Below are 115,343 nucleotides of genomic sequence, written 5' to 3' on the forward strand. Positions count from 1 at the left end.
GACACCATGCATTTCGACCTCGGCGGTGACAAGGCCGGCATGGGCGGCGGCTCCTGGGACAAGGGCTTGACCTCGGCACAGTCATCTCTATGGCCGGGCATTCAATCGTCCAGCACCAAGGCTGCCGATGCCCTTAATCGGTTCTCGACGGGCACGGCTGCCGCCAACCAGAACCTTGGAACCTTTGGCAATGGCCTTGGCCAGCTCGGCAACGGTCTCACCAATTTGATCTCAGGCGGTGGAAATGCCGGTGCTGCTGGCGGCGGTAGCCAGAACATTTTTGGTGGTCTCGCATCGTCCTTTTCCAAGGGAACGACCAATCTTATGTCGTCGCTGTTCGGTGGCTCTGTCGATCCGACATCCATTTTCTGGCGCCCGAACACCACGTTCAGCTCATTTCTGGGGTTTGATAGTGGCGGTTACACCGGGGCAGGCGGTCGCAAGGAGCCTGCTGGCGTTGTGCATAAGGGCGAGGTTGTCTGGAGTCAGGACGATGTGGCGCGGGCGGGCGGTGCGGCCACGGTCGATGCCATGCGGCTGGGCTATCGTGGCTATGACAAGGGTGGCGTGGTTGGTGGATCGGGTGGCGCTTCTCAGTCGTCGAACGACAATGGCGGCGGTAACATTACCGTTCACAATTATTCCAAAGCCAACGTCCAGTCTGAACAGACCACGGATGCGAGTGGCCGCCGCCAGACCAAGTTCGTGATTGCGGACATGACAGGGGATGCGATCGGCACCAAAGGTGGCAAAGCCTCAAAGACGATTGAGCAGCAATACGGCCTCAAAAAGAAGGGGATCGCCCGATGACGGTTCCCATCTGGCCCGATGTCCTGCCGCGTCCGGAGCGTGAGACCTGGCAGCGGACAACGACCGATCCTCGCCTGAAGCGGCAAAACGACGGCGCGGTGCCAAGTTATCGCCGTCGCTTTTCCGCTGTGGCCAGATCGGTCACTCTGTCCATTCTGGTCAGCCGCGCCGACAAGGCCGTATTCGATCAGTTCTACGAGGAACTGACTGGCTATGGCGCGACGCCTTTCTACATGCCTGACCCGACCACCGACAGCTGGCCGCTGCTCGACGACAGCGGTAATCCGCTCCTGACCGATACTGGCCAGCCAATCCTGCTGGCGGAACAATGGTTGGTGGTCTTCGGCGACCAGCCACCCAGCGACGCGGTTGTCGGCGTCCAGTTTCGAATTTCCTTCAGCGTGACGGTGATGCCATGAGACGTGTTTCCCTGAATGCCCGGCTGGCGATGGAAATGGGCATGACGGACGAGGTCTATGTCGCGCTCTTCTACATCACCCATCCCGATCTCGATGAACCTGTTCGGCTTTCAACCGACAATACAGAGCGGCTGTCCGACGAGCCGTTGATGTATGGCACCCGCTCGTCCTGGATGGACAGCGACACCAGTAGCGAGCCGTTTTACTTCGTGCTGGCCTCGACCATCCTGCCATCGGATCTCGATGACGCCCCGACCTCCGGCAATCTGGTGCTGGAAAATGTCGACAATGATATTGCCAAGGTGCTGCGGTCTTTCACGACGCTTGCCACCATTCACATGGCAGTGGTGTTGGCATCGTCACCCGACTATGTGGAAATCGAGTATCGCAACATGCAAATCGTCAGCGCCGACCTGACCGCAGGCGAGGTGACGCTGAGTTTCAGCCGGCAGGACATCGAAGAAGAGAAGTCGCCGGGCGGACGAATGACCCGCAGCCAGTTTCCCGGCCTGTTCTCCTGATGCTGGCAAGCCCGCACGAAATAGTGTAGGGCTTTTCCGTCTCCCCAAATCCAGCCAGAAGTAACCCGGTCACCCTACCGGCTGTTTTGCCATGCCCGTCTCGCGCGATGATGCCTCCAATCCAGCCGGGTCACTTCTCGGCCTTTTTCATGGTTGGCAATGGCGCACTGGTCCCAAGATTATATCGGCATCCCGCATGCCCCACACGGCAAAACCCGTGAGGGCGTGAACTGCTGGACGCTGGCTGTCCTGGTCTATGGCGAGCAGCTCGCCATCCAACTGCCCGCCTATGTCGGAGACTTCGTCTCGATCGATGAGGCTGCGGAGATTGAGGCGCTGTTTGCGCGCGAACAGGGTGCAGCGCATTGGAATGAAGTGGCAGCGCCAGCCGAGTTCGATCTCGCAATCTTTCGGCGAGGCCGGTTCGATACGCATGTCGGTGTCGTGGTGCGGCCGGGACTGATGTTGCATGTCGTTGGTGAGGACCAGGCCAAGCTTGAGCGTTACGACAATGGGGTCTGGAAACCGCGTTTGAAGCGGTTTTTAAGGCACCTCGAACGGCTTCAGGTGGCGGCATGACCATTCCTGTTTTGGCCGTGCCGTTTCTCGATCCTTCAGTCGGCCGCATTTCCAAAGAACTGCCCGAAGGCCTGACCATTGCCGAGATCATCGGCGTGACCATGCCGGGCCTGTCCGATCATGATTTGGCATTGTTGCGCGTGGTGCTGGTCAGTGAGCGTGGCTCTGCGGTGATCGAACAGCGCTACTGGCACCGGGTCAGGCCCTATGTCGGTGTGCGTGTCGTCATCCGGCTTGTGCCGGGCAAGAGCGCCCTCCGGTCGGTTCTGACTATCGTCGTGGCCATCGCCGCCGCTGCCATCGGGCAATACTGGGCAACCGCCATGGCTCTTACTGGCACGACGGCGACAGTCGTCGCTGGCGGCATCACGCTTGGTCTGACCGTGCTTGGCAATCTGCTGATCAACGCGCTCATTCCGCCCGCCAGCAACAAGAAGGACAAGACCACCTATTACATCAACGGCTGGCGCAACAATCTCGATCCGGACGGCGTCATTCCCGAAGTCTACGGCAAGATCCGGTTCGCGCCGCCGTTCGCCGCCACCAGCTACACTGAAATCGTCGGCAATATCCAATATCTGCGCTCGATCTTTCTGGTTGGCTATGGCGGCGACTATGGCGTGGCGCTGTCTGAGTTCTGGATCGGCGACACCAGCATTGATGAATATGACGAGCTGACGATCGAGACCCACGAAGGTCTCGCCAGCGATGGCACCTTCACGCTCTATTATCGGCAGGTCTATGAACTGTCCCTCGGCGTCGAGCTGACACGTGAAAGGCCCCGCAACGACCAGGGAAAGGTGATCAGCGGCGCTGCCAAGGAAGATCCCGTCGTCCGCACCACGGGTGCCGATGCCTCTGCAGGTTCGGTGATCATCGGCTTTCCGGCTGGCCTCGGCCGTGTCGATGACGAGGGCGATAAGAAGAACCTGTCGGTGCAGATCCGGATCCGGCAAAAACCCGCCAATGCCGCCGACGATCAATATGTCGTGGTCACCACGATGACGATCACCAGCCAGAAGCTCGAAGCCTTCTATCGGCAATACACCTGGTCTTTCGCGACTCGCGGCCGCTACGACATCGAAGTCACACGGATGACGGACGAGCATACCAAGTCGAACTACCAGAGCCGCACGACATGGGTGGCCTTGCAGACGATCCGACCGGAATATCCGATCGACTTTCCCTATCCGCTGGCGATGATTTCCATGCGGGTCAAGGCGACCTATCAGCTGAATGGCCAGCTCGATAATTTCAACATCATTGCATCGCGCCGCTGCCTGGATTGGGATGCCGCGACCGGCACATGGATAGGTCGCGAGACCAACAACCCGGCCTCGCTCTATCGCTACTGCCTGCAATCGGCCTCCAATCCGAAACGGGTGTCCGATAGCGAGATCGATCTGGATGCGCTGGCCGATTGGCACGTCTTCTGCGCATCCAAAGGCCTCGAATACAACGCCGTCCATGACGATGATCGCACGCTGCGGGAGCGCCTGGACGACATCGCCGGGGCTGGTCGGGCACGATCGCGCTATGACGGTGTTCGCTGGAGTGTGATCGTGGATCGGCCGCAGGATCTGGTCATCGACCATATCAACCCGCGCAACTCCTCGAATTTCAAGGCGAGCCGCACGTATTTTGATCCGCCGCATGGGTTTCGGATCAAGTTCTTCGACCAGACCTATGATTACAAACAGAACGAACGGCTCGTGCCATGGCCCGGCCATTCGGGACCGATCACGCTGACGGAAGCCTTGGAGCTGCCCGGCAAGACCAATCCGGATGAGATCTGGATCGAGGCGCGCCGGCGTATGTACGAGGCGCTCTATCGGATCGATATCTATGAGGCGGTCCAGGACGGGCCGATCAGCGTGGCGACACGCGGCGATTTGGTCATGACCTCCTATGACGTTCTGGAACGGACACAGGTCGCGGCCCGCGTCCTCGATGTCATTGGCCGCACCATCGAGCTGGACAGCGAAGTCGAGATGACCTCCGGCCTGACCTATGGCCTGCGGTTTCGGCATTTTGCAGACGAGGACGATACGATCGGCGTCAGCGTGTTGGTGACGTTGCTCACGGTGGTGGGCACTGGCAGGACCGTCGTCATGGCCGATCAGAACCCCAGCATCGTTCCGACGATCGGAACGCTTGTGCATGTCGGCTTGCTGACCTCCGAAAGCCTGCCGATGATCGTCACGCGGGTCGAGGCCGGCGAAGACATGTCCTCCCATTTGCGCCTGGTCAACGCCGCGCCAATTATCGACGAACTGACCGACGAAGAGGTGGCACCGGCATGGTCCGGTCGGGCGGGTGCCGATGTGGAAACATCCAGCAGCGCCCCTCCAACGCCCGCCATCACGTCGATCGATACCGGCGTTGTCGGCACCGAGATCTCTGGTGGATTGAGTGTGTCTGCCTCCCCGGGTGTCGGCAATGTGGTGACGGTGGCCTATCGGCTCCAGCATCGCAAATCTGGCACGACGGCATGGACGCCAATTGATTTTGGCGTGGGCGATGGTGCGGTGCTGGTCACATCCTATGTGACCGGCGATGTCGTCCAGGTGCGGGTGGCAGCAATAGGTGAAACCGGTTTGATCAGCGCCTTTTCATTGCCCGTCACGGTGACGATCGGCGCGGACGACGGGGCCACGCCGGTACAATTGCCGTCCGGCAATATCGATGTCGTGGCAATCCTGGGCGGTGCGACCATCGTCATCCAGACCACGGATGACGCAGCAACATCTGCCGTCCAGATCTATTGCTCGACCGTCAACGACCTGGAAACGACCACGGATGCGATTGGTGCGCCGATCGCGGTCGAGGCGTCGCGGTCCTATACCGTTGCCGTGGGTGACGCGACCCGCTCCAACCTGCTGGTGAATGGTAGCTTTGACAGCTCCAGCAATTGGACACTTGGCGACGGTTGGACGGTTTCATCCGGCGTGGCGGTTCACAGTTCCGGTTCGGCCGGCACCATCAGCCAGGCCGTGACGCTGACGGCCGGTGCCAATTATCGCCTCAGCTACGAACTGACCCGATCGGCCGGCTCGATCCAGCCAAAGCTGACGGGCGGAACGACAGTGTTTGCGGGCAACAGATCCGCCTCCGCGACGATCCGCGAGAGCGTGCAGGCATTGAGCGGCAATACCGCTCTGGCGCTTGCTGCCACCGAGGCCTTCTCCGGTCAGGTCGATAACCTCGTCCTCTATCTCGAAACATCCACCTGTCTGCCGCAAGGCACCAATTACCTGTGGCTTGAGCCACGGAACGCGAACGGCGTGAGCGGACCGATCACCGGTCCCTTCACCATCTCGGTTCGATAGGAGCGTCCATGACCGATCTCGGCGTCAGATCCCCCAATGTCGCGGCTACCGGCTTGCTGGATACCATCATTGGCAACCGTAAAGGCTCGTCACGTCTCCAAACGGTGACCGATCTTGCCAAGCAACTTGCCGGGACAAGCCCGATTAATCTGCTTGGTAATCAGGCTCCGTTGTTCAAGACCTATGCGGATCTCGCCGCCTCTGCCTTGGCGAGCAAAATCAGTGCCTGGGTTTATGAAGACGCAACCGCTGCGAATAATGGCATCTGGCGGTGGACCGGTACGACCTGGGAATGGGCGCTGCCATTGCCCTACTCGTTTTTGACAGCCGAGGATGCCGGCGCCGGCACAGCAAATGCTGTCAAGGCGACAACGACGATACCGGTGTCTGAGGAGATGTTCATTCTTGTCGAATTGTTTCGGGCAACGACGGGCGAACCGGCCACGATCAGCTTCAATGATGGCGCGGCACTGACGATCAAAACCAATCGTGGGACAGACGCCAGCGCGCTGGCGTCTGGCATGGTCATGGCTGGCAAGATCTTCGGCTCTACGTTCCGATTGATTACGGATGAAGACGTTGCAGTGTTGGTCACGCAAGCGGAAACCGCGCGTGATCAGGCGGTTCAGGCGAAAGAGACAGCTGAGAGCCTCACCATCTACACAGCCGGCGCCACTGGGCAGATCGCGAGACCGATTGTCGATAAATTACGTGATATCCTGTCCTCCAGCGACTTTGCGACTTCTGCTCAAGCAAAGGCGGCGGCCGGCAATACAAAACCGGTTATTGCCAGTGACGGTGGTCTGTATGCTCCGGCCATCGGCGGCGGTGCATTCATCCGTGCTGACGCGCGAGAAATTCGTCTATGCGCAGATCTCGACATCAAAAACGACGGTACGCAGGATGCCGTCCAGGCGCTCGATGACGCGATTACCTATTCTCAGGCTCGTAACATCCCCGTAAAACCCGACGGGTCATTTTTGATGTCGTCGCGCTATGCCAGATCCGGCAACAAAAGCGTAAGGATCTTAGGCGGCGGAGCGCCGATTTCTGAATTTATATGGCCCGATACCGTGGGAAGTCCTGGCCTTGATTTGACGTTCACAGACCAGATTGTGACCGCTTATCTGCAAGGCATCCGAATGAGGACATCAGGTAAGGGCACCGGTAAAGGCGTCAAGATCAGCCAGCCTGTACTGGCATCATCGCTCTGGCGCGGACCGGTGATCCGAGATCTGGAATTTGTTGGGGTCGATGTCTTCAGCGACTGCTGGGACGTGTTGCTCGACCTTGAAAATTGCTGGAACTCGTCCGTCAGTGGTCTCTACGGTTTTGGTCGCACATTGACCGCTGGTGAAACCGTTATCGGAACAGCAGGCATCCTCACGAAGAACTGCACGGATAGCAAGTTTTACGACGTTGGCCTACACGGCTTTCAGACTGGCGCGAATTTCGGGCAAGATGCAGGGGATGATGAAGGAATCATCTTCACGCATTTTACGATCCTGTCGTCAAACACGGGCATCAAATACAGGACACCGGCCGCCGAGGCGGGGTGCCAGATCGCACATGGTCATATCAATGCTTATAACGCTGGCATCGATCTCTATGCAAAGCATGTCGGGTTTATAAAAAACCTCGACATCTACAAGATCAGCGGCTCAGCTGTCGATTTCCGTGGGATAAGGTTGGAAAACTGCAACGGCATGCAGATCGATGACATCACATTCGGCAACACTGGCGCGTCTGGCCCGTTCTGGGGTGTTGAACTGGCATCGGGAAGTGATCACAACAAAATTAGAGGCTTGCGACGGCACACAGGCGCAAGCACCATCGACAACATGGTGGTCTTTTCCGGTACCGGCAACGACAACAACACAATCGACGATGTTCGAAACGCCGGTAATCCCGCAGTTGCGTTTGCCACGGACAAGTCAAATCATCTGTCTAACGATTTTCGAAATATCCGGCCGGCCGGCGAAGAAGCCTTTGCTGCTAACGCTGCAACGCCGTCGGTCAACAGCGCGATCTGGGGGTATTTCACCACGGCCAATACAGCGGCGACGACGATCACGACGTTCACCAACTGGTTTGCTGGCCAAACCTGGACCGTCCTTGCCAAGGATGCCAACACCACCATTGAACATGGTTCAACTCTGCTTCTGAAGGGGGCGGCAAGCGTGACGATGCCCAACGGCGGGATGATGACATTCAGAGCCTTTGCCGAGGGGTCGGTCGTGCGCGAAATCGGGAGGTCGTTCTGATGATCGCCGTTCATGGGGCGTTCGGCAAGATCGGCAGGCTGGTTGTCGCGGATTTACAGGGAATGGGACAGTCGGTAGTGACGATTGATACCGACAACGAGCTGACGGCTCCTGCCTCGCTGCATGATATTGCGATCTGGTGTGCGACCTCGCCGCCACCGCATAATCGGATGGAGCCATTCTGGGAGGATTTCCAGTCTTTCATGCGGCTTCTGCACCGACCATATCGCCGTGTGATTTTTACCAGTTCTTTTGGCATCGAGACAGGCAACGGCGTGGAAGCGATCAACGCTTACGCTGCCGGGAAAATAGCAGCTGAAGCATTTTTAAAGGCTTGGACTGAAGAGGATGCCTCTCGGTCGGGCGTCGCTATCAGAATGGGAGGGTACGGCCCGTTAACTGATGTTTCCATGCCATGGTCAATGAGCGAAAATCAGATTCTCGCAGCCTATCGAGCAGCTCTGCTGAAACCTAATGGCTACCATTTGATCCGACCGCTTCATCAAGATTGGAGCTTTATATGAGAACTAGCTGGTGCAAAGCTACAGTAGTGGGCCAGAAACCGCTAAGGGCTACCCCGTGGCTTCGGTGTTGGACCTGTTTGAGGAAGCTCTGGTTCTCTGTTTTGGCGGTTATCTCGGCGCTCGCTGGGTTTCTCTGCGGCTTCGCTTTGGTTGTCTTCATCTTTTTGATTTTGGCGAGGGAACCCGTTGATATCCGCATTACTATCACCCCCAGAGGTGATAATGAACTTGCACGTTGAAGCTTCGCCAAAACTTTCAAGGCAAACGCGCTCGATTTCGGACGTGCGACGATAATTAGGCTCCGACGAACCTAAATAGTTCTTTACATTCGTAAGATGCGTGGGGAAAATCATGAACCATAGGGTTACTAAGGTTCCAGCCGCTCCCCCAGCATTTAAAAACTTACAAAATATGTCAGCTAGCTTTGGATTTTGTTCTTTAATCCTTGCAACAGTCGTTACCTCATTAGCGTGCTCTTCTAAAAAATCCGTGGCAGCGGAACTGATTGCGGCAAGCATGGCATATGTGAGAGGCTCGGCCTTAAGGACTTCGATAACTTCTTTAGCAAGGTTGAACAGGCCAGTCGCTACTTTTGCATGCTCATAACCACATTCGGGATTTTGGCAGATCTCTTCATTATCAAAGCCATAAAACTCGGAACTGCCGATGTCATAGCTCTTTGACGGAAAAATGGATTTGCACTGCGGGCAAAGGGCAGGCAAGGGCGGGCCATTACGGCCAGTATAGCCGATCCGCGATGTTGTTGATCCTGCACTTTTGCTGCGTGGCGAATTTTCGACACGTGTGCCGCTCATCTCAATTTTGGAAGCGCCAGAAATATCGTAGGGTTGTTCAACGTCGGTGAACCTAACGTTTTCGAATTTCCCAGTTATCGGTCCCTCTGTTTTGATGCCAACTTTGGCTCCAGAGATATGGACGTTTTTAATGTGCATTTTATACCCCCCAACCCGGGGCTCATATCAGCACGTCGTTAAATAAGAGTCGAGTCGCAAATGCGTGCGATACGGGTGGTTCGGTTCCTAAGCCATTGAGTGGTATTTTAAGTTTGGACAAGGTAAATTGCAGCTCGTTTGAAGGGCATTCAATGTGGCTTCATACCATCGATTAGTGCAGTCTCAGTCAACGGCACATAGATAACGGTGTAGTCGGGAACTGAAAAGTCGCGTCCGGCGCCAGAGGATCACTCATGACAGTCATTTTTGCGGGTGCTTTCGAAGACTGTGCGGTGATCGGCGGCGATCAGCTTCGCCATGAGTATTTCACCCTTCAGCCGGCTGGATTTGCCAGCAAGGTTAGAAGGATCAATGACCGAGTATGGGGTGCAAAGGCAGGCTATGGCCCCACTGCAGATCGTCTCTGGGACGATTTGACCGGCCTGCCGGGCGTTGAGGACATGTGTATTGAGGAGCTCGCCGCTCACACGCGAACTCTCGGCAGCAAGGTTTATCAGGGATGTTTGGCTTTGCTTCCTGTGGGAGCAAAAGATCCGGGCTTATATCTTTTCCTAGCTGGGGTGAACGCCAACGGTTTGAGTTCAGTTCATTGGCTTAATTTCCAGTTGGGCGATTTTGGATCTGCGATAGGTCCTGGCAAAGCCTTTGCTTTTGGACCAGATCCAAGCGTTCATACTCAGGCAACCGCACTGCTTCAGGTACAGCTCACAACGCAGGGGCGTTTCGCGGTGGCCGCACTGGATACTTGGGCCATCTCCCTTACGAAATATGCTCGCCAGCTTGCTGCGCACGCCGTGGGTTTTCCTACTGATCTGGTGCTGATCATTAAAGATAGTCCAGTGAAAAGGTGCCTGCTGGAGGAGGCGTCTCCTTCGGATCCAGCCTTCACCAGATGCCTGTTTCCTTTGTAATCACGCTAGTTTTCAACGGTTGATGTTTGTTAGATGGATCCAACGGCGGCGAAGAGGATCGTGAATCGCTTTTGACAGAAGTTCTGGAATTTTCATTTTTCCGATTCGTCGTGTCAAAATTCCGAAAGTTCGCGGCGAGCTACATTGGCAATCCGCACATCGTTGTCCGCGCCTTTGGACGCTCCAGGCAAGCGCAAGACACCATCGCAAAGCGCCAGCAGCCGACCCGCGACCGGATGGAAAATCTCCTCATAGAGCGCGTCGCCGACAGCCGTGCCGCCCGCTGCGTGCCAGATCGGCAGCGCCACCCATTCCCCGATCATCGGCACATGTCCGGCCTGAAACAGCGCATAGGACGGGGCCTCCAATGCCTTGAGGTTGGCCGCCATTTTCACCGGATCGTCACCCGTGCCTGAGCGATAAGGGCCTGCAATCAAAATCAGCATTTTTCTCTCCATTAAACTGCACGAATATCCATAAATCTGCATGATTTATCTTGAGAGTCGAGTCAAAATCGTTGATATAGATGGGTATGTAAATTTTCAGGTAATTTCGTGCAATGCTGACTCATCAACGCAAGGCTCTCATTCTCTCCCGGCTACAACGCGACGGGCGGGTGATCGCCAAGGATTTCGCCGCTGAACTTGACCTGTCGGAGGACACCATTCGCCGTGACATGCGCGACATGGCAGCAGTGGGATTGCTGGCCCGCGTGCATGGCGGTGCGCTGCCGCTTTCGCCGGACCTGCCGGATTTCTCGACCCGGAAAAGCCGGGCGGGCAGCGAGAAACAGGCTTTGGCAACCCGTGCCGTCTCATTGGTTCAGCCGGGGCAGATGATCTTTCTGGATGGTGGCACCACCAATGCCGAAATTGCCCGGCTGCTACCGCAAAATCTCGGCCTGACGGTGATTACCCATAGCCCGACCATTGCCGTCGAGCTGGAGAGGCGCAGCGATATCGAGGTTATCCTGATCGGCGGGCGGCTCTATCGGCATTCGATGGTGGCGGTGGGTGCCGTGGCGGCGGAGGCGATTGCAAGGCTGCGCCCGCACCTGTTCTTCCTGGGCGCCACCGCCATCCACCCACAGCATGGCGTCACCACCGGCGATGCCGAGGAAGCGGCGATCAAGCGGCTGATCGCCTCGGTCAGTGCGGAAACCTATCTCTGCCTGACCGCAGAAAAGCTGGATACACTGTCGCCCTGCCAGATCCTGCCGCTGCCGGCCCTTTCGGGATTGATCGTCGGACCCAGCGTGGAGGCGGCGCGGCTTACCCCCTATCAGGCGACCGGGATCGCGCTTTTTCAGGCGTGACCAGTCGTCAGGATATGCCCATCGTCAGAGCATGAAGATGCGTCGGATCAGGAAAACAGCACGTCCGTCACCCTGACATCACCGACATGGCGGCCTGTCCAATTGTGCATCGGCTTGTTGGCCATGGCCAGCAGCGCCAGCCGCTCGGGACTGTCCTTTTCGAAATAGCGGGCCAGGAGCGCCGTCACCATCGCCTCGGCGGCGCGCGTTGTGCCGTCATCCGCCTTGACCGCAATCGACAGGCCCTGTTGCGGCAGAATGGCGCAAAACACCCCTTCGGCACCGGTCTTGGCGAAGATCTGCCCCGGGGCGACCTGCATCATCTTCGTGCAGGCGCGTGCGGTACCCGCCACGTAATAAGGCTCTGCCATGCAGGCATCGATCAGCCGTCTGGAGGCCTTGGCGCGCACTGGCTCCAGCCCCTGCCCCGTCGCCATCCTGGCAAAACCATGGGCCAGCGCCTTCAGCGGCACAGCATAGGTGGGGATCGAGCAGCCTTCGGTGCCGCAATGGTCGCGGTCAAGCACGGCGCCCGTCAGGCTTTCCATGGTCGCACGGATATCGCGTTGCAGGGGATGATCGTATTCCACATAGCCTTCGACCTGATAGCCAGCATGCACGCAGGCGCAGACGAAACCGGCATGTTTACCGGAGCAATTATTGTGCAGCGCCTGCGGCTTTTCCAATGTGCGGGCCTGATGGATCAGGGTTTTCTGATCGAAAGACCAATGGGCGCCGCATTCCAGCGCATCCACGTCCAGCCCGGCCCTGGCCAGCATCAGCGCCGCCAGCACCACATGCTCGTCCTCACCGGAATGAGAGGAACAGGCCAGCGCCAATTCCTTGTTACCAAACCCATAGGCATCCGCCGCACCACTTTCCACCAAGGGCAGGGCCTGCATGGCCTTGCAGGCCGAGCGCGGAAACACACCCGCCTCGATATCTCCGGCGGAAAACACCACCTGGCCATCGCCATCCACCACCACGGCCACGCCATGATGGCGGCTTTCGACGCGATTTCCACGGGTGACTTCAACGGTAATGGGATTGGTCATGATGGCGAGGCCTTAGATGTTTTGGGGACCCTGTTTGATTAGCGCAGAATGCGACAGGGCGCATCCCTAAACAAGCTGGCGAGATTTTTACGGCGCCGTGCGTTTTATAAAAAGTACAAATACCCGGGTACGACGATGCGACCGCAAGTCTGCCTGCTTCAATCTCAACCTTTCAGACTCTAGAAAGGCCCACTCAGGAAAGGCATTGCCCGGATCGGCAGGGCCGGCACGTCGATATGGTCAGGCGCAAGCCCAGCCCTGGCCCGAGCCGCCATCATCTCATAAGCGCTTTCCAGGTGCCGGGTGAAGCGCTCGGTATCGAACAAAGGCTTGCTGCGGCGGTTCGCTTCGAGCTTCTGTTTCAGGGCGACGATCTTTTCGGGGTGAGCGGCGAACTCTACAGCTCTTTCAATGAAATCCGCCTCGTCCCGCGCTACCAGTTCGGGCAGTCCGATGGCCGTAAGCAAGCTCTCGGATACCCGCGAAGCAAAGCTTAGGCCTTTTTTGGTCAGGACCGGCAGTCCGCCCCAGAGCAGATCCGATGTCGTCGTATGGCCGTTATAGGGGAAAGTGTCGAGCGCCAGATCGGCAAGGCCCACCCGGCTCAGATGATCGGGATAATCCGCCCCCTCGGCAAAGACGATACGCTCGCGGCCAATGCCGAGCCGGGCGAATTCCTCAGCGAAATTCGCCTGCAATTGCGACCCGCTGCACAATATCCACAACAGGCTGTCCGGCACGGCTTTCATGATGGAGGCCCATAAATCGATACTTAGCGGACTGATCTTGGCGGGCGAATTGAAGGAGGCAAAGACGAAGGCTCCTTCCGGCAGCCCGTGGTCGGCCCGCTTCAAGGCTTTGGGGAGCGGCTTGGTCACGCTGCAATTGCCCTGATAGGTTTCCGGCAGACGGCAGAGCTTTTCCTCAAACCAGGGCTTGGCATCGTCAGGTGTGACGATGAGGTCGGTCATGTGATAATCCAACCCCGCACCGCGCACCGAGCCGGGATAGCCGATCCAGCTGGCCTTGACCGGCGCATCCGAGAGAGCGACGACGGCAAGCCGGTTGCCCGCCGTGTGTCCCTTCAGGTCGATGAGAATATCGATACCGCGCCGGCTGATGTCCTGGGCAATCCCGTCATTGTTCATCTGGCCGACAGCGATGATTTCCGATTGCAGCACCGGGTCCCAGGTCTTTTGGATGGCGGCCTGACCAGGCGGCGTATGGCAAAAGAAAGTAATGTCGAAACGACTGCGGTCATGGGCCAGAAAGACATCGTAGAGGAGATACATGGTGGCATGGATGGTCAGATCCGAGGAGAGATACCCGACCTTGAGTTTTTCGCCCAAAGGACGAACTGCGCGCCGCGGCATCGCAGTACCCACATTGCGCTGAAGCAGGTCAGTGCCGCCGCAAGGACCGTTGATCACCGCCTGATCGTCGCTCCAATAGCAGCGCGACAGAGGCTGGTCGCGATAGAGAATTTCCGCCGTCAGCGGGTCCTCGGGTGACTTCATCATCTCAAGCCATTGCCTTGCGACCGGAAAGACCAGGTTGGAGCGGCAGAACATGAAATAATTGACCGCAACAAAACTGTCCTCGGGATTTTCCGCATAGCGCCGTTCAATGATCGGCTTCAGTTTTTCCGGTTTGCGGATCAATTGATAGTGGTTGATGACGATCTGTAAATGCCAGTTACTGGTCAGATCGAGAAGCGGCACCAGTTCATCCAGTGGCGGATGCATGCCTGCCCCCAGCAGCATATTGGCGATATCGCTGACGAAACCCGCATCGTCTGCATTGGCGCGCGCTGCCGCAACGGCAATGCTCTCCAGCAGATCGGCCCGCCGCTCGGTCAGATAGAGCTTGGCGGCGAATTTCAGGAATTCGGCGCGCTTTTCCGGCAAACCCGCTGCCGACCGGGCAAAGGCTTGCGCCGCCTCGATCTTCTGGCCGAGCTTCAGATGGATATTGGCGGCCAGCATTTCGGCCTGTCCGGCTTTTCCGGCCAGCGCCAATTGCCTGGCTGCCGCCTGCGCATGGCCCAGAGCCTTTTCAAACGCGCCATGCCGATAGGCATTAAGCGCCAAATCCATATCCTGAGCCATGATCCGCCAAGCCACCTGCATGTTCAATCCATGCGACGGCAGGAACCTGCCGCCGCGTTATGTCGGATAGAGGAAAATCATTGCCCGAGGCTTGCCCGCACACAGCGTTAAACACTTAACCCGGCAAGGCCGGAACGTCGATCCGGGTGGGCGCAAGGCCAGCACGGGCGCGCTCCGCCATCATCTCATAGGCTCGCTCCAGATGCCGGGTGAAACGAAGCGTGTTAAACAGCGGCGCGGTATGGCGGCTGGCGGCAAGATGGCTTTTCAGCGCGGCGATCTTGTCCGGTTGCCGGGCAAGGTGCGCCGCCAGACTGACGAAAACCTCCTCATCATCAGCCACCAGTTGATCGAGGCCAACAGCCTTCAACAGGCTTTCCGACACCCGCCCGGCAAAACAATGCCCACGTTTGGTCAAGACCGGCAGCCCGCCCCAAAGCATATCGGAGGTCGTCGTATGGCCGTTGCAGGGGAAGGTATCGAGCGCCAGATCGGCCAGCGGCAGCCGGTGGACGTGCTCGCCATAATCCTGCTTGGCGGCAAACAGGATGCGGGCCGGATCGATGCCTTCCGCCACAAAGCCCGCCTCCAGGTTGGTTCTTGCAATGGCATCCGGGCAAAGCATCCACAACAGGCTATCGGGTGCGAACCGCAATACTCTAGCCCACAGGGACATGGTCTGCGGCGTGATCTTGTGGACGCCGTTGAAGGAAGCGAAAACGAAGGCATGCTCCGGCAACCCGTGATCAGCACGCCGCGACGGCCTTGGTTGCGGACGGCTGGCTGCGCTGTTGGCCTGGTAGCAATCCGGCAGGCGGCAGAATTTTTCCCGGTAGAAAGCCTCGGCACTGTCAGGCGTCACCACCGGGTCGGTTATGGCATAATCCAGATCGACGCTGGACACCGGGCCGGGAAAGCCGAGATAGGTGGCCTTGAGCGGCGCGGATGACAGATTGACGATGCCGAGCCGGGCACCCGGCGTATGGCCTTTCAGATCAACAAGAATATCGACCTGCTGACGGTCGATTTCAGCGGCAGCAGCCTCGTCGGAAAGATCGCGCAGGCTGACTAGCTCCTGGCGCAATAGTTGCGGCATCGCCTGCTGATCGGCGCTGTAAGTCTTTGCTGTATAGCAGAACAGCGTGATCCTGAACCGGCTGCGATCATGAGCCAGCAGGCTGTCGAGAAACAGCGTCATGGTTGCATGGGCGTGAAAATCGCTGGAGAGATAGCCGATATGCAGGGGTTGTTCAGCCATTCCGATTTTCCGCCGCGGCGGGCGGGCGGCAAAGCTTTTCGCCAGTGCCAGATGCTCGCGCACGGGCTTGGCCTGCACGCTCTGGTCTTCGCACCAGAGCACACGGGACAGCGCCTGCTCGACCTGCAAGACAGCGCGCGCGTAAGGCTCGTCCGGGGCTGCCATCAATGCCTGATGACGGGCGATGGTGGCGAGATCGACCAGATCATGGGCGCTGGCAAAGCGCAGGCCTTCGATGGCGACATCGCCAGGCACGGTGTCGCGCGCCTCGTCCAGCAGCGCTTTCAGCTCAGGCAATTGCCAATTGGCGCGGTAGAAACTGGCGGCAAAAAACATCGCCGGGCCGCTCGCCCGGTCGAGAAAAGGGATCAGTTGCGTCACCGCCTGGCGGGCAGCATTGTCCCAGGGGGCCAGCAGGGTCTGCGCCATGACCAGCACGAAGGCCGGATCGGCGCGGTTGAGAAGGCCCGCCTCCAACCCGATCCGGCGCGCTTCATCCGCCTGTCCGGCCTGGAGAAACAGCGTCGCCGCCAGCTTCAAAAAGGCAGGGGCCTCGGCGCGATTGGCCTGTGCCGCCTGGACAAAAGCGGTGGCGGCAGCTGGCTTGTCGCCGCGCTTCAACAGGATATTGCCGATCAGGGCCTGCGCCATCGCATGGTTGGGCGCTTTTTTGGCAATCACAAAACGCGCCGCACTCAGCGCCGCGTCGAAATCCCCGGCCTGATAAGCCTTTACCGCCGCATCAAACGTCGCCATGGACTGACTCTTGCGGCGTGAAAAACGGTTCGTTGCGCGCAGGCAAGGCCGGAACATCGATATGATCGGGTGCAAGGCCCGCCCGCGCCCGCTCCGCCATCATCTCGTAGCCGCGCTCCAGATGACGCGTGAAGCGCTCGGCATCAAACAGCGGTGCGGTTAAAATCTGGGTGCACAGACGAGCCCGAAGCTCCTCCAGCCGGTCTGGATGTTCGGCGAACTCCACAGCGCGGGCGACAAAATCGTCTGCATCCTGCGCCACCAGTTCCGGCAGGCCGACAGCCTTCAGCAGGCTTTCGGAGACACGGCCCGCGAATGCCTTGCCTTTCTTCGTCAGGACAGGAACGCCTGCCCACAGCGCATCGGATGTGGTGGTGTGGCCGTTGTAGATGAAAGTGTCGAGCACCAGATCGGTTGCCGACATCCGGGCCAGAAACTCCGCAAGCGGGCAATTATCGAAGAAGATCAATCGTCCGGCATCGATGCCCTGCTGCGCGAAGGCGATGCGCAGATTACCGGCAACCACCGGCCGCGCGCAGCTTACGGCAAGGACAGCTCCCGGCACGCGCTTCAGCACCTGTGACCAGAGACGGATCGCTTGACGGTCGATTTTCTGCGACGCATTGAAGGAGCCGAAAACGAACCGGCCCTGTGGCAACCCAACCGACTCGCGGCTTGTCCTCTTTTGCCAAGTCCGGCGAGACATGCTGTTGGCCATATAGGTTTCCGGCAAGCGGCAGAGCTTTTCCTGATAATAAGGCTTGCTGCTATCGGGGGTGACGATCGAATCGGTGATTGCATAGTCTAGATCGACCCCCATCACCGCGCCGGGAAATCCCAGATAGGTGACTTTGATCGGCGCATCGCAAAGGTCAACGACATCAAGCCTTGCCTGCGCCGTATGCCCATTCAGATCCACCAATATATCCACCTCATTCTGGCGGATCCACTGGATAATGGCCTCGCTGGACATGTCGCGAACCCGGACGACTTCGCTACGCACTTGGTCCGGCCACGTCGATTGATAGACCTCAGAACCGGCAGGAGAGTTACACAGCAGGATAATCTCGAACCGCGAACGGTCATGCCACAACAGCGTGTCCTGAAACAACGTCATGATCGCATGAACACGAAAATCGCTGGACAAATAGGCGATACGAATCCGGCCCTGTGGGCGGATCGCCCGGCGCGATAGAGGTTCTGCCACTTGCGCGCGGTGACGCATGACTTCAAGCGCTCCGAAAAACGGCTTTGCTGCCTCGCCCTCATCATCGGTGCGAACGATCCTCGCCCAGCCCAACTCGAAAGCCGCCAGACGCTCCCCGAAACCCGGCTCCTGCAATCGTTTCGTGAAATGATCCGTCACAGCGAAATCGCAACGCTCCTGGGCGCGCAGAAACAGAGCAGAGAGCAGGAAAGCATTATTGGGGTAGCGCGCGGCATTGGCCAGCAGAACGGGATATAACCCGTCCCTTTCCGTCGATGTGGCGAGAAAAGCGATGAGAAGGTTGAGATGCGGGCGTTTTTCACAATCCAGTCCGCCGATGATCGCATGGGCCTCGCCGAGCCGCCCAAGCGTGGACAAGGCGGTCACGACCTTGAAGATCGCCGTCTGATGATCGGCAAGCCGTTTTGCTACGAGATCGACAAGCCCGGCAAGCGGCTCGAACTGGCTCTGGGAAAACAGCAGATCGACGGCAAGCACCAGACAGTCATTCGCCTTGGCCGATGCGCTGTGCGCCACTTTCAGAAAAGCCTTGGCCGCCCCGGCTCTGTCGCCCATCTTCAGCCGGATGCCGCCGGTGAGGAAATCCAGATCGGCTATCCGGTCCGGGTCCGTTTCCTGCGTTGCATCGGCCAGCGCCAGCGCCTCGGCCAGATCGCCGCTTTGATAGGCCGAAAGTACCAGTTCAAGGGTAGCCACGCGATGCTCCAACATTAAACACCCATGCCACCAGAATTATCGAATTCACACGGCAACACCGGGTTCCAACGCCGGATACAGAATGCCCGGCCCTCTCATTCATAAAAACAAGAGTTTGCGCGGGGCTGGAGCTGGCATCAGGGGATAAAGCGGAACGCTCAACCGAACAGCAAAAAGGGCCGCTTTCGCGACCCTTTCCTCCTGGCCTTGCGGCCATGAATTTTGCATGAGTTTGGCCTGACTTAAGACCCGGCAGCAAAGCTGCCGCCGAAGGAAGATGGGATCAGATCGAGGGCTGCCCCTTTCCGACCATCACCTTCCCAAAGCCTTCTACGCAGACCGAAATCTCATTAGACATTGGATCACCTTCCTTTCTTTCTGTTGACGTTGATAAGAAGGTAGGTGACGAATCGCAGCTCGACAAGGCACATAAAGTAAAAAGCTGCATTACTGAGTGATTGATCAACTTAACGTTGGCGCATCTTCGAGACTTGGTATTATTCGAGTGTGAGCACGATCTTGCCGATATGCGTGCTGTCTTCCATCAGCCGATGCGCATCCGCCACCTTGTCGAATGGCAGAACGGTATGAATGACCGGGGCGACGGTGCCTTGCTCCAGAAGCGGCCAGGCGCTCGCCAAAAGGTCGTCGCGGATGGCGCGTTTTTCTTCCGCAGTGCGCGGGCGCATCGTTGAGCCCGTCACCGTCAGGCGCTTGACCATGATCGGGCCGAGATTGACCTTTTCGGCCACGGCACCGCCCAGAAATGCAATGATCGACAGGCAACCGTCCTTGGCCAGCGAGGCAATATTCTTTTCGAAATAGGACGCGCCGATCATGTCGAGGATGATGTCGACCCCCTTACCATCCGTCTCAGACTTCACCACTTCGGCGAAATCCTCACTCCGATAATTGATGGCCCGGCGGGCACCGAGCTTCAGGCAGGCCTCTGCCTTTTCAGCCGAGCCGACCGTGGTCAGAACGTCGGCACCGAAAGCGCGGGCAAGCTGGATGGCCGTGGTGCCGATACCCGAGGAGCCGCCATGGATGAGGACCGTTTCGCCTTCGGTCAATCCCGCCATCTGGAACAGGTTGGCCCAGACGGTGAAGAAGGTTTCCGGTACCGCCGCCGCTTTCACGGCGTCAAATCCCTTGGGCCATGGCAGGCTCTGGCCTTCCGGCAGGATGCAGAATTCGGCATAGCCGCCGCCATTGGCCAGTCCGCAGACCTTGTCGCCAAGGGCAAAATCGCTCACCCCTTCGCCCAGTGCCACCACCGTGCCGGCCACTTCCAGGCCGAGAACGGGGCTTGCATCCTTCGGCGGCGGATAGCTGCCCTGGCGTTGGGCCACATCCGGCCGGTTGACCCCTGCCGCCTCGACTTTGAAAAGCAATTCACCCGGTTTCGGGGTCGGGACCGGACCGGTTGCGATGCTCATCACGTCAGGTCCGCCGGGGGATACGACATCGATATAGCGCATGCGAGTGGGAAGCGTCATAAGACCGGATCTCCGCGTTATCTTCAATGGTAACGGAGATAGGCTTCCATCCGCCTTTTGAAAAGGAGGCCCATTGACGCGGACGCTCATCCAGGGCGCGGTTCAAGCCAGTTGACGAAGCTCGCCGACATGCAGACCGCTGTCGCTATCCTTGGCGCTTTTCTTGACGCTGGCGATTTCCGACGACAGACGGCTGACATCGTCAACGACCAACCCCTGCGGCAATTCCAGAACGCCGATGGAGCAGCGCATCAGCGGAAAATCGCGGTCGACACCATGACGGTCGGTGCCACGAATACGGCCCTCGGCACGGTCTTCCGGCGAATAGAGGGCAGCGACATCGCCGTGGAAATCCGAGAGCAGCCGGTTGAGGATTTCCAGCACTTCTTCGCCGGTCCAGCCGATGAGACCGATGAAGAAATCGTCGCCGCCGACATGGCCGAGAAACACGCCATCGGCGAAGAAATACCGGTGCATCAGCGCGGCAAACAGCGAAATGGCGTGATCGCCCAGATGAAAACCGTAGTGATCGTTGAAGGGTTTGAAACTGTCGAAATCGCAATAGCAGAAATGGCGAAGGTCGTCGCTGTCGCGACCGCTGTCCTGCATGAAATCGCGAATGGCGCGATTGCCCGGCAGGCCAGTCAACGGATTTTGCTCCTGGGCGGTCTTCAACTGCTTTTCATTGATAATGCGCACCAGCGAAGCCGCAGAAACCACGCCCGCATAGCGCAGGTTTTCGGTCAGAAGCACACAATCGCTGCCCTCGGTATTAGAGAAGATCGCCATCAGCCGGTCGGCATCGGCATCGAGGCCAACGACCGGCGCGTGATCGACGAATTGCGAGATCGTCCGCTCATAAACCTTGTTCTTCAGAAGATCGCGGCCGAAGGGCTGATAGATATATTCCTTCAAATGCACTTCATGGATAATGCCGCGCGGCTCGCCATTGGCGTTCAGAACCGGAAAGAACGACTGGCGCGGATTGCGGCGAAACAGGTCGAACACGCTATCGACGCTGTCGTTTTCATAGACCGTCGGCAGGCGCTCGATCTGCTTGCGGATCAGGATTTCGTCCAGCGACTGGCTGGAGCGCCGTGACTGGCCGATATCCTTCAGATGCCGATAGTAGGATTTCAACTCGGCCAGATGGGTGGTGGGCCTCGCAATATACCAGCCCTGCACGAGATCCACCCCAAGCTCGCGACAGGCGATGAACTCGCCTTCCGTCTCGATACCCTCGGCAATCACACGCACGCCAAGCACATGGGCTGTCTGGACGATATTCTTCACCAGATGGCGTTTGCGCGAATGACCGTCCAGACCGGCGATGAAATGCCGGTCGATTTTCAGATAGTCGATCGGGAAATCGCAGAGCAGCTTCATCTCGGCATGGCCAACACCGAAATCGTCAATGGCAATCTTGAAGCCGGCGCTGCGCAGCCGCACCATCAGGCCGGCAAATTCCGGCACTTCGGTATTGTTGAACCGCTCCGATAATTCAAAACACACAGACGACGGCGCAATCCCGGCGGCGCGCAGATGCGCCAAAAGCCCGTCAATGATCGCCTCTCCTTGCACAATCAACCGCACATCGAGATTGAGAAACAGAGTATAGGCGGCATGATGTGGCAGGCTGGCAAATTTGGCCAGCGCCCTGCTGGCCACCATCTGCTCCAGGGCCAGCAATTGCCCTGTTTCATGGGCTTGATCGAGAATGTCGAGCGGCGTCTCGAAACCGATCCGTTCCTGACCGCGCATCAGCGTTTCATAGCCGAAGACGGCCCCGGTCTGGACCTCGACAATCGGCTGCATGGCATTTTCCATTACGACTTTCGCCAGCGTCAGCAATTGATCGCTGGCATAGCGGCGCAATACTCCGCGTTCCGTCGCAATCGCTACCATTGAAAATATCCCTGCGCCCAAATTGTTTAAGTTTACGGCACGGTGACGGCAAAGCCTGAAGGAAATCTTTACCGGGGATGAAAGTTTTGTGACAGGTCCCCCGACTGGCTAGGCCGGGCCAAAGGTCGGCTCACGCTCTGCAATCGCCTGGACCTCGGACCGGCATCCCGCTCGGCTGATTTTTATTGATTGATCAGTCAATCAAGAATAGATTGATGATCATCAGAAAGGATAGGCCATGCCGAAACTGGGAATGGAGCCGGTCAGACGAAAAGCCCTTGTCGATGCTGCCTTAAAAGCCATCGGCATGCATGGCTCGCTGGCGGTCACCATGTCTGAAATTGCCCGCACTGCCGGGGTTTCTCCTGCGTTGGCCCATCATTATTTCGGTTCCAAGCAGCAATTGCTGATCGAAACGATCCGCTCGCTGTTAAGGCAATTGCAAGCCGATGCCGCAAGCGCGCTGACTGCGGCAAACACGCCACGCCAGCGGATCAGCGCCGTGATCCGTGTCAGTTTCCAGGCCGACCAGTTTGCACCCGATACCGTGGCAGCCTGGCTTGCCTTCTATTCCGAAGCGCAACGCTCGGAAGCAACCCGCCGCCTGTTGGTAATCTATGCCCGGCGGCTGCGCTCCAACCTGGTCGACGCCCTGATGACCCTGGCCAGCCGGTCTGATGCCGAGCGTATTGCCGAAGGCACGGCGGCGATGATTGACGGGCTTTACATTCGCCAAAGTCTGCGGGCAGCACCGCTGTCTATTGATGCCTCTGTCACACTGGTGGAGGACTATGTCAGCGGCCAGTTACATGCCATCAACCTTGGAGAGCCCAGACCGTGACCAGAGCCAATATTCTCATCATCATGGTCGATCAGCTCAACGGCACGCTGTTTCCCAATGGCCCGGCGGACTGGCTGCATGCGCCGCACCTGAAAGCGCTCGCCGCCCGCTCTGCCCGTTTCCAGAACAATTACACATCCTCGCCACTCTGCGCCCCGGCCCGCGCCTCCTTCATGGCGGGGCAATTGCCCAGCCGTACGCAGGTCTATGACAATGCGGCGGAATATGTGTCGTCCATCCCCACCTATGCCCACCATCTGCGCCGCGCGGGCTATTACACCGCCCTATCGGGCAAGATGCATTTCGTGGGGCCGGATCAATTGCATGGCTTTGAAGAACGGCTGACAACCGACATCTACCCCGCCGATTTCGGCTGGACGCCGGATTATCGCAAACCCGGCGAGCGGATTGACTGGTGGTATCACAACCTCGGTTCGGTGACGGGCGCTGGCGTGGCCGAAATTACCAACCAGATGGAATATGATGATGAAGTGGCGTTTCTGGCCAATCAGAAGCTTTATCATCTGAGCCGTGAGAATGATGATGCGGAGCGTCGTCCTTGGTCCCTCACCGTGTCCTTCACCCATCCGCATGACCCTTACGTGGCCCGCAAAAAATACTGGGATCTCTATGAGGGCAGCAATCATCTTCTGCCCGAAGTCGGCGCGCTTGATAATCAGGACCCGCATTCCAAGCGGCTGATCCATGCCTGTGACTATGACAATTTCGACGTCACGGAAGAAGACATCCGCCGCTCGCGCCGCGCCTATTTCGCCAATATCTCCTATATCGATGATAAGGTTGGCGAGTTGCTGGATACGCTGACCCGCACAAGGATGCTGGACAACACCACCATCCTGTTCTGCTCAGACCACGGCGATATGCTGGGCGAGCGCGGGTTGTGGTTCAAGATGAATTTCTTTGAAGGCTCTGCCCGTGTGCCGCTGATGGTGGCAGGTCCCGGCATTGCCCCCGGTCTGCATCAGGCTCCAACCTCCAATCTGGATGTGACGCCGACCCTCTGTGATCTAGCCGGAATTTCCATGGATGAGATCATGCCCTGGACCGATGGCATGAGCCTGAAAGGCATGATCGGTGGCGAGGCCCGCACCGCGCCTGTGCTGATGGAATATGCCGCCGAAGGCTCCTATGCGCCCATGGTGTGCATCCGCGAGGGCCAATGGAAATATGTGCATTGTGTGCTCGATCCAGACCAATTGTTTGACCTTGAGCGCGATCCGCAAGAGCTGACCAATCTGGCCGCTGATCCCGCTTATGCCGATGTTCTGGCCGATTTCACAGCTAAGCGCAAAGCCCGCTGGGACATGGCCCGCTTTGATGCAAGCGTGCGCGAAAGCCAGGCCCGTCGCTGGGTGGTCTATGAGGCGCTGCGCAACGGTGCCTATTACCCATGGGATCACCAGCCGCTGCAAAAGGCATCCGAGCGCTATATGCGCAATCATATGGACTTGAATGTGCTGGAAGAAAGCAAACGCTATCCGAGGGGAGAGTGACAATGCTGACCATCTGGGGCCGAAAATCCTCCTCAAACGTGCAAGCGCTGATGTGGTGCGTTGGCGAACTTGGTCTCGACTATGTTCGCCATGATGTTGGCCATCGCTATGGTGGCAATGACACGCCCGAATTTCTGGCGATGAACCCGAATGGCACCGTGCCAGTTCTTCAAGATGGCGATGGCGAGCCTCTGTTTGAGACAGGGGCTATCCTTCGCTACCTCGCCAGCCGCTATGCATCGTCGCCATTCTGGCCAAATGATCTGGCGGGTCGCACCCGTGTGGATATGTGGGCTGAATGGTCCAAAGTGAATATTGCGCAAGAGTTTACTGCGCCGATTTTCTGGCGTGTGGTGCGCACTGCGCCGAAAGATCATGATCCCGCCGCCATTGCAAAAGCCATGGGCGTGCTGGGCGCAAAGCTGGATATTGCCGAACAGCGGCTGGCAAACCACACCTATCTGGTGGGCGATGAACTGACCTTGGCTGACATTCAATTCGGCCATGTGCTGTTTCGCTATTTCGATATCGACATCACCCGGCCAGAGCGCCCCGCCCTTCACCGCTATTATCAAAACCTGACCACGCGCCCCGCGTTTCGCGAGCATGTGATGGTGTCTTACGAAGAATTGCGAGTTTTATGATGAAAGCCCAACCCAAAGCCTCTCACTTCATTGATGGCGAATACGTTGAAGACACCGCCGGTACTGTGATTGACAGCACCTACCCCGCCACTGGCGAGGTGATTGCAAGGCTGCATGCGGCCACACCTGCGATTGTGGAACGGGCCATTGCTTCCGCCAAGCGGGCGCAGAAGGAATGGGCAGCCCTTAGCCCCACTGCCCGTGGCCGGGTGCTGAAAAAAGCAGCCGAAATCATGCGCGAGCGCAACCGCGAACTGTCGGAGCTGGAAACGCTGGACACTGGCAAGCCTATACAAGAAACCATCGTGGCCGACCCAACATCGGGCGCGGATAGTTTTGAGTTTTTCGGTGGTATCGCCGCGGTAGGACTCAACGGCAGCCATATTCCGCTGGGCAATGATTTTGCCTATACCAAACGGGTTCCCCTTGGCGTCTGTGTCGGTATTGGTGCGTGGAACTATCCGCAGCAGATCGCCTGCTGGAAATCGGCACCGGCCTTGGCCGCTGGCAATGCCATGGTGTTCAAGCCATCGGAAATGACCCCGCTGGGGGCGTTGAAGATTGCCGAGATTTTGATGGAGGCGGGTGCTCCGAAGGGGGTGTTCAACGTCATTCAGGGGGATCGCGACACCGGGCCTTTGCTGGTCAACCATCCTGATGTGGCAAAAGTCTCGTTGACTGGCTCAGTGCCAACAGGGCGGAAAGTTGCGGCAGCAGCAGCTGGCCACTTGAAGCATGTCACCATGGAACTGGGCGGCAAATCGCCTCTGATCGTGTTTGATGATGCTGATGTGGACAGCGCCATTTCCGGGGCGATGCTGGCGAATTTTTACTCCGCGGGACAGGTCTGCTCCAACGGCACGCGGGTGTTTGTTCACACGGCGATCAAGCAGGTCTTCCTTGAGCGGTTGAAAGTCCGCACGGAAGCAATTGTGATTGGTGATCCGCAAGATGAGGCCACCCAGATGGGACCTTTGGTGTCGATGGCGCAGCGGGAAAAAGTGCTGTCCTATATCGACAAGGGCAAGGCCGAGGGCGCGACGCTGATCACCGGCGGCGGCATTCCCAACAGCGCATCCGGCACTGGTGCCTTCATTCAGCCCACGGTGTTTGCCGATGTGACGGATAGCATGACCATCGCCCGCGAAGAGATTTTTGGCCCTGTCATGTGCGTGCTGGATTTTGATGACGAGACTGACGTGATTGCGCGCGCCAATGCCTCGGAATTTGGCCTCGCTGGCGGTGTGTTTACCACTGACATCACCCGCGCCCACCGCGTGGTGGATCAACTGGAAGCCGGAACGCTGTGGATCAACACCTATAACCTCTGCCCGGTGGAAATGCCGTTTGGTGGCTCCAAGCAATCAGGCTTTGGCCGCGAAAACTCGCTGGCGGCGCTGGAGCATTATTCGGAGGTGAAGACGGTTTATGTGGGCATGGGGAAGTGTGAAGCGCCGTATTGAGCTTTGGGGTCAAGGCTCCTTTCGCAGATCACGGCGCTTTTAAATTCGGGCTTCGCACCCCCTCATCCGGCTGCCGCCACCTTCTCCCCGCTGGGGAGAAGAGGGAAAGAACCGCAGCGCTTCAGGTCTCCTCTCCCCCATTGTCTATAAAAGATGCGGAGAGGTCTGCCGAGCGTAGCGGAGGCAGGGTGAGCGGGAGCTCCGGGTTCTGACCTACAACTTTAGTCCCCAAATCTAAGGGCTGGCAACATGCATCAGGCAGATTTCGTCATCATCGGTTCCGGCTCGGCAGGCGCGGCCATGGCTTACCGCCTGTCGGAGGATGGCAAGCATACGGTGATCGTGCTGGAATTCGGCGGATCAGACATTGGCCCCTTTGTGCAAATGCCTGCCGCCCTTGCTTTTCCGATGAATATGGATCGCTACAATTGGGGGTATGTGACCGAGCCAGAGCCGCATCTGAACAATCGCCGGATGATTGCGCCGCGCGGCAAGGTGGTGGGTGGCTCATCCTCTATCAACGGGATGGTCTATGTGCGCGGCCATGCGGAAGATTTTAACCGCTGGGATGAGTTGGGAGCTACTGGTTGGTCCTATGCCGATGTGCTGCCTTACTTCAAGCGCATGGAGCATTCTCATGGCGGTGAAGAGGGCTGGCGCGGCACCGATGGTCCCCTGCATGTACGCCGGGGCGAGGTGAAAAACCCGCTGTATCAGGCCTTTATTGAAGCGGGTCGGCAGGCCGAATTCCCCGTCACCGAGGATTACAATGGCCGCCAACAGGAAGGCTTTGGCCTGATGGAACAGACCAGCTGGCAAGGCCGCCGCTGGTCCACCGCCAATGCCTATCTGAAACCCGCGCTGAAGCGTGACAATTGTCGCCTAATACGCTGCTTTGCCCGCAAGATCGTGCTGGAAGGCCGCCGCGCCGTGGGCGTCGAAGTCGAGATTGGTGGCAAGATCGAGGTAATCCGCGCCAACCGCGAGGTGATTGTTGCCGCATCCGCCTTCAACTCACCGAAAATTCTGCTGCTCTCCGGCATTGGCCCGGCGGCGCATTTACGCGAGATGGGCATTGAAGTGGTTGCGGATCGGCCCGGCGTTGGCCAGAACCTGCAAGACCATCTGGAATATTACCACCAGTTCAAATCGAAATTGCCGATCACCCTGCATTCCAAAAACAACTGGTTCTGGAAGGGCGTGGTGGGGGCACAATGGTTGTTCTTCAAACAAGGCCTTGGCACCTCCAACCAGTTTGAAGCGGCAGCGTTTATCCGCTCAAGCGCGGGCGTGAAATGGCCAGACCTGCAATATCACTTCCTGCCGATTGCCGTGTCTTACGATGGCAAATCCTCGGCGGAAGGTCATGGTTTTCAAGCCCATGTCGGCTATAACATGTCGAAATCGCGTGGCTCTGTCACCTTGCGCTCACCCGATGTCAAAGACGCCCCCGTATTGCGCTTCAACTACATGAGCGACCCGGACGACTGGATGAAATTCCGCCACGCCGTGCGGATCACCCGCGAGATTTTTGCGCAAAAAGCCTTTGATCCCTATCGGGAATCCGAAATCGCACCGGGATCGAAAGTGCAAACCAACGACGAAATCGACGCCTTCCTGCGCGAACATCTGGAAGGGGCCTACCACCCCTGCGGCACCGCCAAAATGGGGCGCATAGATGATCCGATGGCGGTTGTCGATCCGACCTGCAAGGTGATTGGCGTCGAAGGCCTGCGGGTGGCGGATTCATCGATCTTCCCGCATGTCACCTATGGCAATCTCAATGGCCCCTCGATCATGACCGGCGAAAAGGCATCCGATCATATTCTGGGCCGTGATCCCCTACCCCGCAGCAATCAGGAACCGTGGGTTAATCCGAATTGGGAGTTAAGTGATCGGTAAGACATCACAGCCGATAGGGAATGCGGATGCCGGGATGGTTGCCCGGCAAATCCTTGGTATCGCGGGTTACCAGCACCATGTCATGGGCCAGAGCACTTGCCCAGACAATCGCGTCAGGCAGTTTCAGCCGATGCGCACGCCTCAAAGCAACTGCACGCTGGGCCACGGCCTGATCGATGGCGATGCAGCGAAAACTGCGCAGAAAGGCAGCGGTTGCCTGCCCATTCTCATCGGATGCACCAACCATGACCTCCATCCAGGTCACCATGCTGATCGCCTTTTCCTCATAAAGCGAAAGCTCCTGCCTGGCCGGTTCCTTGCCATTCAGGAAATCGATCAGAATATTGGTATCGAACAGTGCTTTTACCATTCGTCGCGCAGGCCCTGCTGATAGGCAAGGCCATCCGGCTGGTTTTTCCAGAGACCAAAGCCGTGATCCAGATCGGGCTGCTGCCGTTCTTCCAGCAAAGATGCCACGGCTTGGCGGATCAACGCTGCCCGGGAAATTTTTTCCTGGCGGGCAATCCGGTCCAGCTCCCACAACGGCATCGTCATCAAGGTCGATCAATGTTCTCATCACACACCTATCATATATCGCTATATGATATATACCGACCCATGGTTATGATCAAGCCGGCGCGAGACACCGCTATCGCCGCACCAGCCGCCTTACCCCGCCGCTAATCAACAGCGCGGTATCGACAACGGCGGGCAAGGCTTCGCGTTTGCCGCTGACGGCGAGGTAGCGGGGTTGCCAGTCGGGGTCGAACTTGGCCTTGAAGGCGTGGACACCCTTGAAATTATAGAGCCGCTCGCCGTTTTCATAGACCAGACGGCCAAGGCGGTGCCAGAGCGGGGCGGTGGGCCGTGCCGACAGGCCGGATAGCGGCGCCATGCCCATGTCGAGCTGGCGATAACCTTCCGCTTTCAGATGCAGCATGATCTTCACGAACAGCAGGTCCATCATGCCGCGATGCGTGCCGGGCAGATGCCGCATCAGGTCGATGAAGGCATCCTGTTTTGTCTCGGTGGTCAGAATATTGGCAAAGGCGACAATCCGGCCTTCAAGGCGAATGACAGCAACCGGATGAGCGCAGAGATAGCAGCGCTGAAACGTGCCAAGCGAAAAGCCCTTTTCTCCAGCCTTGTGATGGGCCAGCCAGACATCCGACACGTAAGCCAGTTCATCCAGTAACCCCGACACCTCGGCTGGCGGCACGATGGAAAATTCCAACCCGTCGCGTTCGGCGCGGTTGATCGAGCGGCGCAGTTTCAGCCAGTCGCCGCCTTTCAGGTCGAAGCGGTGCAGATCGACAATCGCCTGATCGCCCAGCTTGAACAGCCGCAGGCCCGCATCCGCCGCGACAGGCAGAAAGTCCGGGGAGACCTGGTAGAAGGCGACGCGGCAGCCGCAAGCCTTTGCCTCCTTCAGCAATTTCGTCACCAGCTGCGGCCAGGCTGCCCGTGGTCCGACCGGGTCGAACAGCACGACGAACCGACGGCCGCGGCGCGCATACATCAGGAAAGCGTCACCCGCATTGGAAAACAGCACCTGCTTATCGCCGAGCGCCACCAGGCCTGCCGCCGCCCGGGAATTTTCCCGCACGATGCGCCCAGCCAATTGGGTGTGAACAGGCGATGCGCCCGCCCGGACTGGCCGGATCTGCTGCTGGACGACACGGCCCGCCGCAATGGCACCCAGCAATGACAGCGTCGCCAGACTGGCGCCGCCAATATCCTGATGCAATTTGTAGACGAGACCAAGCGCCGCCAAGGGGTCCAGCAGGAATTCAATCGACAACAGCGATAAAGCCGCAAGGCCAAGCGCCAACACCAGGCGCAAGAGCTTGCCGGCTGCGTGCCAGCCAAGCCCTATCCCCGCGGCCAGAACAAATCGGTCGGGTTTGCTTGAAGCGCCGGTTTCCAATGCATTCACCATCAGCCCCGACGTCCTTGGCCCGAGAAATATTAGCGATTGTTCACTCCGCCATGCTTATGGCAGCGCCCGGTAAACATGTCGTGAAGCGGATACATGAACAATCGGTAAAATACCAGACCCGTGCAGGCGCAAAGGCCATTGCCGCCCTTATGGGTCCAGCGTAGATTTTGAGCAATCGTCCCCGATATTGGTCCCAAATCTTTAAATCCCAACCTCCAAACCCCTTGGGATTTCATCGATTCCGATTTAAGGAGTGATGCAATAGCCACCTGGGAGTTGCCTTCATGCCGCGTTCCACGCCCTCGAAAATGCTGCGGCGCTCACGCGCGCTCAGCGGTTCCTGGCGCATGTGGAAAATGCGGCTGGTCTTCTGGGCCGGTGCTGGTGCCATCGGTGTGGTCAGTGTCGGCTTTGCCTGGTTGGCGGACCGCGCCCAAGGGCTGTTTCACACGATCACCCATGCCACGCAATGGACCTTTCTCCTTCCGCTTCTGCTGACACCGGCAGGCTTTGCGCTTTGCGCGCTTCTGGCGGGCAAGGTTTTCCCGGCCTCGCAAGGCTCCGGCATCCCCCAGGCGATTGCCGCCCGTCATATCGATGATCCGGCTGGGCGCAGCCGGTTGCTGTCGATGCGGATCGCTATCGGCAAAGTGCTTTTGACCGCAATCGGTCTGCTCTGCGGCGGATCGATCGGCCGTGAAGGACCGACCGTGCAGGTCGGGGCCTCCATCATGCTGTTTTGCGCCCGCATTGGCGGAATGGCGCGGGCAGACGGGCTGATCCTGGCCGGATCGGCGGCGGGCATTGCCGCCGCCTTCAACACGCCCCTGGCCGGGATAGTCTTTGCCATCGAGGAAATGAGCAAGACCTATCACTCCCGCGTCAACAGTCTGGTTCTGATCGCTGTGATCGTTTCCGGCCTTGCAGCCCTCGGTCTCGTTGGCAGCTATACCTATTTCGGCACCGCCAATCCCACTGTCTCCGGCTTGCGCGACTGGATGCTGGTCGGCCTGTGCGGCATTGGTGGCGGCGCCTTCGGCGCGCTGTTCAGTGCGGGGGCGCTGACCCTTATGCGCCGGATACGCCGCTGGACCCAGCTGTCGGCAATGCCATTGCGGCGTGCCGTTCTGCTCGCCGCCGTTTGCGGACTGGGTGTGGCGCTGATCGGCATCCTGACCGGAGGCGCCACCTACGGCACCGGCTATGAACAGGCGCGCGGCGCAGTGGAAGGCCAGGCCCTGCCGCTGCTGTTTTTCGCGCAAAAGCTGGCGGCCTCGTTCCTGACGATGATTTCCGGCATTCCGGGCGGGATTTTCGCACCCTCCCTGTCGGTGGGAGCCGGGCTCGGCAGCACCGCCGCCAGCCTGACTGGCTCCAGCATTGCGCTTGGCGCCATTCTTGGCATGGCCGGCTATTTCGCCGGTGTCGTGCAGGCGCCAATGACAGCTTTCGTGATCATTATGGAAATGACCGCCAGCCACGACAGCGCCATCGCCATCATGGCCGCAGCCATGCTGGGCTATGCAACGTCGCGGCTTCTGTCACGCGAGCCACTCTATCACGGCCTGTCGCGCCCATTCCTCGCCGAAGCCATCCGCGCCAGCCGGGCGGCAGAACGCAGTCAGAGCTGACGCTTACAAGAGCTGCGATAGCGATTGCACGCTGGTATTGACGATCGACAGGGATTTGACGCCGAGCTGTTCTCTTGCCTGGAGGGCTTTCAACCGGCTCGATTCCAGGTTCATATCGGTATCGACCATGTTGCCGACGCCCTTACTGATTGAGCCTTGCAGGTCCTTGGAAAATTCATACTGCATGTCCACCCGATTGCTCATCGCGCCGAGCGTGCTCGCCACGCCATTCATCCGTTCGGCCATGGCATCGACGACCTTGATCATGTCATCGATATCGGCATTGGTGGTGCTGTCTTCCAACCTGATCTCGTCATGGGTCGTCGACGCCTTGGTGCCGTTGAACATCACCCAGGTCTTGGCGGTGCCAAGCTCGGTCGCAAAACCGGATCCCGTGAGGATGCCCCCTTCCCCATCGACATCGTCGATCAGGTAATTGACCTTGGAGGTGCCCGGCTCGCCGCCGACATTGTAATCGATCGTATTGATGCTGATCCGGCCAGCGCCATCGCGCACAAAGGAGCCGACGAGGTTGCGATTGTCATTGTCGCTGGCGGCATCGCGCAACAGCCAGTTTTCCTTGGAAAAGGAGGAGGATTCAGCAATGGAGCGGAACTGATCACGGATCTCGTCCAGTTCCGTATTGATCTTGTCGCGTGAGGTGCCGCCTTCACGCGCCAGCACCAGACGTGCCTTCACATCCATCATCAGGTCTGTCGATGTGCTCATCCCGCTTTGCGCCGTGTCCAGCACGCCAGCGGCCATGGACAAGGCATCCTGCACCGAAGACAAGGAGCGATTGTCGGAGCGCATCGTCGTGGCAATCGACCAATAGGCGGCATCGTCAGCCGCAGTGGCGACCCGATAGCCGGTCGTGACCCGCGCCTGGCTGTCGTCGCGGCTGGACACTGTATGGCGCAGGCTTTGAAGCGCGGTATAGGCCGCAACATTGGTGTTTTTACTCGTCATACGCTCACTCACATACTCAATACAAAACAGGCTCAGTACAAACAGGCAAAACACAAGCCGTCCGCAATACTGGTCGGCTCGCAATACTGGACAGCATGTCACGTGCTGTCGCGAGGGCTGGAACCATCCAGTCACCTGATGACAACAGGAACCCGTTCGTGGATGCGCAGACAACCACGTTCAACGGCTCCAAACTTCGAATTTCCCCAACCAGACGCCTCCGCCAGACGTCACCAAAAGACCGAATTTTCCAAAAGCGGAATGGGTGATTTATAGGGCCGTTAAGGTTAAGTCCCACCCAAGGAAGATGGTGAACGGAAGATAAAGAACGCGTGCTTGCAATTAACTTTCTGGATGGTGCCCTTCGTTGCAGACACCGCAGCGCGCGTTGCGACGATAGCATTGCGCAGAAAACCGGGCGCCCGCATTTCAGTACGGCGCCCTCTTAAGAGGCGATCAACGATGAAAAAAATGTGTCCTCCTTTCTGCACCATTGACTTTCATGGGTGTCAATCGATATTCGATTGTAACGGCAATGGATTCTGCCGGGCACGACGCCGAACCGCTTCCTTGATGAAGCCGATGACTCCTACTCAACACGCCAAGGCGAAGGAGTAGAGTCATGTCAAAAATTTCCAGGCTGTTTTTTCCAATTGAATGTGCTGTTTCGGGAGCGTCACAATGAGGACGGTCCCCGCGTTTATTGGTCTTCGTTTGCAACAGATCCGCAGCCTGGCGAAATGGATCGCCGTCACGGTGCCGATGGCCGTCATGGTGGGCTCGCTTGTCGCCCTGTTTCTCTGGAGCCTGGATGAAGCAACGCGGCTACGGTTTGCCTATCCCGATTTGATCTATGCCATGCCGATTGCCGGGTTTGCCATGGTCTGGGCCTATCAGCGCTTTGGCAAATCGGCAGAAGGCGGCAACAACCTGATTGTCGAGCAGATCCACGAGCCGGGCGGCGGCGTGCCGTTGCGCATGGCGCCGTTCATTCTGGTCAGCACGGTGCTGACCCATCTGGTCGGCGGTTCTGCCGGCCGGGAAGGCACGGCGGTGCAGCTCGGCGGCAGCCTTGCCAGCGCCTTTGCAAAGCTCTTCCGGCTGGCGCCCGGCGATGTCCGCATCCTGCTGATGGCCGGAATTGCCGCGGGCTTCGGCGCCGTGTTCGGCACGCCGATTGCCGGCGCGGTGTTTGCCCTGGAAGTGCTGACCATTGGCCGAATGCAATATGAGGCCCTGCTCCCGGCTCTGCTGGCCGCCGTGGTGGCCGACTGGACCTGCCAGGCTTGGGGGGCCAGCCATACGCATTACGTTATCGCCTATCTCAAGAACATGCCGGATAGCGGTGGGTTTCACCTCGATGCGCTGATCATGCTCAAGGTGGTGTTTGCCGGAGCGGTGTTTGGGCTGGCGGCACATGGTTTTGCCGAGATTTCCCATCTGGCAGGTGCTGCTTACAAAGCCTTGCTTCCCTCCGCACCGCTGCGCCCGGTGCTGGCCAGCGCCATTCTGCTAGCCCTTGTCTGGCTGCTTGGCACTCGCGATTATCTGGGGCTGGGCGTTTGGTCGCCCAATCCAGGCGATGTCACCATTCTCAGTTTTTTCCGCCCGGATCATGTGGATGCCTGGAGCTGGGCCTGGAAGGCGCTGTTTACCGTCGTCACCCTCAGCGCCGGTTTCAAGGGCGGTGAAGTCACGCCGCTGTTCTTCATCGGGGCGGGCCTGGGCAATGCGCTGGCCGGGCTGACCGGTGCCCCGACCGACCTGTTTGCCGGTCTCGGCTTCGTCGCCGTGTTTGCCGGGGCCACCAATACGCCGCTTGCCTGCATGATCATGGGTCTGGAGCTGTTCGGTGCCACCCATGCCGTCTATCTCGCTGTCGCCTGCTTCACCGCCTATCTCACCAGCGGCCATTCCAGCATCTACCTTTCGCAGCGAATCGGCGTGCCAAAACATGCCGCCGGTCAAATCCCCGTCGGCATCGCGGTGCGCCATCTGCGCCTAACGCGATCGGCGCCTAGCCAGGAAGACAACAACAAAAGCCGCAACGATAGCTGAAGCTGCTATGGTTCCTATGTCATTGTGTCAGTCGGGCTCAGAGGAAGGCCGGAGCAGCCAACCCCTGGATCAGGCATTTTGCGATGACCACCAACCAGGAGGGCCAAAATGCCGGTAAAACAGCTTGTAGACCAGTACCGCGCCTATATCGATTGCCTCAACCGCCAGGCGTGGGACGAATTGGGCCTTTTCGTCGATGCCGAGGTTCGCCACAACGAATGCTTACTCAAGCTTCACGGCTACCGCGAAATGTTGGTTCAAGACTTTATCGATATACCGGACCTGCGGTTCGACATTCAACGGATCGTCTGCGAACCACCGCAGATTGCCGCGCGCCTCTGCTTTGATTGCTCTCCCAAAGGCCTGTTTCTGGGAGTGCCCGTTCATGGGCGCCGGGTGGCTTTTACCGAAAACGTCCTCTATGAATTCAATGGATCGAAAATCGCCAATGTCTGGTCGGTCATAGACAAGGTCGCCATTGAGGCTCAACTTCGATAGCATCTGGCAAGCCTTGACGAGGGATAGCGTATAATCCTACTCGTCCGGCACGTCCGACGGCTGAATGGCGTGTACCAGTCTTTTAACGATCTCTCGTTTGACGCGGGCCCTCTTGGCTCCCGCCTCCGCAAGCTCTTTCAAGAACTCAGAAAACAACCGCGCTCTTTGAAAGACAATCGAATGGTTGGATGAGGCCGCCAAAAATGTGTCGATCGATGGCACATGCGCGATCTTGGCCATATGCAAATGGTCCATCCAGAAATGATTATGATAGGGATTGGTAAATTCCGAGGCCGAAAAAATTGCCGCGGCCATGCCGGTCCGACTGGACGTTCTATACATATCTTCGATATCAAACAGATAATCCGGCGTGTGCTGCACAGCCAGCGAGGGTGATATGTTCAGCCGGCGCTTCAACTCCGCGTCGGGAAAGGTTTGCGGCGAACAGGCAAGCACGTCGTAATGGGGACACATGGCACCAAGCGCCAACGCCGCGTAACCGCCGGAAGACTGGCCGAACACCAGACAGGGCCGGCGACCAATGTAATAGTTTCCGATATGCCCCTGCAGAAAGGCCGCGATACCGTCGATATCAGGAAGTAAATTCGATCCGCCATACCACCAGCTGACCGTATCCTGAAAATAGAAAACCCTTGATCCAAGGCCTCGGGCCACCGACAGCATCGAAAACCGCTCAAGATTTCCGCCGAAGATCACCAGATCGGTCTTGCTCGATCCATCTCCCTCGAAAACCACGCAGCCCAGCTGTTCGGAAAGCGCATTCAGCTCGGAAATCAGATGTCGCAACTCATCCAGCGTCAGGGAAGATAACGATGTCGGGGAATATTTGAAGGATATGCCATGTCTGACGATATCCTGAAAATCTACATTCACGGCCCGGAACCTTCAAAGCATGCTTTTCGGCGGCATAGGTAATCGATCTGGTTTGCATTGGCAAACCATGAAACAGCGATCTCTCATTGAATTTACCAGAAAGCGGCGATGGCCTGGATGCGACGCCTGGGCGCAGTTGGAACTGAAATCAGTCAGAATCGTTGAGAGAACTGGAGCAAGCGATCGCAGATTGCATTTCTATTGGTTGCTCATAATTGAAGGAGTAGAAAAATGCTGAAATTCATTGGTGGTACGATCGGGGCCATTTTTCTGATCGGTCTGATCGTCGTCGTCTTGCTGCTCAAGCTTATATTTTGAGGGAGCGGGCTTTCAAAAACCCGTTTCAGGCGCTCCCCCAGAAACGCAAGCCCGTTTGCGAAAACAATCCGCTCTCGTCTTCGACCAATAACCAACTGATGTTGATTTCAAAGATGTGGAATCGAAAGAGTGGCTGGGGCGCCTGGATTCGAACCAGGGATGGCGGTACCAAAAACCACTGCCTTACCGCTTGGCTACGCCCCATCACAATGCGCGCGGATCAATGATGCCGCGCGTTTGGCATGCCGGTCATTAGCAAAAGCGCGCACCGGCTGCAATCGCTGATTTGATATTTTCCGTGGAAAGCGTCGAGGACCATCGCCATTCAAAGGTTAAGAAATTACGGAACGATCCCCGCCCCCATCTGTTGTGATGACGAACCACCACGAAACAGAAAAGGACTTAGAGATGACAAAGATCAATGAAGCAAAGATCCTTATTCTTGCCACTGATGGCTATGAACGTTCGGAATTGCGGGTTCCGCTGGATCAGTTGAAAGCCAAGGGCGCGACGGTGACCATTGCCTCCTTGAAAAAGCAGCCGATCAAAAGCTGGGACGACAAGAATTGGGGTGACACGGTCGATGTCGACCTCACCGTCGAGGAAGCCTCTGCCAATAATTATGATGCGCTGGTCATTCCCGGTGGCCAGATCAACCCCGATATCCTGCGGGCCGATGCCAAGGCCGTGCAGTTGGTGCGCGATTTCGTCGCTTCCGGCAAGGTTGTCGCCGCCGTCTGCCACGGGCCTTGGCTGCTGGTCGAGGCTGATGCGTTGCGCGGTCGTCAGGCAACCTCCTATGCCTCGATCCGCACCGATGTGAAAAATGCCGGGGCCCGCTGGGTTGACCAGACGGTGGTTGCCGATCAGGGCATCATCACCTCTCGAAATCCTGGCGATCTCGATGCGTTCGTCGCCAAAATCGTCGAGGAGGTCGAAGAAGGCCGTCATGAGCGGCGCGCCGCCTGATCTCTTTCTTCGCTGCGATACCAAGAGCACCCCTTCCAGAGCCCTGCTTCTTTAGCGGCCCATGGAACGGGGTGCTTTCTTTTGGCGTATCGACAGCTTTACTCTGTCTGCGGCTTGCTTATCATAGGATTTTTTTTGAGACCCATTTGCCGGATAAGGATTTCACATGCCCGGATATTCCGCCCGCCCGCCTGCCATTTCCACACTATTGATCGATGATGCCGTCGTGCGGGTGACGCGCTGGGATTTCGAGCCGGGTGCCGCCACCGGCCATCATGTCCATGGTCTTGGCTATGTCGTGGTGCCGATGACAGATTGCGACTTCCTGATCGAGGACACCGCAGGCGAACGGCGTGTTACCAGCCGGGCCGGCGAAGCTTATAGGCGCGAGGCGGGCGTGGAGCACAATGTCATCAATGGCGGCACGCTACCGATGAGCTTTATTGAAATCGAATATAAATGAGCGGCCTGCCATGTCTGCTCTCTACCATTCCTGTTCCTGGCGCCGTTTGCCCTTGAGTTCTGATAGATCATGACAATTCAACCACACATCAGCGCCGATTATCGTGCCGACCATGGACGCCGCGTGCCCATTATTGGTGGCGTCGAACGGGTTACGGCCAATAATCCCTCCGCCATGACCTTTATGGGCACGAACACCTATATTATCGGCGAAAAGTCGGTCGGCGTGATCGATCCCGGCCCCGATAACCCTGCGCATTTCCATGCTTTGCAATTGGCGCTGCGCGGTCGTGAGGTCAGCCACATCATCGTCACCCACACCCACCGTGACCATTCCGGCCTTGCCCTGCGGTTGCAGGAGCAGACCGGGGCGAAGCTGGTGGCCGAGGGCCGGCACCGGCTGGCGCGCCCCTTGCACCCTGGCGAGACGGCGGCCTTTACCGAGAGCGGGGACCGGGATTTCGCTCCTGACATTACCCTTGGCGATACCGAGCGGCTGGAGGGGGATGGCTGGGCACTGGAAACCGTGCTGACCCCCGGCCATGCCGCCAACCATGCCGCCTTCGCGCTTGATGGAACCGGCATCCTGTTTTCCGGCGATCATGTCATGGCCTGGGCGTCAACGGTGATTGCGCCACCCGACGGATCGATGCGCGATTACATGGCCTCGCTGGATGTTTTGCTGGCGCGCAACGACCTGGCCTATCTGCCCGGCCATGGCGGGCCGGTTCTGTCTCCCCTCGACCACGTCTCCAGGCTGAAAGGCCATCGACTGAACCGTGAAGAAACCATTCTGGCCCGTGTTCAGGCCGGAGACAGGACAATAGACGAGATGCTGGCTGCCATTTACCACAATATCAGCCCGGATCTCTACAAGCCCGCTGTCCTGTCGATTTTGGCGCATCTGGAAGATCTGGTGGCAAGGGGCGCCGTTCAATGCGAGGGGCCAGCCTTGGCAGACGGCCGGTTTCATCCGGCTTGATCGGCATACGAGCTGAAAATATCACCGGTCCGATCAGCTATGGTCCGATGACCTATCACTGGCTGGCGATGCCCAGCAATTCGCCATCCAGTGCCGTCAGGTAGCCATTGGCGATGGCGGCGGCAAAGCCGAGATCGTGGGGACCGTAGCGGCTGGAAACCCTGATATCGACCAGCACCGTCTCCTCTTCTTCCCGCAGCCGAATGAGAATATCGAAGGGGAAGCCCAGAATGAAATTGCGGGTGGTGGCCTGAATGCGGATCACCCCGGGCGGCTCGTCATCGGGAATGAGATCCTGGGCTTGCGGCTGGGGACGCGGGGTTGGCACCGGCACGGGTGCAGGCCCGGCGGGTGCCCCGGAGGCTGGCGCCGGGGCCTGGAAATCCGGGCGGGCATAAGCGGCCCCGCGCGTCGCCGTTACGCTCCAGCGCTGGTCCGACGCCACTTTGCGCACCGCCTGATAGACCCGGTCCAACGCCCCGTCATAGCGGCGCACGGTCAGGGTCGGATAGGCCTCGGCCTGTAGACGGGCCTGGACAACGGCATCGCTCGGTGGGCGCGGCAGCCAACTGGATTTCGACGCTGGGGGCAAGATCCAGCCGGGCGGATCGGTGAGGTCGCTGACCACTTCATAAAGCTCCGGGCGCGTCTGGTAGCGCTCAGCGGCCAGCCCCAGCACCGAAAGCGGCAGAGCCGCAATCACCAGCGCCCGGCTGGCTGCCATGCCGCCCTTGGCGCCGATCGACCAGAGCCGCCACAGGCCCCAGAGGGCAAATGGCACCGAAAGCGCCGCCAGCCCGCCGCAGACCAGTACCGCAAGCACAAAGCTCGGCATGGACAGTGGACCGAAACGAAACCCCAGCCAGGCCGCCACCAGCAGCAGCAGGGACAAAAACGCCAGCCGCCAGGCCCAGCGGGCGGCGATGGAAACGGGACGAGTGAAACGGATGGTCATGCGGAATGCGCCGTCTCCAGATCTTCCGCTGAACAATGTCTGAAACAGATGGCGAGGTCTGAAATTGTGCAGCAGGTATAAAATTTCGACTATCTCAAAGGCATCAAAACCCCGTTCGATAACCGGACGGTGCCAGCTTTCAATGCATCTACAGCCTTGCAGGCCGAAACCGGATTCTCCCTCACCCCATACCGCATAAATTCCCCGGTCGGAATCGATTTCAGGAACTATGCCGCAAAACATCCTTCCCGCACTTGATAAAACGCAAGGCGCCTTGCCAGGACTTGCTGCATATATGTTCCATGAAGGGTCGCTACAATAGCTTATTTCTATTGTATAATTTCATCCGTTGCGCCAACTGGAACCGAGCAACCATGCAGTGAAGAAGCGGCAAGACCAGGCTGGCCTGTCGATCTTTTCTGACTGCCATATCCACACCTTTGATGTAAAGGACCAGGAATTCAACAATTTTCAGTTGCTTTGCTCTTAAGTTCAGGTTGTCTTGCTCTTAAGGCTTATTAGAATGTGTCAATATTGTCTTCAGACTATATTTCGGACAAAACCGTTGGGGGAGAGCCTTGGGAGGGGTGCATGACATGAACCGACATAAAAGCCTTAGGCTCATAGATGTCCAGCTTTATCAAGGACTTGAGATATCTTCAAATTAACCATCACGGCTCGTTTTCAATGATTTCCGATAGGAAATCAAAGGCGGAGGACACAGTCGGCGATAACGGCATGCATGATCCTTGCCGATCCCGATAAGCGGATCGTTCATCCAAGTGACTATCCGCAGTGACAGCAAATGAGTGCGCAAGCAAATGACCGGGGGAAGAGTGGGGAAGAAAATCAGGACGTCGGGCAATCGCCTGACATTGAACGAAGTTGCTGAAAAAGTTGGCGTTAGCCCGATTACCATTTCAAGGGCGCTGAACAAGCCGGAAAAAGTCTCTCCGGGACTGCGCGAAACGATTCTGAAAATCGTCGAAGAGCTTGGCTATGTGCCCGACTACGCCGCACGGGCCTTGGCCAGCCGAAACAGCAATACAATCGGCGTGCTGTCCTCGCTGCTCGGCACCAATATTTTTCCCAGGGTCATGAAGGGCATCGAGGATCGGGCCAGGGGCACGGGCCTGCGCATCCAATATGTCAATACGCGCTATGATCCCGATGAAGAGCTTTACCAACTCAGACAGTTTTTCGCACAGAAGCCGACAGGCATCATCATTGGTGGCGTGCAGGTCGATCCGCGGGTGACGGAAATGCTGCATGAGGCGCCCTGCCCTGTCGTGCAGTTTATCGATATCAGCTATCCGCCGGTCGATATGGCCATCGGTATCAACAATGCCGCCGCCGCCGATGTCGCCATCCGGCATCTGCTGGATGTAGGCTATCGCCGGATCGCCTTTTGCTCGACCGGTACCGATATTCCCGTCCGAATGCGGCTGGAGAGCTATCGTAACCGGCTGAAGGAAGCAGGACTTTACAATCCTGATCTCGAAATCAATGTGGACGCCAACGATTGCTTCGGATCAGCGGGCAAGACGCTCGATACATTGTTTGCCGCCGATCCCGATGTCGATGCAATCTTGTGTTGTCACGACGACCTGGCGCTTGGCCTGCTGTTTGAATGCCAGCGGCGCGCGATCAGTATCCCCGACCAGCTCGGGCTGTGCAGTTTCACCGACCTCGATTATTGCGCCCACACCGTGCCTGGCCTGACGACGGTGCGCACCCCGCTCTATCAACTCGGCTACCGCGCCACTGACATGATCATCCGGTCCCAGGACAAGATCCGCCAGAAACACACGACGGATCTCGGTTTCGAACTGATCGTCCGAGGCTCCACCCGCCGTCTCAAACCATGAACCATATGGCGGCCCACCAGCCGCCAACCGGGGCTTGAATATCAGCCCAAAACCTGTAGACAGACCCCGAACGCGACCGCCGTTATCTATAGAACGGGGTCGGGCGGCCGATTGACGTCACGCTGCTGCCACGAGATCACGTGGCCGTTCTGTTTGGTTTTGAGTTTCTCTCGTGGCGAAACCAAACTGTATTTTCCTTAGACACTTTTTTGTTTTCGTTTGTCTTTTCAGGAAAAAGGGATTCCACTTTTCTCCGACAAACTCTATCGTACAGAGCACGTCTTGAAATGTCAGTTCATCTGCCACGGCAAGATAAGATGTCTCGAATGCTCGCAGAGCCTCATTAAACGCGTTTTGCCAAGGCCATCGCGCGCAGCCTGAGCCAGACCTTGAATAAGCACGGCGTAAAGATCGGACAATTCCTGAACAGGCGTGTCATCGCGTAGCTTGCCGGCGCGCACATCTTCTCTCAGCCGTTCGGCTATCTGTTCCGAGCGTTGCCACCGCAATTGTGCCATCGTTTGCGCCAGTTCCAGCCCGCTTGGCGCATTGCTGGCCACCGAGTTGACCACGAAGCATCCCCCCGGCGTATCAAGGCGCGTAAACAGCTCAATGGCTGCCGCGAACATAGCCTCTATGCCACTTGCGGCATCAGCCGCATCATTCAAAGCTTGAAGCAATTCGCTCGCATAGACCTCACGATAATAATCAATCGTCTCTGCAAACAAAGCTTCCTTTGATCCAAAGGCCGCATAGATGCTTGGCGAATTGATCTGCATTGCCTCAACAAGATTGTGCATGGACGTCGCCTCGAAACCGTTTTGCCAAAACGCCATCAACGCCCGGTCCAGCGCTTGTGTACGATCAAAACTCCTTGGGCGTCCTCGCTGAGCCATGCGCTCTCCTTTCTGTGTCGATCAACATATAAATCGCTCGACAGGATGAGTCCAACATTCTATTTTGTGTTGATTGACACACAAATAGGTGATGGATGTCCGACTTCGATTTTTCAGGCAAAACGGTTGTTATTACCGGCGCAGGCAGCGGCATCGGGCGCAGCATCGCCTTGGGCTTCGCCAAGGCGGGAGCAAAGACAGTGATCGCCGGACGACAGCTCTCAAACCTTGAAGAAACCGCCCGCATGATCCGCGATGCGGGCGGTGACACCCTCACCGTCGCAACCGACGTGACCGACGAGACATCGGTGAGAGCCTTAATGGAGCGCGTTGGCCCCTTGCATATTGCCGTGAACGCCGCAGGAATTGTGCTTGGCGGCTTGCTCGATGACATGGAAGCGGAGGCGTTTACCCGGACCTTCAATTCCAATGTGACCGGGCTTTGGCTCTCAATGAAACATGAGATCCGCGCCATGAAAATGACGGGCGGCGGCGCGATCGTCAACATCGGCTCGAATGTTGGTGCGCGGATTGTCCGCCCAACAATGGGCGCTTACGCCGCCTCCAAAGCCGCCGTCAGCAGCTTGACGCGAACCGCTGCGCTGGAAGCCATTGCCCATGGCATTCGTATTAATTGCCTTTGCCCAGGCCCAGTGGATACACCACTTTCCATGCGCCCAGGGGAGGATCGCGCCGCACGCGATGAGCGGATAGCAGCCACCAATCCATCCAAACGGGTCGCAAGCACCGACGAGATTGCGGCCAATGCGCTTTGGCTTGCCTCGGATTCGGCGTCCTACATTATTGGTCAAGATGTGATTATTGACGGCGGGGCATCTGCCTGATGATCGCCATCGCGGCACGAACCCCTTGATGTTCAATCTCTGGCCAATTTGTAAGCTGAAACAGTGAATACAAATCCCAATGTCGCGTCTATCCACCGCCGCGCGCGGCTGTAAATTGACACCATTTTTGGCGTCGAAAACGCAATCGCTATCAGCGTATAGAAAACGACAGAGAAGGATATTGTGCCAGCAAGAACCGCAAAGACTGTCCACAAGGGCGCACCAGGCTCCATTGCAAGCGAAATGATAGCGACCCAAGTCAGGATCGCTTTTGGATTGGTGAGATTCAAAGCGCATCCTCGCAAGAAGACGTGTGAGGCTTTGTATTCTTGCTTGCCTGTCAAATTGACACTCAGGTCATAATTCGAAAATGCAGATCGAAATGATTTCCAAGCAAGGTATAAAAGATACAAACATCCAAAAAGACGGATAAGATCGAGCACACCAGCATAAGCTGCCAGCAGAGTAGATAGACCCAGGAATGACAGAGCGCCCCAAGCAAGCGCACTTACCGCGATACCTAGCCCAAACGCGATACCAGCCTTTCGCCCAGATTCCATTGATGTTCCCATGGTTGCTAACATTGCTGGGCCAGGGCTGATTGCCGAGATAATATACGTTGAGTAAGCGAGCATGATGCCCGGCCAATAAGAATGGATAGAACCCATATTCATTTCCTCGCAAACAAGCCAATAATTTGAATTATTATTGAACATTGTCAGACGAAGTTACTTGTGTCCAGCAGACAAGCAAAACCCTGGCGCGTTTCCGTAACCGGGCTTCAATTCATTTCACTCTGGCAAATATACCCCTCAACCCCATCCAGCAAATCACAGGCAATAGCCGTGGTCACACGGCGCATTTCCACCTCATCACGGCGGCAGTCTAGAAGTTCGGCGGCCATGATCGGACCGGCGAGATCGGATAGCCGATTGACGTTACGCTGCTGCCACGAGATCACGTGACCGGTCTTTTGATTTTCCTCCTATGCTAGAGTATCTGACACGGGCTACGCCAAGTGCTGTCCGTTTAAAGCCCATGCCCTACTCAGCATGGCTGCAAAAATCGAAAAAATGGTGTCGCGTTAATTGGGAGTTTTGCGACCTATGAGGATGGCGTCTAGGCATGATAAAAATTGAGAATTTCGATACCAAATATGCTGATGATCTTTTTTCAATATCGCTCGCCACTGGTCACCTCGGAGGCGATGCATCGCATCTATATGACGATCCGAAATTAATAGGCCTGATCTACTCAGCTCCTTATGCTACTCTGGAACCATCCATGATTCTCCTTGTAACGGATGATCAGGGTGTTGCCGGATTTGCACTTGGGGTGACTGATACTTCGCTTTGGGAGGATCGACTGGAGAGGGATTGGTGGCCGCGACTCCGAGCAGAGTATCCAGACCCCAGCTATCTTCCATCGTCAGAATGGACACACGATCAGCGTCGTTTTCATATGATTCACCATCCATCCCGGATACCGACAGCGATTTTGGGCTCATACCCGGCACATCTCCACATGAATTTACTACCCCGAGCACAGGGAGCGGGTGTAGGGATGCAGCTTCTCAATGCGTGGCTGGATCTTATCGCTCCATACGCCCCGTCAGGGGTGCATGTAGGAGCCAATCGGCACAATGAAAGAGCGGTCAACTTTTGGAAACGAGCAGGTTTCCGTGAGCTGGAAATAGAGCCCATGCAACCTAGCCGGACGATATTGTTGGGCCGTGAATTTTCTGCATCCGAGCCAGCTTTGTAGGGCAATTCCTAACATCCGCGACAAAATCACCATCCCTGATTTTTCAAATAAAATTCCGCTGCAAAACCCTCTCGCAAAACATACACTTCAAGGAGATTTTGGAGGCGGCCTCATAGCAAACAAAAGCCGCCATGCGTTTCTCCAACACATGACGGCTGTAACTCATCAGTTCACCGGCCAATACAGCCGATGAAAATTACCCCTCAATCCCGTCCAGCAAGTCCCGCGCCTTGGCGGTCGTCACGCGGCGCAGTTCTACTTCGTCGCGGCGGGCGGCCAGCAGTTCGGTGGCCATGAGCTGGTCGGCGAGATCGGCGGGCAGCGAGAGAAGGACGCGGGCTTCACCGGTGTTCAGGCCATCGACATCCGAGCGCTTGGCGGTGATCATGCCGCCGGCTACCGTGTTGTTGGTGTCGGGGTCGATCAGGATGAAGGCGCCGGTCGAGCGGTTCTGCTCGTAGGGGTCAAACACCGCCTTTTCGTCGAAGGCCAGATGCACCTTGCCGATGGCGTTCATGGCCAGGCTTTCCGCCGGACCCCATTTGCCGTTTTTCAGATCCAGTTGCTGGACTGGCTTGACCTGGACGCGCTGGCGGCGCGAGCCGCTTTTCAACCAGTAACGCTTGTTGGGCAGAATGCCGTCCGGCTGCAAAGCCACGAGCTGCGCATCAAAGGCGAGGCCAACCTGTGGCTCGGCGTCGAGCGAGACGATCATGTCGCCGCGCGACACATCCACCTGCCGGTCGAGCACAAGGGTAATGGCATCGCCAGCCACAGCCGCATTGCGCACCAGGTCGAAGGTGACGATCTGCTTCACATTGGCAATGGCGCCCGAGGGCAGGATCGCAACGCTGTCGCCAGGCTTGACCGCACCACCGGCCACTGTGCCCTGGTAGCCGCGAAAGCTTTCACCCGGACGCGAAACACGCTGCACCGGCAGGCGGAAGCCCGTCGATTGTGCCGAGCGCGAGGTGGCGCGTTCCAGTGCTTCCACCAGCGTCGGACCGTCGTACCACGGCATCGGCTCCTGGCCGGAATAGACGACATTTTCGCCCTTCAGCGCCGACATCGGGATCGCCGTGGTCTGGCGCACACCGAGCGTCAGGGCGATGTCCTTGAATTCCTGGACGATGGCGTCAAAGCCTGCCTTGTCGTAATTGGTCAGGTCGATCTTGTTGACGGCCAGCACGAATTGCTTGATGCCCATCAGCGAGGCAATCGTCGCATGCCGACGGGTCTGTTCGAGAATACCGGCGCGGGCATCGACCAGTAGCACAGCCAGATCGGCAGTCGAGGCGCCGGTTGCCATGTTGCGGGTATATTGCTCATGGCCGGGCGTGTCGGCGACGATGAAGGAGCGCTTGTCGGTGGCAAAATAACGATAGGCGACATCGATGGTGATGCCCTGTTCGCGTTCCGCCTGAAGACCATCAAGCAGCAGCGCGAAATCCGGCAGGCCAAGATCGTTCTGCTTGCCGCTGTCGCGGCGAAGCGTTGCGGCCTGGTCTTCCTTGACCGCCTTGGTGTCCCACAGCAACCGGCCGATCAGCGTCGATTTACCGTCATCGACCGAACCACAGGTGATGAGACGCAAGGGACGGGAATCGCGACCGTTATAGGCGGCCTCGGCTTGAGGGACTGCATTTGCCAAGGAAAGCCCCTGCGACGGTTCTTTGGAGGAAAAATCCGATGTGGACGCCAGGTTGGCGGCGAGTGCGGTGGCGCTTGCGGTCATCTCAGAAATATCCTTCGCGTTTTTTCTTTTCCATCGATCCGGACTGGTCACGGTCGATAGCGCGACCCTGACGCTCGGAGACGGTCGCAATTTCCAGTTCGGCAATCACTTCATCCAGGGTCCGGGCTTCGGACCGGATCGCGCCGGTCAGCGGGAAACAGCCCAGCGTGCGGAAGCGGATCGATCCATGCTGAACCTTTTCGCCCGGCAGCAGTTCCAGCCGCTCGTCTTCGGCCAGGATCATCATGCCATCACGCTCGATATAAGGGCGCTTTTCGGCAAAATAGAGCGGCACGAGCGGAATGTTTTCAGCCTGAATATAGCGCCAGATATCGACTTCCGTCCAATTGGACAGCGGGAAGGCCCGTACGCTTTCGCCCCGGCGGATCATGCCATTATAGACATTCCACAATTCCGGGCGCTGGTTGCGCGGGTCCCATTTATGGTCAGGCGTGCGGAAGGAGTAGATCCGCTCCTTGGCGCGCGAGGCTTCCTCATCGCGACGTGCACCACCGAAGGCGGCGTCATATTTGCCGGCGTCCAGCGCCTGGCGCAGGGCCTCGGTCTTCATGATGTCGGTATAGAGCGCCGAGCCGTGAGAAAAAGGTGTGACACCTTCGGTCTTGCCACGCGGATTGGTATGGACGACCAGATCCAGATCGTAGCGCTTCGCCATCTCGTCGCGGAAGGCGATCATTTCCTTGAACTTCCAGCCGGTATCGATATGCAGCAGCGGAAACGGCACCCGGCCCGGATAGAAGGCCTTGCGCGCCAAGTGCAGCAGCACGGACGAATCCTTGCCGATCGAATAGAGCATCACCGGATTGTCGAACTCGCCGGCCACTTCGCGGAAAATATGGATCGCCTCGTTTTCCAGCGCCTTCAAATGCGGATCGAGCGGCGCACGCGCCACGACCTCCTTCGAATGCGGATCAAACTCGGACTGGTGCAGATGCATGACTTGATTTCCAGATGCGTGCGGCCCAGATTCGGGCTGCGATGACGGCTGCGTGGGCAGGCTCTGTACGGACATAAAACATATTCCTAGTTGCCGATGACTGGTCTTGGCTAGCCTTGAACGGGAAAAACCTCGCCAAAAGCCCAGAAACGGCTGTTAAAGGGAACTGGAATTCAGCGATGGGATGGCAGCGTCCGGCACATGCAGGCCGCATTCGCGCTTCTCGTCATTTTCCCACCACCAGCGGCCAGCCCGCTCAGGTTCGCCCGGCTTGATCGCACGGGTGCAGGGTTCACAACCAATCGAGGGATAGCCACGCGCATGTAGCGGATTGATCGGTACAGCCTCGCTCTCCACATAGGCGTTGATATCGTCCAACGACCAATCGGCCAGCGGGTTGATCTTGATCAGGTTGCGCTCAGTGTCATATTCGGCGAACGGTGTGGTGGCGCGATTGCCGGACTGGCTGCGGCGCAGGCCCGTAACCCAGACAGAGGCGCCTTGCAGCGCCCGCGCCAGAGGAACAAGCTTGCGCACATGACAGCAGGCATGGCGTGCTTCGACGCTTTCGTAAAAGCCGTTCAAGCCATATTTTGCCGCATAGGCGTCGATATCGTCCTGATCGGGCGCATATTGCCTGATGGAAATGCCAAAACGCTCTTCAGTCTCGGCAATCAGATCGAGGGTTTCCTTGAACAGGCGACCAGTCTGCAAGGTTGCCACTTCGATGGAGAGACCGGCAAGACCGATTGCCGCTGTAATCACCTGATCCTCAAGGCCAAGGCTCGTGGTGAACACGGACCGGCCACCAAGCTCCTGCACAAGACGCAGACGGGCGGTGAGATCAAGATCAGCGAGAGCCGCGTCCAGGGTGGCAACGGCCTGAGGATTGGATTGCGATGTCATTCGTTCTTCCTAGCGGGCCTACTCAATTCCTAACCAAGGCCCACTTCCAGTGGCTGCGCCTGGCATATACTGGCTGCGCCCGGCATAAGCCTGTCATTTGGCCAAGTATCGATGTTTTTATCGCTAAAAGACAGGAATTGCCTTTTATGCTGCCGCCAATGCGGAGCAAATATCACTCAAAGCCAAAGATATGGCGCAATTCCTGCCGCCCCGGCCCTGTCAGCCCCCCTGCTCTTGTGGCTACCCATCCGGTTCATTCCAAACGAAAACGCCGGAAAGCAAGGCTTTCCGGCGTAATATCCTTAATTACAAGGGGATCTCCCCTTTGAGCGTTGCAGCCACTGCGGCTGCAATCTCTTATCAGTCTGACAGCCTCTAGCCTCAGAACTCTTCCCAGGACTGATCGGCAGCAGCAGCCGTCGCTGACGGTTTGCCGGAAAAGGCACTGGCGATCTTGCGGCCAAGCGCGCGAGCGGGCGAAGCCACCGGCGCCTGTGCCGGATGAGCGGCACGCACGGGGGCGGCACGAGCCGGCGCGGCATAGGCCGATCCAGCATTGAACCCACTTTGCCCGCCGCCAGCAAGCTTGAATTGCGACAGCAGCTGGTTCAGCGAGGCGACTTCTCTTGCCAGGCCGTGGCTTGCAGCCGTGGATTCCTCCACCATCGCCGCGTTCTTCTGGGTGTCCTGGTCCATCTGGTTGACGGCAGTGTTGATCTGCTGGAGGCCGGACGATTGCTCATGGGCCGCCTCGACAATGGCGCTGACGTGACGGTTAATTTCCTGCACTTCGGCCACCATGGTTTCCAGGGCAGCACCGGTTTCTCCCACCAGAAGCACGCCGGACTGGACCTGACTGTTGGAGGTGGTGATCAGCGCCTTGATGTCCTTTGCCGCGTTGGCGGAACGCTGGGCAAGCTCGCGCACTTCCTGGGCAACGACCGCAAAGCCCTTGCCTGCTTCACCGGCGCGGGCCGCTTCAACACCGGCATTCAATGCCAGAAGATTGGTCTGGAAGGCGATTTCATCGATGACGCTGATGATGTTGGAAATCTCAGCCGATGACTTTTCGATCTGTTCCATGGCGACCACAGCGCGGCGCACCACCTCACCGGATTGCTCTGCTCCGGCCTTGGTGCGTGAAACCAGGGTTCCCGCTTCCTGGGCACGACGGGTCGAATCCTTCACCGTGGTGGTGATCTGTTCCAGGGCTGCGGCTGTTTCCTCGACGGAGGCTGCCTGCTGCTCGGTACGCTTGGCCAGATCATTCGCCGCCGACTTTATTTCGTTGGCGCCCGCATCGATTGCCTGGGCATTCTGAGCAACATGGGTCAGCGCTTCCTGCAATTTTTCAGCCGAGCTGTTGAAGCTGCCGCGCACCCCATCCAGATGGGCGACGAAAGGCTGGCCGATACGATAGGAGACGTCGCCATCGGACAGATGCGAAAGCCCGTTTGCCAGATTATCGACCGCGAATTGGATATCCGCCGCTTCCCTGGCCTTTTGCTCCTCGCGCTCCAAACGCTCTTTTTCCGAGAGGCTGCGATTGGCCGCGGTTTCCTGCTCCAGACGGGCGCGCTCGATGGCATTGTCGCGGAACACGCCAACAGCGGCGGCCATCTGGCCAACTTCATCCTTGCGCGACAGGCCGGGCACGTCCTGCTGCGTTTCACCGTTTGCAAGAGCTATCATCCGGCTGCGGAGCTTGTCGATTGGACCGATAATGCCACGCGAGGTAACGAACAGGGCCAAAACGATGGCCAGGAGCATAAAGCCGCCGACAATCGTCAATGACCTCAGAATGGTTGAATTCGTCTGGTCAGACAGGACATCGCTTCTCTTGAGGAGAGCGGCTGTGTTGCCATTGTTCCAGTCCCGAAGATCGTCGCGCCATTTGGCAATCAATGGATCCGCCTTTACCAGCAGGACTCTCGCCTCATCATGCTGTCCCCCGGCGACCAGCTGAACGGCTTTGTCGGTTAATGCCTGAATGGCGCGAGCGCGGTCGACAAAGCTGTCAACATCGGCAGCATTTTCCGGCGTCAGGGACTTGACCTTGTCCAAACGCTTGAAAAGTGTCGAAATCGAATCCGTGTAGGCCGATTTGACGCTTGATGTGTCAAGCTTGCTGACATCATAGGAAATCACCTGGTAGGCACCATAGCCCATTGCCAGGAGAGACGTAACCGAGCGAGACATTTCGCTGGCAGCGATGGCGTCCGTGGCGATGAAGTCGGAATATTCCGTATCCGTCGACTTATAAGTACTTGCGACGATGCCCAGTCCGCCGATGCCGATCATGCAGACAGGGACAATGAGCGACAGAATTTTCGTGCGAATGCTCGCATTGGCCAAGAAAGACATTATGCCTCGCCTCTTAAAATTGATGGGGGAATGGAACAGAGGGAGAGGCAAGCTCTCACGAACCTGACGCTGCTTTCTTGCCCGGGCAAGGCTACGACAGGCCACCCATCATGGGCGTTTTTTACGATAGATTTCATATAACACAATTAAAATTTAATTTTCCCCTAAAACAGGTAGGCTAAATTCGAAGGCTCAAGATCATACCAGTGCCGAAAACCTCTGCGCGCATCCAGACCTTGGAAATATCCGACAAACAGGCCTGCGCGTGAAAGCGCAAATCTCAAAACGGCGCACACAACAAAAAAGGCGAGGTCGCCTGACAACCTCGCCTTGATCGATCTTCGTATGCTTTATGCGTTTTCGAAAACCGTGCACCGTCAACTGACGGTTACACGGCCTCTCATCACGCGGATCTCGGCATTATGCGCCGCCCAGAAACTCTTCGCACCAGGTCTTGCCGCTTTCGACAGGCCTGTCGATGACGGGCTTGATCGCACGGATGACATAATCCGGAGAGACCGTAACGCGCACTTCGCAGCGCAGATATTCAGTGCGCCCGGCCTTGGTGATCTTGCCGCGCTTGCCATCGGGCGTTTGCGCATAGGTCGGAGCGACCGAGCGGGTTCTGAAGCCACCGCGCCAGCTATAGACGGTGGCACCGCCAGCCTGTTCGTCATTGATCGGCGGCCCGAACTTGGCAAAGAAGGCGCCCGCCGGCTGGCCGACCCAGCGCTCTTCCACCAGGTTTTTCTTCTGTACAGGTATGACACCCGATGTCGTGGTACATCCAGCCAGCGCCAGCGCCAAGCCAGCCGTCAGCATGATCCGAAAATTCATAATTCTGTCCCTTGGTAACCCGCTTCAAGCGGCCCGGCCTGGCAGAGCCCTGCCCCGGCCACACCTGTGCCACTTTGTCTTTCGCCTTTATCCCCAAAACCTTAAATTGGAAATCACCAAGTTTATCGCTCACGTCAACTTGTTTCAAAACGGTAACAATGAAATACCGCGAATCCAAATTGCTAAAATACGACATTATCCATTAAATACAGATAATTAACTCAATTTTTCCGCAACCATCCAAGGCACGCGGCACCCTCTGCGTGCGGCATTCTCGCCCCTGTTGAAAAGCCATGATTTTTTTTGAAGTCACCCGCTTGTCTATTGTGAAACCCTGGTTTATACGAGCGCCACTGGTCACGGAGTGTAGCGCAGTCTGGTAGCGCACCACGTTCGGGACGTGGGGGTCGAGTGTTCGAATCACTCCACTCCGACCAGGTAAAAGCTTTTCCCGAAAGCTGTTTCTCCATAAAATATCTGGGTGACCTGGCGTCTGATGACAGCGTCGTGTCCGTCGCAATTGAGCGCCGTTTCAAGCTGAACCCATATTCAAGCGGGTTGAAGTCTGGCCGAAAAGTTTGCGACATGGGATATTTTTTACATCCGGCAGGCTTCAAGGAATTGTGCCGTATCGTGAAGATTGGCATAAAGGCCTGAAGGAATGAATTGCAGAGCCGGGCTCGGCAAGGCATGCTGATTGTCGTCATAATAATTTGTTTTTTCTGCATTATTTGTAAAAATCATTCCCATTCGAGGGGATGATGCAGAGGCCGGGCAGGTCTCAGCCAGGGGTGGCTGTTCTGTCGGGCTCCGATCCAGGGGTTTTCAATGATCAAGAACCATTCATGAGCCGGACCTTCATGAGCCGGAATCAAGTCGCACGCGGCGGCGTCGAGGAATTGCGGGCAGCGCTGGCGCGCAGCAAGGCGGGCTTCCTGTCCATTGCGCTGTTCAGTTTCTTCGTCAATCTCCTGATCCTGACAGGACCCTTGTTCATGCTTCAGGTCTATGACCGGGTGCTGGCGGCGCGCTCGGAGGCGACGCTTCTGGTCCTGTTCCTGCTGGTCATCCTGCTCTATGCGATCATGGGCATTCTCGATCACGCCCGCTCGCGCATCGCCGCCCGGATCGGAGCACGGCTCCAGAGCGAATTCGACATTAGGGTGTTTCGCGCCCTGCTCGATCGCTCGACGCTGGCCTCCAAGGGCGTTGCCGGTCCACGCGGCATGCGTGATCTGGACGCCCTGCAAAAAATGCTGGCGTCCTCGGCGATCTTCGCGGTTTTCGACATTCCCTGGACGCCGGTTTTCCTGTTCGTGATCTTCGTTTTCCATCCATGGATGGGCTATCTGGCGCTGGCGGGCGGGCTGGTCCTGATTGCCCTGACGCTGCTGAACCAGCGCGGGACGAAGCGCATCCAGGCAAAAGCTGCGGATGCCAGCCGGATCAGCGACGAGATGACGATGGCCCTGGCCCGTGACGGTGAAACGGTGAAGGCCTTGGGCATGCGCAAGAGTGCTGCCGCACGCTGGCAGGCGACGCGCCATACGGCGCTCGCCGCCAATATTGCCTATTCGGATGCCAACGGCTTTTACACCGCCGTGTCCAAAACCTTCCGGATCTTCCTGCAATCGGCCATTCTGGCGCTCGGCGCCTGGCTTGTGCTGCGCGGCGAAATCAAGGCTGGCGCGATGATAGCAGGGTCGATCCTGATCGGCCGGGCGCTGGCACCGATCGAGACGGCCATTTCTCAATGGGGATTGATGCAGCGGGCGCAGGAAGGCTGGCGCAATCTCTCAAACCTGCTGGAGCAGATCCCCGAAGAAGACACCCGCACCACCCTGCCGCGGCCCCGCGCGCTGTTGCAGGTCCAGCAGGTTACCGCCGTACCACCAGGCGAAAGCGTGGCGACACTGCGGATGATGAGTTTCGAGCTTGGCCCCGGCCATGCGCTGGGCGTGATCGGCCCCAGTGGCTCCGGCAAATCGACCCTTGCCCGGCTGCTGACCGGTGTCTGGCAGCCGATGGCGGGCAAGATCCGGCTGGACGGCGCCGCTTTGGACCAATATGGCCCGGACGGGCTGGCCGACCATGTTGGCTACCTGCCGCAGGACGTGGTGCTGTTTGAAGGCACGATTGCCGAAAACATCGCCCGCCTCACCGCCGATCCAGACCCGGACAAGGTGATTGCCGCCGCCCGCAAGGCAGCGGCCCATGAGATGATCCTGAAACTGCCTCAGGGTTACGACACCCCCCTGCCCGCAACCGGCCAGCGGCTTTCCGGTGGGCAGAAGCAGCGCATCGGCCTTGCCCGCGCGCTCTACGGCGATCCGGTCCTGCTCATTCTGGACGAACCGAATTCCAATCTGGATGCCGAAGGCTCCGTGGCGCTGAACATGGCAATCCGCGCCCTCAAGGCCAGTGGCGGTGCTGCCGTGATCATGGCGCATCGCCCGGCGGCGATTGAGGAATGCGATCTGGTGCTGATCATGGATCATGGCGCCCGCACCGCGTTTGGCCCGCGCGACGAGGTATTACGCGCCCATCTGCGCAATGCCCAGCAAGTGGTTGGCGCGCAGGGCAATACCAAACAGGCCTATGCCAAACAGGAAACCACCATGACCGGTTTCGTACCCGGCACCCCGCGCAAGCCATAGGAGAGCGACGATGAGCCTGTTTTCCCAGACATCGACGCCGGTCCCTTCCTCCCCGGCCAACATGCCCGCATCCCCTGCGGCAAACCGGGTACCGCCCACCCCGCAAAGCCACGCCTGGCAGGCTCGCGGTCACACAGCGCTCGGCTATGGCGCGCTGGCCGTCCTCGTGCTGGGGCTGGGTGCCTGGGGCACGCTAACCACCATCCGGGGCGCCGTGGTCGGCAATGGTACGGTGGAGGTGGAAACCAACCGCCAGGTGGTGCAACACCAGGCCGGTGGCATTGTTCAGGACTTGCTGGTCAAGGAGGGTGATATCGTCCAGCCCGGCCAGGTTCTGCTCAGGATGGATGAAAAGCTCGACCAATCCGAGCTGACGATCATTGAAAACCAGTTGTTTTCGCTGCTCGGCAATGCCGGACGGCTGACCGCCGAGCAGGATGGCAAGAGCGAAATCAGCTTCGACCCCGAACTTATCGAAAGGGCCAGGACCGACAGCCATGTGCGCGAGATTATCGAGGGCCAGCGCAACCTGTTGCAGGCGCGACAGGAAAACCGCGACAAACAGGTCGGACAATTGCAGGAGCGCAAGCACCAGACCGCCCAGCAAATCGAGGGCTTGAACGCCAAGCTCAATGCACTGCGCCAGCAAAGGCAATTGATCAGCGAGGAACTGGCCGTGCAGCAGAAATTGCTGCGCGACGGCCTGACCCAGACCAGCAAGGTGATGACGCTGCAACGGTCCGAGGTCGAGGCGGATGGCGAGATCGCCTCGTCCATGGCCAGCATTGCCGAAAGTCGTGCCAAGATCGCCGAGATTGAAATCGCTATTTTGAACGTCAGTGGCGAACTGCGTGAACAATCGATCACAGATCTGCGCAATGCCGAAGCGCAGATTGCCGAATTGCGCCAGAAACGGGTCTCCTCGCTGGAAACCCTCGGTCGGACCGAAGTGACAGCACCGACCGGCGGCGTGGTGTTCGGCCTGACCGTGCATGCCTTGCGCACCGTGGTCAAAGCGGCGGAACCGATCCTCTATATCATCCCGCAGAATGTCGGCCTGGTGATCACCACCAATTTGCCGCCCAATGAAATCGATCAGGTGCATGTCGGACAGAAGGCCGATCTGGTATTTGCCGCTTTCGACCGCCGCCAGACGCCGGATATCCATGGCACGGTGATTGAGGTCTCCGCCGACGTGTTCAATGATGAAAAGACCGGCAACAGCTTCTACAAGGCGAAGATCAAGCCCGATGAACAGGAAATTGCCCGATTGGGTGATGTGCAGGTCCTGCCCGGCATGCCGGTCGAAACCTTTATCCAGACGACGGAGCGCTCGCCCTTCACCTATCTCACCAAACCGCTGGCCAGTTATTTCAACAAGGCCTTCCGGGAGCGGTGATGCAGAGCTTGCCTTACAGTCTATACAATAATCGCCGTTGGCCGCCTGCCAGCAGCGACTATTGGATAGACTGTTAGGAAAAAGGCAACCCGATTTTCCGTAAAGGACAAACGAAAGCAAGAGAAATGAGAGTCTGCCTGGTTCAACCGGAACCCACGGACTCTACTGCATAATTCTTTAAACCGGAGTTGGTTTCAAGAGAAAATTATGCAGCAGATATAAAGAGCTACAGCGAACCTTTGTGCGCCATATATGGCGCATGGCGCTGTATCGCCAAAACCATCACCCGAAAGCACTCCGCAGGAATGTCGATGCCTTCGCGGCAGGCGGTGTGTGGTCGCTATACATCAGCTCGTCGAGGGCTTCGAGAACTTCGCGATAGGATGACGTGGCCCGCAGATCGGGTGCGGCCAGCAGGGTCGTCATCGAGGGTTGAAACAGCACCCCATAGGTTGCCGACCGGATCATCGAAATGTCGTTCAATGCATCGCCCATTGCAAAATGGGCGCATCCCTCGGTATCGACCGCATCGAAGCAGAGATGTTTTCCGGCCAGCCCGTTCCAGAAGTTGAAGCCGGTGACGATATCCTCGTCATTGGTCTGAAAACTGTGACAGAGGACCTGATCGGCAGCGATCTGCTCGATAAAATGCCGGTTCATCGGGCTGAAGGAGTCCGAGACGATCACCACGCGCCCGCGCAGCTTGAGCGCGGCGAGGAAATCCGCTGCCCCATTGAACAGATCGAGTTCCGCGACACTGGCGCATATTTCGGCCAGGGTAATGTGGTGATCGGCCAGATGCTTGATCCGCTGGTCCAGCAATTGACGGTAATCGGGAATTTCCCGCGTGGTCGCCTGGAGTTCGGGAATACCGAATGCCTTGGCGAGATGAGGCCACATTTCCGGCGCGAGAACGCCTTCGAGATCGATGAAGGAACAGATGGATGCGGTCATTGCGCGCCACTCCCCAAAGTGCCCGCGGTGAAGAGAATGGCCCCCAACGAGGCGAGCACGACCCCGATCAGGATATTGAACACGCGCTGGCGACGCAGCACGACAGTTCGAATGGCCGGGTTGGACAGAAAGGTCGATACGGATGCAAACCACAGCAAATGCGACAGGGAGATGAACAGGCCCCAAAGCAATTGGTGGGACAGCGGCGTGTCCTTGCCGATGAATTGCGTATAGAGACTGATCACGAAAATCGACGTCTTCGGATTGAGACCATTGGTCAGAATACCGGTCATCATTTCCCGGCCCATGGATCTGTCACTGGGAACGAGACTGCCTTCGACATCTCGTATCTTGCTGAAGGCCGTAGCCAGGCCCGCATAGACCAGATAGGCCGCGCCGACGAATTTGATGATATCCAGAATATTGGGGAAAATGTGCTGGATGATCGCAATGCCGAACATGGCATAGATCACATGAAACCAGCAGGCGATGGCGATGCCCATCGAGGCCGCAAGCCCGGATTTGCGGCCATAGAGAAAGCTGTTGCGCGACACCATGGCGAAATCCGCGCCGGGGCTGAGAACGGCCAGCCAGGTTATCGAAGCAATCAGAAGTATTTGTTCCATAAGTATGCGGGCTCCGGATCCGGCAACAGCCGCGCGTGTCCGCGCGGCTGACATCTGCATTTATTTGCGGCGGAAGGTCAGGACCAGAACATCACGCAGGCCCTGCTGGTCGGGATCGAGCCGGGTGATCGGGGTCACGCCATGGGCGACGCGCTCATCATTGACAATGGCCGCATCGAAGGGTTCCACCAGGGTGAATTCCGCCAAGGTACGACCGTCCCGATCAAGGATGGAGGTCTCGCCACCGACGATATTATGACGCTTGATGAGAACCATCAGCACGAAATCCACGCCATCGCGGTGAACGCCCTCAGGCGTCGGCTTGCCACCGTTCTGCACGGCCTCGATGCGGAACTGGTGCAATTCGACATGCCAGGTGGAGAAAGGCGACAGGGCACCAAAGAGATTGGACGCGAAGGAAAAAATCGCCTGCATCACCGGATTTTCAATGGTCGATGCCAATACAGGCTCGAAATGGCGCTCAATGCCCCCATTTAAGTGATTGTAGGACGTCGCCTGAAAATGAGGCTGATGCTTTTCCAGATGGACGGGCCCGCCTTTTGGCGCGCCCGTCAGGGTTGCGTGCCGGCGAAGGCGATATTTGCCGCCGTCGGCCATATAGGTATCCGGCTTAAGGTCATCCCAGGAGGCCTGAAAATCGGCGATATCCTGGCTGCTAAAATGGTTTTGATGAATTGCATTGAGAAAATTGTTACTTTCAAGAAACACAAAATCGAAGTCATGCAACTGTTGGCAGACATCGATATTGGTCACATTGGCCGGATCGCTGTGCTTTAAGACTGAAATATTGCCTTGCATTGAAAATGGCTCCGATTTCATCGGCGTAACCCGCCGACAACGATTATCAATCATATGTTGTGTTTCGTGAAAACCGATATATTTTCGAGCAAAAGCGTGAGGTAAATTCACACATATGCCCGACAGTTCCGAATTCCGATCGAGGATGGCGCGCCTGCCGCAATTGGGGGCTTTGAAGGCCTTTGCGGTGGCGGCGCGGTATGAAAGTTTCGTGCTGGCGGCCCGGGAATTGCACGTTACACATGGGGCAATCAGCAAGCAGGTCAAGAATCTGGAGGAGAGTCTGGGCGAGCCGCTGTTCCTGCGTCGCAACCGGGCTGTCTTCCTGACGGAGCGCGGTCGTCAATTGGCGGCCAGGCTTGCCTCCGTGTTCCAGGATCTGGAAAATGTCGTCACGGATTTTCGCAGCAATGCCTATGCCCAACCCCTGATCGTCTCCTGCGAACCGACGCTCTGCCTGAAATTCCTCATACCAAACCTGGGCGATCTGAAAGAGAGGACCGGTCTGGATGTCAAGGTTCTCGCAGCGGGCGGAAAAATCGACTTTCGCCGCGATCACGTCGATCTTGCCGTGCGGCGCAACGATTTTGCCATCGACCCTCGCCTGCATGTGAGGGAGTTGGCGCCGGAAGCGATGGGCATGGTCTGCACGCCGCAGGTGGCGGCTGACCTCAGCAAAGCGCCTCGCCCCAGCGTGCCCGCTCTGCATACCCGCTCGCGCCCCGATGCCTGGCTGAACTGGTGCAAGACCCAGCCAGGGGGCCGCAAGTTCAAGTCGGACATTTTCTACGAGCATTTCTATCTGGCCCTTGAGGCGGCGATGGCCGGCCAGGGTGTCGCACTGGCATCGATCCATATGGTGACGACGGATATGGCAGCCGGACGACTGGCCGCGCTCGGTGCGTTTCATGAGGATGGCACCCATTATCTTGCCGTCTCCAATAGCGATTTTGCCGCCGACGAAAGACGGCTGGTGTTCACCGACTGGCTGTCGCGCCGCATGCGCGCCCATCTGGCGCAGGCATCCACTGCGCGTCCGACCGCAGAAACCCGGCATCTGCCATAGGCATTGTCACCCACCAATTTTCGGCGTTTTCAGCCCCTCGAACACGGAGGGCGCATTGGGGTCGGGCTTTGGCTCCTCTTCCAGAAAATCGGGCACCTGCGTACCATTGGAATTCATCGAGCCGTAGGCGCCCTTATCTTGCAAGGCAGAGGGGTCTTGCAAGGCAGAGGGATCGCTCGGAGCCGTACCGGGGTCCTCGCCATCGATTGACAGGTCCGGCTGACCGAGATCGACGGGCGGCTGGGTCTTGATTGGTAGCGGCACATAGAGCGAGACGGTGACGATAATGGCAATGACCAGCAGCCAGCTGCCGAGGATGCGCGAGGGAATGTTCAACCAGGGGCCTTTGAAGCAGCGCAGCAGAAAGGCCGGAGTGAGGATAATCCACAGGGCCGAAAGCACAGAGGCAATCGCAAAGGACGGAATGCCGACGCCGAAATCGTCCAGGCCGAGAAACAACGAGAAGGAAAAGGCAACAACAGCAGCGGATGCCAGCATGGCCCAATCCCGCCAGCGCCCCGAAAGCCAGAGACTGGCGCCGGTGATGGCGACGGCCACCGGCGCGATCAGATAAAGCACCTGCCCCAGCGCGCTGTCGCGAATGACGACGAAGATCGGGTCGAAAAACAGCAGCATGACCGATAGCACGCCGAGAAACACACCGATGGTGATGGCGAATTGCCGGGCGCTGGGCATCATCGCGCAGGCGACTGCGATGCCCATCATGGCCAGAACCAGATCATACACCGAGAAAGTGAACAGCGCGCCCAGTTCGGTAAAGCCATAATCATGCGGCAGGCTTTGCGACACCGCCAACAGGAACAGGCCGAAACCGGCCAGAAGTGCACTGGCGCGGAAACGATCCGTCTTCATAACGCGACGGGCTTGCGCCCATTTATCGGTGCCGGTCGCAGCCGCAGGACTGGCCTTGCTCTGCCCCTCGCGCTGCTGTTTGCTGGAATGTGAGCCAGGCAGCGGCGTGGTGTCGCGGCCCTTCTGACGGCGTTTGCGGGAGGTGGGAGCCGTGGAGGATGTCCGGTGCGTGTCGTTCATCGGGCCTGGCCTTTGCGAGTGTGACGACCCGGCTTCTCTCACAATCAAGGCAATTTGTCACCCATGCGGCTCTTCATCCTGCCTTTACAGCGCCGTGCGTTTTATAAAACGCTCAAAAGACGCTGTAACTCTTTAAATCTGCTGCATAATTCCTTGAATCGATTCCGATTCAAGGAATTATGCAGCAGCCGTCCGGTTCACTGCGTCAGCCGCACCGTACTGCCAATGATATTCTTGGAGATCGCCGTATAGACATCCTTGATATTGGTGGTGGAGGCGCTGAAGTAATATTTGGTGCCGCTGGAGCAGGTCTGCAAATTTTTGACATCGGCCTCCGAACTGTAGGAGATCGCGTAAATCTCGATATTGCTGGATTTGATCGAGTCGCACGTGGTCAACAGCGCGTTGGTGGCGGTGTCGTTGCAGGATTTCGTGCGGTTTTTATCGCAGATCCAGTCCAGCTTGTCGGTGTCACTCGGTCCAAATTTCACATTCATCTCGCCATCGGTCATGAAGACGATGACCTTTTTGACCTTTTCGGAATAGTCGGCGGGCGCGGTCCCACCACCCCATGCCGAGCGCCATTTGGGCGACAACGTGTACCAGCCGGCCAGCATTCCGGCGTCGAGCCGGGTGGAGCCTTCTGACGTCATGTCCGCGATAGCGCTTTGCAACGTGCTGAAGCTCGATGTCAGGGGAACGATGGGCGGCGGGCAGAAACTGGTGGAAGAGCCGGTGTTGGAATCCTGCGCCACGAAGGCCTCGGTGCTGGGTGGAACATCGCTCAGGCCATTGGTGCCGATGGCGCCATTGTCTTTCATTTCCACGTCGGCGCGCGGCTCGACGCAGCCGATCCAATAGTAATTTTTCGACGTATAGGCGAGCGGCGTCACATTATCGATCCACTGCGTGAAACTATAGCTTGAGGACGAGTAATAGGACTTGGGATCGGTCCAACGGCTGGGTACGGCAGCATTGCCGCCATAGGCTTTCAGCCAGTCCTTATGGGTGAGGCCTATGTTGAAGCGGCTGGAAAACGGCGCGATGGCGATCTTGCTGCGCTTGGCGACCGTGGCGTCATTGGCAAAGGAGGTCAGAAAGCTCTTCACTGCCGTCTGCATTGGCACAAAGCGGCCTTCCTCGATCATCGAGCTGGAGACGTCGAGCACCAGGGACACTTCAAGATCAATATTGCCCGGCAGTGCCGCGCAGGATTTGGCGGAGACCTCTACGGTCCTGACGCCAGCAAGCTGCATGAAACTGGTTGGCACGCCCTCACCGACGACAATGCAGATTTCCTTGCCATCCGCCGACAGGGTCGGCCCGCTCAACCGCTTGGGGACAGCAGCGGTGTCGACATCATTGGAACCCTGATCCGCCAATTTGGACTCGAGATAGCTGTCGATCCCCGACGCCAGGGCATCGACGCCGGAAGACGAGGAATAGCTCGATGCCGCCGCCAGGATAGCCGAATCGGCGGTCACCTGAATATCGTTGCGATGATCCCGCGCCGAACTGTAGTCCACCGCCGCACCGACCGCCAGAAGCAGCGGCATCATCAGAATGGCCGACATGATGGCAAAATTGCCATGCCGGTCGGCGGCGAATTTTAAAAGCAGCTCTCTAAGGCGCATTTTACCCAACCATGTGCTGAAGCGGCCGGGACACCAGCCCCGATCTTCAATCCTTGTTGGAAAGATGTTTTATAAAACCGTTTGAAAGAAAGCCGAAATCTAATTGATAAAATGCAACTCAATAGGGCATTTTGTGCCGAAACGACGAATAATCATCCGTTAGGTTCAAACTTCTTTCGCCATGAGACGCCGTTGCTTGATGCTGGCCTGGGCCGCGGACAGCCGGGCGATCGGCACCCGGAAGGGTGAGCAGGAGACGTAATCCAGCCCGACATCCTCGCAGAAATGGATGGAGGCCGGGTCGCCGCCATGTTCGCCGCAAATGCCGAGCTTCATATCGGGCCGGGTCTGGCGACCGCGCTCGGCGGCCATGCGGATCAACTCCCCGACCCCGTCGAAATCCAGCGAGATGAATGGATCGCGCTCGATAATCCCCTTGCGCTGATAGGTCGGAATGAAGGCGGCGGCGTCGTCACGTGACATGCCGAATGTGGTCTGGGTCAGGTCATTGGTGCCGAAGGAGAAAAACTCGGCAGCCTCGGCAATCACATGGGCGCGAATGGCGGCACGCGGCAGCTCGATCATCGTACCGACCAGATAGGAGATTTCCAGCTTGCCTTCGCGCATCACTTCGGAGGCGATGCGGTCTATCACCCCCTTCACATAATCCAGCTCGGAGCGCAGCCCGACCAGCGGCACCATGATTTCAGGCACGACCGGCGCGCCGGTCTCCAGCCCTGCGGCAACGGCGGCCTCGAAAATCGCCCGCGCCTGCATTTCGGCGATTTCAGGATAGGAAATCGCCAACCGGCAGCCGCGATGGCCGAGCATGGGGTTAAACTCGTGCAAAGCCTCGACCCGCTGCGCCAGTGCGCGCGGCTCCATGCCCATCGCCACCGCCACCTCGGCGATTTCCTTGACGGTTTTCGGCAGGAATTCATGCAGCGGCGGATCGAGCAGGCGGATCGTCACCGGCAGACCATGCATGATGGTGAACAGCTCGGTAAAATCCGAGCGTTGCATCGGCAACAGCTTGTCCAGCGCGGCGCGCCGTCCGGCCTCGTCCTCGGCCAGGATCATTTCGCGCATCACATGGATGCGCTCGCCTTCGAAAAACATATGTTCGGTGCGGCAAAGGCCGATACCTTCCGCTCCGAAGGACCGGGCGGCGCGGGCATCGCCCGGCGTATCGGCATTGGTGCGCACCGTCATGCGGCGCGTGCGGTCGGCCCATTGCATCAGCTGGGCAAAATCCCCCGACAATTCCGGTTGCAGCATCGGCACCGCTCCCTTCAGCACCTGGCCGGAAGAACCGTCGATGGTGATGATATCGCCCTTCTTCAGCTTGACACCGACGCCCAGCAACACGCCATTGCGGATATCGACCCGCATGCTGCCCGCACCGGCCACGCAGGGAATGCCCATGCCGCGTGCCACCACCGCCGCATGGCTGGTCATGCCGCCACGGGTGGTCAGGATCGCTTCGGCGGCATGCATGCCGTGAATGTCTTCCGGGCTGGTTTCCATGCGCACCAGAATAACCTTGCGGCCTTCTTCCTTGGCGCTGACAGCATCTTCGGCGGTAAAGACGATTTCACCGGTTGCCGCCCCCGGCGACGCCGGCAGGCCGGAGCCGATCACATCACGTGCCACCCGCGGATCGATGGTGGGGTGCAAAAGCTGGTCCAGCGACGCCGGCTCGATGCGCGACACCGCTTCGTCCTCATCGATCAGCCCTTCCGCCACCATATCGACAGCAATCTTCATCGCCGCCTTGGTGGTGCGCTTGCCGGACCGGGTCTGCAACATCCACAACTTGCCGCGCTCGATGGTGAATTCCACATCCTGCATGTCACGGTAATGGGTTTCAAGCTGCGCGCAGACCGCCGTGAACTCGGCAAAGGCCTTGGGCATCAGCTTTTCCATCGACGGCTTGTCGGAGCCGCTTTCCAGCCGCGCCCGTTCACTCAAGGATTGCGGGGTGCGGATGCCCGCCACCACGTCCTCGCCCTGGGCATTGACCAGAAACTCGCCGTAAAGCTGGTTTTCGCCCGTCGACGGGTTGCGGGTAAACGCCACCCCGGTGGCCGAACTGGAGCCAAGATTGCCAAACACCATGGCCTGGATATTGACCGCCGTGCCCCAATGGCCGGGAATATTGTGCAGCTGACGATAGGTAATGGCGCGGGCATTCATCCAGCTGGCAAACACCGCTGCCACCGCCCCCCAGAGCTGAACCTCAGGATCTTGCGGAAAGGGTTCGCCCAGCTCATCCTCGATCAATTGCTTGTAGAGGTCAGTCACATGCTGCCATTCATCGGCGCTCAGTTCAGTATCGAGTTCATGGCCAAACCGGCCCTTCTCATGCTCAAGAATTTCCTCGAAAACTTCATGATCCAGCCCCAGAACGACGTCGCCATACATCTGGATGAAGCGGCGGTAACTGTCCCAGGCAAAGCGGGCGTCTCCGGCGCGATGGGCAAGGCCGACCACCGTCTCGTCGTTCAGGCCGAGATTGAGCACCGTATCCATCATGCCGGGCATAGAAGTGCGCGCACCGGAGCGCACCGACAAAAGCAGGGGATTTTTGGCATTGCCGAACGTGCGTCCGGTCTCGGCTTCGATCAGGTCGATACCGGCCAGCACCTCTGCCTTCATGTCATCAGCCAGACTGCGGCCATGGGCGTAGAAATGCGTGCAGGCATCCGTGACAATCGTCAAACCCGGCGGCACGGGCAGGCCAAGACCCGCCATTTCGGCGAGATTGGCCCCTTTGCCGCCCAAATGTTCAACATCGCCAGCGCCGCCCTCAGCCTTGCCGGCGCCGAAGCTGTAGACCCACTTCCCCATGGTCGTTTTCTTTCTCCGCCCGACTGTTCTTGTTTTCGCATCGGATGACCCGAAAACCGGTTCCCACTTTTCGGTCCGATGCTTGTATCTCCGCATCGGATGACCCGAAAACCGGTTCCCACTTTTCGGTCCGATGCTTGTATCCCTCAAAAGACTTAGCGCATTCGCGTTCCGTTGAAAATCTCATAATATCAATCGTATCCCGCATTGCAGCATAATTGCGGCATCCCGCGCTAAAGATCAACGCGGCGAGGCTCGGTGCGGTATTGTGGAACGGCTGGAACCGGAAAGAGGCCAACCCCTGTTTCGGGGGCGATTTTCTTTGTCAACCCATTGATATTTCAATAATTTGCGACGGAATGTCGCAAATTGGCTCAACCAATTGTGAAGAGAAATTAACGTCTCGGTAACCTCATGGCCGGCTGATTGGGGTAGAGAACAAACCGCTACTCACTCAACCAAAGGAGATTGCCAGATATGTCATCACTACAAACCGTTGCATTAATGCTTGCCATTCTTGGGTTTTCGGCGAGCTTTGCATCGGCAGCACCTCGGATGGTCAAGCAGTTCGATCACTGGGGGCTGTTTTCCTATAAGGATGGCGGCAAGACCGTTTGCTACGTGCTGTCCGTGCCTTCAAAGGAAGATCCTGTTGGCATCGACCATGGCAAGAATTTCTTCCTGATCGCCCCGAAAAAAACCGGCGGCGTCAATTATTACCCCCAGGCCGTGATGGGCTACGACGTCGCTCAGGGCTCGACCATCGACGTGAACGTCGATGACAAGACGTTCCAGATGGTGCCGAAAGCCAATGTCGGCTGGACCCGGCTGGAAGCAGAGGACGCAAAGGTGATTGCCGCCATGAAGCAAGGCCGCCGGATGACCGTGAAGACCACCTCGAAGCGTGGCACCCACACGACCTATACCTATTCGCTCCAGGGCGTTTCGGCGGCGCTGAAACAGGCCCAGGCCTGCCGCTGACATGTCCAAAACCGACAATGCCTGAAAAATGCACCCTGACCACCAAAGGTGGTTTCACACAAAGGCTCCGCGATGACGACGCATCCTCGCCGTCAACAGATTTCGACGATCTCAAATGCATCAATGCCTTAAGTCATTCGAAAGCTGAATACGGTCCGTCATTTTCGGTGGCTCCCCGTGTGAACCGCCGCGCCCTGTTGCCCATGCTGCTGCTGACCCCGTTGATCGGGGCGGCAAGCCTGCTTGCGCCCGGCACGGCTGCGGCCATGCCGATGCTGCGGCAGAAGGGTCGCGTTACCGGCTATCCGCTGCCGCGCTTTGCTTCGCTAAAGGCCGACAGGGTGCGAATGCGGGCTGGCCCTTCTACCGATTACCCGGTTCGCTTTATCTACGAGGCCCGGGGCCTGCCGGTGGAAATCATCGAGGAATACGACAATTGGCGACAGGTTCGCGATAGCGACGGCACCAGCGGCTGGATGTCCGCTGTCATGCTCAGCGGGGCGCGCACCGGTCTTGTCGCCCCCTGGCGCGGCTCGAAAGGCGATCTCGTCATGCTGCGCGACCGCCCCCTTGCCACGGCTGCCGTCACCGCCCAACTCCAGCCACGGGTACGGCTAAAAATCCGCGACTGCGACGGGCATTGGTGTTCAGTCTCGGTAGAACGAGGTGGCCCTTCCGGCTTTGTCCGGCAGGGCCTGGTGTGGGGCGTTTATCCCGGCGAAACCATCGGTAATTGACGTTTTACAACCAGAATGCCGGACCGCTTCCCAAGCAAGATCCGCAGACGGTCAAGGCTTGACCATGGAGGGCGTTGCATGGCCCGGCACACCCTTCGCGGTGCTATCCTGCGGCAGGTCGCGCAGCCGCGACAATAGCAGAACGGTTGCGATACCGGCGATAACAGCCACCGGCACGATCGCCATCAATACCTCGGTCGGCGAGCGTCCAGCGGCAATCAAACCACCGGCAAACAGCGGCCCGACCACCGAACCGAAACGTCCGACGGCAACGGCAAGTCCCACGCCGGTACCGCGAACATCAGGCGCGTAGCATTGCGGCGCAATGCCGTAGAGCAGCGACTGGGCCGCCATGACGCTCACCCCGATCAAGGCGCCAGCGATGGCATTGGCGGCAAAATTGGCCGGTGCCAATCCGAGCAGCACGAGAGACGCGACCAGGAGAAGGAAGCAGAGCGAGCCGTTGAGGACCTTGCGTTTCCCGTCAAGGAACCAACCGCCCGTCAAACCGCCCACGGCCCCGGCAATATTGAAGATCACCTGGATAAGGCCGGCCTGCTGGCGATCCAGCCCGCGCGTGACGAGAAGCGTCGGCAACCAGTTGAGCAGAAGATAGAGCACCATGATGCCGAAGAAGAAACCCGTCCAGAGCAGGATGCTGCGCAGCGCCGTATCGGCGGAGAACACCTGACGCCAGGCGCCTTCCTTCCTGGTCTTTTCCGACTTTTCAACCTTGAGCTGCGGCAGCATCATAAACAGTGGCAGCACGAGCAGCATCGGCATGATGCCGCCGGCAATGAAAATGGTGCGCCAGTCATCATGCAGGCCGGCCATGGCCACCACGCTGGCAATCGCCCCACCAAACGGAATACCGGCATACATGATCGACACGGCCCGACCGCGACGCTCCGGCGTGGTCGATTCGACAGCTATGGCCACCAGGTTCGGCAACGCTCCGCCCAGGCCGACGCCGGTGAGAAAGCGCATGGCGATCAACCCTTCCACGGATGTGACTGCTGCCGTAGCGAGCGAGAAGATCCCGAAGATGAAAAGCGCCAGGCTAAGACCCAAACGGCGTCCGAACCGGTCGGAGATCATGCCGCCGGAAACGGCGCCAAAGATCAGGCCAAATGTCGCCGAGGAAAAGAATAGTCCCATCTGGGCGGGTGTCAGCCCGAAGACCGGCGCCAGTTTCGGCGCCGCCACGCCCGCAGCCTGAAGGTCGAAACCTTCAATCATCGCCGCCAGAAAAACCAGAAAAATGATCCGGGACGAGCCCGGTCGCGATGTTGTCGACAGCATAATGCCTCCCATTGATGCCGATAACGGTTCAACCGCTCGCCTCCTCGCGCCCGGTCAGACCTTTTGGATAATCCCTCAGCCATCCTGACCGCGCCATCTGCGCGGCAAGATGCCGTAAAGTATGTTGAGCATACTATTGGAATTGGCATTTAGCAATCGTGGCTTGCTGGAGAGGCGAAAATCTCTCCGATCAAAGCGAGACCTCTATTTTCTATTTAAATACAAAGGATTGCAGCCTCTCAGACCATCAACCGGGAGCACGCGCCAAGGCGGTCTTTTCCGCCTCGCTTGGCGCGCCGAGAAAGATCTCGCCTTCCGCCTGGTCCTGAATAAGCATCACCGCATGCTTGCCATCGGCGGAAAACAGCACACGAACGGCGCTTTGCTCGCAGCGTTTTGGCTGGCAGGCGTAGAATAACTGCATGGGCTTGGCGTCAACGGGCATTTCGACGGAAGCGAGCCCGATATAATCATCCTTGCGGACCATGTTCAGTACCCAAAGCGGGATGCCCTGACGACCGCGCACCAGCCCCGTCAGCGCATCACGATGCGGCTTGGAGGTTTTCACGGTCTGCGCAAGGAAATTGCCGGAAAGATTTTCGGCTGCTGCCGGAATCGCAAAAAGGCAGGCAAGAGCGGTCAGCAGCAGTATCCAGCGGGCCATGCAAATCTCCTGTCAAATATCTGGCCTCGCCCGCCGGTAACGCCAATTGGGCAAGGCCAGCCCATCACGCAGTCTGCTTCACATAAATGTCCGGGTCGAAATCAACCCGTTTGGCCTTGCCATCGGGCATTTTCAAAACGATTTCGACACCGCCCCCGATGGAATGCATGTAGCGAACGATCGACGATATCAGCACATCATCAGCATTTTCCATTTTCGAAACGGTATTCTGCGTCATGGCGGCTCCTGATGCGACCTCCTGCTGCGTAGCATGCATGGCCTTGCGCACCTCCGCCAAAGCCTTACCCAGACGACGCTCTTGACGTTTTGCGTCAAGCCGAACACGAACATCGTCGGGGAGTTCAGCGCGTAACGTCTTCCAATCAGTGCTCATTGAGCTTGGTCCTGATCTCTTTCATATTGGCATGATCCGAACCAGAAAGTGTACCCACCTCAGGACGACCCAAAAACGGGCTATCGTCTTCGAGATGGTCCAACAATTCGCCAACCAATTCCTTCAAACCCCAGCCCTTCAAACCGAAGCCTAGTGCCTTCCACTCAGGAATGAAGTCGGAATGGAACCGCACGATGTATATCATCAATCATCCAAAAATATATATTTAAAGATATAAAAACAAGAGCCGTCGAAGACGGTCACACAGCCTCGCGCAATTGCTCCGCCGTCTGCAAGTCCACCGACACCAGTTGCGAGACGCCCTGTTCGGCCATGGTGACGCCGAACAGGCGGTTCATGCGGGCCATGGTGATCGGATTGTGGGTGATGATCACGAAACGGGTTTGCGTGGAGGCCGCCATTTCGTCCATCAGGTTGCAATAGCGCTCGACATTGTGGTCGTCGAGTGGCGCATCGACCTCGTCCAGCACGCAGATCGGCGCGGGATTGGTGAGGAAGACCGCGAAAATCAGCGCCATCGCGGTTAGAGCCTGTTCGCCGCCCGATAGCAGCGTCATGGTCTGCGGCTTCTTGCCGGGCGGGCGGGCGAGGATTTCGAGGCCGGCATCCAGCGGATCGTCACTTTCAATCAGCTGCAATTCCGCCGTGCCACCGTTGAACAAGTGGGTGAACAGCCGCTGGAACTGCGCATTGACCACGTCGAAAGCCGCCACCAGCCGTTCCCGGCCCTCACGGTTCAGGCTCTGGATCGCCCCACGCAGCTTGCGGATCGCGTCGATCACGTCGTCGCGCTCCTTGATCAGGGCTGCGAGCTTGTCGGACAATTCCTTCTGTTCTTCATCGGCGCGCAGATTGACGGCGCCCAGCCGTTCGCGCTCGATTTTCAGCCGGTCCAGATCGCGCTCGACTTCGCGCAGGTCAGGGATCGCGTCATCGGGTTTCAGCCCGGTCAGGCGGAAGGCCTCATGCGGGCCGACATTGAGCGCTTCCTGAATGCGGGCCTCGGCATCCTTGCGCCGCTCGCGTCCAGACAGCAACCGTTCTTCCGCCCGGCCCCGCCGCTCACGCGCCTCAGCCAGCGCCGACAAGGCGCTAGCAGCGACCTGATCGGCCTGACGCTGGCGGGCCTCCGCCTCCACCAGCCGGTCGGCAGCGGCGCGCCGGGCGGCTTCAGCCTTGTCCAACTCGCCCATCAGCAACCGGCGCTTTTCATCGAATTCGTCGGGGGCGGCTTCCAGCTCGGCCATTTCGTCGCGGGCTTCCGCCTCGCGTTCCCTCAGCGTGGCGATATGCTGAGCGGCACTTGCCGCACGCTGCGCCCAGCTTTGCCGCTCCTGACGGATTGCCATGATCCGGCGCTGGCGCTGGTCGTTTTCGCGGGCAAACCCTTCATGGCGGGCACGGGCTTCGGCCACCAGACCGCGACCGGTGGCGACCTCCATCTGCAATTGCCGCAATTGGTCGTCCAGCGCCGTCAGGTCAGCCTGATCGGCAAGGGCAATCTGCGCTTCTTCCGCTAGGCTTTCGGCCTCTTCGATCTGGGCGCGAAGACCGTTTACCGCCTCTTCCACCACGGCGCGGCGGCGCAGCAGATCGCCGCTAGCACGCTCGGCAGCGCTCAACGCCTCGCGGGCTTCAGAGAGTTGGCGCAGAATTAACCGTTGGCGCTCACGCACGTCCGCAAGACGCGCTTCGCTCGACATCACCGTCTCGCGCGCTGCCGTCAATTGTTCTTCAGCGTCTTCCAGCCCGATACGAGCCTCGTCAACCTCTTCTTCCAACGCCTTCAAACGGTTCTTCTGGGCAAGGCGAAGGGCCGCCGCACTCGGCGCTTCAGAGCCTGTGACATGGCCATCCCAACGATAGACGGCCCCCTCCCGCGTCACCAGCCGCTGGCCGGGTTTCAGGTCCGGTTGCAGGCGTTGGGCGGTGGCCGCATCGGTGATGCCGATCTGTTTCAGCCTGCGCAGCAAAGCTTGCGGCGCCGACACATGCGTGGCGAGAGCGACGATGCCAGCGGGCAAAGCCGGGTCATCACTATCAGGCCCGGGCATGGCCCAATGGGCAGGCGCACGCGCATCGAGCGGGCTTTCCAGATCGTCGCCAAGGGCGGCACCCAGCGCGGTTTCAAAGCCGCGCTCCACCGTCAGTGCGTCGGCCACCGGCGAAAATTCTCCGGCGCTGGCCGAAGCGGCCAACATTTTGGCAATGGTTTTCGCCTCGGTTTCCAGCGCCGCCAATACGGAGCGCGCAGCCTCCACCGGGCCACGGGCCAGCGCCTCGGCCCGGCGTGCGGCGCTTAAAGCCTCTTCCGCTTGCGCCACCGTAGTTTCGGCCTCTTCCACGGCATATTCACCGGCTTCCAACGCCTCGCGCTTTTCCTCCGGGTCCGGCAGGGCAGCGAGCTTTTGCGCCACCGCGTCCAGTTCGCGGCCTGCCTCTTCGGCCTGACGCTCCAGCCGCAAGCGCTTGTCAGCGAGGTCGCGTAGCGCCCGTTCCAACTGGTTGCGCCCGGCTGCCGCCTCGGCGCGTTCGGCGGTGGCAGCGGCAAAGCGGGCTTCGCTGTCGGCAAGACTGGCGGAAGCGTCTTCAAGCGCGATGCGCAGATCGTCGGCCTCCTGGCCGCTTTCCGTCAGCACCTCTTCCAGTTCGGCTTCCTCGGCCGCGAGCCGCTCGAGAATTTCGGCATTGTCATCGACCAGCCGCTGCTCGCGGGCAATATCTTCTTCCAGCTGCAACAGCCGCCGGGTTAGTTCGTCACGACGTTTGAACAGCCGTCCGGCATCTTCCTCCAGCTGGCTGCGGGCAATCTGCAAGCGTTGCAGGGAGGCTGCGGCCTTGACCTCTTCGTCACGCAATTCCGGCAATTGCAGGCTGGCAATGGCTTGCGCCTTGGCCGCCTCCATCTGCTCCTGCGCCCGTTCGGCCACCAGCGAGGTCGTCTCGTTGAGCGAGGCTTCCGCCTCGGCCTCGGCCTGCCGCGCTTCCGTCCAGCGGATGTGCAGCAGCATGGCATCGCGGGCGCGGATATCGGCGGACAGCATCTTGAAGCGATTGGCCTGACGGGCTTGGCGTTTCAGGCTCTCGATCTGGCTTTCCAGCTGGGCGACAATATCCTCCAGCCGCTCCAGATTGGTTTCGGCGGCGCGCAACCGCAGTTCCGCCTCATGGCGGCGCGAATGCAGGCCGGAAATTCCGGCGGCCTCTTCCAGCAATTGCCGGCGTGCCTGCGGCTTGGCCTGGATCAGCTCGCCAATCCGCCCCTGGCCAACCATCGACGGTGAACGCGCCCCGGTCGAGGCATCGGCAAACAGCAATTGCACATCCTTGGCGCGGGCTTCCTTGCCATTGATGCGATAGACCGAACCGTTTTCCCGCTCGATACGGCGGCTGACCTGGATTTCGTCGCTGTCATTGAAAGCGGCGGGCGCGGTGCGGTCGGAATTGTCGAGATAAAGCCCAACCTCTGCCGAATTGCGGGCGGGGCGATTGCCGGAGCCGGAAAAGATCACGTCGTCCATGCCGGAAGCGCGCATGTTCTTATAGGAGTTTTCCCCCATCACCCAGCGCAGCGCCTCGACCAGATTGGACTTGCCGCAGCCGTTCGGCCCGACAACCCCGGTCAATCCGCGCTCGATGATGAATTCGGTCGGTTCGACGAAGGATTTGAAGCCGACAACCCGAAGCTTGGTGAACTTCATGGGCCTATCCCAACAAAGAGATCCTCAGGAGCAGCAGCCTCTGAAGCGTATTGTCTGCCAGATTGGGAAGGTTTTTGAAAGGAACAGTCAAAAGGAAGACCGTGTGGCTCCCCCTCACCCCGCCTCCGCTGCGCTCGGCGGACCTCTCCCCGCTGGGGAGAGGAGACCCGAGACGCTGCGGCTCCTGACTCTTCTCCCCGGCGGGGAGAAGGTGGCGGCAGAGGCAAGAGGGGGGCGAAGCCCAATACTGATGAATTTCGTAACGCAATAGCCGCAGGTCGGTCTGCATAGATCAACCCTGACACCGGCCACAAAAAAACGGGCGCATGGCTTTCGCCACCGCCCGCCTTGATCGGATGCGCAGTGTCAGAGAAGGCTGTCGATGAGCGCCGACATGGATTCAACCGACATATCTCCAGAATAGCTTTTGCCGTTGATCAGGAAGGTCGGGGTTGCGTTGACGCCGAATTGCTTGGCGCCGCGGTCCCGCTCTGCGGTTACATCACCGGCAAGCTTGGTGTTCGTCAAGCAAGCCTGGAAGCTTTCCTGTGTGAAACCGGCCATTTTCGACATTTGCAGCATGGCGCCGCGCACATCGCCATTGTCAGGCGCTGCCCAGGAGCGCTGCTGCTTCAGGAACATGGTGATGAAAGGATAATATTGATCCTTCGGGGCGCAACGCGCCAGCATGAAAGCGGCGGTGGCGGCGGGGTCGAAAGGAAACTCGCGGAAGACGAAATAGACCTTGCCGGTATCGATGTATTTTTCCTTGATCGTATCGAAGGTCGTGGCGTGGAAATGGGCGCAATGCGGGCAGGTCATCGAGAAATATTCAACGATCTTGACCGGTGCATCGGGCTTGCCAAGCGCCATGTCCGGCAGGGCGCCGGGTTTCATCACTTCAGCCATATCGACATCATGGTCGGGCTTGGGCATTTCGGCGGCGGCAAAGGCCGGGCTCACCATACCCGAGACAGCAAGGCCCGTGGCCGCCGTGGCAATACCGGCCAGAAGATGGCGCTTGGTCAGGATCAGTTCTGAATTCGACATTATTTCACCCGCATAGAGTAACGATCGTGCTGTAAAGCTGTGCCCGGTTATACCTGTCTCTCACACACTGACAAGACATCGCTCGCAAGACTGAGTTGTCACGAGACAGGCACACCACCGCCCCACAGCACGGTTCAGACTGTATGTGAGGGTTTTGGCGTGCCAATTCAAATTACAAAGCTGTCATTTCGGCTTTTTTTGCGACAAGACCGCCCGGCCCAGCCGCTCGACCGCCTTTTTGAGATTGTCGCTTTCAATCCCCTCCGTCATTTCCGAGAGCTTTTTCGCCTGCACCGCATCCAGCCGACCCGGCCCGCGCCGGTGCCTGGCGGTATTCGACACCGGTTTTTGCACGATGCGGATCTGGCCGATGGCCGGATAGCCGAAAAATCCGTTGATACGGGCAATCAGCTCGCCCTGCGCATGGTTGAGAAACAGCGCGCGTGCGCCTTCGCAGGCAATGGTCAGCACGCCCGCCTTATACCCGCCGGATTGACCGGCAGGCGCACTCGATTTCTGGCCGGATTTCTGGGCTGAATCCTGACCGGCATAGTCGCGCCTTGGCCAGACGATTTTCTCGGGCCTTGTGCAATCGGCAAAATCGGCCCCGGCAATCTCCTCCCAGGACGACAGCAGCGCTGTCGAAATGCCGGCACGCCGCGCAATCACCGGATCGATGATACCGTTGGCCAGTTCCGAAATCTGGGCAGCGCCGCGTTTTTTGAAGGCCATAGCTGGATGGTGCCTCGTCATTGCAATCCGGAACGCTTGATATGCGCCGTGATTCGCTACCATATATATAGTATGAGCATGAAAACCCGAAAACCTGCCGAAGAAATCCCCCCCGAAGACGGACCCAGCACTGACGACCTTCTCGCCTGGTATGACCGCCATCACCGCGACCTGCCCTGGCGGGTTTCGCCGCCGATGGCAGCGCGCGGTGTCACGCCCGACCCCTACCACATCTGGCTTTCGGAAGTGATGCTGCAACAGACCACGGTACAGGCGGTCAAACCCTATTTCCTGAAATTTCTGGCGCGCTGGCCGAAAGTCACCGATCTGGCTGCCGCCCCGACCGAGGACGTGATGGCGGCCTGGGCGGGTCTGGGCTATTACGCCCGCGCCCGCAACCTGAAAAAATGCGCCGAGGCTGTCGCCAATCTGCATGGCGGCGTCTTTCCCGACACCCAGGACGGCCTGCAATCGCTGCCCGGCATCGGCGATTATACTTCAGCCGCCATTGCCGCCATTGCGTTTAACCGGCAGGCGGCAGTGATGGACGGCAATGTCGAGCGGGTAATTTCGAGGCTATACGCGATCTCCGATCCCCTGCCCGGCGCCAAACCGGCCATAAAACTGCTGGTCACGGCGCTGACACCCAAGGATCGGCCCGGCGATTTCGCGCAAGGCATGATGGATCTGGGCGCCACCATCTGTACACCGAAGCGGCCTGCCTGTGCGCTCTGTCCGTTCAACACCCACTGTCTGGCGCTGAAAGCCCATGACCCCGAGCATTTTCCTGTCAAGGCGGCGAAAAAGGCAAAGCCGGTGCGGCTTGGCGCCGCCTTCATCGCTCTTGATGACCGCAACCGCATCCTGCTGCGCAAGCGCGCCGATAAGGGGCTTCTGGGTGGCATGACGGAAGTGCCGACCACCGAATGGACGGCCCGCATCGACGGCGACGACAGCGAGGCCAGCGCGCCCATGGACGCCAATTGGCGGCCCTGCGGGGTCATCACCCATGTGTTTACCCATTTCGAGCTGCGGCTGACGATCTTTAGGGCCGATGCGGTCAAGGTACGGCCTGACGATTACCATTGGGCCGATCACGGATGGTGGGAGCCGCTCATCAATCTTGAAGCCCAGGCGCTGCCGACAGTGATGAAAAAGGCGATCACCCAGGCTATACCCGAGGCCTTCGCGACCAGATAAATGGAATAGAGCATGGCAGAGATCCGGCATATCGTTTTCGACATCGGCAAGGTACTGATCCATTACGACCCCAATCTACCGTTCAGCCGGATCATCCCGGATGCCAAGGAACGGCAATGGTTTTTCGACAATGTCTGCACCCATGACTGGAACATCGAACAGGACCGGGGCCGCACATGGGCCGATGCCGAAGCGCTGCTGATTGCCGCACATCCCGACCGCGAAGCGCATATCCGCGCCTTTCGCCAGCATTGGCGCGAAATGGTGCCGCATGCCTATGATGGCACCGTCGAGATCTTCAATGCCCTGATTGATGAGGGCCGCGATGTGACCATGCTGACCAATTTCGCCGCCGACACCTTTGTGGAAGCTCGCGAGATGTTTCCCTTCCTCAACCGCCCGCGCGGCGTCACAGTGTCGGGCGAAATCGGCCTGATCAAGCCGGATGTGGCAATTTATCACCGTCACGCCACCGATTTTGGTCTCGATCCCGCCCATTCGATTTTCATTGATGACAGCCTGCCCAATGTGGTGGGTGCCAAGGCTGCTGGCTGGCACGCGGTGCATTTTGTCAGTCCGGAGAAGCTCAAGACGGATTTGCAGGCTTTGGGCGTGATCTGATGGCGAAAGTCTTTCTGGACGGCCATATCGATGTGCCGGAGGGCCGGCTGGCGGCAGTCAAAGCCGCCTTGCCGCTGCATATCGAGCTGACACGCGCCGAGCCCGGTTGTCTGTCCTTCAGTGTCACTCCCTGCCCTGATGTGGCCGGACGCTTCCTGGTCTCGGAAGTGTTTGCCGATCAGGCCGCCTTCGAGGCCCATCAGAGCCGCAACCGCGCTTCTGCCTGGTTTGCGGTCACGCAAGGGATCGCCCGGGACTATCAGATTAGAACGCAAGGGGACTGACGGTCGGCGGCCTTGCCGGGACATCGATATGATCCGGCTCCAGCCCGGCCTTGGCGCGCGCCACCATCATCTCGTAGGCATCTTCGAGATGGTGAGTAAAGCGGTCGGTATCAAACAGCGGCGTGGTGTGCCTATTGGCGGCGATCCGCTCACGCAGCGCCAAAAGGCGGGACGGGTTGCGGGCGAGATCCAGCGCCTGGGCAATATAGGCCTCGACCGTCGGCGCCACGAGTTCGGGGATGTCGAGCGCGGACAAAAGACTTTCCGAAACTCGGGATGCGAAACTGCGACCCTTGAGGGCCAGAACCGGTACACCGGCCCAGAGGCAATCGGATGTGGTGGTGTGACCGCAATAGGGAAAGCTATCAAGCACGAGGTCGACGGCCTGCACACGCGCCAGATGCGATGCATAAGCCAGTGGCGGCGCGAAAATCAGCCGGTCCGCCGAGAGCCCCTGCCGGGTGAAATAGCCACGCAGATTGTCCCTGACGTTTTCCTGCCCGCACAACAGACACATCACACTGTCAGGCACCTCTCGGAAGATGGACAGCCAGGCATCGGCGGTCTGCGGGCTGATTTTCCTGATATTGTTGAACGAGGCGAAGATAAATTTGTCCTCTGGCAACCCCAGGACCGTTCTCGGTGCAGGCGGCGGCAAGGGCCGATTGATATTGTCATTAGGCTCATAGGTCTCCGGCAGGCGGCAGAGTTTCTCATGATAGAACGGCTTGCTGCTATCCGGCGTCACGATCGGGTCGCCGATGACGTAATCGCAATCAATGCCGGTGCCGGTGCAGGGAAAGCCCAACCAGGCCACCTGGATCGGCGACAGACCAGAATTGACCAGATCGATCCGGGCATCCTGGGTATGTCCTTGCAAATCGACGAGAATGTCGATTCCATCGCTCCTGATCAGATCACCCGCTGCCTGCGTTGAGAGGTCGGCAATTCGCTTGATCGTCCCCATGCGAGCCCGCGATCCGTTGTCGCGGTCGATCTTGGCCTGCTTGGTATAGCAATAGAGAATGATCTCGAACCGGTTTCGATTATGACGTTCGAGGACGCCCTGCAAGTTGACCATTACCGCATGATTGCTGGTGAAATCGCCAGAGAGATAGCCGATGCGGATTTTGTCGCCATAGACATGCGGCTTCGTGCGGCGGGCCAATCTGATCTGCGGCGAGACGGCCGATTTTTCCTGGTTCGATAGGCGGGCAAGCATGCTCTCATCATCGCACCAGTAAAGGGCGTCCATCGGCATTTCGCAGGAAATCGCAAATTCATCGTCAGCCGCGATGGCGCGCGCGGCCGCGTCGTTGGCCAGCTTTAGCTCATCCAGCATTGCGAGTTCGAAAAGACGTTTGCGGCGTAGAAGGGCCGCTTCAAGATGGCGGGGGTCATCCTGCAAGACGTGCTCGGCAAGGGCGACGGCTTTTTCTCTGTTTCCCGTGTTTTTATAGAGATCGTAAGCCAGTTTGCGCAACTGCGCCCCTTCCCCCCCAAGACGCTCCGCCGCCCGCACGTAATAATCCGCCGCCGCTTCGGCATGACCGAGCTTGTAGAGACATTGTCCAGCGATAATCGCCATCCTGGGATCATCGGCAAGGCTCGGCGGCAAGGCCTTCACCTCATCAAGGGCAGCCTGGAACAGGCCCTGCGAATAAAGCGACAGGATCGTATTGGTAAGGTCAGCGGTCATGATGTTCCGGACATTCTACCGAGGATCAATACAGGTTTTTCCTCGACCGCTCGGGCAGTTCCTTGTCGTAGGCTTCGCCATCAAAGCCGCTCACAATGTTCTTCAGCATCTGGCCAGCCGACGGCAGGGTGGAGCGCTCAACATGGCGGGAGGCATCCCAGAGCTTTGAGCGCATGATCGATTTGGCGCAATGGAAATAGACGTTTTCAATTACCAGAAGGATCACGCTTTTCGGCAGTTTTCCATCGACGGCGAAGCGGGCGAGAAGGTCCGGGTCGGCGCTGATCGTCGCGCGGCCATTGACGCGCAGGGTCTCACCAACGCCGGGTATCAGGAACAGCACGGAGGCCCGGCCATCGCTGAGGATATTCTTTAAATTGTCGATGCGGTTGTTGCCGGGGCGGTCGGGAATGGCAAGCGTCCGGTCATCGAGGATTTCGACGAAGCCCGGGGCGTCGCCCTTGGGGGAGCAATCGGTGCCTTCAGGCCCGACGGTCGCCAGCAGGATGAAGGGCGAAGCCTTGACGAAGGCGGCATAGTCCGCATTGAGATGGTCGATTTCCTTGGCGAGCGAGGTTTCCCTGGGCAGGCCATAGAGTTCTTCCAGTTGCTCTACCGTAACGATCTTCATTGTCCCTCCCGAAAACGACCTGCTTCGAACTTCCGACAACCAAAAGTTAAAATCAAGCTCTTTCGGCATCCGCGCAGATCGCTTCCAACGCCGCTTCGAAATCGCGGGTGAAGCGAGGCGTATCAAACAGTGGCGCGGTATCGCGGGCTTGAAGGAGGTTCTGGCGCAGGTGAGATTGGCGGACCTCATCCTGCGCCAGTTCGACCGCCAGGCGGCCGAATTCGGTAAGATCGTTGGCGACCAGCTCGGTCAGGCCAACGGCACTCAAAAGACTTTCGCTGACGCGGCCGGCAAAATTCGTGCCTTTCCAGGTCAGAACCGGCACACCAGCCCAAAGGGCATCCGCCCTTGTCGTATGTCCGTTACAAGGCCCCGTATCAAGGGCGATATCAGCATAAGGCATCCGGCGCAAATGCTCCGAGAGCGGTTTTTTCGGCGCAAAGATCAATCTCTCCGGCGCCACGCCTAGCCGGACAGCTGCGGCGCGAAGATTGTCTCGCGTCGTTGGTAGCATATCAATCAGCCAAAGCACCGACCCATCAACCGATTTCAGGATTTCCATCCAGGTTTTGAACACCTGATATCGAATTTTCACCGCTTGATTGAAAGAACAGAACACCACACCCTGTTCCGGCAGGCCGTGAAGGCTGCGCGGGCCGTCGCGCATCACCTTTTCGCGGTTATTGTCATTGCACTGGTAGCTATTGGGCAGCCGGAAGATTTTCTCGGCATAGAACTGGTCCGATGATGGCGGGGCGACAATCGAATCGGCAATGGCATAATCGATGCCAACACCGACGACGCTGCCTGGAAAGCCGAGATAGGCCACCTGCACAGGGGCCGGACGGCGGCAGAAAATCCCCAGCCGGTTCTCGAAAGTAAATCCCTTGAGATCGATCAGGATGTCGAGATCAAGCTGCCGTATGGCGGCAGCAGCCTGATCATCATCCAAGTCAAGAATGTCGATATAGTGATCGATGGCCTCAAGGAAACGGTGACGCAGCATGCCCTTGCGGTTCTTGGCCGCGGTATGGCAAATGCCGAAAATCTCAAAACGGTCGCGATCATGGTTTTCGATCACGCCGGTTAAAAGCGAGAGCGTCGCATGCTGGTATAAATCAGCCGAGACATAGCCGACCCTCAGCCTTTGCCCGGGCCGGGCTTTATAAGGCCGCCGCGGTGCAACCGTGCCCCGGTGCTTCTCCCCCGTCCGGATCGCACTCAACACATGATAAGCCTCATCGCCGGACCATTGCAGCGCACGGAACACATTTTCGCGAATGTCCAGCACCGCGCCATCCGCCGCATAGCCAGCCTCAAGCTCCCCCTGTAGCCGCGTGGCCAGATCGAAATCGCAGAGGTTCATTGCGCACCAGAACAATTCCGTCAGCGCCAGCCGTTCCGTCGGGCGGGCCGCATAGGCCGCCTTCAGCACGATAAAGGCTTTCTCTGCCTGACCAGCCCCCAACAGCACCATGCCCGCATTCAACCAATTGTCAAAATCACGGCCAATCGTCACCAGCTTAAGCGCATAAGGCAGCGCATCCGGATAGCGGCCCGCCTCGCGGTAAAGGCTGCAAATCGAATGATTGGCATCGACATCGTCAGGCATATAGCGGTGCAGCGCCAGCAACGCACGCAGAGCGAGATCGTCGCGACCGGTTTCCAGATAGTGGGAGCAGGCACGAAAGGCTACATCGCGTTTGCGCGACGGTGTAAGCGCAATCACACGCTCAAACAGTCCGGCAGCCTCAAGCCGGTTGCCGAGACGCTCATGCACGGTGGCGGCGAGAATATGCGCCTCGGCATTGCTTCGTTCGGCTTGCAACAGGCGCGAAACGGTCGTCAGGGCCGCCTCATAGGCGCCCTCCCCGTATTGCTCCAGTGCCTGCCTGTATAAAGCCGCCAAAACCCGTCTCCCATCTGCTGAAGACGGGAAATAAAGCCGCAGACTTGTCCGAACCTGTTTAATGCTTCGAGAATAACCGCTAAGTGCTTATAACTAGATATCTAATTTATATTAGCTGCACACCTGCAACTTGAAGATATCATAAACTAGACCTATCATAAAAATTACAACCTGCGCACTTGACGCAAGACCGAAATGCCCGGCGCGGAAACCGTGCCGGGCATTGTCACCGTCATCGGGACTGAATACAAAAACCGACGAAGACAATCAGCATCGGCGTCGATGATTAAGAAATCGTAACGGTGGCAAACACTGCGCCGACCCGGCACGAGAAGCTTATCCCGCCAGCTTGCCCATGCTGACGCGCACCAGGCTGCGCAGATCGTCGATTGGCTTCAGTTTGCCAGCATCCTCGTAGTGCCAGAAGGTCCAGCCATTGCAGGCATCCAGGCCACGAACCCGGGCGCCGACCCGGTGGATGGAACCGGCTTCCGTGCCGGAAACCAGCGTTCCATCAGCGCGAATGATGGCGCTATGGCGACGCTTTTCGCAGGTCAGCACCTGACCAGGCTGCAAAAGACCACTGTCCAGAAGCGTATTGAAGGCAACGCGCGGCTCGGATTTCTTGCCGGTCAAGACCGTCAGTTCCACTTTGCCCAGCGCTTCGACCGCATCGATGCGGGCGGAAGCGGCGTCGATATAGTCCTGCTCACGCTCAATGCCGACGAAATTGCGACCCAGACGCTTGGCAACGGCACCGGTCGTGCCGGAACCGAAGAACGGGTCGAGCACCACGTCGCCGGGCTTGGTCGAGGCCAGGATGACGCGGGCCAGCAGGGCTTCCGGCTTCTGGGTCGGATGGATCTTCTTGCCGTCCTCGCCCTTCAGACGCTCGCCACCGGAGCAGATCGGGAACAGCCAATCCGAGCGCATCTGCACATCGTCGTTGGAGGCCTTCAGCGCATCGTAATTGAAGGTATAGCTCTTGGCCTTGGCATCGCGCGAGGCCCAGATCATCGTTTCATGGGCGTTCTGGAACCGGCGACCCTTGAAATTCGGCATCGGGTTGGTCTTACGCCAGACGATATCATTCAAAATCCAGAAATTCAGATCCTGAAGCGTCGCGCCGACCCGGAAAATATTGTGATAGGAGCCAATGACCCAGATGGTGCCATGCGGCTTCAACACGCGCCGGCAGGCAAGCAGCCAGGCGCGTGTGAAGGCATCGTAAGCCTCGAAAGAGGCGAACTGGTCCCATGCATCGTCCACGGCGTCGACAACAGACTGGTCCGGCCGGTGGAGCATGCCCCCCAACTGCAGATTATACGGAGGATCGGCAAAGATCGCATCCACCGATTGATCCGGCAGAGCCTCCAAAGCCGCAACACAGTCGCCCTTGATGATACTGTTCATCCAGGCGAAGGGATCGTTGGAGCGACGAAGGTCGGCGAGCGGGAAAACAGAGGCCATGGAATACTCACTGGTTACGCTGACGCAGCACATATTTAACAGTGCCTATGGTTACCGAACTTGGTTACCAAATGCTGAACGGTGAGCTTAAATTTCCATGCAATTTCAGGTCGGCAGCCAGATTGCCTCCTGTCGGGTCTGAACGGCCAGGTAATTTGAGGACGGATGATCCCGAGATGGGCGATCAAGCCGCGGGCGGATTCACCAGCGCTCCGCTATAGCCCTCAGCCGCGATGCCATCGCAGAGCGACGACCATTCGCAGTCATGACAGGCAGACCGCACTGAGCCCGTGGCAAAGGCGGCCCGCAGCCGTGCCAAAAGGGGGGCATCCGGGGTGATGACCGTGCCGGTCGCCACCGGGCGAGACAAAAGCTCGGCCACGGCATCCTTGGCTTTCCGGTCGCGCTCCAGCACGCTATCGCGAAAACAATGGGCGCCCGGCTCATGGGTTAAGGGCTGACAGAGATCATCGGGGCCATCGACGATCTCGATGGTTTCGCCCTCGGTCAACCGCGCAGCGACGCGGCGATAATTGGCGACAAAATCGGCAGTATAGCCTTCACCGACAAAGGTCAGCATGCAGAGCAGATGATGACCGCGCAGCCGCACCGTCATGGCATTAATCCTTCATTCTTTGGGCTTTTCAGCCTGACCAACACGTTTGTCGTTTTTACCGATCGTTTTTGCGCGCTCACGCACCGTTATCCGACAATCGCAAAACGCTCCGGCTGCGGCTCACCGCGACGTGGCGCGGGCGCGCGGCCAATCCACTGCACATGCCGCTCCAGGATGGCTGTCGCCTCACCGACGGCGTTACGCCGCAAGGCATCCAGAATGGCGCGATGGTCGTGATCGGTACGGCGTTCCCAGCCACTTTGCCAGCCTGCCAGCAGGAAATGGGCGCTGACCGCATGCAGGTCATCGATGGCAGTCAGCAGGCGCGGCATATCGCAGGTGGAAACGATCAGCCGGTGAAAGCGTCGATTGGCCGCCTCCCAGTCCTCGACATTGTCGGCGCGATCGCAGGCGCAGGTCGCGGCTTCCGCTTCGTCCAGCAGCGCGGGCGTCAGATGCGGAGCGGCATGCTTCAGCGCCAGCACTTCAAGTGCGGCGCGCATTTCCGCCACTTCGCGCACCTGTTTCAGATCGAAACTCGCCACCCGGACCCCGCGGCGCGGCAGACTGACGACCAGTCCCTGCGCCTCCAGACGCCGGAACGCCTCCCGCACCGGCACCTGGCTTACCGAAAATTCCTCGGCAATATGGTCCTGTGCCAGCCTTATGCCGGGCTGCAATTCTCCATGCACGATGCGTTGCGCCAACACGCGGGCAATCCTCGCGGCTATAGTGTCGTCCTTGGCTTTGCTCATGTCTTCTGATTAGGCTGAAGGGGCATATTTGTCGAGGGATACGCAGATCTGCCCTAAACATCTGGACCATGAACATCTGGGCCATGAACATTCGGCAGATCTGCGCAATTGTTCTTTACCTCCGTATCGTGTAGTCAGGCATTTCCCCCGACAACAGGATATGATGAGCATGGCTGGCTTCGACCTCACCCTTTTTGATTGTGACGGCGTGCTCGTCGATTCCGAAATCATTGCCGCCAAGGTGGAATCCAAGCTGCTGACCGAGGCCGGTTATCCGATTTCAGTCGAGGAAATGGGCGAGCGATTTTCCGGCATGACCTGGAAAAACATCCTGATGACCATCGAGAAGGAAGTGGATATTCCGCTCTCGGCCAGCCTGATCGACAAGTCGGAAGCCCTGCTGGACCAGCGGCTGGCCCGCGAGGTCAAGCTGGTGGAGGGCGTCACCTACGCCCTGTCCCGTCTCCAGGGGCCACGCTGCATCTGCTCGAACTCGTCGTCGCAACGGCTGGACATGATGCTGACCAAGGTTGGCCTCAAGGAATTTTTCGCGCCGCATGTCTATTCCGCCAAGGATCTGGGCGCTGACCGGGTCAAGCCGAAGCCCGATATCTATCTGCATGGCGCCGCCCAGTTCAACGTCCAGCCGCAAAATTGCGTGGTGGTGGAAGACAGCGTGCATGGCATCCATGCCGCCCGCGCCGCTGGCATGCGGGTCGTCGGCTTTACCGGCGCCTCCCACACTTACCCCTCCCATGCCGACCGCCTGACCGAAGCCGGAGCGGAAACCGTCATCGCCCGGATGATGGACCTGCCAGCAGTGATTGCCGCCATGGCCGAATGGGAGCATGTGATCTAGAGTTTGTTTCCAGGTTTTTGAAAGCGTCAGCGCCCATTCACCGAGGCACTGCAGCGGGCGGGAGGCGGACGGTGAGCGCCTGCGGCAGAATGCTAAAGCGCAATGCGCCGGGCCTGATCACTTCGCCATCGGCCTCGGCCATGGGGATCTTGCCATGCGGCTCGATGTCGATCACTTGGCCGCGATGGGTCTTGATCGCGGACGAATTCGCCTGACTGCCATTAGCGAAAGCGGCAAAGATCTTCAGATTGCCAATGGCACCGCAATGGCGCGCAAAGACCAGATCGAGCTGGCCGTCGTCCAGCAAAGCCTGCGGCGCGGCGCGCACACCGGCACCGAACCACCTGCCATTGGTAACGGCGGCCACAAGAACCGCGCCGTCATAAACGCACCTTCCATCCACCGAAATGCGCAGGACCGCGCCCCTGTAGCGGGCGATGCGCACCAATGACATCAGCCGGTAGCGCAGAAAAGCCGGCAGCCGCGAGGGGCCACGGCTTGCCTCGATCGCCGCGACGATCTCGCCCGAGACACCAGTACTGGCGACATTGATGAAATGCGTGGTCTGCGCCTCACCACCGCCCACACGGCTTTGCAAAAGCCCGACATCGATGCGGCGCGGGGTCGCCATGGCAATTGCCTGCAATTGGCGCTCGGTGGTCGCGGGCCAATCGAAATTGCGGGAAAAATCCGCGCCCGTGCCACCCGGCAGAAACGCAAAGGCGGTTTGTGGATAAAGCGATGTCAGCAGCCCATCCACGGCCTGACCAACCGTGCCATCGCCACCCACCACCAGAACCAGATCAGTTTCCGGCGTGACAGCGGCGCGCACCTGGGGACCCGTCATGCCCTTGACAGTTTCAACCAGCGAATAGCCGGGAAAAATCTCCGCAAGGGCACGGGCCGTGGCAGGCCATGTATGAGCACCGCCCGCCACAGGATTGCGAATGACCGTGACCCTCATGCCGGACCTACCATTGCCGCGCCGCTATTCATGGAACCATCAAGAGCGTGCGGCGTCCTTGTTTTTACGCATTTGCGAACACAAAACCGCTTCGCACGTCTGCTGAAATGCTCAACACACAGAAAGAGCGACAGCGCCATGCACCATAGGTGACGCGGCGCTGTCGTGCCTGACGGGCTTATTTGTGCTTTTTGCCGGATGGCTTGCCTGTGGTCTTGGCCGGACCTTCATCGAAGCCGACAAAGATCTGCGTCGCCGCCGTGGCATTGGCAGCCATGGTGATATCGCGGCTAAACAGGAACTGGGACGGCTGATCGGCACTGGCGAGGTTGGCGGTAAACGGCACCAGTTCCGAAGACACCACTGTATCGCCATCGACGACGGCAACCCGGATCGGCATGCTGATCGATCCGGCATGGCCCTGCGGACCCGCCACCAACCGTCCTGCCACCTGGACCTTGACGGTCAGGGTGGTATCGGACTGGGTGCAGGCGCGGGTGGTTTCGGCAAGCGAGGCCTGGAACACCACGTCCTGCGGGTCCTTGGACCCCGACTTGGCATAGGTGCGGTAGAAGGAGGTACCGTCGCGCAGCGAGACCTTCGGGCAGACAGCCTGAACCACAGCGCCAGACGCCGCCGCCGGGGCGCCAGCCGTGGCAGCACCGGAGACAGATGTCGTGGCATTAGAGCTGAACAGGCCGCCTCCACTGGCGCCGGAACTGGAGCTGGCCCCGGAGCCGCTGGTATTGCAACCGGCCAGAAAAACGGCCAGGACCGGAACAATAACCAGAGCTGACTTATTAACCAGAGCCAAATTATTAACCTTAGATGGGGCGGACGAGCCGCGCATTATAGATTGAAACACCGGGTCACACCTTCTGCATCATGACTTCGTCTCACCGCGTGGAGGATGCGGCTGGAAACAGGAAAATCTCCCGTAATCAGCCTTTCCTTATCGGTTGGCGATGGTCTATACCAGCGGCGTGGCAAAAAATCGATCAGCTAGCGCGTGCTTTTGCAATTTTCGACAAGGCATCGGCAAGACTCTGAATCATTGTGGCGGCCATCAAACTTTAGACCGGGCGTGACCTTTAGACCGAGGATACTGGCATGGACTTTATTTCCACTCGCGGCGAGGCGCCCGCTCTCAATTTCTGCGATGCGCTTCTGGCAGGCCTCGCCCGTGACGGTGGCCTTTATCTGCCCCGCGAATGGCCGAAAATGCGCAAGCGCGACATCCGGGCGCTGCGTGGCAAGACCTACCAAGAGGTCGCGTTTGCGGTGCTGAAACCCTTCGTGGACGGCGAAATCAAGGATGAGGCGCTTCAGGCGATGATCCATGACGCCTATGCCACCTTCCGCCATCCTGCTGTCGCGCCTTTGGTGCAGACCGGGCCGAATTCCTATATTCTCGAACTGTTTCATGGCACGACGCTGGCCTTCAAAGATGTCGCCATGCAATTGCTTGGCCGGCTGATGGATCACGTTCTGCGCGAGCGCGGACAGCGCGCCACCATTGTCGGCGCCACCTCGGGCGACACGGGCGGCGCGGCTATCGATGCCTTTGCCGGGCTTGATAATATCGACATGTTCATCCTGTTTCCCAAGGGCAAGGTTTCGCCCGTGCAACAGCGGCAGATGACCACATCCAAGGCCGGGAATGTCCGGGCGGTGGCCATCGAGGGCAATTTCGACGATTGTCAAGATCTGGTCAAAGCCATGTTCAACCATGTTGCTTTTCGCGACAAGGTGCAGCTATCCGGCGTCAATTCGATCAACTGGGCGCGGATCATGGCCCAGGTTGTCTATTACTTTACCGCCGCCCTTTCTCTGGGGGGACCGGACCGCAAGATATCCTTCACAGTGCCAACAGGCAATTTCGGCGATATTTTCGCGGGCTATGTGGCGCGCGAAATGGGTCTGCCCATCGACAAGCTGGTGATTGCCACCAATGACAACGACATCCTGGCCCGCACGCTGAAAACCGGGCGCTACGAGATGCGCGGCGTGATGGCCACCAGCTCGCCATCAATGGATATCCAGATCTCCTCGAATTTCGAGCGCCTGCTATTTGAAGCCAGCGACCGCAATGCTGGCGAGATCCGTTCGCAGATGGCGTCCCTCAAGCAATCCGGCGCTTTCGAAATCAAGCCGGAGGCGCTGAAGACCATCCGAAAACTGTTCCGGGCCGGACGCGCCACGGAAAAGGAAGTGGCCAAGACCATTGCCACCACTTTGGCTGAAACCGGCTATCTGCTTGATCCCCATACGGCTTGCGGCGTGGTGGTCGCATCGAAATTCGAAAAGCCGCAAAGCCCGATGGTGACGCTGGCCACCGCCCATCCCGCCAAATTTCCGGCGGCGGTAAAATCGGCATCGGGTATTGACCCCGCGCTTCCGACGTGGCTTGCTGATCTGATGGATAGGGAGGAGCGTTTCGACGTCCTTGCCGGCGAGCTCGACGTGGTGGAGGCATTCATCTCCGCCCATTCGCGCGCTGGTGCTTAAGAAACGCGGAAAGATGGACCATGAATGTTGAGTGCACCCGCCTGCCTTCGGGGCTGACGGTCGTTACCGAAAAAATGCCGCATCTGGAAAGCGTCGCGCTGGGCGTCTGGGTCAAATCCGGTTCGCGCGATGAAACCGCCGAGGAACATGGCATTGCCCATCTTCTCGAACACATGGCTTTCAAGGGCACCAAACGGCGCAGCGCCCGCCAGATTGCCGAGGAAATCGAGAATGTCGGCGGCGAGCTGAATGCCGCGACATCGACCGAGACCACCTCCTATTACGCCCGGGTGCTGAAGGACGACGTGCCGCTGGCCGTCGATATCCTCGCCGACATTCTCACTGATTCGGCCTTCGATGACGAAGAGTTGATCCGTGAAAAGCATGTGATCCTGCAGGAAATCGGCGCGGCCTTCGATACGCCTGATGACGTTGTCTTCGACCGTTTCGCCGAAACCGCCTTTCGCGACCAGACGGTCGGGCGCGGCATTCTCGGCACGCCCCAAACGGTGGATGGCTTCACCAGCGATCAGATTCGCGCCTATCTCGCCCGCAACTATACCACTGACCGGATGTTCGTGGTGGCGGCTGGCGCCGTCGACCATGAAAGCTTCGTGCGCCAGGTGGAAGACCGCTTCAGCACGCTGCGCACCAAGCCCGCCGTCTCGCCGCTGATCACCCCTGCCCGCTATACAGGCGGCGAGGTGCGCGAAAGCCGTGACCTGATGGACACCCAGCTTTTGCTCGGTTTCGAAGGCCGTGCCTATCATGCGCGCGATTTCTACGCCTCGCAGATTCTGGCCAATATCCTCGGCGGCGGCATGTCCTCGCGGCTGTTTCAGGAAGTACGCGAGTTTCGCGGTCTCTGTTATTCGGTCTATGCCTTTCACTGGGGCTTTTCCGATACCGGCATTTTCGGCATTCATGCTGCGACCGGTGGCGAAAACCTGCCCGAACTGGTGCCTGTCATCATCAGCGAACTGCGCAAATCGGCAGAACGGATCGAGCAGCAGGAAATCGACCGGTCCCGCACCCAGATCCGGGCGCAATTGCTGATGGGTCAGGAAAGCCCTGCGGCACGCGCCGGACAGATCGCCCGGCAGATGATGCTCTATGGCCGGCCGATTTCCAATCCGGAACTGATGGAACGGCTGGAAAGCATTACCGTCGACCGGCTGACGGACCTTGCCGGACGGCTGTTCTTCGACGGCGGCCCGCCGACATTGTCAGCCATCGGCCCGCTCGAACAGTTGGCGCCAATGGAAGAAATCCTTTCGGCCCTGTCGGGATCGCGCGAAACGGTGCTGCAGGCCGCACGCGGCTGAGGCATCGCTCAATCTGGGCCTGGGTTTGGCCTTTGGGGGGCTGGCCTTTTGGGGGGCTTGAGGGGCCTTGAGGTTGAGCCATATCTTTCGGCAGGGTCCCGCAGTCCCTCCTGCATTCGACGGAGTGGGAACTGAACCTGTTTAGGTGGGGGCTCCTCTCCGTTCTCTGTCGTTTGCACTGCGCGGTGCAAAATGCTGTAACGGTGCAAGGTGCGGCGAACACAGCCTTGGGTGGGGGATGACAAATGACGCGATCTGTGTTCGGGTTTCTGTCCCGCCAGCCGGAACGGCCTGAACTGCGTGACGGGACACGACTGCTGCGATTGCCGCGCAATGGCGATTATAATCAATGGTATAGGCTACGGTCTGAAAGCCGGGCTTTTCTCCAGCCCTGGGAACCGCTCTGGCGTCCGGACGAGCTGACCGAAAGCGCCTTTCGATCACGTGTCATGCGCAATGCCCAGGAATATGCCTGTGGATTGGCCGTGCCATTTTTTCTGTTTCGCGAAAGCGACGCTGTGCTGATGGGCGGGCTGACCATCGGCCTGATCCGGCGCGGTGTCTCGCAGGCCTGCATGATCGGATATTGGATGGGCGAACGTTTCGCCGGCCAAGGCCATATGTTTGCCGCACTTCAATTGGCAAAACCATATATCTTCAAGGAACTTGAGTTGCATCGTATCGAAGCCGCCTGTATTCCTGACAATGACAAAAGCATCCGGCTGCTGGAGCGGGCCGGTTTTGAACGGGAAGGTCTGTTGCGCGGATATTTGAACATCAACGGACAGTGGAGAGATCACGCGATCTACTCGCTTCTGGCGGAACCTGGTGCCGTTTCCGGCAAAAAACTCTATTCATGAATATATTCAGATACTCATCCGAGGCCAGTTCCCAGCGGTTTTTTGAGCAGAAACAGGCCTTATCCAATCCAGGCCTGTTGCGGCTTGCCGCTGGCTTCCTGGTGGTGCTCCTGGCGCTGACGGGGTTTGGAGCGGGCATCAGCCATGCCGCCGAACCGGTGAAGATTTCACGCGACGATACCGCGCTCGACCTGACCGCCACGACGGAAATCCATCTCAATCAGGGCGAGGCGTTTCAGGTTTCCACCGCCGCTGGCGCCGATGGTATCCGCCGCCGCATCGAAGTGCGCGCCACCTCAGCGCAGCACCAGGGAGATTGGGCGGTGTTTGCGCTCGCCAATGTGTCCGACGAGCAGCTGGAGCGGGTGATCGTCGCGCCGCATTATCGTCTCGTCAATTCCAAGGTGTTCTGGCCGGATCTCGGCTCGCAACGGATCATTTCCATTACGCCCAGCGAAGGATTTTCGCTGGATCGGGTGCCGAGCGACGATGCCGACGTGTTTCGCATCACCCTCAATCCGGGTGCGGTGGTGACGTTCGTGGCCGAACTGGCAACGCCGAACCTGCCGCAGATCTATCTGTGGGAGCCGGATGCCTATAAGGATACGATCAACTCGTTCACGCTCTATCGCGGCATCGTGCTGGGCATTTCCGGCCTGCTGGCGGTGTTCCTGACCATTCTGTTCGTGGTGCGCGGCACATCCATGCTGCCCGCCGCCGCCTCGCTGGCCTGGGCGGTTCTCGCCTATATCTGCGTCGATTTCGGCTTTCTTGGCAAGCTGATCAGTATCACCACCCATAGCGAGCAGATCTGGCGAGCCGGGGCCGAAGTGGGCCTGGCCTCCGGCTTCGTGATCTTTCTCTTTACCTATCTCAACCTCAATCGCTGGCATGTGAACCTGGGCTACACGACCTTTGCCTGGATCTTGGGCCTGGTGCTGCTGTTTGGCGTGGCAATCTACGATCCGTCGATTGCCGCTGGCATTGCCCGCCTGTCCTTTGCGCTGACGGCCACCGCGGGCATCGCGCTGATCGTCTATCTCGGCTTAAACCGCTATGACCGCGCCATCCTGCTGGTGCCAACCTGGACGCTGATCATCGTCTGGCTGATTGCCGGCTGGATGACGGTGACGGGGCGGCTGTCGAACGACATCATCCAGCCTGCCCATGGCGGCGCGCTGGTGCTGATCGTGCTGCTGATCGGCTTTACCGTCATGCAGCACGCCTTTGCTGGCGGCGGCTATAACCAGGGGCTGTTTTCCGATCTGGAGCGGCAATCGCTGGCGCTGACCGGGGCTGGCGACATCGTCTGGGACTGGGATGTGGCCCGCGACCGGGTGGTGACCATTCCCGATATTTCCACCCGGCTCGGCCTGAGCCACGGCGCGCTGCACGGGGCTGCCCGCAACTGGATCCCCAGCCTGCATCCCGATGACCGCGACCGGTTTCGTGCCACGCTGGATGTGCTTCTGGAGCACAAGCGCGGGCGGCTGAACCACGAATTCCGCATCCGCGCCGATGACGGGCATTTCCACTGGCTGCATATCCGCGCCCGGCCGGTATTGGGAGCCAACGGCGAAATCATCCGCTGCATCGGCACGATTGCCGATGTCACCGAACAGAAAAACACCGTCGACCGGCTGTTGCAGGATGCGATCAACGACAATCTCACCGGCTTGCCGAACCGGGAAGTGTTTCTGGACCGTTTGCAGACGTTTTTGACCGTGACCGCCACCGCCGATACGGTGCGCCCGACGGTGATGATCGTCGACATCGACAATTTCGGTCGGGTCAACGACATGCTCGGGATTTCCGCCGGAGACAATATTCTGATCGCGCTGACCCGGCGGCTGCGGCGGCTGTTGAAGCCGCAGGATACGCTGGCCCGGCTGTCGGGTGACCAGTTCGGCCTGATCCTGATTTCGGAGCGCGATCCGGCCAAGGTCGCCGATTTCGCCGATGCGATGAGCAAGGCGATCATGGTGCCGATCAATTTCGCCAATCGCGAGATCAACCTGACCGCCTCCATCGGCCTGGTCTCCTGGGTGGACCAGCAGGAAAGCGCTGCCGGGCTGCTATCGGATGCCGAGCTTGCCATGTACCGCGCCAAGCGCGGCGGCGGCAACAAAGTGGAGCCGTTCCGCCCGGCCTTCCGGGGCAGTGTCTCGGAAAAGCTGCAATTGGAAACCGAACTTGCCCGCGCTGTCGAGCGGGGCGAGTTGACCATGGTTTATCAGCCGATCGTGCGGCTGGACGACGAGGAACTGGCCGGTTTCGAAGCGCTGATGCGCTGGGAACATCCCAAGCGCGGCACGATCTCGCCTTCCGAATTCATACCCCTGGCGGAAAGCTGCGACCTGATCATGCCGCTTGGCATGTTCGCGCTGGAGCGGGCGGCAACGGATCTGGTCGAATGGGAAAAACAGACGGGCGAAATGCCGATTTTCGTCTCCGTCAACCTGTCCAGCGCCCAGTTGATCAACAACACGCTCTACACCGATATCCGCAGCCTGCTGTCGCGGATCAATTGCAATCCGGCCCGGCTGAAACTGGAGCTGACCGAATCCGTCGTGGTCGAAAATCCCGAACAGGCACGGCTGGTGCTGGAAAAGCTGAAGGATATCGGGCTCAGTCTTGCTCTGGACGATTTCGGCACCGGCTATTCCTCGCTGTCCTATCTGACCCGCTTTCCCTTCGATACGCTGAAACTCGACCGGGAACTGGTGACCGATACCAGCGAGCGGCGCAATATCCTGCTGCGCTCGGTGATCGGAATGGCCAAGGACATGGGCATGGATGTCGTGGCGGAAGGCATAGCCAGCGAGGATGACGGTGACGAACTGGCCCAAATGGGCTGCCATTACGGCCAGAGCTTCCTCTACGGCGCCCCGATCGGCCCGGAAGCGGTCATGCGTCTTTTGAAAGACCAGCAACAGCGGGCAAAGCGGGCTTGACGAGGCCGCAGGCTAGGGCTGTCTGGCCCTGGTCTTCATTCACGCCATCCAGTCTTCCGTAACCCCGAATTGCGCCCGAAAGCCCTGCTGTCCCGCCTGCGTGATCCGCAGCGCCCTGCCCTGCGGCTGGCGTGCCACCCAGCCCAGGTCCAGCATTCTATCCAGCAAGGCCGCGCCCAGCCGTCCGGCCAGATGCGGGCGCCGCTCGCTCCAGTCAAGGCAGGTGCGGCAGAACGGCCGTCCGCGTGGTGTAGCCGGAGAAAGGTCGATGCCGAAATCGCAGAAAAACTGCTGCCCGGGCGGTGTCAGCGTCACCGCCTCCTCCCCCAGTTCGATATAGGCCTTGGTCTGCAAGCCATCGGCCAGCGCCACGCCAAGACGACCGGCGATGTGATCGTAGCAGCTGCGCGCCGAGCGTAGCGCCAAGTCCTTCGGGCCGACCGGATGCAGGCGCCGTGGCCCATCGGCGGCAAGCGACATCAGCGTTTCCATGGCCGCGGCAACAACGCGCCCAGCCAAACGGTAATAGCGGTGGCGGCCCTGTTTTTCGACCGACAGCAGACGGCCCTCGACCATCCTGGCCAGATGCCCGCTGGCGGTCTGGGCGCTGACGCCGCCATGCAGCGCCAGCTCACCCGCAGTCAACGCCTGCCCGCCCATCAGGGCGATCAGCATATTGGCGCGGGCCGGATCGCCCATCAGGGCGGCAATTTCAGCCAGCATGTTTCCAGATGCGATGTTCGACATGGCCTCAATATAGGCCGCTGAAGACGGACTGTCATCATGCAACACTTCGGCTATGGCCGAAGCATTATCATCAGCAAATGGGCTACCAAGGCGCATCAAACCGTCCCGATAGAAAGTGATAGTCCATGGAAAAACCGGTCCTTTTGAAAGAACTTGCCCTGCTTTTGGCTTTGGCGACCGTGTGGGGCGCTGCCTATAGTTTCATCCGCATCGGGGTGGAGACCATTCCCCCGATCACCCTGATTGCCGCCCGCACCCTGCTGGCCGGTGGGTTGTTGCTTGCCATTTTGCGGATGCGCGGCATGACACTGCCCCGCGACAGCGCCACCTGGCGGCGGTTCTTCATCCAGTCCTGCCTCAACAGCGCCCTGCCCTTCACCCTGATTGCCTGGGCGGAACTGCATGTCGAGGCCGGGCTTGCCGTGATCCTCAATGCTCTGACGCCGATCTTCACCTTCCTGATCACCGTCACTTTCACCCGGCATGAACATGTCGGCCTGCGCAAGCTGCTTGGCGTTCTGCTGGGGATTTCCGGCACATGCCTGATCGTCGGCTTCAACGCCTTTCATTCCGCCGGAACCGATCTCGTCGCGCAATGCGCCGTCATCCTGGCATCGGCCTGCTATGCGATGGCCGCGATTTTCGGACGGAATTTTAAGGGACTTGACCCGATGATGCCCGCCGCCGGCTCGTTGTTGTGCGGAGCGGCCATGCTCATTCCGCTCAGTCTGGTCGTGGACAAGCCCTGGACGCTGGCCGTCTCCGCCTCTTCGCTGGCAGCATTGCTGGCGCTCGCGGTGTTTTCCACCGCGCTGGCTTTTGTGATCTATTTCCGGCTTGTCCACACGCTGGGCTCGGTTGCCACCACATCCCAGGCCTATCTGCGGGTGCCGATCGGGGTTGGCATCGGGGCGATTTTTCTGGGAGAGCGCTATAGCCCGACCGTGCTCGCCGGTCTCGTCCTGGTCGTGGCAGGGGTCATCGTCATGACCCTGCCCGCTTCGCTCAGTCTGCCCCGCATCTTTCGTCCGTTGCGCCGAAAACCTCAACAGCCCTGATCAGGCGTGGCCAGCCTCTGCCGACAGGGTGGCGGGGCTGATGCCGATCAGGGCGAGCGCCCGGTCATATTTGTTGTCGAGGACCGGATCGAAGATCAGGTCTTCTGAGGCCGGGCAATTCAGCCAGCCATTGTTGGCGATCTCCGCTTCCAACTGCCCCGGTCCCCAACCGGCATAGCCAAGCAGCATGGTGGCGCGCGCCGGGCCGCGCCCATCGGAAATGGCGCGGACGATGTCGAGCGTCGCGGTCAGGGAAATATCGTCGCTGACCGGAATGCTGCTGTCGCTGAGGTAATCGTCGGAATGCAGCACAAAGCCACGACCGGTTTCCACCGGGCCACCGCATTGAATGGGGAAGTTGCGGGCATGGTCCGGCAGCATGATCGCATCGTTCTGATCGATCAGGTCGAGATGCAGCAGGATATCGGCGAATTTGACCGGCTGGGTGCGGTTGATAATGAAGCCCATGGCGCCAGCCGTCGTATGGGCGCAGACATAGACGACACTGCGGGTAAAATTGCCGTCCGCCATGCCGGGCATGGCGATCAGGAAATGGCCGTCGAGAAACCCACGTTCACGATCGGACTTCAAAGTGGAAAAAGCCATGCTGCCTCCGGTTTGTTCGGAACGCCGATCTATCGGAAAAGAACATCATACGCCGTCGTGCCGGGCATACCCCTCGCATCTGCCAAGCGCCGCCCGGCATTTCATCTCTGCTTCTGGCGCAAGTCATATCCTTAAGCCATGGTCTTCAAGATGGGGCATAGTTGCCGATCAATCAACCGAAAATGATAAAACTGTAAAAAGCGTGATTGGCAGCGGTGATAGGGCTGGTCTAAATAGCCGCATGATCCTTCCTTTGTTTTCCAATCGTCCGGTTTTTCCTGCGCTGCCCGGCCTGCTCTTTGCGGGTCTCCTGGCCCTGATACCCCTTGGCGATGCCTGCGCCGCCACCTCCGCCTGGGCCACCAGCGACGGCGGCCGGATGCGGTTGATCGTGCTGCCACCGGCTCCGGATGGAACCCGGCAGGCGGGCCTGCAGATTGAGCCGAACGACGGCTGGTTTACCTATTGGCGCGAGCCCGGCGACAGCGGCATTCCACCACAACTGACCGCCGCGCCGGAGGCGAAGGTCACACCCTCGCCGCTGAGCTTTCCGGTGCCCAAGCGCATGGATATCGGCAGCGTACGCGATGTCGGCTATGACCATGCCGTGGTGTTTCCCTTCACCCTGAAAAGCAGCGGTGAGGATTGGCAGAGCCCGCTCAAGCTGACGGCCTTCATCGGCATGTGCCGCAATATCTGCATTCCGTTTCAAGCCGATCTCAGCATCGATCTCAGCCACGAGGAAACCACCGATGTCGGCGAGGTTAAGCTGATCGACAAGGCCAAATCCAAATTGCCTGCGGCGGCTGCGGAGGATTTTTACGTCTCCGACTTCGAAATGGCCCATGATCTCTCCAGCCTCGACGTGTCGCTGGTCCTGCCCGATGGCTCCAAGGACGAGCCGCGCATTCTGGTGACCGGGCCGGAAGGCTATCTGTTTACTGAATACAAGGCGGTGCAAAGCAAAGGCAATAGCCGCACGCTCCGCATCGCTCTGCCCAAACTTCCGCGCAATTATTCGGTGAGCGGCAAGACCTGGCACATTCTGGTGGCAGCCGGCAACAAGCGCGCCATGGAAGCCCCGCTTGCCTTCGGAACCGGCCGCCCTATAGTGCAGCCCTGACAGTCAATGGCCGCTGGCGGGCTGCGCCTTTGGAACGGACTGAGACATCAAGCACAATGAGGAGAGATTTCATGACGATTGCAATTGGCGATACGGTTCCAGCGGCAACATTCAAGGAAAAGACTGCGGACGGCCCGGTGGAAATCAGCACCGACGACCTGTTCAAGGGCAAGAAGGTCGTGCTGTTTGCCGTGCCCGGCGCCTTTACCCCGACCTGCACCCTGAACCACCTGCCCGGCTATCTGGAGCAACGCGAAGCGCTGCTGGCCAAGGGCGTCGATGAAATCGCCGTTCTCTCTGTCAATGACTGGCATGTCATGGGCGCCTGGGCGCAGCATAGCGGCGGCATGGGCAAGATCCATTTCCTCGCCGATTGGGATGCGAGCTTCTCCAAGGCGCTCGGTCTCGACATGGACCTGTCGGCAGGCGGGCTCGGCGTGCGGTCCAAGCGCTATTCCATGCTGGTGGAAAATGGCGTGGTGAAAAGCCTCGATATCGAGGAAAATCCCGGCCAGGCCACGGTTTCCTCCGCTGAAGCCATGCTGGAACGGCTGTAAGCTCTGTCTTTTACGGTTTTCTGGAAAGCTGTCTGTTAGCCTTCCACCATGACAAAGTCCCCGGAGGCTCATGCTTCCGGGTTTTTTTATGAATGCCGATAGTTCGAGATAAGGCCTCCGCATCCGGGAAGAAAGGCTTGCCATCGATTTGCCATTATTGTTATATCGTTACACGTAACGTTATTACATATATAAGCCACTATCGGAGTGCGGGCCTTGCAGGACGAAGATCCTATCTTTCCCAGTTTACTGGCACGGTCCGCCGTCATGCGGCTGGGTTTTGCTTTGGCATTGATTGGCCTGACCTGGCTTGCCATCCAATGGGCGGTGGCCCTGCCATGAGCGATCCTATGATCCGGCTCACCAATCTGACTGTCGCCTATGATCGGCATCCGGCTGTGCATCACGTCGACGGCGTGATCGAGACCGGCAGCCTGACGGCAATTGCCGGGCCGAACGGGGCGGGGAAATCCACCCTGCTGAAGGCAATCATCGGAGAATTGCGCCCTGCCGAAGGTGCGGTGGAGCATAACCTGAAGCGAACCGATTTCGGCTATCTGCCGCAGGCCGCCGACATCAACCGCCGGTTTCCAATCAGCGTGTTCGACACCGTGCTGCTCGGCGCCTGGCGCAATAGCGGCGCCTTTGGCCGCATCGCCCGATCCGATATGGAGAAAGCTGGCCAAGCCCTGGCGATGGTCGGGCTGGAAGGGTTTGAGAAGCGTCATATCGGCGCGCTGTCCGCTGGCCAGTTCCAGCGCGTGCTGTTTGCCCGGCTGCTGTTGCAGGATGCCAAGGTGATCCTGCTGGACGAGCCTTTCACCGCCATCGATGCCCGCACCACCCGCGACCTGATCGACATTATCCGTGGCTGGCACGGCGATGGTCGCACGGTGATTGCGGTCCTGCACGATTTCGACCAGGTGCGCAGCCATTTCCCCGAGACTTTGCTGCTGGCCCGCGAGCTGGTCAGCTGGGGTCCGACCCAGGACGCCCTGTCGTCAGCCAATCTGCTCAAGGCCCGCGCCATGGCCGAGCGATGGGATGAGGATGCCGAGGTCTGCCGCCCGGCGGATCTGAAAAACACAAGGCCTGCCGCATGACCGCTTACGATCTGCTGATCGCGCCGTTTGCCGATTACGGCTTCATGCGCCGGGCGCTGGTAGCCTCGCTTTGCCTCGGCCTCGGCTCCGGCCCGATCGGGGTGTTTCTGATGCTGCGGCGCATGAGTCTGGTCGGCGATGCCATGAGCCATGCGGTATTGCCGGGAGCCGCCATCGGTTACCTGATCGCCGGGTCTCTGTCGCTGACCGCCATGGGCCTGGGTGGGCTGGTGGCTGGTCTCTCCGTGGCGCTGCTGTCGGGCTTCGTCACCCGATCGACCGTGTTGCAGGAAGATGCCAGCTTTGCCAGTTTCTACCTGACATCCCTGGCGCTGGGCGTGCTGATCGTGTCGCTGCGCGGCTCCAATATCGATCTCCTGCATGTGCTGTTCGGGACTATCCTGGCCATCGACAATGAAGCGCTGGTACAGATCGGCGCCATTGCCTCCTTCTCGCTGCTGGCACTGGCCGCGATATACCGGCCACTGGTCACCGAATGCCTCGACCCCGGCTTCCTGCGGGCTGTCGGCGGACGCGGGCCTGTCTATCACTTCCTGTTTCTGTTTCTCGTCGTGCTCAATCTGGTCGCCAGCTTCCAGGCACTCGGCACGCTGATGGCCGTGGGGCTGATGATGCTGCCCGCCGCCATTGCCCAGCTCTGGTGCCGCAGCCTGCCCGGCATGATGGTGGTGGCGGCGGCAAGCGGCATCGTCGCCAGCTATCTCGGCCTGATCGCCTCCTACCATCTGGAACTGGCCTCCGGACCGACGATCATCCTGGTCGCGGCGCTGTTTTACGGCCTGTCGATTCTTTTTGCTCCCTCCGGTGTTTTCCGGCGGTTTCTTCCCAGCCCTCACCTGAAAGCCTGATCACAGGAGATCATCATGAACCGTAAACTGTTATTGTCCGCAGCCCTGCCACTGTTGATGGCCCTGTCCGCCGCGCCGGCCTTTGCCGAAACAGTGAAAGTCGTCGCGTCCTTCACCGTGCTGGCCGATGTGGTGAAACAGGTTGGCGGTGATCATGTCACCGTTTCCAGCCTGGTCGGCCCCGACGGCGACCCCCATGAATTCGAGCCGTCGCCAGCCAACGCCAAGGCGCTGAAGGCTGCCGATGTGACATTCGTTTCCGGCGAAGGCCTGGAAGGCTGGATGGACCGGCTGATCACCGCTTCTGGCTACAAGGGCAAGCCGGTTGTCGCCTCCGAGGGCATCAACACCCGCACCATGGAAGAGGACGGCAAAACCGTGACCGATCCGCATGTATGGAACAGCCCGGTCAATGTGAAGGTCTGGGTCGCCAATATCGAAAAGGCGCTGACAGCTGCCGATCCGGCCGATGCCGATGCCTTCAAGGCCAATGCCAGCGCCTATACCAAAAAGCTGGATGATATGAACGCCGACGCCCATGCAAAGTTCGACAGCATCCCGGAATCCGAGCGCAAGATCCTGACCAGCCACGACGCCTTCGGGTATCTCGGTCGCGAATACAAGATCAGCTTCCTGTCGCCGCTCGGTCTTTCCACCGAAAGCGAAGCTTCCGCAGCCGATGTTGCCAAGCTGATCGAGCAGATCAAGACCGAGCATGTGAAGAGCTATTTCTTCGAAAACTCCAACGATCCGCGTCTCGTCAAGCAAATCGCCAAGGCAACCGGCGCCACATCCGGCGGCGAGCTGTATGTGGAAGCCCTGTCCAAGCCCAAGGGCCCGGCTTCGACCTATGAGAAAATGTTCCGCTACAATGTCGACAAGCTGGCCGATGCCATGCGCAAATCAAGCTGACCTCAATCTACAGTCAGCCTGATAGTGCCGTCCCGATAAACCCTACATCCACCGGGACGGCCGCCATTTTATGCCTCGAGATCGAAGACCAGGATGCCGGACAACCCGCCATCCGTCGCAGCGACGATACGGTCGCCAACCGCGATATGATCGGGATGTTTCAGGTAATAATCGCGCACCGTGGCGTCTTCGAAGCGGACGATGAACCCATCGACAAAGCCGCCATTCAAACCTTCCGGCGACACATTCTGACCGGCGCGGACCTCCAGCATACCCGGCACAACCTCCTTCAATGCGCTGATGGCATCGTAGATCGACTGTTTCTCAGCGTCAGAGACCGCCGACTTGAACCGCAGAAAAACGCAGTGATAGATCATCGGTAACTCCTTGTGGGATTGTGCGAATGTGCGATTAAAAGGCCGCGAGGACATCCCCTCAAAGCCGCGCCGCGCCGCCCTTCTTGAAGGGTTCCATGCCCTTGCGGGCCAGTTCGTCGGCCCGTTCGTTTTCGGGATGACCGGCATGGCCCTTGACCCAGTGCCAGGTCACCTTGTGGCGCTGGTTGGCAGCATCGAGCTGTTGCCAGAGCTCGCCGTTTTTCACCGGCTTTTTGTCGGCGGTTTTCCAGCCGTTTTTCTTCCAGCCGAAGATCCACTTGGAAATGCCGTCCATCACATATTTGCTGTCGGTGTGCAGATCCACTTCGCACGGGGTCTTCAGCGTGTTCAGCGCCGTGATCGCCGCCAGCAATTCCATGCGGTTGTTGGTGGTATCCGCCTCGCCGCCGCACAGGTCTTTTTCCACCTCGCCGTAGCGCAGCACCGCGCCCCAGCCACCGGGTCCGGGATTGCCGGAACAGGCGCCATCGGTGAAGATTTCGACATGTTTCATTGCGGCCACCCGTATTCGGCAGCGGTCTCGACCGCCTGGTGGAAGCGCAGCTTGCGCAGATATTCGAGCGGTTCCTTCTTCACCACCATGGCGCCTTCCGGCGTCGTCAGCCAGTCGTAAAGCCGGGTCAGCAGGAAGCGCAGCGCCGAGCCTCGGCACAGAACCGGCATGGCCGCCACCTCCGCCGGTGACAGGGGGCGAACCGACAGATACCCGTCGATCATCGCCTTGCCCTTGGTGATATTATAGCTGCCGTCCTTTTCGAAGCACCAGGCATTCAGGCAGATCGACAGGTCATAGGCCAGAAAATCGTTGCAGGCGAAATAGAAGTCGATCAGCCCCGACAATTGGTCGCCAAGGAAAAACACATTGTCGGGAAACAAATCGGCATGAATAACGCCAGCGGGAAGATCCTTCGGCCATTGCCCAGCCAGATGCACCAGTTCGGCATCGATTTCCGCCTGGAGGCCGGGGGCGACCTCGTCGGCGCGGGCGCGCGCCTTCGGCCACAGCGCCTGCCAGCCGGCAAGGTCCAGGGCATTGCCGCGTGTCAGGGCAAATCCTTCTGCCGCAAGATGCATGGTCGCCAGCGCCTCGCCCACCGCCCGGCAATGCTGGGTTTCCGGCTTGCGAAGCCACATGCCTTCCAGAAAGGAAATCAACGCCGCCGGACGCCCGGACAATTCGCCCAGCAGTGCGCCATCCTTGCGCGGCAGCGGCAGCGGGCAGTTGAGGCCCTTCGCCGAGAGATGGTGCATCAAGCCCAGGAAAAACGGCAGGTCGTTTTTCTCGACGCGCTTTTCATAGAGCGTCAGGATCAACGCACCTTTCGACGTGTGCAGCAGGAAATTGGAATTTTCCACGCCCTCGGCAATGCCCTTGAAGGACAGGAGTTCGCCAGTGTCATATTGCGCCAGGAAGTCTTTGAGATCGACCTCGTTGATATCGGTATAAACTGCCACAGATCGGGTCCGCATTCCGGTTGATTGGCGCACAGGGATACAATGACAAGAACGCGAGAGCCAGCCCCGGCATGGACGGAGGCACAGGAAATGGCGACATACAGAAGGTGAAAAATATTTCTACATAACTCATAAATTGGACACCTCGATTTACCGGTCGCAGTTGGCAAGATGGTGCCGTGGATGTATTTCCGCGATGAACTCGCGCGGATGATCGCCCATTTTTTGTGATGATTGCCGCATCTGCGGCATGCATTTCGGCCTTCCGGCCAGCTGCGCGTTATGCGGTCCGTGGTTTTCCAGTCAGCCAGACATAGCGAAGCATGTTGTAGGTGATATTGGCCATGCCGATCTTCACCCTCGCTCGGCTGATTCCGATGGTGCGCACGAAGAGCTTCATCTTGTCCTTCTGCCGCGCAAAGACATGTTCGATGGCGGAGCGGACCTTCGAACGACGGCCGTTGGCGCGCGACATCGCCTCCGGCATGGGTTTGCCCTTTGGCTTCTTCTGATGGATGTCGGACTTTAGGCCATTGTCCTGCAACCATTCCTCGTTGGTCTTGGAGCGATAGGCCGTATCGGCCCAGACCGTCGACGCGGTATTGTCTTTGGTCACTACGTTTCGAAGCTGGGCTCCGTCATGGGCGCTCGCACTCGTCACCGTCCATCCCCGGATAAAGCCATGGGCTCGGTCGATGCCTGCATGGTTTTTGTAACCAAACATTGGAATGGCAATATCGTGCTGGCCAGTCGTCGTCGACGTCGGCGTCTCCGTTGGCCGTTTCGCCTTGGAATACTTCACTGTCCATCGCGCGTCGCGGTCCTTCTGGGCCAGCCTGGCGGGTTTATCCTTCCAGTCCTCAGGGATTTCGCCGGCCTTGATCGCGTCTTTCTCGTCCTGGCTGTTATGTTGCTTGGGAGCCTGGATGATCGTGGCGTCAACGATCTGCCCGCCTTTGGCCAGATATCCGGAACGTGAGAGATGCTTGTCGAAACGGGCAAACAGATTATCAATGGCACCTGCACGCACCAAACTCTCTCGGAACAGCCAGATCGTCTTGGCATCCGGCACCTTCTGCGAAAGGGAAAGGCCAAGGAAACGCATAAACGACAGCCGGTCCTGGATAACAAACTCCGCTTGGTCGTCGGAGAGATTATAAAGCGCTTGCAGCACCAGGATTTTAAACATCAGAACCGACGGAAATGGTGGACGTCCACCCTTCGATCCGTCGGACCGCTTCAGCGCCTTCGCTAAAGGTTTTTCAAATATCGCCCATGGAATGATGCTGTTGAGCTTCTCCAGCGGATCGCCGACGGCACTCAGCCGTTCGTAACGATCATCCAAATCCCAAAAGCCCGGTTGCCCACGCATCATCCGCTCCCAGAAAATCACACTGGCCGGATTGAATCATGAAACGCGGAAAATGGGGAGGTTTTTAGAGGTGTCCAATTGCATTGACAGTTTTCAAGTGAACTCATACTTAATCCACAACGTATTTTTTGCTTTATTTTTGAAGCATTAAAAACAACTGGAATTTTGCAATACTGTATAAGCGTAATACTCAGCATCGATAACTGAAATAAATACTCGACCCTAGGCGTCCTCGATACAAGAGATATATTTCGATGAAATATTACTTCGCCTATGGGTCCAATCTCGATGTCGCGCGACTTGAAAAAGAGCGCCTGAATAAAGACGGCGTCCATTCCATCTCGCGTGGACTGGGACGACTGGATGGGTATGAATTGGTGTTCAACAAGCCATCAGCCTATTTTCCGGGAGCGGGTGCCGCCAATATCCAGCCCAATGCTGCTGCCCATATCTTCGGCACCCTGAACCTGATGCCGCAGGCTGGTTTTGACATTCTCGATATCTATGAAAATGTTGAAACCCAACAATATGAACAGCTTGAAGTCGATGTCGTAGACATGGGCACAAATACGACGGTCAAGGCCATCACCTATATTTCCCTAAAGCATAATGTGGACGGTCTCAAACCGAGAACCGGCTATATGAACCACATCCTGGCGGGCGCCGATGTTCTGCCAGTTGCCTATGTCGACTATTTGAAGTCCCTGCCTGTCATGCCCGACTGAGGACACGGCGTTCTGGCCGTGTTTCTCCACCTCGCATTTTAAATCTACCCCGTTTCGCAAACCGCTGCGCATTCTGATGCAACACGCGCTAGGAAGACCTGTATCATGACGATTGTTGCCCGTTCCGTGTCTGAAATCCGTCCGTCGGAGACCATCACCATCAGCCAGAAAGCGCGATCGCTGAAGCTGGCCGGTGTCGATGTGATTTCCATGTCGACCGGCGAGCCGGACTTCGACACGCCGGATCATATCAAGGCAGCGGCTATTGCTGCGATCCAGCGCGGCGAGACCAAATATACCAATGTGGCTGGAATTCCTGAATTGCGCGAGGCCATCGTGCGCAAGTTTCAGCGCGAAAACCAGCTCTCCTACCGCGTTGATGAAACCATCGTCGGCACGGGCGCCAAGCATGTGATCTACAATGCGCTGCGGGCCAGCCTCAATCCCGGCGATGAAGTGATCATTCCCGCTCCCTACTGGGTCTCCTACCCGGAAATGGTGTCGCTATGCGGCGGCGTGCCGGTGCGGGTTGCCACCACGCAGAAGGCGGCCTTCAAGCTGCGGCCCGAGGATCTGGAACAGGCGATCACGCCACGCACCCGTTGGGTCCTGCTGAATTCGCCGTCCAATCCATCGGGTGCCGCCTATACTCATGACGAGTTGAAAGCGCTGACCGATGTGCTGATGCGCCATCCGCATGTCTGGCTTTTGACCGACGATATGTATGAGCATCTGGTCTACGGCGATTTTCAATATGTCACCGGCGCGCAGATCGAGCCCGGCCTGAAGGACCGCACCCTGACCGTCAATGGCGTGTCCAAGGCCTATGCCATGACCGGCTGGCGGCTGGGCTATGCCGCAGGTCCGAAAGTGCTGATCGATGCCATGGTGCTGCTGCAAGGCCAACAGACATCCGGCACCTGCTCGATTGCCCAATGGGCCGCCGTGGCTGCCATGGATGGACCGCAGGACCATTTGGTGCAGTTTCGCACCGCTTTCGACAATCGCCGTCACCTGATCACCTCCATGCTCAATCAGGCCAATGGCTTGACCTGCCTACTGCCGGAAGGGGCCTTCTATGTGTTTCCCTCCTGCGAAAACACGCTTGGCAAAACCACCGAAGGCGGCCGGTTGATCGAGACGGATGAAGATTTCGTCACGGCATTGCTGGAGGAAAAAGGCGTCGCCGCCGTGCATGGTTCCGCCTTCGGGCAGGCCGGAAACTTCCGCCTGTCCTATGCCACGGACGAAGCCGCCATTACCGCCGCCTGCCACCGCATTCAGGAATTCTGCGGCAACCTGCGGTAATTCGACACCCATTTTTATCGAGCACTGTAAACGCGGCTTCATCGAAGCTCCGCGATTGGAAAAATCATGACTATTCTTGGAATTTCTTACCTGGCATTGGCCCTCTATTACTGGACAATGTCCGTCACACCCGGACCCAACAACGTCATGCTGACAATGTCGGGCGTCAACTTCGGCTTCACGCGCACCGGCCCGCATATTCTGGGCATTGCCATGGGTTGCGCGGTGCAGACGTTTTTGCTGTGTGTCGGCTTTGGTATTCTGTTTGACTATTTCCCCGCGCTGCAAACCCTGCTGAAATGGGCAGGCGCCGCCTATCTGATCTATCTTTCCCTGAAGTTGATCGGCGCCAGAGTTGCCAATGCCCAGTCCGCACCGCAGCCCCTGACCTTTATTGAGGCGGCTTCGTTTCAGTTCATCAACCCGAAGGCATGGGTCAAGGCGACGACAACGGCATCGATCTTCATGCCGACCGGAACCTCCATCCTTGCCTCCGGCGTGGCGATTTTTACCGTCTGCACAGCTGTGAACATCGTCTCCTCATCGCTCTGGGCCAGTTTCGGGGTCGGCATCCGCTCGCTTCTGGCCAACCCGACCTATCTGCGCGTGTTCAATTACACCATGGCCGCGCTGCTGATCGGCACCGCGATCTATGTCGTCATGAGCTGACCGTTTTTCTCACCAAACCTCCGAGGCCAGCATGAATGTTCTTCTTCTTTCGCGCGTGGATAATGAGATCCTCGAGGATCTGGCCACGGACACCCTGCTTTTCCGCCATGACCTGGTTCGCAAGGGGCCTCGGCACCTGTCGCGTTTCCTGCGGCAAAATCCTGTCTCGGTGATTGTCACCGCCGACAGGGTGGATGCCGATGTGCTGGCGGAATGGTCGCGCGCGGCCAACCGGCCAGTCTATGTGGCCGTTTATGGGGAAGCCGGAACCGACAAGGCCTGGCAGCGGCAATTGGCGACCAGCCAGATCACCGTTCTCGGCCCGGCGACCAGCGTGGTCGCCGCCTTCCGGGTTGCCGAACAATGTATCTGCAACGATCAGTTCGGCGGTGGCGTCCATACGGATCTGCGCGAAGAGGTGACATTCATCGGTGCCGGTATCGTCAATCTGATCACCGCCCATTACGCCATCGAGGCGGGCTATAGTGTCCGGATCATCGATGCCCGGCAAGATCCGCGCCGCAAGACCGATTGGCGATCGCTGGGATGCAGTGCAGGCGGTGGCGACGCACGGATGTTTACCCTGTCAGAAATGGACAACTATCATTGTCGTCACATCCATGGCGACATGAACTGGCAATTTTCACGGCCTGTGACCGAGCGCGGCTGGAACGTTGCCCCATCCAGCAGCCTCAAGGAGGCCGAGCGCGACTGGATCGCCTCTTTCGAGAGTGTTCCGGGCTGGCTGGCCGAAAACTATAACGACTCGATTTTTCGCTTCAATCGCGAGAGCCATCCTCTCTGGGATGAATGGATCGCCAGGGAGCCGGAACTGTTTGCCGCATCCGGCCTGCAACGCGATATCCTGCGGGTCTATTCGGATGCTGACCATTTTCAACGCTCCAAAAGCCGCCAGGACCGCATCGGCGCGACCTTGAGAAATGCCTCCCTGGACGAGATTGCCGCCGAGCAGCCCATCCTGCGCCGGGCTATTGAGGCTGGCGAAATTTCGGGTGGCGTCTATGTGCAAGGCTTCACCCTCAATCTGCATCGCTTCATGGCCAATTTGCTGGATCGGTATGAGGCTCGCGGTGTGGTCTTTGATTGGAATACCGAGATGACCAGCATGCCGACCCGCTTTGATGGTCAGGTGGATCATGTCGTGCTGTCCACTGGCGAGCGCGTAAACGGCAATCTGGTGATCTCACCAGGGGTCTATGCAGGCGCCGCAATCGCAAAGACCGCCTCGCATCGCCAGATCTGCGGCGTGCTGGGTGCATGGCTCTCCCTGCCCGACCCACAAGGGCTGCTGCGCAATTCCTTGAAACTGGCGCGCAAGGACCATATCACGGAAGATGCCAATGTCACCATCGGCTGGAGCGAACAAGGCGAACGCGCCGCCATCATCGGCTCAGGCTACGGCTTTACCGGCTTTAATCCCAACAACATCGACGCAGAGCTTCTCAACACCCTCTATGACGGCCTGATCGATACCGCAGCCACCTGTTTCCCCGAGCAATATCAGAGCCTGGTCGAGGCTGGCAGCCTGCGCGAGACGCTGAAATATTGCGTGCGTCCCTGGACCCCATCCGGTCTCGGCCTGTTCGAGACCTATAAATCCAAGGCATGCTGCGTGGTTCTGGTCGGTGGACACAATACGGGCGGCTTTGCGCAGGCCCCGGCCATCGCCTCGGCCATTCTGGCCACCATGCGCAACCACCATCACCAGATGCATGTCGATTATCACACCGAAAGGCTGTCTCTGATGACCCAAACAGACACGTGGATGACCTGATGATACCAAGTCTCTGACATGCTCAGGCATCCTCGCCTTGAAGGAATTGCAAATATCTCAAATGCAGCAGACGCTTGAGATATTTGCAAACGGAATACCAACGGCCATTTTCAATGACCCTTGGTATTATCCCATCGTCCGCCCATATCGACAGCAATCAACCCAGATCATTGTCCACCATAATGCTGCCGAAGTTTTCGCTTGCCATAGCACTCCCGCGACAATCCTGGGTTTCTGTCGCAATCGAGGTAAAGGAACAGGCTGTGAAACTAGGGCAAATCGCGCTGACACTTGTCGCAGCCAGCTTTCTGGCATCCACGGCGCAAGCCGGAACGATTTGCACGGTCATTGCCGATAGCAGCACCGGAAAAACCCTGATCCAGGACGGCAATTGTGCGGAGCGGGTCACGCCGGCATCCACCTTCAAGGTCGCCCTCAGCGTCATGGGATACGATGCGGGTTACCTAAAGGACGAGCATAATCCGACCCTGCCATTCAAACAGGGTTATGTGGACTGGGGCGGCGACAATTGGAAACAGCCGACCGATCCGGTGCGCTGGCTGAAATACTCCGTCGTCTGGTATTCCCAGCAGATCACCAAGGCGCTTGGGCAAGACAAGCTTCATGACTATGCGACGAAATTTGCCTATGGCAATGCCGATTTTACCGGCGATCCCGGCAAGAACAATGGCCTGGAGCGGGCATGGATCGCCTCGTCCTTGAAGATTTCACCGCTGGAACAGGTCGCGTTCCTGCAAAAGCTGGTGCAGCATCAATTGCCCGTTCGCCCCGAGGCCATGGACAAGACAATGGCCATCGTTGAGCAACGCCAGATCGCCGATGGCTGGACAGTCCACGGCAAAACCGGCGCCGCCTTCCCCCGTCTGTCGGATACCACGTTTGATTATCGGCGTGGATGGGGTTGGTATGTCGGCTGGGCCAGCAAAGGCAAACAGACCTATGTGTTTGCCCGTCTCATTCAGGATGAGAAAAAAGACCAGATTACCCCTGGGGTTCGGGCCCGCGATGCTTTGCTTAAAGAACTGCCGGGTCTGCTCGCCCGCAAGTAAGATCAGTCCTGCCCCGGCGGGTCAACCGTTGACGAAGGCCATGTCGTCCTGGGTCAGTTCGATGGAGCGCAATTCGCGATTGACCAGGAAGTTTTCGTTTTCGATGGAGAATTCAGCCAGCTCGATTGTCGCGTCGAAGCGGGACTTGAAGGCTTCGATGATTTCGTTGACCACCACTTCCGGCGCTGATGCGCCTGCCGACAGACCAAGGCTGCGGATCTCGCCGATGGCGTCCCAATCCAGCTCGCTGGCGCGCTGCACAAGGATGGAGCGTTTGGCGCCAGCTTTCAGCGCCACTTCCACCAGCCGCTTGGAATTGGAGGAATTGGGCGCGCCGACGGTGACGAACAGATCGCAACCGGGCGCGGCCTGCTTCACCGCTTCCTGCCTGTTGGTGGTGGCATAGCAAATACTGTCGGCGGCAGGCGCTTTCAGCTCCGGGAAGCGTTCCTGCAATTTGGCAATCACGCCTGCGGTATCGTCCACCGACAGCGTGGTCTGGGTGACGAAGCCGAGATTGAGCGGATCGGCGGGCTCATAGCGTGCGGCATCCTCAACGGTCTCCACCAGGGAAACGGTGCCTTCGGGCAATTGCCCCATGGTGCCGATCACTTCCGGATGGCCGGCATGACCGATCAGGACGACATGGCGGCCAAGCCGCTGGTGGCGCATGGCCTGTTTGTGCACTTTCGAGACCAGCGGACAGGTGGCATCAAGATAGAAGAGATTGCGCTTCTGCGCATCCTCAGGCACGGATTTCGGCACGCCATGAGCGGAAAATACCACAGGCTGCTGGCGATGCTCGGCCGGGATTTCATCCAGTTCCTCGACAAATACCGCGCCCTTCGCCTCCAGCCCCTCAACGACATAGCGGTTGTGGACGATTTCGTGACGGACATAGACCGGCGCGCCATAGCCCTTCAGCGCCAGGACGACGATCTGGATCGCTCGGTCGACGCCAGCGCAAAAACCGCGCGGGCCGCACAGCCGGATCGTCAATGGCGACCGGGTTACCGAGCCGGTTTCCAGAAGCGTTTTGTCCATCGCAGTCGTCATTGTTATCCAGCCAGTAAAACCAAAAACAGGGCAATCGCTGCCGGCGCGGCCTGGACGAAGAAGATCCGCCGCGACACGGTCCTCCCCCCATATAGGCCAGCAACCACCACAGCGCCAAGAAAAAATACCTTGAGCTGGAGCCCCATGGCCGGCAGCGGATGCAGAAGTGCCCAGAAAAGACCCGCAGCCAGAAAGCCATTGTAAAGCCCTTGATTGGCGGCCATCACCCGTGTGGTTTCGGCGCCCTGCAGGCTTTTACGGAAGATTTTCCGGGCGCGCGGTGTCGTCCAGAGAAACATTTCCAGCACCATGATGTAGATATGTTCCAGCATGACAAGAACGACCAAAACTGTCGCTATTAAGAATATCGTCATATCTCTCACCCCCGTTCGAGATTGTTGAAAGCAGCAAATTCCGGCAATCCATGCCTAAGAAAACAAAGTAAAAACGTAGACGGACTGCACATTTATGCTTGAACCGATTGGGTTCAAGCATTTTGCCAATATCCACATTATTATTGATTCTGGAAATGACTTCAGTTTTTCTTTCTGAAAACCGAAATAACCGCTATCACTGCCAGTGCAAGCGCCAGACCATACCAGGTCAAGGCATATTGCAGGTGGCTATTGGGCAGGTCGATCATGGTGACACCGCCGATCGGCAGGCCGCCGGGCACTGGAGACGGCCCTGCATCCAGAAAGAACGGCAGAACCTTGGCCGCATCGATTCCGGTGCTGGCTGCCATGGCATCGAGATCTTTCCAATAAAACACATTCTTGGCGATATCGTTGTCCGGCACCAACCGGGAGGGCTTTTCCACCAGTTTCGCCCGCGCCAGACCGGTCACGCGCTGGAGGCCCAGCAATTGCCCACCCATGCGTGTCGAAGGCTCTTTCTTCTGCTCCGGCACAAAACCGCGATTGACGAAGAGAATATGTCCATCGGCAAGCTGAAGCGGCGTGTAAATGTAAAAACCGGCATCGCCGTCATAGGTCGCCAGGAAACGGCGTTCCTTGTCGTTGAGATAGGTGCCGGAGGCGGTCATGGCCCGGTAATCGACATCCCCGCCACTGCGTACCAGCGCATCTATTTCCTCGACGCTGGCAGGGGGCTGATGACGGCGCGACTCGATATCGGCAATCAGGCCTTCCTTCCAGGCCAGGCGATGCATTTGCCATGTGCCAAGCGAGACCAGCAGCGCCAGGGCGACCAGCACCAGAAAGCCGCTTACGGCAAGCCTTACACGCGTCATCGCACCCATCCTACTCCCGGTCGATCTGCCCCGGATGGGCATTGTGCCTGTATTGCAGGGCAATCAGCAGCGCCTTGATGGTGCGCAACAGCCAGAGCGACAATCCGATCGCCAAAGGTCCAAAGATCAGAAAATGGACCCACAATCCCGGCGAATACGTGACCTCCGTATAAAGCGCTAGGCCAACCACCAGAAAATCGGCGATCAGAATAACAAAAATCGACGCCCCATCGCCTGGATCAATACTGCTATAATCGAAGCCACACGCACTACAGGCGGGCTTCAGCTTGGTCAGCCCCTGAAAAAGCTTGCCCCGGCCGCAACGCGGGCATGAAGCCGAAAGAGCGGCCTGGACCGGTTCGACCGGCGGAAAATCGCTATTGCTGGCCATGGCGTCGAGGTCCTCTTTTCATTCCAGAGTTTGTGAGTTTCAGATTAAACCACACAGTCTCGCGTTTCGCCTGTCTTGTCGGGAACACCCGATTCCGCGTTCGGTATAGTCCTTAAGCCCAACTGCAAACAACAAGGCGGCGCTCTTGACGCCGCCCTTGTTAATTCCAGCCAGTTGGCCGTTAGAGGATTTCTGTGTTTCATGGAACCGCAGAAACACTCTAACTGTTTGTTTTAACGCATGTCCGGACGCAAAACCGCACCGCGCTTTTGCTGGAAATGGTCTAATGGGCCAGCGGCGCGCCCCAACCGCCCCAGATATAGATCGAGAAGAACAGGAACAGCCAGACCACGTCGACGAAGTGCCAGTACCAGGCCGCCGCCTCAAAGCCAAAATGCTGTTTCGGGGTGAAATCGCCCTTCAGCGCCCGAAACAGGCAGACCAACAGGAAGATCGTACCGACCAGGACGTGGAAACCGTGGAAGCCGGTGGCCATGAAGAAGGTCGCGCCGTAAATCGAGCTTTTGAACGCGAAAGGCGCATGCATATATTCATAGAACTGCACAAAGGAGAACAGCGCGCCGAGCACCACCGTCAGCGTCAGGCCGCTGATCATGCCCTTGCGGTCATTGTGCAGCAGAGCATGGTGCGCCCATGTAACACAGGTGCCTGACAGCAGCAGAATGACGGTGTTGTAAAGCGGCAGGTGCCAGGGGTCGAGCACTTCGACACCCTTTGGCGGCCATTGCCCGCCGGTAAACTCGACCCGCGATGCCTGGATGGCTTCGTGGGGAAACAGGCTGGCATCGAAAAACGCCCAGAACCACGCGACGAAGAACATCACTTCCGAAGCGATGAACATGATCATGCCATAGCGCAGATGCAGCGACACAACCCGCGTATGGTTGCCCTCATGGGCTTCCTTGATCGTATCGGCCCACCAGCCGAACATGGTGAACAGGATGATGGCGAGGCCGATGTAGAACAGCCAGGGATGCGCCAGTTCCATGCCGAACAGCTTGAACGAGCCGCCATGCAGGTAGCGCATATAGCCGACCCCGCCGAAGGTCAGGATGAAGGCTCCGAGCGATGCCAGGATCGGCCATGGGCTCGGATCGATGATGTGATAGTCATGATGTTTCTGATGGGCGTCGGCCATGTCAGCAATCCCCGCTTGAAAACTCTCCTCAAGTGACCCGCCGCCTCTCGCCGCCGATCACTTCATCCCTTACAGTCTATCCAAGAATCGCCGCTGGCCGTCTGCAAATGGCAATTTCTGCGCTTCCGGTACTCACGTACATTAAGTACGCTCCGTTCCAGTTCTCGAAATCACCATTTTCGCCAGGCCAACAGCAATTCTTGAACAGACTGTTAATTTCCTACCCTTGCTCCTGGTCTGCTTCCCCCGCTTTGATACGGCAGAAAGCTCACTAAAGCTTAGGTTGAACGGTGGTCTTGTCCTGCGCAATCCCCGCCACCGGCTTTTCGCCGCCATGCGGATAGAATGTATAGGACAAGGTTACTGTTCCGATATTCTTGGTTTCCGGCTGCGCCATGATGTCGGGGTCGATATAGAAGACCACCGGCATGTCCAGCGTCTGGCCGGGCTGTAGCACCGTCTCGGTAAAGCAGAAGCACTCGATCTTGTTGAAATAGACCGCCGCCTCCATTGGTGTCACGTTGAACACCGCCTGTCCCTTGGTTGGATAGGGCGAGCGATTGGTGACAGAATAATTGGCCTGAATGGTCTCACCGATCCTTGGGGCAACAGAGGCCTGCATCGGCTTGAAATCCCAGTTCAGACCGGGCGAGACATTGGCATCGAAAGTGACAGTCATCTTGCGATCGAGAATGACCGATGATGGCTGTTCGGCCCGCTGGGTCGTGCCGTTATAGCCCGTCAGCTGGCAATACATCCGATAGAAAGGGGCCGCGGCAAAGCTCATGGCGGTGACGCCGCCGACAAACGCCAGGCAGGCGAAAAACACGGTCAGGTCCTTGCCCTTGCCGCGCCGTTCTTCTGCTTGCTTGCCTCCCGGTTCTGCCATGGCTCGTTCCTCCCGTGCCGCTGCTTGAATGGTCTGCCTATGTCAACGTCTGCGTTTCAAAACCCGGCTATCGCTTCTCTCACTTGAGCATTTCCGGTCTGCGCATCGCCAAATGACGAACCGTGCGCAATCAGATCATGCTCATTGTCCCATGCCGCTGATCTTCACCAACGTCACGAGATAAAACAACACGACAAGTCCGGCCAAGACCAGGCCCAGCGCTATATTGCGACCCCGTCTCGATTTTCTCTGAGCTTCCGTCAGCTTGACCGTTTCCATCACAGCACTCCCGACGCATGAGCGATAAGGCTCGCCGCATAGTGATCGACCAGCAGGGCTGAAAACACCGCAAACAGGTAGAAAATCGAATAGGCGAACATTTTGCGGGCCGGCGCCATGCGCTCATCGCCCTCTGGCATCCGGCAAACGGCAACGGAGCAGGCAACAAAGATCGCACTCAGCACGCCAGCCACCAACCCGTACCAGAGCGAAGCAAGCCCGGTGAAAGCCGGTGCCACGGCAAAGATGCCGGTCAGCACCGCATAGACGAACATCTGACGTTTGGTCGAAGCCTCACCCGCCACATTCGGCATCATCGGCACGCCAACCGAACCGTAATCGCGCATCTTGTAGAGTGCCAAGGCCCAGAAATGCGCTGGCGTCCACAGGAAGATCACCATGAACAGAATGACGCTGTCCAGCGACACGCCACCTGTCACGCAGGCCCAGCCGATCATCGGGGGAAAGGCTCCCGATGCGCCGCCAATGACGATATTCTGCGGCGTCGAGCGTTTCAGCCACATCGTATAGACAACGGCATAGAACAGGATGGTGAAGGCCAGAAAGGCGGCGGCGAACCAGTTGACCGCGAGGCCAAGAATCGAGACCGAAAAGACCGACAGCGTGATGCCGAAGGCCAGCGCCTCCTGCGGACGGATGCGGCCTGCCGGAATGGGACGGCGCGCCGTGCGGGTCATCACCGCATCGATATCGGCATCATACCACATGTTGAGGGCACCCGATGCCCCAGCCCCAACCGCAATGCACAGGATGGCAATGACACCCAGAATGGGGTTGATCGTGCCAGGCGCCAGTACCAGACCGGCAAAGGCGGTGAACACCACAAGCGACATCACCCGCGGCTTTAAAAGCGCGAAGAAATCCTTCGCGC

General features: G+C 58.5%; 106 protein-coding genes, 2 tRNA genes and 1 riboswitch (2 of these 109 only partly in view). Of the genes, 51 read left to right on the forward strand and 57 right to left on the reverse strand.

Annotated features, from left to right (window positions below):
* The 7 genes from V6582_RS05875 to V6582_RS05905 form a co-directional block, all read left to right on the forward strand.
* Positions 1-810 carry the 3' portion of a phage tail length tape measure family protein gene (locus V6582_RS05875; RefSeq protein ID WP_349508930.1) on the forward strand. The gene continues 3,534 nt to the left of window position 1, outside the view, so only the last 810 of its 4,344 coding nucleotides appear in the window; its start codon lies off the left edge, out of view; it ends in the stop codon at positions 808-810.
* Complete coding sequence (locus V6582_RS05880) at positions 807-1,229, forward strand: hypothetical protein (RefSeq protein ID WP_015916576.1); 423 nt, start codon at positions 807-809, stop codon at positions 1,227-1,229. Before V6582_RS05875 ends, V6582_RS05880 begins: the two co-directional genes overlap by 4 nt.
* Positions 1,226-1,750, forward strand: a complete 525-nt coding sequence (locus V6582_RS05885; RefSeq protein WP_156536571.1) for a hypothetical protein — start codon at positions 1,226-1,228, stop codon at positions 1,748-1,750. The genes V6582_RS05880 and V6582_RS05885 overlap by 4 nt, the downstream gene beginning before the upstream one ends.
* Positions 1,751-1,909: 159 nt before the next feature.
* A complete protein-coding gene (locus tag V6582_RS05890) occupies positions 1,910-2,329 on the forward strand; it encodes an NlpC/P60 family protein (RefSeq protein ID WP_156631617.1) in 420 nt (139 codons plus the stop codon).
* Positions 2,326-5,658 (forward strand): TipJ family phage tail tip protein, encoded by a 3,333-nt coding sequence (gpJ, locus tag V6582_RS05895; RefSeq protein ID WP_156631618.1) that lies wholly within the window; start codon positions 2,326-2,328, stop codon positions 5,656-5,658. The genes V6582_RS05890 and gpJ overlap by 4 nt, the downstream gene beginning before the upstream one ends.
* Positions 5,659-5,666: 8 nt before the next feature.
* Positions 5,667-7,922: a hypothetical protein gene (locus V6582_RS05900; protein ID WP_156631619.1), complete on the forward strand. Its 2,256-nt coding sequence runs from the start codon at positions 5,667-5,669 to the stop codon at positions 7,920-7,922.
* Positions 7,922-8,446 (forward strand): hypothetical protein, encoded by a 525-nt coding sequence (locus V6582_RS05905; protein WP_156631620.1) that lies wholly within the window; start codon positions 7,922-7,924, stop codon positions 8,444-8,446. The genes V6582_RS05900 and V6582_RS05905 overlap by 1 nt, the downstream gene beginning before the upstream one ends.
* A 41-nt stretch (positions 8,447-8,487) precedes the next feature.
* On the opposite strand, the gene V6582_RS05910 is transcribed toward V6582_RS05905, so the two are convergent.
* Positions 8,488-9,399 (reverse strand): hypothetical protein, encoded by a 912-nt coding sequence (locus V6582_RS05910; protein ID WP_156631621.1) that lies wholly within the window; start codon positions 9,397-9,399, stop codon positions 8,488-8,490.
* A gap of 254 nt (positions 9,400-9,653) precedes the next feature.
* Between V6582_RS05910 and V6582_RS05915 the strand changes: the two genes are divergently transcribed.
* Entirely contained in the window at positions 9,654-10,331 is a 678-nt protein-coding gene (locus V6582_RS05915; protein WP_156631622.1) for a hypothetical protein, read from the forward strand.
* 113 nt (positions 10,332-10,444) lie between these two features.
* Here the strand turns inward: V6582_RS05915 and V6582_RS05920 are convergent, their stop codons facing one another.
* Positions 10,445-10,777, reverse strand: coding sequence for a DUF4406 domain-containing protein (locus V6582_RS05920; RefSeq protein ID WP_156631623.1), 333 nt, complete (start codon positions 10,775-10,777; stop codon positions 10,445-10,447).
* Positions 10,778-10,890: 113 nt separating this feature from the next.
* On the opposite strand from V6582_RS05920, the gene V6582_RS05925 reads away from it, so the two are divergent.
* Positions 10,891-11,646 carry a DeoR/GlpR family DNA-binding transcription regulator gene (locus V6582_RS05925; protein ID WP_156631624.1) on the forward strand — a complete coding sequence of 252 codons (756 nt, stop codon included), beginning with the start codon at positions 10,891-10,893 and terminating at the stop codon, positions 11,644-11,646.
* Positions 11,647-11,693: 47 nt separating this feature from the next.
* On the opposite strand, the gene V6582_RS05930 is transcribed toward V6582_RS05925, so the two are convergent.
* From V6582_RS05930 to V6582_RS05955, 6 genes are all read right to left on the reverse strand, one after another.
* Positions 11,694-12,701 (reverse strand): asparaginase, encoded by a 1,008-nt coding sequence (locus tag V6582_RS05930; protein ID WP_156631625.1) that lies wholly within the window; start codon positions 12,699-12,701, stop codon positions 11,694-11,696.
* Positions 12,702-12,880: 179 nt separating this feature from the next.
* The gene (locus tag V6582_RS05935; RefSeq protein ID WP_156631626.1) at positions 12,881-14,830 is read right to left on the reverse strand and encodes a hypothetical protein; all 1,950 of its coding nucleotides are present in this window, start codon (positions 14,828-14,830) and stop codon (positions 12,881-12,883) included.
* A 94-nt stretch (positions 14,831-14,924) separates the two neighbouring features.
* Complete coding sequence (locus V6582_RS05940) at positions 14,925-16,823, reverse strand: glycosyl transferase (protein WP_197434361.1); 1,899 nt, start codon at positions 16,821-16,823, stop codon at positions 14,925-14,927.
* The gene (locus tag V6582_RS05945; protein WP_197434362.1) at positions 16,810-18,747 is read right to left on the reverse strand and encodes a hypothetical protein; all 1,938 of its coding nucleotides are present in this window, start codon (positions 18,745-18,747) and stop codon (positions 16,810-16,812) included. Before V6582_RS05945 ends, V6582_RS05940 begins: the two co-directional genes overlap by 14 nt.
* Before the next feature lie 497 nt (positions 18,748-19,244).
* Complete coding sequence (locus V6582_RS05950) at positions 19,245-20,246, reverse strand: NAD(P)H-quinone oxidoreductase (protein WP_156631629.1); 1,002 nt, start codon at positions 20,244-20,246, stop codon at positions 19,245-19,247.
* A 102-nt stretch (positions 20,247-20,348) separates the two neighbouring features.
* Positions 20,349-22,151: a GGDEF domain-containing protein gene (locus tag V6582_RS05955; protein WP_156631630.1), complete on the reverse strand. Its 1,803-nt coding sequence runs from the start codon at positions 22,149-22,151 to the stop codon at positions 20,349-20,351.
* Positions 22,152-22,389: 238 nt separating this feature from the next.
* Between V6582_RS05955 and betI the strand changes: the two genes are divergently transcribed.
* From betI to betA, 5 genes are all read left to right on the forward strand, one after another.
* Positions 22,390-22,992, forward strand: coding sequence for a transcriptional regulator BetI (betI, locus tag V6582_RS05960; protein ID WP_156631631.1), 603 nt, complete (start codon positions 22,390-22,392; stop codon positions 22,990-22,992).
* A complete protein-coding gene (gene betC, locus V6582_RS05965; protein WP_337739230.1) occupies positions 22,989-24,506 on the forward strand; it encodes a choline-sulfatase in 1,518 nt (505 codons plus the stop codon). The genes betI and betC overlap by 4 nt, the downstream gene beginning before the upstream one ends.
* A gap of 2 nt (positions 24,507-24,508) precedes the next feature.
* Entirely contained in the window at positions 24,509-25,150 is a 642-nt protein-coding gene (locus tag V6582_RS05970; protein WP_156631632.1) for a glutathione S-transferase family protein, read from the forward strand.
* A complete protein-coding gene (betB, locus tag V6582_RS05975; protein ID WP_156631633.1) occupies positions 25,150-26,613 on the forward strand; it encodes a betaine-aldehyde dehydrogenase in 1,464 nt (487 codons plus the stop codon). The genes V6582_RS05970 and betB overlap by 1 nt, the downstream gene beginning before the upstream one ends.
* Before the next feature lie 249 nt (positions 26,614-26,862).
* Positions 26,863-28,515 carry a choline dehydrogenase gene (gene betA / locus V6582_RS05980; RefSeq protein WP_156631634.1) on the forward strand — a complete coding sequence of 551 codons (1,653 nt, stop codon included), beginning with the start codon at positions 26,863-26,865 and terminating at the stop codon, positions 28,513-28,515.
* A gap of 4 nt (positions 28,516-28,519) precedes the next feature.
* Here betA and V6582_RS05985 read toward each other — a convergent pair whose 3' ends face one another.
* The 3 genes from V6582_RS05985 to V6582_RS05995 form a co-directional block, all read right to left on the reverse strand.
* Complete coding sequence (locus V6582_RS05985) at positions 28,520-28,885, reverse strand: type II toxin-antitoxin system VapC family toxin (protein ID WP_156631635.1); 366 nt, start codon at positions 28,883-28,885, stop codon at positions 28,520-28,522.
* Positions 28,879-29,070 carry a CopG family transcriptional regulator gene (locus tag V6582_RS05990; RefSeq protein WP_349508931.1) on the reverse strand — a complete coding sequence of 64 codons (192 nt, stop codon included), beginning with the start codon at positions 29,068-29,070 and terminating at the stop codon, positions 28,879-28,881. The genes V6582_RS05985 and V6582_RS05990 overlap by 7 nt, the downstream gene beginning before the upstream one ends.
* Before the next feature lie 94 nt (positions 29,071-29,164).
* Positions 29,165-30,454 (reverse strand): phosphatidylglycerol lysyltransferase domain-containing protein, encoded by a 1,290-nt coding sequence (locus V6582_RS05995; protein WP_156631637.1) that lies wholly within the window; start codon positions 30,452-30,454, stop codon positions 29,165-29,167.
* Between the two features lie 284 nt (positions 30,455-30,738).
* Here V6582_RS05995 and V6582_RS06000 point away from each other — a divergent pair, with 284 nt between their 5' ends.
* Positions 30,739-32,085 (forward strand): chloride channel protein, encoded by a 1,347-nt coding sequence (locus tag V6582_RS06000; protein ID WP_234889652.1) that lies wholly within the window; start codon positions 30,739-30,741, stop codon positions 32,083-32,085.
* A 3-nt stretch (positions 32,086-32,088) separates the two neighbouring features.
* Here the strand turns inward: V6582_RS06000 and V6582_RS06005 are convergent, their stop codons facing one another.
* Positions 32,089-33,054: a flagellin gene (locus tag V6582_RS06005; RefSeq protein WP_156631638.1), complete on the reverse strand. Its 966-nt coding sequence runs from the start codon at positions 33,052-33,054 to the stop codon at positions 32,089-32,091.
* A 522-nt stretch (positions 33,055-33,576) separates the two neighbouring features.
* Positions 33,577-33,653, forward strand: a riboswitch (Fluoride riboswitch).
* Between the two features lie 82 nt (positions 33,654-33,735).
* On the opposite strand from V6582_RS06005, the gene V6582_RS06010 reads away from it, so the two are divergent.
* Both V6582_RS06010 and V6582_RS06015 read left to right on the forward strand, forming a co-directional pair.
* Complete coding sequence (locus tag V6582_RS06010) at positions 33,736-35,112, forward strand: voltage-gated chloride channel family protein (RefSeq protein ID WP_156631639.1); 1,377 nt, start codon at positions 33,736-33,738, stop codon at positions 35,110-35,112.
* Between the two features lie 108 nt (positions 35,113-35,220).
* Positions 35,221-35,610, forward strand: a complete 390-nt coding sequence (locus V6582_RS06015) for an ester cyclase (protein ID WP_156631640.1) — start codon at positions 35,221-35,223, stop codon at positions 35,608-35,610.
* A gap of 36 nt (positions 35,611-35,646) precedes the next feature.
* Here V6582_RS06015 and V6582_RS06020 read toward each other — a convergent pair whose 3' ends face one another.
* Positions 35,647-36,504, reverse strand: coding sequence for a hypothetical protein (locus V6582_RS06020; protein ID WP_156631641.1), 858 nt, complete (start codon positions 36,502-36,504; stop codon positions 35,647-35,649).
* 448 nt (positions 36,505-36,952) lie between these two features.
* Positions 36,953-37,026: transfer RNA gene (locus tag V6582_RS06025), tRNA-Gln, on the reverse strand.
* Positions 37,027-37,230: 204 nt separating this feature from the next.
* Between V6582_RS06025 and V6582_RS06030 the strand changes: the two genes are divergently transcribed.
* The 3 genes from V6582_RS06030 to V6582_RS06040 all read left to right on the forward strand — a co-directional run bounded on the left by V6582_RS06030 (position 37,231) and on the right by V6582_RS06040 (position 39,235).
* Positions 37,231-37,791 carry a type 1 glutamine amidotransferase domain-containing protein gene (locus V6582_RS06030; RefSeq protein ID WP_156631642.1) on the forward strand — a complete coding sequence of 187 codons (561 nt, stop codon included), beginning with the start codon at positions 37,231-37,233 and terminating at the stop codon, positions 37,789-37,791.
* Between the two features lie 166 nt (positions 37,792-37,957).
* On the forward strand, positions 37,958-38,254 hold the full coding sequence (locus tag V6582_RS06035) for a cupin domain-containing protein (protein ID WP_156631643.1): 297 nt from the start codon (positions 37,958-37,960) through the stop codon (positions 38,252-38,254).
* Between the two features lie 69 nt (positions 38,255-38,323).
* Positions 38,324-39,235 carry an MBL fold metallo-hydrolase gene (locus V6582_RS06040; protein ID WP_156631644.1) on the forward strand — a complete coding sequence of 304 codons (912 nt, stop codon included), beginning with the start codon at positions 38,324-38,326 and terminating at the stop codon, positions 39,233-39,235.
* A 55-nt stretch (positions 39,236-39,290) separates the two neighbouring features.
* Here V6582_RS06040 and V6582_RS06045 read toward each other — a convergent pair whose 3' ends face one another.
* Positions 39,291-40,190, reverse strand: a complete 900-nt coding sequence (locus V6582_RS06045; RefSeq protein WP_156631645.1) for a DUF1499 domain-containing protein — start codon at positions 40,188-40,190, stop codon at positions 39,291-39,293.
* Between the two features lie 836 nt (positions 40,191-41,026).
* On the opposite strand from V6582_RS06045, the gene V6582_RS06050 reads away from it, so the two are divergent.
* The gene (locus V6582_RS06050) at positions 41,027-42,058 is read left to right on the forward strand and encodes a LacI family DNA-binding transcriptional regulator (protein ID WP_337739231.1); all 1,032 of its coding nucleotides are present in this window, start codon (positions 41,027-41,029) and stop codon (positions 42,056-42,058) included.
* Between the two features lie 290 nt (positions 42,059-42,348).
* Here V6582_RS06050 and V6582_RS06055 read toward each other — a convergent pair whose 3' ends face one another.
* A complete protein-coding gene (locus V6582_RS06055; RefSeq protein WP_156631647.1) occupies positions 42,349-42,954 on the reverse strand; it encodes a TetR/AcrR family transcriptional regulator in 606 nt (201 codons plus the stop codon).
* A 95-nt stretch (positions 42,955-43,049) separates the two neighbouring features.
* Here V6582_RS06055 and V6582_RS06060 point away from each other — a divergent pair, with 95 nt between their 5' ends.
* Positions 43,050-43,799, forward strand: a complete 750-nt coding sequence (locus tag V6582_RS06060; protein WP_156631648.1) for an SDR family NAD(P)-dependent oxidoreductase — start codon at positions 43,050-43,052, stop codon at positions 43,797-43,799.
* 32 nt (positions 43,800-43,831) lie between these two features.
* Here V6582_RS06060 and V6582_RS06065 read toward each other — a convergent pair whose 3' ends face one another.
* Complete coding sequence (locus tag V6582_RS06065) at positions 43,832-44,467, reverse strand: LysE family translocator (protein ID WP_197434363.1); 636 nt, start codon at positions 44,465-44,467, stop codon at positions 43,832-43,834.
* Between the two features lie 457 nt (positions 44,468-44,924).
* On the opposite strand from V6582_RS06065, the gene V6582_RS06070 reads away from it, so the two are divergent.
* On the forward strand, positions 44,925-45,563 hold the full coding sequence (locus V6582_RS06070) for a GNAT family N-acetyltransferase (protein WP_156631651.1): 639 nt from the start codon (positions 44,925-44,927) through the stop codon (positions 45,561-45,563).
* Positions 45,564-45,759: 196 nt separating this feature from the next.
* On the opposite strand, the gene cysN is transcribed toward V6582_RS06070, so the two are convergent.
* The 5 genes from cysN to V6582_RS06095 form a co-directional block, all read right to left on the reverse strand.
* Positions 45,760-47,298 (reverse strand): sulfate adenylyltransferase subunit CysN, encoded by a 1,539-nt coding sequence (cysN, locus tag V6582_RS06075; RefSeq protein WP_156631652.1) that lies wholly within the window; start codon positions 47,296-47,298, stop codon positions 45,760-45,762.
* A gap of 1 nt (position 47,299) precedes the next feature.
* A complete protein-coding gene (gene cysD / locus V6582_RS06080) occupies positions 47,300-48,256 on the reverse strand; it encodes a sulfate adenylyltransferase subunit CysD (RefSeq protein WP_156591666.1) in 957 nt (318 codons plus the stop codon).
* Between the two features lie 156 nt (positions 48,257-48,412).
* Positions 48,413-49,162, reverse strand: coding sequence for a phosphoadenylyl-sulfate reductase (locus tag V6582_RS06085; RefSeq protein WP_156631653.1), 750 nt, complete (start codon positions 49,160-49,162; stop codon positions 48,413-48,415).
* A gap of 381 nt (positions 49,163-49,543) precedes the next feature.
* A complete protein-coding gene (locus tag V6582_RS06090) occupies positions 49,544-51,526 on the reverse strand; it encodes a methyl-accepting chemotaxis protein (protein ID WP_156631654.1) in 1,983 nt (660 codons plus the stop codon).
* 420 nt (positions 51,527-51,946) lie between these two features.
* A complete protein-coding gene (locus V6582_RS06095; protein ID WP_156631655.1) occupies positions 51,947-52,363 on the reverse strand; it encodes a hypothetical protein in 417 nt (138 codons plus the stop codon).
* Between the two features lie 360 nt (positions 52,364-52,723).
* On the opposite strand from V6582_RS06095, the gene V6582_RS06100 reads away from it, so the two are divergent.
* From V6582_RS06100 to V6582_RS06115, 4 genes are all read left to right on the forward strand, one after another.
* A tRNA-Pro gene (locus V6582_RS06100) sits at positions 52,724-52,800 on the forward strand.
* On the forward strand, positions 52,775-53,020 hold the full coding sequence (locus V6582_RS06105) for a hypothetical protein (protein ID WP_197434364.1): 246 nt from the start codon (positions 52,775-52,777) through the stop codon (positions 53,018-53,020). Before V6582_RS06100 ends, V6582_RS06105 begins: the two co-directional genes overlap by 26 nt.
* Positions 53,021-53,223: 203 nt before the next feature.
* Positions 53,224-55,020, forward strand: coding sequence for a type I secretion system permease/ATPase (locus V6582_RS06110; protein ID WP_156631656.1), 1,797 nt, complete (start codon positions 53,224-53,226; stop codon positions 55,018-55,020).
* A gap of 10 nt (positions 55,021-55,030) precedes the next feature.
* Positions 55,031-56,419, forward strand: a complete 1,389-nt coding sequence (locus V6582_RS06115; RefSeq protein ID WP_156631657.1) for an HlyD family type I secretion periplasmic adaptor subunit — start codon at positions 55,031-55,033, stop codon at positions 56,417-56,419.
* 282 nt (positions 56,420-56,701) lie between these two features.
* On the opposite strand, the gene thrH is transcribed toward V6582_RS06115, so the two are convergent.
* From thrH to V6582_RS06130, 3 genes are read right to left on the reverse strand one after another with little or no spacing between them, the layout of a single operon-like run.
* Positions 56,702-57,373: a bifunctional phosphoserine phosphatase/homoserine phosphotransferase ThrH gene (thrH, locus tag V6582_RS06120; protein ID WP_156631658.1), complete on the reverse strand. Its 672-nt coding sequence runs from the start codon at positions 57,371-57,373 to the stop codon at positions 56,702-56,704.
* Positions 57,370-57,999 (reverse strand): LysE family translocator, encoded by a 630-nt coding sequence (locus tag V6582_RS06125; RefSeq protein WP_156631659.1) that lies wholly within the window; start codon positions 57,997-57,999, stop codon positions 57,370-57,372. The genes thrH and V6582_RS06125 overlap by 4 nt, the downstream gene beginning before the upstream one ends.
* Before the next feature lie 60 nt (positions 58,000-58,059).
* A complete protein-coding gene (locus V6582_RS06130) occupies positions 58,060-58,617 on the reverse strand; it encodes a 2OG-Fe dioxygenase family protein (protein ID WP_349508956.1) in 558 nt (185 codons plus the stop codon).
* Between V6582_RS06130 and V6582_RS06135 the strand changes: the two genes are divergently transcribed.
* Together V6582_RS06135 and V6582_RS06140 are read left to right on the forward strand one after the other, a co-directional pair.
* Positions 58,522-58,797, forward strand: coding sequence for a hypothetical protein (locus tag V6582_RS06135; protein ID WP_349508963.1), 276 nt, complete (start codon positions 58,522-58,524; stop codon positions 58,795-58,797). The two genes, V6582_RS06130 and V6582_RS06135, sit on opposite strands and share 96 nt — an antisense overlap.
* Positions 58,798-58,933: 136 nt before the next feature.
* A complete protein-coding gene (locus tag V6582_RS06140) occupies positions 58,934-59,884 on the forward strand; it encodes a LysR family transcriptional regulator (protein WP_234889653.1) in 951 nt (316 codons plus the stop codon).
* Between the two features lie 6 nt (positions 59,885-59,890).
* Here the strand turns inward: V6582_RS06140 and V6582_RS06145 are convergent, their stop codons facing one another.
* The 3 genes from V6582_RS06145 to ppdK all read right to left on the reverse strand — a co-directional run bounded on the left by V6582_RS06145 (position 59,891) and on the right by ppdK (position 65,421).
* Positions 59,891-60,937, reverse strand: a complete 1,047-nt coding sequence (locus V6582_RS06145) for a hypothetical protein (RefSeq protein ID WP_156631661.1) — start codon at positions 60,935-60,937, stop codon at positions 59,891-59,893.
* A 197-nt stretch (positions 60,938-61,134) separates the two neighbouring features.
* Positions 61,135-62,571, reverse strand: a complete 1,437-nt coding sequence (locus V6582_RS06150; RefSeq protein WP_156631662.1) for a pilus assembly protein TadG-related protein — start codon at positions 62,569-62,571, stop codon at positions 61,135-61,137.
* Between the two features lie 165 nt (positions 62,572-62,736).
* A complete protein-coding gene (gene ppdK / locus V6582_RS06155) occupies positions 62,737-65,421 on the reverse strand; it encodes a pyruvate, phosphate dikinase (protein ID WP_156631663.1) in 2,685 nt (894 codons plus the stop codon).
* A 477-nt stretch (positions 65,422-65,898) separates the two neighbouring features.
* On the opposite strand from ppdK, the gene V6582_RS06160 reads away from it, so the two are divergent.
* Positions 65,899-66,402, forward strand: coding sequence for an invasion associated locus B family protein (locus V6582_RS06160; protein WP_156631664.1), 504 nt, complete (start codon positions 65,899-65,901; stop codon positions 66,400-66,402).
* A gap of 17 nt (positions 66,403-66,419) precedes the next feature.
* Positions 66,420-67,139 (forward strand): SH3 domain-containing protein, encoded by a 720-nt coding sequence (locus V6582_RS06165; RefSeq protein ID WP_234889654.1) that lies wholly within the window; start codon positions 66,420-66,422, stop codon positions 67,137-67,139.
* Between the two features lie 51 nt (positions 67,140-67,190).
* On the opposite strand, the gene mhpT is transcribed toward V6582_RS06165, so the two are convergent.
* The 7 genes from mhpT to V6582_RS06200 form a co-directional block, all read right to left on the reverse strand.
* Complete coding sequence (gene mhpT, locus V6582_RS06170; RefSeq protein ID WP_234889655.1) at positions 67,191-68,441, reverse strand: 3-(3-hydroxy-phenyl)propionate transporter MhpT; 1,251 nt, start codon at positions 68,439-68,441, stop codon at positions 67,191-67,193.
* Positions 68,442-68,688: 247 nt separating this feature from the next.
* Positions 68,689-69,105: an Ivy family c-type lysozyme inhibitor gene (locus tag V6582_RS06175; protein WP_156631666.1), complete on the reverse strand. Its 417-nt coding sequence runs from the start codon at positions 69,103-69,105 to the stop codon at positions 68,689-68,691.
* 64 nt (positions 69,106-69,169) lie between these two features.
* The gene (locus tag V6582_RS06180; RefSeq protein WP_156631667.1) at positions 69,170-69,499 is read right to left on the reverse strand and encodes an XRE family transcriptional regulator; all 330 of its coding nucleotides are present in this window, start codon (positions 69,497-69,499) and stop codon (positions 69,170-69,172) included.
* Positions 69,489-69,704, reverse strand: coding sequence for a hypothetical protein (locus V6582_RS06185; protein ID WP_234889656.1), 216 nt, complete (start codon positions 69,702-69,704; stop codon positions 69,489-69,491). Before V6582_RS06185 ends, V6582_RS06180 begins: the two co-directional genes overlap by 11 nt.
* A 55-nt stretch (positions 69,705-69,759) precedes the next feature.
* Positions 69,760-73,221 carry a chromosome segregation SMC family protein gene (locus V6582_RS06190; protein WP_156631668.1) on the reverse strand — a complete coding sequence of 1,154 codons (3,462 nt, stop codon included), beginning with the start codon at positions 73,219-73,221 and terminating at the stop codon, positions 69,760-69,762.
* 366 nt (positions 73,222-73,587) lie between these two features.
* A complete protein-coding gene (locus V6582_RS06195; protein WP_156631669.1) occupies positions 73,588-74,271 on the reverse strand; it encodes a DsbA family protein in 684 nt (227 codons plus the stop codon).
* Positions 74,272-74,454: 183 nt separating this feature from the next.
* Positions 74,455-75,003, reverse strand: a complete 549-nt coding sequence (locus tag V6582_RS06200) for a DUF721 domain-containing protein (protein ID WP_156631670.1) — start codon at positions 75,001-75,003, stop codon at positions 74,455-74,457.
* Between the two features lie 78 nt (positions 75,004-75,081).
* On the opposite strand from V6582_RS06200, the gene mutY reads away from it, so the two are divergent.
* The 3 genes from mutY to V6582_RS06215 are packed head-to-tail and all read left to right on the forward strand — an operon-like array spanning position 75,082 to position 77,108.
* Positions 75,082-76,203: an A/G-specific adenine glycosylase gene (mutY, locus tag V6582_RS06205; RefSeq protein ID WP_156631671.1), complete on the forward strand. Its 1,122-nt coding sequence runs from the start codon at positions 75,082-75,084 to the stop codon at positions 76,201-76,203.
* Positions 76,204-76,215: 12 nt separating this feature from the next.
* Positions 76,216-76,824, forward strand: a complete 609-nt coding sequence (locus V6582_RS06210; protein WP_156631672.1) for an HAD family hydrolase — start codon at positions 76,216-76,218, stop codon at positions 76,822-76,824.
* Complete coding sequence (locus V6582_RS06215) at positions 76,824-77,108, forward strand: putative quinol monooxygenase (protein ID WP_156631673.1); 285 nt, start codon at positions 76,824-76,826, stop codon at positions 77,106-77,108. The genes V6582_RS06210 and V6582_RS06215 overlap by 1 nt, the downstream gene beginning before the upstream one ends.
* On the opposite strand, the gene V6582_RS06220 is transcribed toward V6582_RS06215, so the two are convergent.
* The 6 genes from V6582_RS06220 to V6582_RS06245 all read right to left on the reverse strand — a co-directional run bounded on the left by V6582_RS06220 (position 77,089) and on the right by V6582_RS06245 (position 84,188).
* Positions 77,089-78,807 carry a glycosyltransferase family 41 protein gene (locus V6582_RS06220; protein WP_156631674.1) on the reverse strand — a complete coding sequence of 573 codons (1,719 nt, stop codon included), beginning with the start codon at positions 78,805-78,807 and terminating at the stop codon, positions 77,089-77,091. The two genes, V6582_RS06215 and V6582_RS06220, sit on opposite strands and share 20 nt — an antisense overlap.
* 25 nt (positions 78,808-78,832) lie before the next feature.
* Positions 78,833-79,438: a pyridoxamine 5'-phosphate oxidase family protein gene (locus V6582_RS06225; RefSeq protein ID WP_156631675.1), complete on the reverse strand. Its 606-nt coding sequence runs from the start codon at positions 79,436-79,438 to the stop codon at positions 78,833-78,835.
* A 52-nt stretch (positions 79,439-79,490) separates the two neighbouring features.
* A complete protein-coding gene (locus V6582_RS06230; protein WP_156631676.1) occupies positions 79,491-81,347 on the reverse strand; it encodes a glycosyltransferase family 41 protein in 1,857 nt (618 codons plus the stop codon).
* A 336-nt stretch (positions 81,348-81,683) separates the two neighbouring features.
* Entirely contained in the window at positions 81,684-82,817 is a 1,134-nt protein-coding gene (locus tag V6582_RS06235; RefSeq protein ID WP_156631677.1) for a site-specific DNA-methyltransferase, read from the reverse strand.
* A gap of 184 nt (positions 82,818-83,001) precedes the next feature.
* A complete protein-coding gene (locus tag V6582_RS06240; protein WP_156631678.1) occupies positions 83,002-83,433 on the reverse strand; it encodes a DUF1284 domain-containing protein in 432 nt (143 codons plus the stop codon).
* An 86-nt stretch (positions 83,434-83,519) separates the two neighbouring features.
* Positions 83,520-84,188, reverse strand: a complete 669-nt coding sequence (locus V6582_RS06245; RefSeq protein ID WP_060719065.1) for a GntR family transcriptional regulator — start codon at positions 84,186-84,188, stop codon at positions 83,520-83,522.
* A gap of 169 nt (positions 84,189-84,357) precedes the next feature.
* Between V6582_RS06245 and V6582_RS06250 the strand changes: the two genes are divergently transcribed.
* A complete protein-coding gene (locus V6582_RS06250) occupies positions 84,358-85,047 on the forward strand; it encodes an HAD family hydrolase (protein ID WP_156631679.1) in 690 nt (229 codons plus the stop codon).
* Between the two features lie 37 nt (positions 85,048-85,084).
* Here V6582_RS06250 and V6582_RS06255 read toward each other — a convergent pair whose 3' ends face one another.
* Both V6582_RS06255 and V6582_RS06260 read right to left on the reverse strand, forming a co-directional pair.
* Entirely contained in the window at positions 85,085-86,011 is a 927-nt protein-coding gene (locus tag V6582_RS06255) for a diacylglycerol/lipid kinase family protein (RefSeq protein ID WP_156631680.1), read from the reverse strand.
* Between the two features lie 178 nt (positions 86,012-86,189).
* Entirely contained in the window at positions 86,190-86,825 is a 636-nt protein-coding gene (locus V6582_RS06260; protein ID WP_234889657.1) for a hypothetical protein, read from the reverse strand.
* Between the two features lie 296 nt (positions 86,826-87,121).
* Between V6582_RS06260 and thrC the strand changes: the two genes are divergently transcribed.
* From thrC to V6582_RS06280, 4 genes are all read left to right on the forward strand, one after another.
* Positions 87,122-88,519 (forward strand): threonine synthase, encoded by a 1,398-nt coding sequence (gene thrC, locus V6582_RS06265; RefSeq protein ID WP_156631681.1) that lies wholly within the window; start codon positions 87,122-87,124, stop codon positions 88,517-88,519.
* Between the two features lie 20 nt (positions 88,520-88,539).
* On the forward strand, positions 88,540-89,844 hold the full coding sequence (locus V6582_RS06270) for a M16 family metallopeptidase (RefSeq protein WP_156631682.1): 1,305 nt from the start codon (positions 88,540-88,542) through the stop codon (positions 89,842-89,844).
* A gap of 245 nt (positions 89,845-90,089) precedes the next feature.
* The gene (locus tag V6582_RS06275; RefSeq protein ID WP_015915188.1) at positions 90,090-90,704 is read left to right on the forward strand and encodes a GNAT family N-acetyltransferase; all 615 of its coding nucleotides are present in this window, start codon (positions 90,090-90,092) and stop codon (positions 90,702-90,704) included.
* Positions 90,701-93,658 (forward strand): EAL domain-containing protein, encoded by a 2,958-nt coding sequence (locus tag V6582_RS06280; RefSeq protein ID WP_156631683.1) that lies wholly within the window; start codon positions 90,701-90,703, stop codon positions 93,656-93,658. Before V6582_RS06275 ends, V6582_RS06280 begins: the two co-directional genes overlap by 4 nt.
* Before the next feature lie 39 nt (positions 93,659-93,697).
* Here V6582_RS06280 and V6582_RS06285 read toward each other — a convergent pair whose 3' ends face one another.
* A complete protein-coding gene (locus V6582_RS06285) occupies positions 93,698-94,381 on the reverse strand; it encodes an ArsR/SmtB family transcription factor (RefSeq protein WP_156631711.1) in 684 nt (227 codons plus the stop codon).
* Positions 94,382-94,530: 149 nt separating this feature from the next.
* Between V6582_RS06285 and V6582_RS06290 the strand changes: the two genes are divergently transcribed.
* Positions 94,531-95,463, forward strand: a complete 933-nt coding sequence (locus tag V6582_RS06290) for a DMT family transporter (protein WP_156631684.1) — start codon at positions 94,531-94,533, stop codon at positions 95,461-95,463.
* On the opposite strand, the gene V6582_RS06295 is transcribed toward V6582_RS06290, so the two are convergent.
* The gene (locus V6582_RS06295) at positions 95,464-96,069 is read right to left on the reverse strand and encodes a YqgE/AlgH family protein (RefSeq protein ID WP_015915184.1); all 606 of its coding nucleotides are present in this window, start codon (positions 96,067-96,069) and stop codon (positions 95,464-95,466) included.
* 241 nt (positions 96,070-96,310) lie between these two features.
* Here V6582_RS06295 and V6582_RS06300 point away from each other — a divergent pair, with 241 nt between their 5' ends.
* The 6 genes from V6582_RS06300 to V6582_RS06325 all read left to right on the forward strand — a co-directional run bounded on the left by V6582_RS06300 (position 96,311) and on the right by V6582_RS06325 (position 100,633).
* A complete protein-coding gene (locus V6582_RS06300; RefSeq protein WP_197434365.1) occupies positions 96,311-97,192 on the forward strand; it encodes a protein-disulfide reductase DsbD domain-containing protein in 882 nt (293 codons plus the stop codon).
* Positions 97,193-97,263: 71 nt separating this feature from the next.
* The gene (locus V6582_RS06305; RefSeq protein ID WP_156631686.1) at positions 97,264-97,749 is read left to right on the forward strand and encodes a peroxiredoxin; all 486 of its coding nucleotides are present in this window, start codon (positions 97,264-97,266) and stop codon (positions 97,747-97,749) included.
* 216 nt (positions 97,750-97,965) lie between these two features.
* Positions 97,966-98,091 carry a hypothetical protein gene (locus tag V6582_RS06310; protein WP_267889551.1) on the forward strand — a complete coding sequence of 42 codons (126 nt, stop codon included), beginning with the start codon at positions 97,966-97,968 and terminating at the stop codon, positions 98,089-98,091.
* Complete coding sequence (locus V6582_RS06315; protein WP_156631687.1) at positions 98,088-98,852, forward strand: metal ABC transporter ATP-binding protein; 765 nt, start codon at positions 98,088-98,090, stop codon at positions 98,850-98,852. Before V6582_RS06310 ends, V6582_RS06315 begins: the two co-directional genes overlap by 4 nt.
* Positions 98,849-99,721: a metal ABC transporter permease gene (locus V6582_RS06320; protein ID WP_156631688.1), complete on the forward strand. Its 873-nt coding sequence runs from the start codon at positions 98,849-98,851 to the stop codon at positions 99,719-99,721. The genes V6582_RS06315 and V6582_RS06320 overlap by 4 nt, the downstream gene beginning before the upstream one ends.
* A gap of 15 nt (positions 99,722-99,736) precedes the next feature.
* Complete coding sequence (locus V6582_RS06325) at positions 99,737-100,633, forward strand: metal ABC transporter solute-binding protein, Zn/Mn family (protein WP_156631689.1); 897 nt, start codon at positions 99,737-99,739, stop codon at positions 100,631-100,633.
* A 68-nt stretch (positions 100,634-100,701) separates the two neighbouring features.
* Here the strand turns inward: V6582_RS06325 and V6582_RS06330 are convergent, their stop codons facing one another.
* The 4 genes from V6582_RS06330 to V6582_RS06345 all read right to left on the reverse strand — a co-directional run bounded on the left by V6582_RS06330 (position 100,702) and on the right by V6582_RS06345 (position 103,858).
* Positions 100,702-101,010, reverse strand: a complete 309-nt coding sequence (locus tag V6582_RS06330; RefSeq protein WP_015915178.1) for a Dabb family protein — start codon at positions 101,008-101,010, stop codon at positions 100,702-100,704.
* 58 nt (positions 101,011-101,068) lie between these two features.
* A complete protein-coding gene (gene rnhA / locus V6582_RS06335; RefSeq protein ID WP_156631690.1) occupies positions 101,069-101,524 on the reverse strand; it encodes a ribonuclease HI in 456 nt (151 codons plus the stop codon).
* Positions 101,521-102,486, reverse strand: coding sequence for a homoserine kinase (locus tag V6582_RS06340; protein WP_337739232.1), 966 nt, complete (start codon positions 102,484-102,486; stop codon positions 101,521-101,523). Before V6582_RS06340 ends, rnhA begins: the two co-directional genes overlap by 4 nt.
* A gap of 280 nt (positions 102,487-102,766) precedes the next feature.
* Positions 102,767-103,858 carry an IS5 family transposase gene (locus tag V6582_RS06345; RefSeq protein WP_349508847.1) on the reverse strand — a complete coding sequence of 364 codons (1,092 nt, stop codon included), beginning with the start codon at positions 103,856-103,858 and terminating at the stop codon, positions 102,767-102,769.
* Between the two features lie 254 nt (positions 103,859-104,112).
* Between V6582_RS06345 and V6582_RS06350 the strand changes: the two genes are divergently transcribed.
* From V6582_RS06350 to blaOXA, 5 genes are all read left to right on the forward strand, one after another.
* Positions 104,113-104,583, forward strand: a complete 471-nt coding sequence (locus V6582_RS06350) for a gamma-glutamylcyclotransferase (RefSeq protein WP_156632873.1) — start codon at positions 104,113-104,115, stop codon at positions 104,581-104,583.
* Positions 104,584-104,688: 105 nt separating this feature from the next.
* Entirely contained in the window at positions 104,689-105,891 is a 1,203-nt protein-coding gene (locus V6582_RS06355) for a pyridoxal phosphate-dependent aminotransferase (RefSeq protein ID WP_156632874.1), read from the forward strand.
* 66 nt (positions 105,892-105,957) lie between these two features.
* A complete protein-coding gene (locus tag V6582_RS06360; protein ID WP_156632875.1) occupies positions 105,958-106,560 on the forward strand; it encodes a LysE family translocator in 603 nt (200 codons plus the stop codon).
* Positions 106,561-106,591: 31 nt separating this feature from the next.
* Positions 106,592-108,355, forward strand: coding sequence for an NAD(P)/FAD-dependent oxidoreductase (locus V6582_RS06365; RefSeq protein ID WP_156632876.1), 1,764 nt, complete (start codon positions 106,592-106,594; stop codon positions 108,353-108,355).
* Between the two features lie 242 nt (positions 108,356-108,597).
* A complete protein-coding gene (gene blaOXA / locus V6582_RS06370; RefSeq protein WP_420360208.1) occupies positions 108,598-109,425 on the forward strand; it encodes a class D beta-lactamase in 828 nt (275 codons plus the stop codon).
* 21 nt (positions 109,426-109,446) lie between these two features.
* Here the strand turns inward: blaOXA and ispH are convergent, their stop codons facing one another.
* From ispH to cyoE, 8 genes are all read right to left on the reverse strand, one after another.
* Positions 109,447-110,469: a 4-hydroxy-3-methylbut-2-enyl diphosphate reductase gene (ispH, locus tag V6582_RS06375; RefSeq protein ID WP_156632877.1), complete on the reverse strand. Its 1,023-nt coding sequence runs from the start codon at positions 110,467-110,469 to the stop codon at positions 109,447-109,449.
* Between the two features lie 14 nt (positions 110,470-110,483).
* On the reverse strand, positions 110,484-110,855 hold the full coding sequence (locus V6582_RS06380) for a DUF1304 domain-containing protein (protein WP_015915169.1): 372 nt from the start codon (positions 110,853-110,855) through the stop codon (positions 110,484-110,486).
* Positions 110,856-111,016: 161 nt separating this feature from the next.
* Entirely contained in the window at positions 111,017-111,742 is a 726-nt protein-coding gene (locus tag V6582_RS06385) for an SURF1 family protein (protein WP_156632878.1), read from the reverse strand.
* Between the two features lies 1 nt (position 111,743).
* Complete coding sequence (locus tag V6582_RS06390; protein WP_156632879.1) at positions 111,744-112,124, reverse strand: DUF983 domain-containing protein; 381 nt, start codon at positions 112,122-112,124, stop codon at positions 111,744-111,746.
* Between the two features lie 283 nt (positions 112,125-112,407).
* Positions 112,408-113,283 carry a cytochrome c oxidase subunit 3 gene (locus tag V6582_RS06395; RefSeq protein WP_156632880.1) on the reverse strand — a complete coding sequence of 292 codons (876 nt, stop codon included), beginning with the start codon at positions 113,281-113,283 and terminating at the stop codon, positions 112,408-112,410.
* Between the two features lie 271 nt (positions 113,284-113,554).
* On the reverse strand, positions 113,555-114,172 hold the full coding sequence (locus V6582_RS06400) for a cytochrome c oxidase assembly protein (RefSeq protein ID WP_156632881.1): 618 nt from the start codon (positions 114,170-114,172) through the stop codon (positions 113,555-113,557).
* Positions 114,173-114,313: 141 nt separating this feature from the next.
* A complete protein-coding gene (locus tag V6582_RS06405) occupies positions 114,314-114,451 on the reverse strand; it encodes a hypothetical protein (protein ID WP_060719083.1) in 138 nt (45 codons plus the stop codon).
* Positions 114,451-115,343: the 3' portion of a heme o synthase gene (cyoE, locus tag V6582_RS06410; RefSeq protein WP_156632882.1), read on the reverse strand. Its footprint extends 64 nt past the window's final position; the window shows 893 of its 957 coding nt (coding positions 65-957); its start codon lies beyond the right edge, outside the window; its stop codon occupies positions 114,451-114,453. The genes V6582_RS06405 and cyoE overlap by 1 nt, the downstream gene beginning before the upstream one ends.

Source organism: Agrobacterium vitis (genome assembly GCF_037039395.1).
Classification (GTDB): domain Bacteria; phylum Pseudomonadota; class Alphaproteobacteria; order Rhizobiales; family Rhizobiaceae; genus Allorhizobium; species Allorhizobium vitis_E.

Coding starts and splice junctions, on each gene's coding strand:
- ispH (WP_156632877.1), bottom strand. CDS start 110,469: ATGGACAAAACGCTTCTGGAAACCGGCTCGGTAACCCGGTCGCCATTG.
- V6582_RS06235 (WP_156631677.1), bottom strand. CDS start 82,817: ATGGCCTCTGTTTTCCCGCTCGCCGACCTTCGTCGCTCCAACGATCCC.
- V6582_RS06140 (WP_234889653.1), top strand. CDS start 58,934: ATGCCCGACAGTTCCGAATTCCGATCGAGGATGGCGCGCCTGCCGCAA.
- V6582_RS06040 (WP_156631644.1), top strand. CDS start 38,324: ATGACAATTCAACCACACATCAGCGCCGATTATCGTGCCGACCATGGA.
- V6582_RS06270 (WP_156631682.1), top strand. CDS start 88,540: ATGAATGTTGAGTGCACCCGCCTGCCTTCGGGGCTGACGGTCGTTACC.
- V6582_RS06390 (WP_156632879.1), bottom strand. CDS start 112,124: ATGGCCAGCAATAGCGATTTTCCGCCGGTCGAACCGGTCCAGGCCGCT.
- V6582_RS06275 (WP_015915188.1), top strand. CDS start 90,090: ATGACGCGATCTGTGTTCGGGTTTCTGTCCCGCCAGCCGGAACGGCCT.
- cysD (WP_156591666.1), bottom strand. CDS start 48,256: ATGCATCTGCACCAGTCCGAGTTTGATCCGCATTCGAAGGAGGTCGTG.
- V6582_RS06325 (WP_156631689.1), top strand. CDS start 99,737: ATGAACCGTAAACTGTTATTGTCCGCAGCCCTGCCACTGTTGATGGCC.
- V6582_RS06345 (WP_349508847.1), bottom strand. CDS start 103,858: ATGCGTGGGCAACCGGGCTTTTGGGATTTGGATGATCGTTACGAACGG.
- V6582_RS05955 (WP_156631630.1), bottom strand. CDS start 22,151: ATGGTAGCGATTGCGACGGAACGCGGAGTATTGCGCCGCTATGCCAGC.
- V6582_RS06195 (WP_156631669.1), bottom strand. CDS start 74,271: ATGTCGAATTCAGAACTGATCCTGACCAAGCGCCATCTTCTGGCCGGT.
- mhpT (WP_234889655.1), bottom strand. CDS start 68,441: ATGCTGTCGACAACATCGCGACCGGGCTCGTCCCGGATCATTTTTCTG.
- V6582_RS06180 (WP_156631667.1), bottom strand. CDS start 69,499: ATGAGCACTGATTGGAAGACGTTACGCGCTGAACTCCCCGACGATGTT.
- V6582_RS06160 (WP_156631664.1), top strand. CDS start 65,899: ATGTCATCACTACAAACCGTTGCATTAATGCTTGCCATTCTTGGGTTT.
- V6582_RS06135 (WP_349508963.1), top strand. CDS start 58,522: ATGAGGCTGATGCTTTTCCAGATGGACGGGCCCGCCTTTTGGCGCGCC.
- V6582_RS06365 (WP_156632876.1), top strand. CDS start 106,592: ATGAATGTTCTTCTTCTTTCGCGCGTGGATAATGAGATCCTCGAGGAT.
- V6582_RS06015 (WP_156631640.1), top strand. CDS start 35,221: ATGCCGGTAAAACAGCTTGTAGACCAGTACCGCGCCTATATCGATTGC.
- V6582_RS06110 (WP_156631656.1), top strand. CDS start 53,224: ATGAGCCGGAATCAAGTCGCACGCGGCGGCGTCGAGGAATTGCGGGCA.
- V6582_RS05990 (WP_349508931.1), bottom strand. CDS start 29,070: ATGACGATGCCGTTGTGGGAGCTGGACCGGATTGCCCGCCAGGAAAAA.
- V6582_RS06240 (WP_156631678.1), bottom strand. CDS start 83,433: ATGACGGTGCGGCTGCGCGGTCATCATCTGCTCTGCATGCTGACCTTT.
- V6582_RS06220 (WP_156631674.1), bottom strand. CDS start 78,807: ATGACCGCTGACCTTACCAATACGATCCTGTCGCTTTATTCGCAGGGC.
- V6582_RS06210 (WP_156631672.1), top strand. CDS start 76,216: ATGGCAGAGATCCGGCATATCGTTTTCGACATCGGCAAGGTACTGATC.
- V6582_RS06085 (WP_156631653.1), bottom strand. CDS start 49,162: ATGACATCGCAATCCAATCCTCAGGCCGTTGCCACCCTGGACGCGGCT.
- V6582_RS06255 (WP_156631680.1), bottom strand. CDS start 86,011: ATGAGGGTCACGGTCATTCGCAATCCTGTGGCGGGCGGTGCTCATACA.
- V6582_RS05910 (WP_156631621.1), bottom strand. CDS start 9,399: ATGCACATTAAAAACGTCCATATCTCTGGAGCCAAAGTTGGCATCAAA.
- mutY (WP_156631671.1), top strand. CDS start 75,082: ATGAAAACCCGAAAACCTGCCGAAGAAATCCCCCCCGAAGACGGACCC.
- V6582_RS06300 (WP_197434365.1), top strand. CDS start 96,311: ATGATCCTTCCTTTGTTTTCCAATCGTCCGGTTTTTCCTGCGCTGCCC.
- V6582_RS06115 (WP_156631657.1), top strand. CDS start 55,031: ATGAGCCTGTTTTCCCAGACATCGACGCCGGTCCCTTCCTCCCCGGCC.
- V6582_RS06395 (WP_156632880.1), bottom strand. CDS start 113,283: ATGGCCGACGCCCATCAGAAACATCATGACTATCACATCATCGATCCG.
- V6582_RS06185 (WP_234889656.1), bottom strand. CDS start 69,704: ATGATATACATCGTGCGGTTCCATTCCGACTTCATTCCTGAGTGGAAG.
- V6582_RS05880 (WP_015916576.1), top strand. CDS start 807: ATGACGGTTCCCATCTGGCCCGATGTCCTGCCGCGTCCGGAGCGTGAG.
- V6582_RS05900 (WP_156631619.1), top strand. CDS start 5,667: ATGACCGATCTCGGCGTCAGATCCCCCAATGTCGCGGCTACCGGCTTG.
- V6582_RS05915 (WP_156631622.1), top strand. CDS start 9,654: ATGACAGTCATTTTTGCGGGTGCTTTCGAAGACTGTGCGGTGATCGGC.
- V6582_RS05890 (WP_156631617.1), top strand. CDS start 1,910: ATGGCGCACTGGTCCCAAGATTATATCGGCATCCCGCATGCCCCACAC.
- V6582_RS06250 (WP_156631679.1), top strand. CDS start 84,358: ATGGCTGGCTTCGACCTCACCCTTTTTGATTGTGACGGCGTGCTCGTC.
- V6582_RS06200 (WP_156631670.1), bottom strand. CDS start 75,003: ATGGCCTTCAAAAAACGCGGCGCTGCCCAGATTTCGGAACTGGCCAAC.
- V6582_RS06175 (WP_156631666.1), bottom strand. CDS start 69,105: ATGGCCCGCTGGATACTGCTGCTGACCGCTCTTGCCTGCCTTTTTGCG.
- V6582_RS06165 (WP_234889654.1), top strand. CDS start 66,420: ATGCCTGAAAAATGCACCCTGACCACCAAAGGTGGTTTCACACAAAGG.
- V6582_RS06150 (WP_156631662.1), bottom strand. CDS start 62,571: ATGCGCCTTAGAGAGCTGCTTTTAAAATTCGCCGCCGACCGGCATGGC.
- V6582_RS06350 (WP_156632873.1), top strand. CDS start 104,113: ATGAAATATTACTTCGCCTATGGGTCCAATCTCGATGTCGCGCGACTT.
- betA (WP_156631634.1), top strand. CDS start 26,863: ATGCATCAGGCAGATTTCGTCATCATCGGTTCCGGCTCGGCAGGCGCG.
- V6582_RS06030 (WP_156631642.1), top strand. CDS start 37,231: ATGACAAAGATCAATGAAGCAAAGATCCTTATTCTTGCCACTGATGGC.
- V6582_RS06405 (WP_060719083.1), bottom strand. CDS start 114,451: ATGGAAACGGTCAAGCTGACGGAAGCTCAGAGAAAATCGAGACGGGGT.
- V6582_RS06060 (WP_156631648.1), top strand. CDS start 43,050: ATGTCCGACTTCGATTTTTCAGGCAAAACGGTTGTTATTACCGGCGCA.
- V6582_RS06005 (WP_156631638.1), bottom strand. CDS start 33,054: ATGACGAGTAAAAACACCAATGTTGCGGCCTATACCGCGCTTCAAAGC.
- V6582_RS06330 (WP_015915178.1), bottom strand. CDS start 101,010: ATGATCTATCACTGCGTTTTTCTGCGGTTCAAGTCGGCGGTCTCTGAC.
- V6582_RS05940 (WP_197434361.1), bottom strand. CDS start 16,823: ATGGCGACGTTTGATGCGGCGGTAAAGGCTTATCAGGCCGGGGATTTC.
- V6582_RS06360 (WP_156632875.1), top strand. CDS start 105,958: ATGACTATTCTTGGAATTTCTTACCTGGCATTGGCCCTCTATTACTGG.
- V6582_RS05985 (WP_156631635.1), bottom strand. CDS start 28,885: ATGGTAAAAGCACTGTTCGATACCAATATTCTGATCGATTTCCTGAAT.
- cysN (WP_156631652.1), bottom strand. CDS start 47,298: ATGACCGCAAGCGCCACCGCACTCGCCGCCAACCTGGCGTCCACATCG.
- V6582_RS06385 (WP_156632878.1), bottom strand. CDS start 111,742: ATGGGTGCGATGACGCGTGTAAGGCTTGCCGTAAGCGGCTTTCTGGTG.
- betI (WP_156631631.1), top strand. CDS start 22,390: ATGCCGAAACTGGGAATGGAGCCGGTCAGACGAAAAGCCCTTGTCGAT.
- V6582_RS05970 (WP_156631632.1), top strand. CDS start 24,509: ATGCTGACCATCTGGGGCCGAAAATCCTCCTCAAACGTGCAAGCGCTG.
- V6582_RS06190 (WP_156631668.1), bottom strand. CDS start 73,221: ATGAAGTTCACCAAGCTTCGGGTTGTCGGCTTCAAATCCTTCGTCGAA.
- V6582_RS06000 (WP_234889652.1), top strand. CDS start 30,739: ATGCCGCGTTCCACGCCCTCGAAAATGCTGCGGCGCTCACGCGCGCTC.
- V6582_RS06130 (WP_349508956.1), bottom strand. CDS start 58,617: ATGGCCGACGGCGGCAAATATCGCCTTCGCCGGCACGCAACCCTGACG.
- V6582_RS06145 (WP_156631661.1), bottom strand. CDS start 60,937: ATGAACGACACGCACCGGACATCCTCCACGGCTCCCACCTCCCGCAAA.
- V6582_RS06380 (WP_015915169.1), bottom strand. CDS start 110,855: ATGACGATATTCTTAATAGCGACAGTTTTGGTCGTTCTTGTCATGCTG.
- V6582_RS06035 (WP_156631643.1), top strand. CDS start 37,958: ATGCCCGGATATTCCGCCCGCCCGCCTGCCATTTCCACACTATTGATC.
- V6582_RS06070 (WP_156631651.1), top strand. CDS start 44,925: ATGATAAAAATTGAGAATTTCGATACCAAATATGCTGATGATCTTTTT.
- V6582_RS06280 (WP_156631683.1), top strand. CDS start 90,701: ATGAATATATTCAGATACTCATCCGAGGCCAGTTCCCAGCGGTTTTTT.
- ppdK (WP_156631663.1), bottom strand. CDS start 65,421: ATGGGGAAGTGGGTCTACAGCTTCGGCGCCGGCAAGGCTGAGGGCGGC.
- V6582_RS05935 (WP_156631626.1), bottom strand. CDS start 14,830: ATGCAGGTGGCTTGGCGGATCATGGCTCAGGATATGGATTTGGCGCTT.
- rnhA (WP_156631690.1), bottom strand. CDS start 101,524: ATGAAACATGTCGAAATCTTCACCGATGGCGCCTGTTCCGGCAATCCC.
- V6582_RS06065 (WP_197434363.1), bottom strand. CDS start 44,467: ATGGGTTCTATCCATTCTTATTGGCCGGGCATCATGCTCGCTTACTCA.
- V6582_RS06045 (WP_156631645.1), bottom strand. CDS start 40,190: ATGACCATCCGTTTCACTCGTCCCGTTTCCATCGCCGCCCGCTGGGCC.
- V6582_RS06315 (WP_156631687.1), top strand. CDS start 98,088: ATGAGCGATCCTATGATCCGGCTCACCAATCTGACTGTCGCCTATGAT.
- V6582_RS05905 (WP_156631620.1), top strand. CDS start 7,922: ATGATCGCCGTTCATGGGGCGTTCGGCAAGATCGGCAGGCTGGTTGTC.
- gpJ (WP_156631618.1), top strand. CDS start 2,326: ATGACCATTCCTGTTTTGGCCGTGCCGTTTCTCGATCCTTCAGTCGGC.
- V6582_RS06225 (WP_156631675.1), bottom strand. CDS start 79,438: ATGAAGATCGTTACGGTAGAGCAACTGGAAGAACTCTATGGCCTGCCC.
- V6582_RS06295 (WP_015915184.1), bottom strand. CDS start 96,069: ATGGCTTTTTCCACTTTGAAGTCCGATCGTGAACGTGGGTTTCTCGAC.
- V6582_RS06095 (WP_156631655.1), bottom strand. CDS start 52,363: ATGAATTTTCGGATCATGCTGACGGCTGGCTTGGCGCTGGCGCTGGCT.
- V6582_RS06400 (WP_156632881.1), bottom strand. CDS start 114,172: ATGGCAGAACCGGGAGGCAAGCAAGCAGAAGAACGGCGCGGCAAGGGC.
- V6582_RS06305 (WP_156631686.1), top strand. CDS start 97,264: ATGACGATTGCAATTGGCGATACGGTTCCAGCGGCAACATTCAAGGAA.
- V6582_RS06125 (WP_156631659.1), bottom strand. CDS start 57,999: ATGGAACAAATACTTCTGATTGCTTCGATAACCTGGCTGGCCGTTCTC.
- V6582_RS05925 (WP_156631624.1), top strand. CDS start 10,891: ATGCTGACTCATCAACGCAAGGCTCTCATTCTCTCCCGGCTACAACGC.
- V6582_RS05995 (WP_156631637.1), bottom strand. CDS start 30,454: ATGGTGAATGCATTGGAAACCGGCGCTTCAAGCAAACCCGACCGATTT.
- thrC (WP_156631681.1), top strand. CDS start 87,122: ATGGACTTTATTTCCACTCGCGGCGAGGCGCCCGCTCTCAATTTCTGC.
- V6582_RS05885 (WP_156536571.1), top strand. CDS start 1,226: ATGAGACGTGTTTCCCTGAATGCCCGGCTGGCGATGGAAATGGGCATG.
- V6582_RS06010 (WP_156631639.1), top strand. CDS start 33,736: ATGAGGACGGTCCCCGCGTTTATTGGTCTTCGTTTGCAACAGATCCGC.
- V6582_RS06290 (WP_156631684.1), top strand. CDS start 94,531: ATGGAAAAACCGGTCCTTTTGAAAGAACTTGCCCTGCTTTTGGCTTTG.
- V6582_RS06055 (WP_156631647.1), bottom strand. CDS start 42,954: ATGGCTCAGCGAGGACGCCCAAGGAGTTTTGATCGTACACAAGCGCTG.
- thrH (WP_156631658.1), bottom strand. CDS start 57,373: ATGACCGCATCCATCTGTTCCTTCATCGATCTCGAAGGCGTTCTCGCG.
- V6582_RS05920 (WP_156631623.1), bottom strand. CDS start 10,777: ATGCTGATTTTGATTGCAGGCCCTTATCGCTCAGGCACGGGTGACGAT.
- V6582_RS06355 (WP_156632874.1), top strand. CDS start 104,689: ATGACGATTGTTGCCCGTTCCGTGTCTGAAATCCGTCCGTCGGAGACC.
- V6582_RS06320 (WP_156631688.1), top strand. CDS start 98,849: ATGACCGCTTACGATCTGCTGATCGCGCCGTTTGCCGATTACGGCTTC.
- V6582_RS06215 (WP_156631673.1), top strand. CDS start 76,824: ATGGCGAAAGTCTTTCTGGACGGCCATATCGATGTGCCGGAGGGCCGG.
- V6582_RS06245 (WP_060719065.1), bottom strand. CDS start 84,188: ATGAGCAAAGCCAAGGACGACACTATAGCCGCGAGGATTGCCCGCGTG.
- V6582_RS05950 (WP_156631629.1), bottom strand. CDS start 20,246: ATGACGCTTCCCACTCGCATGCGCTATATCGATGTCGTATCCCCCGGC.
- V6582_RS05930 (WP_156631625.1), bottom strand. CDS start 12,701: ATGACCAATCCCATTACCGTTGAAGTCACCCGTGGAAATCGCGTCGAA.
- betB (WP_156631633.1), top strand. CDS start 25,150: ATGAAAGCCCAACCCAAAGCCTCTCACTTCATTGATGGCGAATACGTT.
- V6582_RS06285 (WP_156631711.1), bottom strand. CDS start 94,381: ATGCTGGCTGAAATTGCCGCCCTGATGGGCGATCCGGCCCGCGCCAAT.
- V6582_RS06090 (WP_156631654.1), bottom strand. CDS start 51,526: ATGTCTTTCTTGGCCAATGCGAGCATTCGCACGAAAATTCTGTCGCTC.